The organism is Mesorhizobium vachelliae, from assembly GCF_033977325.1.
In the GTDB taxonomy this organism is placed as follows: Bacteria; Pseudomonadota; Alphaproteobacteria; order Rhizobiales; family Rhizobiaceae; genus Mesorhizobium; species Mesorhizobium vachelliae.
In genome coordinates, this window is record NZ_JAVIIR010000005.1 from 56,173 (window position 1) to 170,342 (window position 114,170).

At 64.7% G+C, this 114,170-nt stretch carries 101 protein-coding genes (2 of these 101 only partly in view); 37 read left to right on the forward strand and 64 right to left on the reverse strand.

All coding sequences use genetic code 11. The features are described from left to right. Both murJ and RFM41_RS12535 read right to left on the reverse strand, forming a co-directional pair. Window positions 1-971 carry the 5' portion of a murein biosynthesis integral membrane protein MurJ gene (murJ, locus tag RFM41_RS12530; protein ID WP_320249354.1) on the reverse strand. Its footprint begins 631 nt before the window's first position, so 971 of the gene's 1,602 nt are visible here — the first part of the coding sequence; it begins with the start codon at window positions 969-971; its stop codon lies off the left edge, out of view. Window positions 972-1,011: 40 nt separating this feature from the next. After that, a complete protein-coding gene (locus tag RFM41_RS12535; RefSeq protein WP_320249352.1) occupies window positions 1,012-3,813 on the reverse strand; it encodes a [protein-PII] uridylyltransferase in 2,802 nt (933 codons plus the stop codon). A 193-nt stretch (window positions 3,814-4,006) separates the two neighbouring features. Here RFM41_RS12535 and RFM41_RS12540 point away from each other — a divergent pair, with 193 nt between their 5' ends. From RFM41_RS12540 to RFM41_RS12555, 4 genes are all read left to right on the forward strand, one after another. After that, entirely contained in the window at window positions 4,007-6,508 is a 2,502-nt protein-coding gene (locus tag RFM41_RS12540) for a heavy metal translocating P-type ATPase (protein WP_320249351.1), read from the forward strand. 42 nt (window positions 6,509-6,550) lie between these two features. Next, on the forward strand, window positions 6,551-6,940 hold the full coding sequence (gene copM / locus RFM41_RS12545) for a CopM family metallochaperone (RefSeq protein ID WP_320249348.1): 390 nt from the start codon (window positions 6,551-6,553) through the stop codon (window positions 6,938-6,940). Between the two features lie 89 nt (window positions 6,941-7,029). Further along, complete coding sequence (locus tag RFM41_RS12550; RefSeq protein WP_320249347.1) at window positions 7,030-7,875, forward strand: aldo/keto reductase; 846 nt, start codon at window positions 7,030-7,032, stop codon at window positions 7,873-7,875. Window positions 7,876-8,006: 131 nt separating this feature from the next. Further along, on the forward strand, window positions 8,007-8,816 hold the full coding sequence (locus tag RFM41_RS12555; RefSeq protein WP_320249345.1) for an MBL fold metallo-hydrolase: 810 nt from the start codon (window positions 8,007-8,009) through the stop codon (window positions 8,814-8,816). A 9-nt stretch (window positions 8,817-8,825) separates the two neighbouring features. Here RFM41_RS12555 and RFM41_RS12560 read toward each other — a convergent pair whose 3' ends face one another. The 3 genes from RFM41_RS12560 to mutS all read right to left on the reverse strand — a co-directional run bounded on the left by RFM41_RS12560 (window position 8,826) and on the right by mutS (window position 12,703). Continuing rightward, entirely contained in the window at window positions 8,826-9,395 is a 570-nt protein-coding gene (locus RFM41_RS12560; RefSeq protein ID WP_320249342.1) for a TetR/AcrR family transcriptional regulator, read from the reverse strand. 9 nt (window positions 9,396-9,404) lie between these two features. Then, window positions 9,405-9,872, reverse strand: a complete 468-nt coding sequence (locus RFM41_RS12565) for a nuclear transport factor 2 family protein (RefSeq protein ID WP_320249341.1) — start codon at window positions 9,870-9,872, stop codon at window positions 9,405-9,407. An 89-nt stretch (window positions 9,873-9,961) separates the two neighbouring features. Further along, entirely contained in the window at window positions 9,962-12,703 is a 2,742-nt protein-coding gene (mutS, locus tag RFM41_RS12570; RefSeq protein WP_320249340.1) for a DNA mismatch repair protein MutS, read from the reverse strand. Window positions 12,704-12,946: 243 nt separating this feature from the next. On the opposite strand from mutS, the gene RFM41_RS12575 reads away from it, so the two are divergent. Continuing rightward, complete coding sequence (locus RFM41_RS12575) at window positions 12,947-15,226, forward strand: NADP-dependent malic enzyme (RefSeq protein ID WP_320249338.1); 2,280 nt, start codon at window positions 12,947-12,949, stop codon at window positions 15,224-15,226. A 137-nt stretch (window positions 15,227-15,363) separates the two neighbouring features. On the opposite strand, the gene RFM41_RS12580 is transcribed toward RFM41_RS12575, so the two are convergent. The 3 genes from RFM41_RS12580 to RFM41_RS12590 all read right to left on the reverse strand — a co-directional run bounded on the left by RFM41_RS12580 (window position 15,364) and on the right by RFM41_RS12590 (window position 18,807). Next, complete coding sequence (locus tag RFM41_RS12580) at window positions 15,364-16,500, reverse strand: porin (protein ID WP_320249335.1); 1,137 nt, start codon at window positions 16,498-16,500, stop codon at window positions 15,364-15,366. Window positions 16,501-16,870: 370 nt separating this feature from the next. After that, window positions 16,871-17,581 carry an antitoxin Xre/MbcA/ParS-like domain-containing protein gene (locus RFM41_RS12585; protein WP_320249332.1) on the reverse strand — a complete coding sequence of 237 codons (711 nt, stop codon included), beginning with the start codon at window positions 17,579-17,581 and terminating at the stop codon, window positions 16,871-16,873. A gap of 233 nt (window positions 17,582-17,814) precedes the next feature. After that, window positions 17,815-18,807 (reverse strand): adenosine kinase, encoded by a 993-nt coding sequence (locus RFM41_RS12590; RefSeq protein WP_320249330.1) that lies wholly within the window; start codon window positions 18,805-18,807, stop codon window positions 17,815-17,817. A 267-nt stretch (window positions 18,808-19,074) separates the two neighbouring features. Here RFM41_RS12590 and RFM41_RS12595 point away from each other — a divergent pair, with 267 nt between their 5' ends. Continuing rightward, window positions 19,075-19,977 (forward strand): DMT family transporter, encoded by a 903-nt coding sequence (locus tag RFM41_RS12595; protein ID WP_320249327.1) that lies wholly within the window; start codon window positions 19,075-19,077, stop codon window positions 19,975-19,977. A 151-nt stretch (window positions 19,978-20,128) separates the two neighbouring features. After that, entirely contained in the window at window positions 20,129-20,824 is a 696-nt protein-coding gene (locus tag RFM41_RS12600; protein ID WP_320249324.1) for a sulfate transporter family protein, read from the forward strand. Window positions 20,825-20,894: 70 nt separating this feature from the next. Here RFM41_RS12600 and RFM41_RS12605 read toward each other — a convergent pair whose 3' ends face one another. The 5 genes from RFM41_RS12605 to RFM41_RS12625 all read right to left on the reverse strand — a co-directional run bounded on the left by RFM41_RS12605 (window position 20,895) and on the right by RFM41_RS12625 (window position 24,574). Beyond that, window positions 20,895-21,701: an isocitrate lyase/PEP mutase family protein gene (locus RFM41_RS12605; protein ID WP_320249322.1), complete on the reverse strand. Its 807-nt coding sequence runs from the start codon at window positions 21,699-21,701 to the stop codon at window positions 20,895-20,897. Window positions 21,702-21,781: 80 nt separating this feature from the next. Further along, on the reverse strand, window positions 21,782-22,636 hold the full coding sequence (locus RFM41_RS12610; RefSeq protein WP_320249319.1) for a hypothetical protein: 855 nt from the start codon (window positions 22,634-22,636) through the stop codon (window positions 21,782-21,784). A 63-nt stretch (window positions 22,637-22,699) separates the two neighbouring features. Beyond that, a complete protein-coding gene (locus tag RFM41_RS12615; protein ID WP_320249316.1) occupies window positions 22,700-23,371 on the reverse strand; it encodes an HAD family hydrolase in 672 nt (223 codons plus the stop codon). A 150-nt stretch (window positions 23,372-23,521) separates the two neighbouring features. After that, a complete protein-coding gene (gene dut, locus RFM41_RS12620; protein ID WP_320249313.1) occupies window positions 23,522-24,007 on the reverse strand; it encodes a dUTP diphosphatase in 486 nt (161 codons plus the stop codon). A 96-nt stretch (window positions 24,008-24,103) separates the two neighbouring features. Further along, a complete protein-coding gene (locus tag RFM41_RS12625; RefSeq protein WP_320249310.1) occupies window positions 24,104-24,574 on the reverse strand; it encodes an Lrp/AsnC family transcriptional regulator in 471 nt (156 codons plus the stop codon). 115 nt (window positions 24,575-24,689) lie between these two features. Between RFM41_RS12625 and RFM41_RS12630 the strand changes: the two genes are divergently transcribed. Together RFM41_RS12630 and RFM41_RS12635 are read left to right on the forward strand one after the other, a co-directional pair. Further along, window positions 24,690-24,944 (forward strand): DUF6356 family protein, encoded by a 255-nt coding sequence (locus tag RFM41_RS12630; protein WP_320249307.1) that lies wholly within the window; start codon window positions 24,690-24,692, stop codon window positions 24,942-24,944. A gap of 16 nt (window positions 24,945-24,960) precedes the next feature. Next, complete coding sequence (locus RFM41_RS12635) at window positions 24,961-25,761, forward strand: class II glutamine amidotransferase (protein WP_320249304.1); 801 nt, start codon at window positions 24,961-24,963, stop codon at window positions 25,759-25,761. A gap of 67 nt (window positions 25,762-25,828) precedes the next feature. On the opposite strand, the gene RFM41_RS12640 is transcribed toward RFM41_RS12635, so the two are convergent. Beyond that, window positions 25,829-26,902: an NAD(P)/FAD-dependent oxidoreductase gene (locus RFM41_RS12640; RefSeq protein ID WP_320249301.1), complete on the reverse strand. Its 1,074-nt coding sequence runs from the start codon at window positions 26,900-26,902 to the stop codon at window positions 25,829-25,831. Window positions 26,903-27,041: 139 nt separating this feature from the next. Here RFM41_RS12640 and RFM41_RS12645 point away from each other — a divergent pair, with 139 nt between their 5' ends. Then, a complete protein-coding gene (locus RFM41_RS12645; protein ID WP_320249300.1) occupies window positions 27,042-28,634 on the forward strand; it encodes a peptide chain release factor 3 in 1,593 nt (530 codons plus the stop codon). A gap of 243 nt (window positions 28,635-28,877) precedes the next feature. On the opposite strand, the gene RFM41_RS12650 is transcribed toward RFM41_RS12645, so the two are convergent. After that, the gene (locus tag RFM41_RS12650; RefSeq protein WP_320249297.1) at window positions 28,878-29,348 is read right to left on the reverse strand and encodes a VOC family protein; all 471 of its coding nucleotides are present in this window, start codon (window positions 29,346-29,348) and stop codon (window positions 28,878-28,880) included. A gap of 270 nt (window positions 29,349-29,618) precedes the next feature. On the opposite strand from RFM41_RS12650, the gene ilvD reads away from it, so the two are divergent. After that, window positions 29,619-31,463, forward strand: a complete 1,845-nt coding sequence (gene ilvD, locus RFM41_RS12655) for a dihydroxy-acid dehydratase (protein WP_320249294.1) — start codon at window positions 29,619-29,621, stop codon at window positions 31,461-31,463. A 49-nt stretch (window positions 31,464-31,512) separates the two neighbouring features. Here the strand turns inward: ilvD and RFM41_RS12660 are convergent, their stop codons facing one another. After that, window positions 31,513-33,267 (reverse strand): ABC transporter ATP-binding protein, encoded by a 1,755-nt coding sequence (locus tag RFM41_RS12660; RefSeq protein WP_320249291.1) that lies wholly within the window; start codon window positions 33,265-33,267, stop codon window positions 31,513-31,515. A gap of 177 nt (window positions 33,268-33,444) precedes the next feature. Between RFM41_RS12660 and RFM41_RS12665 the strand changes: the two genes are divergently transcribed. From RFM41_RS12665 to RFM41_RS12675, 3 genes are all read left to right on the forward strand, one after another. Continuing rightward, window positions 33,445-34,725 carry an amidohydrolase family protein gene (locus tag RFM41_RS12665; protein WP_320249288.1) on the forward strand — a complete coding sequence of 427 codons (1,281 nt, stop codon included), beginning with the start codon at window positions 33,445-33,447 and terminating at the stop codon, window positions 34,723-34,725. A gap of 323 nt (window positions 34,726-35,048) precedes the next feature. After that, on the forward strand, window positions 35,049-35,972 hold the full coding sequence (locus RFM41_RS12670) for a DMT family transporter (protein WP_320249286.1): 924 nt from the start codon (window positions 35,049-35,051) through the stop codon (window positions 35,970-35,972). Between the two features lie 269 nt (window positions 35,973-36,241). Then, window positions 36,242-36,715 carry a DUF805 domain-containing protein gene (locus RFM41_RS12675; RefSeq protein WP_320249283.1) on the forward strand — a complete coding sequence of 158 codons (474 nt, stop codon included), beginning with the start codon at window positions 36,242-36,244 and terminating at the stop codon, window positions 36,713-36,715. Window positions 36,716-36,835: 120 nt separating this feature from the next. Here RFM41_RS12675 and RFM41_RS12680 read toward each other — a convergent pair whose 3' ends face one another. Beyond that, window positions 36,836-37,732, reverse strand: a complete 897-nt coding sequence (locus RFM41_RS12680; RefSeq protein WP_320249280.1) for a phosphotransferase — start codon at window positions 37,730-37,732, stop codon at window positions 36,836-36,838. 104 nt (window positions 37,733-37,836) lie between these two features. Between RFM41_RS12680 and RFM41_RS12685 the strand changes: the two genes are divergently transcribed. Then, the gene (locus tag RFM41_RS12685; protein ID WP_320249277.1) at window positions 37,837-38,469 is read left to right on the forward strand and encodes a class I SAM-dependent DNA methyltransferase; all 633 of its coding nucleotides are present in this window, start codon (window positions 37,837-37,839) and stop codon (window positions 38,467-38,469) included. Window positions 38,470-38,485: 16 nt separating this feature from the next. Here the strand turns inward: RFM41_RS12685 and RFM41_RS12690 are convergent, their stop codons facing one another. Beyond that, entirely contained in the window at window positions 38,486-40,939 is a 2,454-nt protein-coding gene (locus RFM41_RS12690; protein WP_320249274.1) for a GcvT family protein, read from the reverse strand. Beyond that, window positions 40,936-41,820: a phosphotransferase gene (locus RFM41_RS12695; protein ID WP_320249272.1), complete on the reverse strand. Its 885-nt coding sequence runs from the start codon at window positions 41,818-41,820 to the stop codon at window positions 40,936-40,938. Before RFM41_RS12695 ends, RFM41_RS12690 begins: the two co-directional genes overlap by 4 nt. Window positions 41,821-42,203: 383 nt before the next feature. On the opposite strand from RFM41_RS12695, the gene RFM41_RS12700 reads away from it, so the two are divergent. After that, window positions 42,204-42,968, forward strand: coding sequence for a DeoR/GlpR family DNA-binding transcription regulator (locus RFM41_RS12700; protein WP_320249269.1), 765 nt, complete (start codon window positions 42,204-42,206; stop codon window positions 42,966-42,968). A gap of 26 nt (window positions 42,969-42,994) precedes the next feature. Here RFM41_RS12700 and RFM41_RS12705 read toward each other — a convergent pair whose 3' ends face one another. The 4 genes from RFM41_RS12705 to RFM41_RS12720 all read right to left on the reverse strand — a co-directional run bounded on the left by RFM41_RS12705 (window position 42,995) and on the right by RFM41_RS12720 (window position 46,424). Beyond that, window positions 42,995-43,891: an NAD(P)/FAD-dependent oxidoreductase gene (locus tag RFM41_RS12705; RefSeq protein ID WP_320249266.1), complete on the reverse strand. Its 897-nt coding sequence runs from the start codon at window positions 43,889-43,891 to the stop codon at window positions 42,995-42,997. Then, on the reverse strand, window positions 43,881-44,330 hold the full coding sequence (locus RFM41_RS12710; protein WP_320249263.1) for an RrF2 family transcriptional regulator: 450 nt from the start codon (window positions 44,328-44,330) through the stop codon (window positions 43,881-43,883). Before RFM41_RS12710 ends, RFM41_RS12705 begins: the two co-directional genes overlap by 11 nt. A 70-nt stretch (window positions 44,331-44,400) precedes the next feature. Next, window positions 44,401-45,753 (reverse strand): sensor histidine kinase, encoded by a 1,353-nt coding sequence (locus RFM41_RS12715; RefSeq protein WP_320249261.1) that lies wholly within the window; start codon window positions 45,751-45,753, stop codon window positions 44,401-44,403. Continuing rightward, window positions 45,750-46,424, reverse strand: a complete 675-nt coding sequence (locus RFM41_RS12720; RefSeq protein ID WP_320249259.1) for a response regulator transcription factor — start codon at window positions 46,422-46,424, stop codon at window positions 45,750-45,752. The genes RFM41_RS12715 and RFM41_RS12720 overlap by 4 nt, the downstream gene beginning before the upstream one ends. A 217-nt stretch (window positions 46,425-46,641) precedes the next feature. Between RFM41_RS12720 and RFM41_RS12725 the strand changes: the two genes are divergently transcribed. The 8 genes from RFM41_RS12725 (at window position 46,642) to RFM41_RS12760 (ending at window position 54,799) form a co-directional block, all read left to right on the forward strand. Beyond that, complete coding sequence (locus RFM41_RS12725; protein WP_320249256.1) at window positions 46,642-47,241, forward strand: class I SAM-dependent methyltransferase; 600 nt, start codon at window positions 46,642-46,644, stop codon at window positions 47,239-47,241. Then, complete coding sequence (locus RFM41_RS12730) at window positions 47,238-47,864, forward strand: DedA family protein (protein ID WP_320249253.1); 627 nt, start codon at window positions 47,238-47,240, stop codon at window positions 47,862-47,864. The genes RFM41_RS12725 and RFM41_RS12730 overlap by 4 nt, the downstream gene beginning before the upstream one ends. 54 nt (window positions 47,865-47,918) lie before the next feature. Further along, window positions 47,919-48,830: a LysR family transcriptional regulator gene (locus RFM41_RS12735; RefSeq protein ID WP_320249250.1), complete on the forward strand. Its 912-nt coding sequence runs from the start codon at window positions 47,919-47,921 to the stop codon at window positions 48,828-48,830. A 182-nt stretch (window positions 48,831-49,012) separates the two neighbouring features. Beyond that, on the forward strand, window positions 49,013-50,167 hold the full coding sequence (locus RFM41_RS12740; RefSeq protein WP_320249248.1) for an ABC transporter substrate-binding protein: 1,155 nt from the start codon (window positions 49,013-49,015) through the stop codon (window positions 50,165-50,167). Window positions 50,168-50,323: 156 nt separating this feature from the next. Next, complete coding sequence (locus RFM41_RS12745; protein ID WP_320249246.1) at window positions 50,324-51,322, forward strand: ABC transporter ATP-binding protein; 999 nt, start codon at window positions 50,324-50,326, stop codon at window positions 51,320-51,322. A gap of 253 nt (window positions 51,323-51,575) precedes the next feature. Continuing rightward, on the forward strand, window positions 51,576-52,541 hold the full coding sequence (locus tag RFM41_RS12750; RefSeq protein WP_320249243.1) for an ABC transporter permease: 966 nt from the start codon (window positions 51,576-51,578) through the stop codon (window positions 52,539-52,541). Further along, entirely contained in the window at window positions 52,531-53,346 is an 816-nt protein-coding gene (locus RFM41_RS12755; RefSeq protein ID WP_127227748.1) for an ABC transporter permease, read from the forward strand. Before RFM41_RS12750 ends, RFM41_RS12755 begins: the two co-directional genes overlap by 11 nt. Window positions 53,347-53,371: 25 nt before the next feature. Further along, complete coding sequence (locus RFM41_RS12760) at window positions 53,372-54,799, forward strand: gamma-aminobutyraldehyde dehydrogenase (protein ID WP_320249237.1); 1,428 nt, start codon at window positions 53,372-53,374, stop codon at window positions 54,797-54,799. A gap of 106 nt (window positions 54,800-54,905) precedes the next feature. Here the strand turns inward: RFM41_RS12760 and RFM41_RS12765 are convergent, their stop codons facing one another. From RFM41_RS12765 to RFM41_RS12815, 11 genes are all read right to left on the reverse strand, one after another. After that, a complete protein-coding gene (locus tag RFM41_RS12765) occupies window positions 54,906-56,312 on the reverse strand; it encodes an FAD-binding oxidoreductase (RefSeq protein ID WP_320249234.1) in 1,407 nt (468 codons plus the stop codon). A 303-nt stretch (window positions 56,313-56,615) separates the two neighbouring features. Further along, window positions 56,616-56,930, reverse strand: coding sequence for a hypothetical protein (locus RFM41_RS12770; protein ID WP_320249231.1), 315 nt, complete (start codon window positions 56,928-56,930; stop codon window positions 56,616-56,618). Between the two features lie 41 nt (window positions 56,931-56,971). Then, window positions 56,972-57,334, reverse strand: a complete 363-nt coding sequence (locus tag RFM41_RS12775) for a nuclear transport factor 2 family protein (RefSeq protein ID WP_320249228.1) — start codon at window positions 57,332-57,334, stop codon at window positions 56,972-56,974. 81 nt (window positions 57,335-57,415) lie between these two features. Continuing rightward, on the reverse strand, window positions 57,416-57,889 hold the full coding sequence (locus RFM41_RS12780; protein ID WP_320249226.1) for a carboxymuconolactone decarboxylase family protein: 474 nt from the start codon (window positions 57,887-57,889) through the stop codon (window positions 57,416-57,418). Window positions 57,890-57,997: 108 nt separating this feature from the next. Next, complete coding sequence (locus RFM41_RS12785) at window positions 57,998-59,551, reverse strand: alpha/beta fold hydrolase (protein WP_320249223.1); 1,554 nt, start codon at window positions 59,549-59,551, stop codon at window positions 57,998-58,000. 123 nt (window positions 59,552-59,674) lie between these two features. After that, window positions 59,675-59,989, reverse strand: a complete 315-nt coding sequence (locus RFM41_RS12790; protein WP_320249221.1) for a formate dehydrogenase subunit delta — start codon at window positions 59,987-59,989, stop codon at window positions 59,675-59,677. After that, window positions 59,979-60,809 (reverse strand): formate dehydrogenase accessory sulfurtransferase FdhD, encoded by an 831-nt coding sequence (fdhD, locus tag RFM41_RS12795; protein WP_320249218.1) that lies wholly within the window; start codon window positions 60,807-60,809, stop codon window positions 59,979-59,981. Before fdhD ends, RFM41_RS12790 begins: the two co-directional genes overlap by 11 nt. Before the next feature lie 2 nt (window positions 60,810-60,811). After that, a complete protein-coding gene (gene fdhF / locus RFM41_RS12800) occupies window positions 60,812-63,724 on the reverse strand; it encodes a formate dehydrogenase subunit alpha (protein ID WP_320249215.1) in 2,913 nt (970 codons plus the stop codon). Window positions 63,725-63,734: 10 nt separating this feature from the next. Further along, the gene (locus RFM41_RS12805) at window positions 63,735-65,291 is read right to left on the reverse strand and encodes a formate dehydrogenase beta subunit (protein WP_320249212.1); all 1,557 of its coding nucleotides are present in this window, start codon (window positions 65,289-65,291) and stop codon (window positions 63,735-63,737) included. Further along, window positions 65,288-65,767 (reverse strand): formate dehydrogenase subunit gamma, encoded by a 480-nt coding sequence (locus RFM41_RS12810; RefSeq protein WP_320249210.1) that lies wholly within the window; start codon window positions 65,765-65,767, stop codon window positions 65,288-65,290. The genes RFM41_RS12805 and RFM41_RS12810 overlap by 4 nt, the downstream gene beginning before the upstream one ends. 194 nt (window positions 65,768-65,961) lie before the next feature. After that, window positions 65,962-66,861 carry a LysR family transcriptional regulator gene (locus tag RFM41_RS12815; RefSeq protein ID WP_320249208.1) on the reverse strand — a complete coding sequence of 300 codons (900 nt, stop codon included), beginning with the start codon at window positions 66,859-66,861 and terminating at the stop codon, window positions 65,962-65,964. A gap of 161 nt (window positions 66,862-67,022) precedes the next feature. Between RFM41_RS12815 and RFM41_RS12820 the strand changes: the two genes are divergently transcribed. Together RFM41_RS12820 and RFM41_RS12825 are read left to right on the forward strand one after the other, a co-directional pair. Continuing rightward, complete coding sequence (locus RFM41_RS12820; RefSeq protein WP_320249206.1) at window positions 67,023-67,664, forward strand: DUF47 family protein; 642 nt, start codon at window positions 67,023-67,025, stop codon at window positions 67,662-67,664. 3 nt (window positions 67,665-67,667) lie between these two features. After that, a complete protein-coding gene (locus RFM41_RS12825; RefSeq protein ID WP_320249204.1) occupies window positions 67,668-68,672 on the forward strand; it encodes an inorganic phosphate transporter in 1,005 nt (334 codons plus the stop codon). Between the two features lie 25 nt (window positions 68,673-68,697). On the opposite strand, the gene RFM41_RS12830 is transcribed toward RFM41_RS12825, so the two are convergent. Continuing rightward, window positions 68,698-69,075: a VOC family protein gene (locus tag RFM41_RS12830; RefSeq protein WP_320249203.1), complete on the reverse strand. Its 378-nt coding sequence runs from the start codon at window positions 69,073-69,075 to the stop codon at window positions 68,698-68,700. A gap of 253 nt (window positions 69,076-69,328) precedes the next feature. On the opposite strand from RFM41_RS12830, the gene RFM41_RS12835 reads away from it, so the two are divergent. Beyond that, window positions 69,329-70,504: an Mrp/NBP35 family ATP-binding protein gene (locus RFM41_RS12835; RefSeq protein WP_320249201.1), complete on the forward strand. Its 1,176-nt coding sequence runs from the start codon at window positions 69,329-69,331 to the stop codon at window positions 70,502-70,504. Window positions 70,505-70,679: 175 nt separating this feature from the next. Here RFM41_RS12835 and RFM41_RS12840 read toward each other — a convergent pair whose 3' ends face one another. Further along, entirely contained in the window at window positions 70,680-71,129 is a 450-nt protein-coding gene (locus RFM41_RS12840; protein ID WP_320249199.1) for an SRPBCC family protein, read from the reverse strand. Between the two features lie 151 nt (window positions 71,130-71,280). Between RFM41_RS12840 and RFM41_RS12845 the strand changes: the two genes are divergently transcribed. Both RFM41_RS12845 and RFM41_RS12850 read left to right on the forward strand, forming a co-directional pair. Beyond that, entirely contained in the window at window positions 71,281-73,086 is a 1,806-nt protein-coding gene (locus tag RFM41_RS12845; protein ID WP_320249198.1) for an IlvD/Edd family dehydratase, read from the forward strand. A gap of 131 nt (window positions 73,087-73,217) precedes the next feature. Next, window positions 73,218-73,616, forward strand: coding sequence for a hypothetical protein (locus RFM41_RS12850; RefSeq protein WP_320249196.1), 399 nt, complete (start codon window positions 73,218-73,220; stop codon window positions 73,614-73,616). A gap of 5 nt (window positions 73,617-73,621) precedes the next feature. Here the strand turns inward: RFM41_RS12850 and RFM41_RS12855 are convergent, their stop codons facing one another. Both RFM41_RS12855 and pdxR read right to left on the reverse strand, forming a co-directional pair. Beyond that, entirely contained in the window at window positions 73,622-75,211 is a 1,590-nt protein-coding gene (locus RFM41_RS12855) for a trimethylamine methyltransferase family protein (RefSeq protein WP_320249194.1), read from the reverse strand. Window positions 75,212-75,433: 222 nt separating this feature from the next. Next, the gene (gene pdxR / locus RFM41_RS12860) at window positions 75,434-76,927 is read right to left on the reverse strand and encodes a MocR-like pyridoxine biosynthesis transcription factor PdxR (RefSeq protein WP_320249192.1); all 1,494 of its coding nucleotides are present in this window, start codon (window positions 76,925-76,927) and stop codon (window positions 75,434-75,436) included. Window positions 76,928-77,498: 571 nt separating this feature from the next. On the opposite strand from pdxR, the gene pgi reads away from it, so the two are divergent. After that, the gene (gene pgi / locus RFM41_RS12865) at window positions 77,499-79,142 is read left to right on the forward strand and encodes a glucose-6-phosphate isomerase (RefSeq protein WP_320249191.1); all 1,644 of its coding nucleotides are present in this window, start codon (window positions 77,499-77,501) and stop codon (window positions 79,140-79,142) included. A 5-nt stretch (window positions 79,143-79,147) separates the two neighbouring features. Continuing rightward, entirely contained in the window at window positions 79,148-79,873 is a 726-nt protein-coding gene (locus RFM41_RS12870; RefSeq protein ID WP_320249189.1) for an HAD family hydrolase, read from the forward strand. A 97-nt stretch (window positions 79,874-79,970) separates the two neighbouring features. Here the strand turns inward: RFM41_RS12870 and RFM41_RS12875 are convergent, their stop codons facing one another. The 8 genes from RFM41_RS12875 to RFM41_RS12910 all read right to left on the reverse strand — a co-directional run bounded on the left by RFM41_RS12875 (window position 79,971) and on the right by RFM41_RS12910 (window position 88,413). After that, window positions 79,971-80,615, reverse strand: coding sequence for a class I SAM-dependent methyltransferase (locus RFM41_RS12875; protein ID WP_320249518.1), 645 nt, complete (start codon window positions 80,613-80,615; stop codon window positions 79,971-79,973). Window positions 80,616-80,686: 71 nt separating this feature from the next. Further along, window positions 80,687-82,663, reverse strand: a complete 1,977-nt coding sequence (locus RFM41_RS12880) for a long-chain fatty acid--CoA ligase (RefSeq protein ID WP_320249188.1) — start codon at window positions 82,661-82,663, stop codon at window positions 80,687-80,689. Window positions 82,664-82,946: 283 nt separating this feature from the next. Then, entirely contained in the window at window positions 82,947-83,747 is an 801-nt protein-coding gene (locus tag RFM41_RS12885) for a M55 family metallopeptidase (protein WP_320249186.1), read from the reverse strand. Then, the gene (locus tag RFM41_RS12890; RefSeq protein ID WP_320249184.1) at window positions 83,744-84,772 is read right to left on the reverse strand and encodes a DmpA family aminopeptidase; all 1,029 of its coding nucleotides are present in this window, start codon (window positions 84,770-84,772) and stop codon (window positions 83,744-83,746) included. Before RFM41_RS12890 ends, RFM41_RS12885 begins: the two co-directional genes overlap by 4 nt. Window positions 84,773-84,797: 25 nt before the next feature. Next, entirely contained in the window at window positions 84,798-85,541 is a 744-nt protein-coding gene (locus RFM41_RS12895; RefSeq protein WP_320249183.1) for an amino acid ABC transporter ATP-binding protein, read from the reverse strand. A gap of 3 nt (window positions 85,542-85,544) precedes the next feature. Beyond that, the gene (locus RFM41_RS12900) at window positions 85,545-86,663 is read right to left on the reverse strand and encodes an amino acid ABC transporter permease (RefSeq protein WP_320249182.1); all 1,119 of its coding nucleotides are present in this window, start codon (window positions 86,661-86,663) and stop codon (window positions 85,545-85,547) included. Between the two features lie 4 nt (window positions 86,664-86,667). Then, window positions 86,668-87,516 carry an ABC transporter substrate-binding protein gene (locus RFM41_RS12905; protein ID WP_320249180.1) on the reverse strand — a complete coding sequence of 283 codons (849 nt, stop codon included), beginning with the start codon at window positions 87,514-87,516 and terminating at the stop codon, window positions 86,668-86,670. 33 nt (window positions 87,517-87,549) lie between these two features. Next, the gene (locus RFM41_RS12910; RefSeq protein ID WP_320249516.1) at window positions 87,550-88,413 is read right to left on the reverse strand and encodes a D-amino-acid transaminase; all 864 of its coding nucleotides are present in this window, start codon (window positions 88,411-88,413) and stop codon (window positions 87,550-87,552) included. Window positions 88,414-88,573: 160 nt separating this feature from the next. On the opposite strand from RFM41_RS12910, the gene RFM41_RS12915 reads away from it, so the two are divergent. The 6 genes from RFM41_RS12915 to RFM41_RS12940 all read left to right on the forward strand — a co-directional run bounded on the left by RFM41_RS12915 (window position 88,574) and on the right by RFM41_RS12940 (window position 95,011). Beyond that, on the forward strand, window positions 88,574-89,575 hold the full coding sequence (locus tag RFM41_RS12915; protein WP_320249178.1) for a LysR family transcriptional regulator: 1,002 nt from the start codon (window positions 88,574-88,576) through the stop codon (window positions 89,573-89,575). Between the two features lie 194 nt (window positions 89,576-89,769). Then, window positions 89,770-91,368 (forward strand): ABC transporter substrate-binding protein, encoded by a 1,599-nt coding sequence (locus tag RFM41_RS12920; protein ID WP_320249177.1) that lies wholly within the window; start codon window positions 89,770-89,772, stop codon window positions 91,366-91,368. A 51-nt stretch (window positions 91,369-91,419) separates the two neighbouring features. Continuing rightward, entirely contained in the window at window positions 91,420-92,427 is a 1,008-nt protein-coding gene (locus RFM41_RS12925; protein WP_320249175.1) for an ABC transporter permease subunit, read from the forward strand. Continuing rightward, entirely contained in the window at window positions 92,428-93,336 is a 909-nt protein-coding gene (locus RFM41_RS12930) for an ABC transporter permease subunit (RefSeq protein WP_320249173.1), read from the forward strand. Further along, the gene (locus RFM41_RS12935) at window positions 93,336-94,187 is read left to right on the forward strand and encodes an ABC transporter ATP-binding protein (RefSeq protein WP_320249171.1); all 852 of its coding nucleotides are present in this window, start codon (window positions 93,336-93,338) and stop codon (window positions 94,185-94,187) included. The genes RFM41_RS12930 and RFM41_RS12935 overlap by 1 nt, the downstream gene beginning before the upstream one ends. Next, window positions 94,184-95,011 carry a dipeptide ABC transporter ATP-binding protein gene (locus RFM41_RS12940; protein ID WP_320249169.1) on the forward strand — a complete coding sequence of 276 codons (828 nt, stop codon included), beginning with the start codon at window positions 94,184-94,186 and terminating at the stop codon, window positions 95,009-95,011. The genes RFM41_RS12935 and RFM41_RS12940 overlap by 4 nt, the downstream gene beginning before the upstream one ends. Before the next feature lie 307 nt (window positions 95,012-95,318). Here the strand turns inward: RFM41_RS12940 and RFM41_RS12945 are convergent, their stop codons facing one another. The 18 genes from RFM41_RS12945 to RFM41_RS13030 all read right to left on the reverse strand — a co-directional run. Next, on the reverse strand, window positions 95,319-96,599 hold the full coding sequence (locus RFM41_RS12945; RefSeq protein WP_320249167.1) for a cysteine desulfurase-like protein: 1,281 nt from the start codon (window positions 96,597-96,599) through the stop codon (window positions 95,319-95,321). 39 nt (window positions 96,600-96,638) lie between these two features. After that, complete coding sequence (locus RFM41_RS12950; RefSeq protein ID WP_320249166.1) at window positions 96,639-97,313, reverse strand: amino acid ABC transporter permease; 675 nt, start codon at window positions 97,311-97,313, stop codon at window positions 96,639-96,641. A gap of 111 nt (window positions 97,314-97,424) precedes the next feature. After that, window positions 97,425-98,210 carry an ABC transporter substrate-binding protein gene (locus RFM41_RS12955; RefSeq protein WP_320249165.1) on the reverse strand — a complete coding sequence of 262 codons (786 nt, stop codon included), beginning with the start codon at window positions 98,208-98,210 and terminating at the stop codon, window positions 97,425-97,427. A 102-nt stretch (window positions 98,211-98,312) separates the two neighbouring features. Continuing rightward, window positions 98,313-99,452 (reverse strand): aminotransferase class V-fold PLP-dependent enzyme, encoded by a 1,140-nt coding sequence (locus RFM41_RS12960; protein ID WP_320249164.1) that lies wholly within the window; start codon window positions 99,450-99,452, stop codon window positions 98,313-98,315. A gap of 479 nt (window positions 99,453-99,931) precedes the next feature. Next, the gene (locus tag RFM41_RS12965; protein ID WP_320249163.1) at window positions 99,932-100,660 is read right to left on the reverse strand and encodes a GntR family transcriptional regulator; all 729 of its coding nucleotides are present in this window, start codon (window positions 100,658-100,660) and stop codon (window positions 99,932-99,934) included. A gap of 470 nt (window positions 100,661-101,130) precedes the next feature. Continuing rightward, window positions 101,131-101,526 carry a RidA family protein gene (locus tag RFM41_RS12970; RefSeq protein ID WP_320249161.1) on the reverse strand — a complete coding sequence of 132 codons (396 nt, stop codon included), beginning with the start codon at window positions 101,524-101,526 and terminating at the stop codon, window positions 101,131-101,133. A 29-nt stretch (window positions 101,527-101,555) separates the two neighbouring features. Further along, window positions 101,556-102,704, reverse strand: coding sequence for an acyl-CoA dehydrogenase family protein (locus RFM41_RS12975; RefSeq protein ID WP_320249159.1), 1,149 nt, complete (start codon window positions 102,702-102,704; stop codon window positions 101,556-101,558). 230 nt (window positions 102,705-102,934) lie between these two features. Then, window positions 102,935-103,747: an enoyl-CoA hydratase family protein gene (locus RFM41_RS12980; protein WP_320249157.1), complete on the reverse strand. Its 813-nt coding sequence runs from the start codon at window positions 103,745-103,747 to the stop codon at window positions 102,935-102,937. Next, window positions 103,744-104,208: a MarR family winged helix-turn-helix transcriptional regulator gene (locus tag RFM41_RS12985; protein WP_320249155.1), complete on the reverse strand. Its 465-nt coding sequence runs from the start codon at window positions 104,206-104,208 to the stop codon at window positions 103,744-103,746. Before RFM41_RS12985 ends, RFM41_RS12980 begins: the two co-directional genes overlap by 4 nt. Then, window positions 104,202-104,975 carry an SDR family NAD(P)-dependent oxidoreductase gene (locus RFM41_RS12990; RefSeq protein WP_320249154.1) on the reverse strand — a complete coding sequence of 258 codons (774 nt, stop codon included), beginning with the start codon at window positions 104,973-104,975 and terminating at the stop codon, window positions 104,202-104,204. Before RFM41_RS12990 ends, RFM41_RS12985 begins: the two co-directional genes overlap by 7 nt. Continuing rightward, window positions 104,972-107,266, reverse strand: a complete 2,295-nt coding sequence (locus RFM41_RS12995; protein ID WP_320249153.1) for a bifunctional salicylyl-CoA 5-hydroxylase/oxidoreductase — start codon at window positions 107,264-107,266, stop codon at window positions 104,972-104,974. The genes RFM41_RS12990 and RFM41_RS12995 overlap by 4 nt, the downstream gene beginning before the upstream one ends. Before the next feature lie 136 nt (window positions 107,267-107,402). Next, a complete protein-coding gene (locus RFM41_RS13000) occupies window positions 107,403-108,002 on the reverse strand; it encodes a VOC family protein (protein WP_320249151.1) in 600 nt (199 codons plus the stop codon). An 81-nt stretch (window positions 108,003-108,083) separates the two neighbouring features. Next, the gene (locus tag RFM41_RS13005; RefSeq protein WP_320249149.1) at window positions 108,084-108,908 is read right to left on the reverse strand and encodes an ATP-binding cassette domain-containing protein; all 825 of its coding nucleotides are present in this window, start codon (window positions 108,906-108,908) and stop codon (window positions 108,084-108,086) included. Continuing rightward, complete coding sequence (locus tag RFM41_RS13010) at window positions 108,901-109,779, reverse strand: ABC transporter ATP-binding protein (protein ID WP_320249148.1); 879 nt, start codon at window positions 109,777-109,779, stop codon at window positions 108,901-108,903. The genes RFM41_RS13005 and RFM41_RS13010 overlap by 8 nt, the downstream gene beginning before the upstream one ends. Beyond that, a complete protein-coding gene (locus tag RFM41_RS13015) occupies window positions 109,776-110,624 on the reverse strand; it encodes an ABC transporter permease (RefSeq protein ID WP_320249146.1) in 849 nt (282 codons plus the stop codon). The genes RFM41_RS13010 and RFM41_RS13015 overlap by 4 nt, the downstream gene beginning before the upstream one ends. After that, a complete protein-coding gene (locus RFM41_RS13020) occupies window positions 110,617-111,624 on the reverse strand; it encodes an ABC transporter permease (RefSeq protein WP_320249144.1) in 1,008 nt (335 codons plus the stop codon). Before RFM41_RS13020 ends, RFM41_RS13015 begins: the two co-directional genes overlap by 8 nt. Window positions 111,625-111,806: 182 nt before the next feature. After that, window positions 111,807-113,333, reverse strand: a complete 1,527-nt coding sequence (locus RFM41_RS13025) for an ABC transporter substrate-binding protein (protein WP_320249143.1) — start codon at window positions 113,331-113,333, stop codon at window positions 111,807-111,809. A 140-nt stretch (window positions 113,334-113,473) separates the two neighbouring features. Then, window positions 113,474-114,170, reverse strand: partial view of a phytoene desaturase family protein gene (locus RFM41_RS13030; RefSeq protein WP_320249141.1) — the final stretch only. Its footprint extends 878 nt past the window's final position; 697 of the gene's 1,575 nt are visible here — the last part of the coding sequence; the start codon falls outside the window, past its right edge; the stop codon is at window positions 113,474-113,476.

A 114,170-nucleotide genomic window follows, 5' to 3' on the forward strand; every position in this document is an offset into this window, starting at 1 on the left:
GCCGGCAGCGTCATGAACAGGGTGAACTCGACCGAGCGGTTCTGCAGGTTTGCAGCCTCGACCAGATTGCCCGATTTCAGCGCCCGCGACAGTTCCGGCAACAGCACGATTGCCACGGCCACGCCGACGACGCCGAGCGGCAACTGGTAGATGCGGTCGGCATAGGCCAGCGACGACACGGCGCTGTTCTGCGCCGAAGCGATCGCCGTGCCGATCAGCTGGTTGATCTGCGTGATGCCGCCGGTGATCGCCGCCGGCAGCGCCAGGATCAGCAGCCGCTTGACATTCGGCGTCATCTTCGGCCGGCGGAAACCGATCGAGATGCCGGCGTGACGCACCGCCACCCAGACGATGGCGAGCTGCACGATGCCCGCCGCCAGCACGCCCCAGGAGAGCCCGAAGCCGACATCATGCGCGTCGAGCCCATGATACCAGGCATAGGCGAGCACGCTGATCAGGATGATGTTGAGGAAGGCGGGCGCGATCGCCGCCGCGAAATAGCGGCGCAGCGAGTTCAGCATGCCGGCCATCATGGCGCCGAGCGACATGCAGATGAGGTATGGGAACATGATCGTCGCGAGCGTGACGGTCGTCTCGAACTTGCCCGGAATGTCGGCAAAGCCTGGCGCCACCAGGTAGCGCACGATCAGCGGCATCGCCAGCTCCATCGCGATGGTCAGCGCCAGCAGCGCCGAAAACAGCACGCCGAACACTTCCTCCGAGAAGCGCTTGGCGCCCTCGTTGCCATGCTGCTCGATCTCCTTGGCGAACAACGGCACGAAAGCGGCGTTGAAGGCGCCTTCGGCGAACAGCCGGCGGAAGGTGTTGGGGAACTGGAAGGCGGCGTTGAAGGCGTCGGCGACCGGCCCGGTGCCGAGCGCCGCCGCCATCAGCATCTCGCGGCCGAAGCCGAGCGCACGGCTCATCAGCGTGCCGGAGGCGACGGTGGCGAATTTCTTGACGAGGCTCATGCTGGGAATGACTGCCAGAAAAATTGCGTCAAATGGATGGTCACTCGGCCGCCGCCTTGGCCTTGCCGTTGCGTTCCGACGAATTGCCCTCCAGCGTATCGATCAGCCGCTTGTGGATGGCGGCGGTGCGCGTCGGGCTGTCGATCTTCTGTCCGGTCAGGTCGGTGACGTAGAAGGTGTCGATGACCTTTTCGCCAAAGGTGGTGATATGCGCCGAGGCGATGTCGAGCGAGAGGTCGGAGAGCGTTCCGGTGATCTCGGAGAGCAGCCCCGGCCGGTCGAGACCCTCGACCTCGATCACCGAGAAGCGGTTGGACAGCGTGTTGCGGATTTCGGCGCGCGGCGGAATCCTGAAAGCCTTGGCGCCGCGCTTCGGCTTGGTGCGCTTCTCGATCATCTCGGGCAGCCAGCTCTTGCCGGACAGCACGTCCTCGATCAGCCGGCCGACGCGCTCGGCGCGACGGCGCTCGTCCTCGTCGAGGTCGAACTCCCGGGAGATCAGGATGGAATCGAGCGCGCGGCCGTCAGAGGTGGTGAAGATCTGGGCGTCGACGATGTTGCCACCGGCCGCGGCACAAGCGCCCGCGATGATCGAAAGCAGGCGCGGATGGTCCGGCGCCAGCACGGTGATCTCGGTCACCGCCTCGAATTCGTGCGTCTTGACCATGGTGGCGAGCTTCTTGCCGGCCGCATCCGCCTCGCGAACGAACTCGGCGTGGCGCAGCTGATCGGGCAGGTCCACGGTGAGCAGATAGTTCTCGTAGTGCAGCGCGACATAGCGCTTGCGCTCCTTGGCCGGCCAGGCCGACAGCGCCTCTGCCAGCTGCTCGCGCGCGGCGGAAGTGCGCTCGGCGCGCGACACTTCGGAGAAACCGCCGGTCAGCAACAGCTCGGTCTCGAAATAAAGCGTGCGCAGCAGCTGCCCCTTCCAGCCGTTCCACACACCCGGCCCGACGCCCCTTATATCGCAGACGGTAAGGATCAAAAGCAGCTTCAGCCGCTCGACCGATTGCACGATCGAGGCGAAATCCTCGATCGTCTTGCGGTCGTTGAGGTCGCGCGTCTGCGCCGTCATCGACATCACGAGATGGTTCTCGACCAGCCAGGCGACAGTCTCGGTGTCGGCCGCCGACAGCCCCATATGCGGACAGATGCGCCGGGCGATCCGGGCGCCGGCTTCCGAATGGTCCTCCGGCCGGCCCTTGGCGATGTCGTGCAAGAGCACGGCGACGTAGAGTGCCTCGCGGCTTTTCTTCAGCCCAGGCATCAGCGAATGCGACAGCGGATGTACTTTCGCGCCGTCGCCGCGCTCGATCTCGGCCAGCACGCCGATGCAGCGGATCAGATGTTCATCCACCGTGTAGTGGTGGTACATCGAGAACTGCATCATGGCGACGATCTTGCCGAAATCGGGGATCAGCCTGCCGAGCAGTCCGGCCTCGTTCATGCGCCTGAGATTGAGCTCGGCATTGCGGTCCGACGTCAGGATATCGAGAAACAGCCGGTTGGCTTCCTCGTCGCGCCGGAGCGACTTGTTGACCAGGCCAAGCGAACGGGTCAGCAGCTTCAGCGCATCCGGGTGGAACTCCAGCCCGTGCTTGTCGGCAAACCAGAACAGCCTCAGCAGGTTGACCGGATCGCGCTCGAACACGCTGTCGTCGGCGATGTTGATGCGGTGGTTGTCGACAATGAAATCGCTTGTGCCGGCAAGCTTGCGCTTGCGCCGCTGGAAGGTGAGGAAGATACGGTTGAAGCCCGGCACATGCTTGGCCTGCTCTTCCTCGAGCGCCGCGCAGAAGATGCGCGTGAGGTCGCCGACATCCTTGGCGACGAGGAAATAGTGCTTCATGAAGCGCTCGACCGCTGACAGGCCGGGATGCGTCGTATAGCCCAGCCGCTCGGCGATCTCGCGCTGGATGTCGAAATGCAGCCGCTCCTCCGCCTTGCCGGTGAGGAAATGCATATGGCAGCGCACCGCCCAGAGGAAATCCTCGGCCTTCTGGAATTCGCGGTATTCGGCCTCGGTGAAGACGCCTTTCTCGACCAGCTCCTCGCCGGTGCGCACACGGTAGAAGTATTTGCCGATCCAGAACAAAGTCTGCAGGTCGCGCAACCCGCCCTTGCCGTCCTTGACATTGGGCTCGACCAGATAGCGGCTTTCGCCGGCCTTGGCGTGTCGCTCGTCGCGCTCGGCGAGCTTGGCCTGCACATATTCCGGCCCGGTCGTGCGCACCACCTCGTGGTCGAAGCGGCTCAGCAGCTCGTCATAGAGCTTGCGTTCGCCCCACAGGAAACGCGCTTCCAGGATCGAGGTGCGGATGGTGATGTCGCTGCGCGAGAGCCTGAGGCACTCCTCGATGTTGCGGGTGGCGTGGCCGACCTTCAACCCCATGTCCCACAGCATGTAGAGCATGTATTCGACGATCTGCTCGCCCCACGGCGTCTGCTTGTAGGGCAAGAGGAAAAGCAGGTCGATGTCGGAGCCCGGCGCCAGCGTGCCGCGGCCATAGCCGCCGACCGCCACGACCGCCATGCGCTCGGCCGCGGACCTGTTCTTGACCCGGTAGACATGAGTGGCGGCGAAATCATAGAGCGCGCGGATCAGCTCATCCATCAGATGCGAGAGCCGCTCGGCGCAGGCATTGCCGCCGCCATCCTGCTTGAGCATGGCCTCGGCGATCTTTCGTCCTTCCGCCAATCTGCCTTTGAGCAGCTGGAGGACAGCAGTGCGAACCGCCGGTCCCGAACCATCGCCGGCGCTTGCCGCCGTCAGCGCGGTCAGGTCGCGGCGCAGCACGTCGCCATCGATGATTTCGTCGAGTTTCAGGGAGATCTTTGCCATTCGGCGGCGTCTATAGCCTGTTTTAGCGGCGCTGTGTATGGGGGGCCGGCGGCGCCAGTTGCCGTCGCGCAGCGAGGCGTGCAATCCGCAATCGCCCGGCCGATTTTCGCAAAAGTGGAAATCGGCCCCTTGACCTTCCTGTTACTGGAAGGACTACCTCCGCCTCAATTCGAGAAATTCCGAGGCATTGCCGATGACCCATTCCGACCATCACCATCATGCGCATGGCGGCACCTGCTGCTCCGCCAAGAGCGCCGAGCCCGCGGCCGAAGCGGTGATTCGCGACCCTGTCTGCGGCATGACGGTCGATCCGGCCGCCGGCAAGCCGACGGCCGAGCATGGCGGCCGGACGTTTCATTTCTGCAGCGAGCGCTGCCGCACGAAATTCCAGGCCGGGCCCGAGAACTACCTGACGGCCACCGATCCCGTCTGCGGCATGAGCGTCGACCGCGCCAGCGCGAAGCATTTCGTCCGCCACGAAGGGCAGGGCTTCTATTTCTGCTCCGCCGGCTGCAGGGGCAAGTTCGAAGCCGAGCCGGCAAAATACGTCGCCGACCGGCCCGAGCCGCAGCCGATGCCGAAGGGAACGCAATACACCTGCCCGATGCATCCCGAGATCATCCGCGACAAGCCCGGTTCCTGCCCGATCTGCGGCATGGCGCTGGAACCGATGGGCGTGCCGACGGGCGAGGAAGGCCCGAATCCCGAGCTTATCGATTTCACGCGCCGCTTCTGGGTCAGCGCGGCGCTTTCCGTGCCGCTCCTGATCGTCGCCATGGCGCCGATGCTGGGCTTCAGCTTCGAGAGCCTCATCGACGGTCGCACGAAGACTTGGGCGGAGCTGGCGCTCGCAAGCCCCGTAGTGTTGTGGGCGGCGTTTCCGTTCTTCCATCGCGGCTGGGAATCGATCCTCAACCGCAGCCCGAATATGTGGACGCTGATCTCTCTGGGCGTTGGCGCCGCCTATCTCTACAGCGTGGTCGCCGCCCTGTTCCCGGACATTTTTCCGCATCAGTTCCGCGGCCATGACGGCGCGGTGCCGGTCTATTTCGAGGCCGCCGCTGTCATCGTCGCGCTGGTCTTCCTCGGCCAGGTGCTGGAGCTGCGCGCCCGCGAGCGCACCGGCTCGGCCATTCGCGCCCTGCTCGACCTTGCGCCGAAGACGGCGCGGCTGATCGGTGCCGACGGCGCCGAGAGGGACGTGCCGCTCGACAGCGTCAAGACCGGAGATCGGCTTCGCATCCGCCCCGGCGATGCGGTGCCGGTCGACGGCATCGTGCTCGAGGGCCGCTCGGCGCTCGATGAATCGATGATCACCGGCGAGCCGCTGCCGGTCGAGAAGACGGAAGGCGACGCGCTCACCGGCGGCACGCTGAACAAGAACGGCTCGCTGGTCATGCGCGCGGAGAAGGTTGGCGCCGAAACCACGCTGTCACGCATCGTTGAGCTGGTCGCCAAGGCGCAGCGTTCGCGCGCGCCGATCCAGGGGCTGGCCGACCGCGTGTCCTTTTACTTCGTGCCGGCGGTCGTGCTGGTGGCAATCGTCGCCTTCATCGCCTGGGCAATGTTCGGCCCCGAGCCGAGCCTGATCTTCGCCATCGTCTCGGCGGTGTCGGTGCTGATCATCGCCTGTCCCTGCGCGCTCGGCCTTGCCACGCCGATGTCGATCATGACGGCGACCGGGCGGGGCGCGCATGCCGGCGTGCTGATCAAGGAAGCGGCGGCGCTGGAGCGCTTTGCCGCCGTCGACACGCTGATCGTCGACAAGACCGGCACGCTGACTGAGGGCAAGCCGGGGCTGACGGACGTCATTGCGGCCGGGGGCATCGATGAGAACGAGCTGCTCGGCCTCGCCGCCGCGCTCGAAAAGGGCTCGGAGCATCCGCTGGCCGAGGCGATCGTCGAGGGCGCCGCCGCGCGCGGCCTGAAGCTGGTCGACGCAGCCGATTTCGAAGCCGTCACCGGCAAGGGCGTTTCGGGCACCGTGTCGGGCCGGAAGGTCGCGCTCGGCAATGCGGCGATGATGGCGGACCTCGGCGTCGGCACGTCGGCGGCCAGTGCCGAGGCGCTGCAGGCCGAGGGCAAGACGGCCATGTTCGTGACCGTCGACGGCAGCTTCGCCGGCATCGTCGCTGTCGCCGATCCCGTAAAAGCAACGACCGCCGAGGCGATCAGAGCCCTGCACGACAAGGGCCTGCGCATCATCATGGCGACAGGCGACAATGAGCGCACGGCGAAAGCCATCGCCGGCAGGCTCGGCATCGACGATATCCGTGCCGGCCTGCTGCCGGACGGGAAGAGCGCGCTGGTGGAAGAGTTGCGCGGCAAAGGCGCTGTCGTCGCCATGGCCGGCGACGGCGTCAACGACGCGCCGGCTTTGGCCAGCGCCGATGTCGGCATCGCCATGGGCACCGGCGCCGATGTCGCGGTCGAAAGCGCCGGCATCACCCTGGTCAAGGGCGACCTGAACGGCATCGTCAGGGCGCGCACGCTCGCTCAGGCGACGATCCGCAACATCCGCCAGAACTTGTTCTTCGCCTTCCTCTACAACGTGCTCGGCGTGCCGGTCGCGGCGGGCGTGCTCTATCCGCTCACCGGCACGCTGCTGTCGCCGATGATCGCCGCGGCGGCGATGAGCCTGTCGTCGGTCTCGGTGATCGGCAACGCGTTGCGGCTGAGAACGTTGAAACTCTGAGCAAAACCCCCAGATACGAACCCCAACCACAAGGAGACCTGAATGACCCTGGCCAAGAAAATCGTGCTGCTTTTGATGGCGGCTGGAATGCTGCTTGCAGTCTTCCTCGAAAGCGTGCCGGCCTCGTCCGAGGAGATGAAGCACGACATGTCCAAGATGGCGATGGGCGCCCAGAGTCCGGCCACTACGGGCTATGAGGCGGCGATGAAGAAGATGCACAAGGACATGATGATCAAATACACCGGCAATGCCGATGTCGACTTCGTCCGCGGCATGATCCCGCATCATCAGGGCGCCATCGACATGGCCAAGGTGGTGATCGCCAACGGCAAGGACCCGGAAATCCGCAAGCTTGCCGAAGGCGTGGTCACGGCGCAGGAGGCCGAGATCAAGGAAATGAAAGACTGGCTCGCCAAGCATCCGGCGAAGTAGCCACTGCGGGAAATCCGGACGGCCAGGCGGCTTTGGTCTGGATTTCAGGCCAAGGCTGTGCTGCGATCCGGCCTCACGCGGAGAAAGCCATGCCGTCAACAGTCGGAACCCTGAAGCTGCCGTCCGGTGAAACCGTTCCGGTGCTGGGCCAGGGCACCTGGAAGATGGGTGAGGACCACCGCCGCCGCGCCGATGAGGTCGCGGCGCTGAAGCTCGGGCTCGACCTCAGCATCACGCTGATCGACACGGCGGAGATGTATGCCAGTGGCGGCGCCGAGGAAGTGGTGGCGGAAGCCGTCGCCGGGCGCCGTGACGAGACCTTTCTGGTCTCCAAGGTGCTGCCCACCAACGCCTCGCGCGCCGGCGTGAAGCGCGCCTGCGAGAACAGCCTGAAGCGCCTCGCCACCGACCGCATCGATCTCTATCTGCTGCATTGGCCGGGCAGCGTGCCGCTGTCGGAAACCGTTGAAGCCTTCGAGGCCCTGAAGGCTGAAGGCAAGATCCGGCACTGGGGCGTCAGCAATTTCGATACCGACGAGATGGAGGATCTTGTCGGTTTGGTCCCTGGCGGCAATGTCCAGACCAACCAGGTGCTCTACAACCTGTCGCGGCGCGGCCCCGAATTCGATCTGGCCCCGTGGTGCGCGGAGCGCGGCATTCCGCTGATGGCCTATTCGCCGGTGGAGCAGGGCGCGCTGGCGCGCAATGCACGGCTCGAGGCTGTCGCCGCCCGGCACAACGCCACCGCCGCGCAGATCGCGCTTGCCTGGGTGATGGCGCAGCCGGGCGTCATCGCCATCCCGAAGGCCAGCCGCCAGGAGCATGTCCGCCAGAACGCCGCCGCGCTCGACATCAAGCTGACGGCGCAGGATTTCGCCGATCTCGACCGGGCCTTCCCGCCGCCGACGCGCAAGCGCGGCCTGGAGATGATCTAGAGCAATTCCAGGAAAAGTGTGGGCGGTTTTCCGTCGGGAATTGTGTAAAAACAAAGAGATAGGGCGTTTCGCCGTTTCCATGAAACGGTGAAACGCGCTAGCCGAAAACCTCGGTTGAAAGCGAGAAAGCATTGGAACGAATTTCAGCCGGAGCTCATCACACGGCCTATAAAATCGGCGACTTGACCGTCACCTCGCTGCGCGACGGTTATGTCGACATGCCGGTCCGACGTCTGCGCCAGCCGGGCGACAAGCCCTTTGGTGACGATCTCCCCTCGCAGATACCACTCTTCGACGGCGCGCTCAGATTGTCAGTCAACGCCTTCGCCGTCGACGACGGCGAAGCAATCACGCTGATCGATACGGGATCCTCCAACGCCTGGCACCCGACGATGGGGTTCCTGCCGCAGGCGCTGAGCGAGGCGAAGATCGCCGTCGATCGGATACGTACGGTTGCCTTCACCCACACCCATCTCGACCATATCCACGGGCTCGTCCTTCCGGATGGTCGCGACGGCTTCCCGCAATTCTCCCGCTTGCTTGTCCCTCGGCCTGAACTCGACATGTTCCGGTCGGTAGCGAGATTGAGCCGCTTCCACGATCGAGCAGAACCTTCGGACTCCGGACAGCGCCTTAGCGCGAACATCGAGGCGGTCGCCGCGCCGGGCCATGAGATCGGCCATACCTGCTTTCGTGTCACGAGCCGCGGCGAGACATTGCTGGTCTGGGGCGACCTCGTGCATGTGCCCTCGCTTCAGTTCGAGCGACCGGACATCACATGGGAATTCGATGCCGACCAGGATCGGGCGCGGGCAACCCGGCTGCGCATTTTGGCGCTTGCCGCCGACAACGCCTGGTGCGTTGCGGGAGCGCATCTCGATTCACCGGGCGTCGGCCGGGTTTCCCGAACCGAAACGGGTTTCCGCTTCGAAGGCTTGTAGGATCCCGAGCTAGATCTTGGCCGGCAGCACAAGCCGCATCCGCAGTCGGTGCAAGGCCCTTGAGAACACATCGAGGTCATTGGCGGCGCGGGCCAGCGTGAGCGCGCCCTGGATGGCGGCCACGGCTTCCTCGGCCAGCTCGGCGGCCTCGCCTTGTGGATGCCCGGATCGCTCCAGCGCACCGGCAAGATGCACGACCCAGCGGCCGAAATAGCTTCCGATCTGGCCGGCGAAGAGATCGCGCGATTCATCCAGCGCGAAGGCGCCGATCAGGCAAACCCGGCGCCCCGAGTGGAAATAGCTGTCCGTCGCCAAAAACATGTGCTCGATCCCGGCCAACGGATCGGCGCCGTCGCGCATGGGCGCGAAGACATTATCTTCGAACCAGCCGTCGATATGGGCGATGACGGCTCTCGCCATCTCCTCCTTGCCGCCGGGAAAGAAGTGGTAGAGGCTTCCCTTGCCGAGCCCCGTCGCCTCGCCGATCAGGGCCAGGCTGGCGCCCTCATAGCCATGCTCGCGGAAGACTTCCGCAATGATTCCCAGCAACTGGTCGCGGTCGGGCGCGATGCGCCGCATCCACTCGCCCTAAAGCCCGAGTTCCGAAAGGCCGGGATGGTCGTCCGGCCGGCGGCCGAGCGGCCAATGATATTTCCGCTCGCGCTCGGTGATCGGCAGGTCGTTGATGCTCGCCACGCGGCGGCGCATCAGCCCGGCTTCGTCGAATTCCCAGTTCTCGTTGCCGTAGGACCGGAACCAATGGTCGCTGTCGTCGCGCCATTCATAGGCGAAGCGCACCGCGATGCGGTTTTCGTTCCAGGTCCAGACCTCCTTGATCAGGCGATAGTCCAGCTCGCGCGCCCATTTGCGCTTGAGGAAGCCGACGATCTCGCCGCGGCCTGAGACGAATTCGGCCCGGTTCCGCCAGATGCTGTCCTCGGTATAGGCAAGCGAAACCCGCTCCGGGTCGCGGCTGTTCCAGGCGTCCTCCGCAAGGCGCGCCTTTTGCGCCGCTGTCTCGGCCGTGAAGGGCGGCAATGGCGGGCGGCGGCTCATGAAAATCTCCTGTCGGTTCAGTCGTCGATAACCGACATTGTACCGATTGGTACAATGAGTCAATGGCCCAAGTGACGACGGGAAAGATGCTATTGCTTTGTCGCCAGTCCCTTCAGCCGGTAGAGCGCCTCCAGGGCCTCGCGCGGCGTCATCTCGTCGGGATTGATCGCGCCGAGCGCGTCACCCAGCGCGTCGCTCTTGGCAGGCTTCGGCGTTTCGCGTTTCACCGCCACCGAAAACAGCGGCAGGTCGTCGACCAGCCGGTTGGTCTTGCCCGAGACCTCGCCCTCTTCCAGCTGATGCAGGACCTCCTTGGCACGGGCGACGACTGCTTCCGGCAGGCCGGCCAGCCGCGCCACCTGCACGCCGTAGGAGCGGTCGGCCGCACCCTTGCCGACCTCGTGCAGGAAGACGACGTCGCCTTCCCATTCCTTGACCCGCATGGTGACGTTGTGCAGCCGGGGGAGCTTGCCCGCCAGCGCCGTCATCTCGTGGAAATGCGTGGCGAAGATCGCCCGGCAGCGGTTCTTCTCATGCAGATATTCCACCGCCGCCCAGGCGATCGACAAGCCGTCGAAAGTGGCGGTGCCGCGGCCGATCTCGTCGAGGATCACCAGCGCCCGCTCGCTGGCCTGGTTGAGGATCGCCGCCGTCTCGACCATCTCGACCATGAAGGTCGAGCGGCCGCGCGCCAAATCGTCCGAGGCGCCGACGCGCGAGAACAGCCGGTCGACCACACCGATATGAGCGCTCTCGGCCGGCACGAAGGAGCCGGTCTGGGCGAGGATGGCGATCAAGGCATTCTGCCTTAGGAACGTCGATTTACCGCCCATATTCGGGCCGGTGAGCAGCCAGATCGCGCCGGCCTTGGCGCCGCCTTCGGGCGACAGGTCGCAGTCATTGGCGACGAAGGGTCCCTCGCCGGAGCGTCGCAGCGCCTGTTCGACCACCGGGTGGCGCCCGCCGGCGATTTCGAAGGCGAGGCTGGAATCCACCAGCGGCCGGCACCAGCCCTCGCTTTCGGAAAGCAATGCCAGCGCCGACGAAACATCCAGAGCCGCAAGCGCGTCGGCGCCGGCGCGGATCCGTTCGGCCTCGCCCACCACTTCCGCAGTCAGCCGGTCGAAGGCGGCGAGCTCGATGCTGAGCGCCCGGTCGGCGGCGTTGGCGATCTTCGATTCCAGCTCCGCCAGTTCCGTCGTGGTGAAGCGCATGGCGTTGGCCATGGTCTGGCGATGGATGAAGCGCGCCTTGGCGGCGTCGCTGCCGGTCATGATCGAGTGATGGTTGGCGGTGACCTCGATATAATAGCCGAGCACATTGTTGTGCCGGATCTTCAGCGAGCGGATGCCGGTTTCCTCGATCAGCGAGCGCTCCAGCCCGGCGATCACCTTTCGCGATTCGTCGCGCAAGGCCCGCATCTCGTCGAGCTCGGCATTGTAGCTCGACCGCACGAAGCCGCCGTCACGCTTGATCAGCGGCAGCTCGTCGTCGAGCGCTTCGCTGAGATGGCGGGCCAGCGCCTCGGGCAAGGCCTTGATCGCGGTAAGTGCGGCGGCGAGCTCGGCGGGCAGGACGGCCGCCGCGAACAGTTCGGCGATCGCGCCGGCCGCTTCGAAGCCGGCGCGCAGCGCGCCCAGATCGCGCGGGCCGCCGCGGTTGAGCGCCAGCCTGGATAGCGCCCTCGGCATGTCGGCGACGCTTTTGAGGCTCGCCCGCAATCCCTGGCAGAGCCGCACTTCAGAACGGAAGAAGGAGACCGAATCCAGTCGCGCCGAAATCGCCGCCGGGTCGGTCAGCGGCGCCATCAGCCGGTCGGCCAGCAAGCGCGCGCCGCCGCCGGTCACCGTGCGGTCGATCGTCTTGAACAGCGAGCCCTCCCGGCTGCCGGACAGCGTGCGCAAAAGTTCCAGGTTGGCGCGCGTCGCCGGATCGATGAACAGCGTCGAGCCTTGCTCCTCGCGCTCGGGCCGCGACAGCGGCGGACGCTCGGCCTTCTGCGTCTTCTCGACATAGGTGATGGCGCCGGAAATCGCCGACAGCTCGGCGCGCGAGAAGGTGCCGAAGCTGTCCGGTGTCGCGACGTCGAAGAAGCGCGCGATGCGGCTTGTGGCCGACGCCGAATCGAACAGCGACGGCGGCTGCGGGTTGGCGACCCGGCCAAGGATGTCGAACACCGGCCTGAGCTCCGGATCGTGAAAAACCGGCTCGGCGACGATCAGCTCACGCGGGTCGACGCGGAAAATGTCGGCAAGCAGCCGCTCGGCGCTCGTCTCGGCAACGCGGAAGGCACCGGTCGAAATGTCGATCCAGGCAAGCGCAAAGCTCGCCTGGCTGGTCGCGGCGCCGCCACCTTTCACACGGCCGAGCGCCATCAGGAAACTCGATTCCGAGGGCGCGAGCAGCTTGTCCTCGGTGATGGTGCCGGGCGTGACCAGCCGCACCACGTCGCGGCGCACCACCGATTTGGAACCTCGTTTCTTGGCTTCGGCCGGATCCTCGATCTGCTCGCAGACGGCAACGCGAAAACCCTGGGCGATCAGCTTCTGCAGGTAATCGTCCGCCGCATGCACCGGCACGCCGCACATCGGAATGTCGTGGCCCTGGTGCTTGCCGCGCTTGGTCAAAACGATGCCCAGCGCCTGGCTCGCCTTCTCCGCGTCGTCGAAGAACAGCTCGTAGAAATCGCCCATGCGGTAGAACAGGAGCGAATCCGGGTTCGCCGCTTTGATCTCGATGAATTGCTCCATCATCGGCGTGACGCCGCCCGTGGCGGGCGCAGTCGTCGTCGTCTCCTGGGCGTCGGGATCTGTCGGCATGTGCATGTTCATGTCGGAACGCTAGCAGATCGGCCAGCGCGGTTTAATGCCGGCCGCTCGAAAAGCAGGGGAAAGCTCAGGGCCATGCTGCCAGTTGGTGCCGCGGCGCCGGTTCCCTGAGCAACCTCATCGGCATTCAATGAGCTTTGCCGTGCATGGCGGTTTACAGCGGCCGTCTGTAGCCTTAGTCCTGGAATCCCATAAGGAAGCACCCGTCCAAGCGGTGCCGCACAAGGCGAGGAAACCAAAAGCATCATGGCAAGGAAAACCGAAAGCAGCGGCCCCTCCGTCAGTCCCGAGGAGGCGTTGGAATTCCACGCCATGGGACGACCCGGCAAGCTGGAGATCGTCGCCACCAAGCCGATGGCGACGCAACGTGATCTGAGCCTCGCCTATTCCCCCGGCGTCGCCGTTCCCGTGCGCGCCATCGCCGAGGATCCGAGCCGCGCCTTCGACTATACGACGCGTGGCAACATGGTCGCCGTCATCTCCAACGGCACCGCCATCCTCGGTCTCGGCAATCTCGGCGCGCTGGCCTCCAAGCCGGTGATGGAAGGCAAGGCGGTGCTGTTCAAGCGCTTCGCCGATGTCGATTCGATCGACCTCGAAGTGGCGACCGAGGACGCCGACGAGTTCATCAACTGCGTGCGCTTCCTTGGGCCTTCCTTCGGTGGCATCAATCTCGAGGACATCAAGGCGCCGGAATGCTTCATCATCGAGCAGCGGCTGCGCGAGCTGATGGACATTCCCGTCTTCCACGACGATCAGCATGGCACGGCCATCATCTCGGCGGCCGGGCTGATCAACGCGCTGGAGATCACTGGCCGCGACATGAAGACCACCAAGATGGTCTGCAACGGTGCGGGCGCCGCCGGCATCGCCTGTATCGAACTGATGAAGGCGATGGGCTTTGCGCCGGAAAATGTCATCCTGTGCGACACCAAGGGCGTGGTCTATCAGGGCCGCACCGAAGGCATGAACCAGTGGAAGTCCGCGCATGCCGTCAAGACCGAAGCGCGCAGCCTCGCCGAGGCGCTGGAAGGCTGCGACGTCTTCCTTGGCGTTTCCGCCAAGGGCACGCTGACGCCTGCCATGGTGCGGTCGATGGCGAAGAACCCGATCATCTTCGCCATGGCCAATCCCGATCCCGAGATCACGCCGGAGGAAGTGGCCGAGATCCGCACCGACGCCATCATGGCCACGGGCCGCTCGGATTACCCCAACCAGGTCAACAATGTTCTGGGCTTTCCCTATATCTTCCGTGGCGCGCTGGATGTGCGCGCCACCACCATCAATGACGAGATGAAGATCGCGGCCGCCAGGGCGCTGGCCGAGCTGGCGCGCCAGGACGTGCCGGACGACGTCGCCGCCGCCTATCAGGGCAACCGGCCGAAATTCGGCCCCAACTACATCATCCCGGTGCCGTTCGATCCGCGCCTGATCTCGGCGATCCCGCTGGCGGTGGCGAAGGCGGCGATGGAATCCGGCGTCGCCCGCAAGCCGATCCTCGATCTCGACCGCTACGCGCAGGAACTGTCCGCCCGCCGCGACCCGATCGCCTCGACCTTGCAGCGCATCTACGACCGCGTGCGCCGCCAGCCCAAGCGCATCGTCTTCGCCGAGGGCGAGGAGGAGCAGGTGATGCGCGCCGCCGTCTCCTATGTGAATCAGAAGCTCGGCACGGCGATCCTTCTCGGCCGCGACGATGTCATCAAGGACAATGCCAGGAATGCCGGCATCGACCTCAACAAGTCGGGCCTCGAGATCATCAATGCCCGGCTGTCGCGCCGCAACGGCATCTACACCGACTATCTCTACGAGCGCATGCAGCGGAAGGGTTTCCTCTTCCGCGACTGCCAGCGCCTGATCAACAACGACCGCAATCATTTCGCCGCCTGCATGGTGGCGCTGGGCGATGCCGACGGCATCGTCACCGGCGTCACCCGCAATTATTCCACCGCGCTTGACGACGTGCGCCGCGTCATCGACGCCAAGCCTGGCCATCGCGTCATCGGCGTGTCGATCGTGCTGGCGCGCGGCAGGACGGTGCTGGTCGCCGATACCGCCGTGCACGACATGCCGAACGCCGAGCAGATCGCCGACATCGCCGAGGAAGCCGCCGGTTTCGCCCGCCGCATGGGCTACGAGCCGCGGCTCGCCATGCTTGCCTATTCCACCTTCGGCCATCCGCAGGGCGAGCGCTCCGAGCGCGTGCAGGAGGCGGTGCGTATCCTCGACAAGCGCCGCGTCGATTTCGAGTATGACGGCGAGATGGCGGCCGATGTGGCGCTGAACCCGCGCGCCATGGCGCAGTATCCGTTCATCCGCCTGACCGGTCCGGCCAATGTGCTGGTGATGCCGGCCTTCCACTCGGCCTCGATCTCGACCAAGATGCTGCAGGAGCTCGGCGGCTCGACCGTCATCGGCCCGCTGCTGGTAGGCCTCAACAAGCCGGTCCAGATCGTGTCGCTCAACGCCAAGGACTCGGACATCGTCAACATGGCGGCGATCGCCGCCTACACGGCGGGGAATTGACGCGCGGCCGGCGCGTCGAAAGCCCCCCACAGGACCAGCAGTTCGGGAAGGAAACCGCTCGCGCTCTTCCTGGAATTGCGCAGAGTCAAAAAGGCCCGCGGCGATGCCGCGGGCCTTTCTTCGAGATTGTTAGGCGATCAGAAGTTGCGCTGGAAGCGGATGATACCACCCCAGCTGTTCTTTTTGTCGGCCTTGGTGAAGTTGCTGAACGGAGTGGCTTCGCCGAAGCGACCGTAATGGAAGTAGTCGACTTCGGGCGTGATCGTGAAACCAGGAACGATCGTATAGGCGACGTTGGCCGCCAGCGCGTAGTTCTTGTCCTGGTCTCCCGAGACCTGGAGGTTGAACGAGGCCTTGTCGGTGAACTTGTAGGTACCGCCGGCCCAGAATGCCCAATGGCCGGCCCACGGTTTGTAGAAGCCGCGGCCATGGGCATCGACTGCGTTCCCTGCGTCGTCCAGCAGGTGCTTGTCGGTGCCGTAGCCGAACATGCCGAACAGCGACAGTTCCTTGGTTACGTTGACGTCCAGGCGGACCTTGCCGGCCACTTCCTCATAGCTGCTGTCATAGGCCACGACGCCGGTGATCGCACCCCAGTCCTGCTTGTACTTCAAACCGCCGACGACATGCGGAACATAACTGTCGATCGTGCCGGTCGTGCCCGAGCCTTCTTCCAGCGAAACCACGCCCGAGAAGCCGCTGCCGGCGTCGAAATAGTAGCTGATGACGTTCGTGTCCTTGACGCCGTAGGGGATGATGGTGTCCTGCACCACGTTGCCGGCATAACCGATGAACTGGTCATAGGGGGTTTCATCCTTACCGATGCGCAGGCCGCCGAGCTGGATCCAGGCGAAGTGCAGGTCGAACGCCTTGTTGTAAGCCTGATAGCTCGTCACCTTGTTGCCGAAGTTCATGCGCATTTCGGTGTAGGTCTTCAACGTGCCGAGTTCGGTTTCCTGGCCGGTCCAGGTCTTCAGCGTGAAGCGGGTATTCTTCAGCCACGTGTTCTGGTGATCGCCGTCCCGGACGTCGATGCTCTTGGCGCCATCGAGGGTGCCGATATCGCCGAAGCCGGCGTCATAGCGGATGTAGCCGCCGATGCGCAGGCAGGTCTCGGTGCCGGGGATGTAGAAATAGCCGGCGCCATAGACGTCGCAGATCTTGACGTATTCGGCCGGTTCCGGCTCGGCGACGGTCACCGCGTCTGCGGCGCGCGCGCCCGAAACTGCGATCAGGGCCGCAGCGGAGCCGAGAAGAAGGCTCTTGATGTTCATTTTCTTGAATCTCCAGTCAAAGGTTCAAGACAGGCCTGACATGCCGTTCGGCTTCTGCCACCCCCGTCCCCATCGTTGAAAAAGTCGCGCACCGGCGCCGCTTCTTCGCTTTGGACATGGCTTAATCGGCCGTCACGTACAACAGAGATTGTGTCTGAAAGGCGGCTTTTTGAATCTTATGAAGGTCTTGTTGCCCAAATATCACGTCATATATCTGTAAAAGTGGCACATATTGCACAATCTATACAATCGAAACGCGTAGAAAGACATTCAATTGTGCCAAGTGTGCCAAATATTACAGCTTTATGACAAAAGGTTTGCCGAATAAATTTCTAAAGAAACGGGCGAACGTGGAAAAAACGACTCCGCCTTAGGACAGGGCGCGGGCGGCGCGGACCACGTCCTCGACCATGTCGTCCCTCAACATCTCGATGGGGATGCGGCCATTGAGCTCGGGCGAAGGCCGGCTCAGCCAAAACCAGGCAAGCCTCGGATTGGCGATCGCCGAAAGCACGTCGCTGATTCCCGGAACCGGCCTGCCGTCGATGAACTGGACCAAGGGGAAGACATGCTTGCGGCCGCCCTTGCGCAGGGCAACGACCTCGCCCCGTCTTTGCCAGCGATGCAGCGTGGAGCGCGGGATGCGGAGCTTCTCTTCCAGATAGGTCGAGCCGGCGACCTCGCCGGCCCAATCCTCGATAAGCATCGATTGGAGCTCGGCGGCTCGCTCGGCGATCGGCTGGACGGCGGGCTTCCCTGTCTCCAACCTCGGCGCCGAGCGCTCAAGGGCGCGGTCGGATATGGCCGAACCGTCGCTCGCGGCCCTGTTCGCCATCAAGCGAAAGAAATCGGAGGCAAGGTCGGTCCACTCGCCCTTGAAGGAGCCGATGGCAAGGCGCTGTGCCGGCGGCAGGAAGGGGAGGGCGGCAGCCACATGGCCGGCGATCCTGCTTGCTGAAGCCAGCGCCTCGGCGTCCAGCATGACGCCATGCCGCATCAGCGCCTGTTGCACGGCTTCGGCCATAAGGCCTGCCAATGCCTCTTGTGAAATCCCGTCGGAGGGGTTCTGGATTCTGCTCATGAATCTGTCTTACGGCCCGCGCTCCTCCCCAGGCGCCGGCGGTTGCTGAAATTCTATAGCGGAAAATAAAATACGCGACGGCAACGGGCGCCGCGGCCCGGCAGCTTGCTGGTTTGCATCTTAACACCCCTGGTTTGGCGTGCCGAAATGTCAGTCGCGGAACGCCCCACACTGCCTGTATGAGCGCTTTGTGACAGGCGTGCGACAGGCGAGCCGCGGCGCCGAAGCCGTCGCTACAGCAACCCGGCCTGCTCGGCTTCGCGGCGCAGATTCTGGCGCGGACGCGGGCCGATCTGCTGGATCACCAGCCCGGCGGCCAGCGAGCCGAGGTCGCCGCAATCCTTGAGGCTGCGTCCGGTCGTGTAGCCGTAGAGGAAGCCGGCGGCATAGAGGTCGCCGGCGCCGGTCGTGTCGACCAGTTCCTTGATCTTCGTCGCCTCGATGGTGACGGTCTCGTCGCCGCGCACGATCACCGAGCCTTTTTCAGAACGGGTGACGGCGGCTATTCTGCAATCCTTGCGGATGGCGGCGAGCGCCTCCTCGAAGGAGGCGGTCTGGTAAAGCGATTTGATCTCGTGGCTGTTGGCAAAGACGATGTCCACGGTGCCTGAACGCATCAGCTCGAGGAACTCGTCGCGGTAGCGGTCGACGCAGAAGGAATCCGACAGCGTCATCGATACTTCGCGGCCCGCCGCATGCGCAAGCTTCGCCGTCTGCCGGATAGCCTCCTTGGCGCGCGGCGGATCCCACAGGTAGCCTTCGAAATAGGTCACCTTGGAGCCGGAAGCCTTGTCGGCCTCGACATCCTCGGGGCCAAGCTCGATGCAGGCGCCGAGATAGGTGTTCATCGAACGCTCGCCGTCGGGCGTGACGAAGATCATCGAGCGCGCGGTCGGCGGCTCTCCCGTCAGCGGCCTGGTGTCGAAGGCAACGCCCTGGGCGTGGATGTCATGGGTGTAGATGTCGCCAAGCGCGTCGTTCGACACCTTGCCGAAGAAGGCGGCGCGCCCGCCGAGACTGGCGACCCCGGCCGCCGTGTTGCCGGCGCTGCCGCCGGAAGCCTCGATCGCCGGTCCCATGCGGCCGTAAAGCAATTCGGCGCGCCTGGCGTCGATGAGGTTCATCGCCCCCTTGATGATGCCGTTGGTCTCGAGAAAGGCTTCGTCGCACTGCGCGATGATGTCGACAATGGCATTGCCGATGCAAAGCACGTCATATTCCGGCATCAAAATCTCCGCCAAGGACTGCCCGGCTATCTGGCATGCCGGCCGGGCGCGGGTCTAGCGATTTGGCGCCGCTTTGCCTACCCCGAAAATCGCCATCGCCGTCCGTGACGCCGACCCGGCGCCGATTGTTCGCCGGCTGCGGCAGCGTTCGCATCGAACTGGCTCATATCAGCGACAGCGCCGGCGACTATGGTTTTGCCGCGATCGAAACGTCTCTGCGACGTTGTGAGCTACAAGCAGATCGTCCCGGCAACAGAAGGCGCGGAAATGTCCGAAAAGACCGAAATGTCCACCGACCTCGCGCTGCTCGGCGTTCTGGCGGTGCTGTGGGGCGCTTCCTATACCTTCATCAAGATCGGCGTCGAGACGATCCCGCCCGTGACCTTCATCGCCGCCCGGACCCTGATCGCCGGAGCTATTCTCCTCACCATCATCCGCTGGCGCGGCCTTGCCATGCCCGCCGACGCGGCAACATGGCGCCGCTTCGCCTTCCAGGCCTGCCTCAACAGCGTCGTGCCGTTCACGCTGATCGCCGCCGCCGAGCGCTCGGTCGATGCCGGCCTTGCCACCATCCTCAATTCGACGTCGCCGATCTTCACCTTCCTGCTGACGGCATTGATCACGCGCCATGAGCCCGTCACGGCGCGCAAGCTCGTCGGCGTCGGCGCCGGCATCGTCGGCATCTGCCTCATCATCGGCACGCAGGCCCTCGGCGGACTTGGCCATCAATTGTGGGCGCAGCTTGCGATCGTCATCGCGACGGTCTCCTATGCCGGGGCGGCGATCTTCGGCCGCGGCTTCAAGGGCCTCGATCCGATGATCCCCGCCGCGGGTTCGATGCTTTGCGGCGCGGTGATGCTTGTGCCGCTCAGCCTGATGGTCGACCGGCCCTGGACGCTTGCGCCGTCGGCCGCATCGATCCTGGCCCTGCTTGGACTGTCGGTCTTCTCGACGGCGCTTGCCTTCGTCATCTATTTCCGCCTGATCCACACGCTGGGCTCGGTCGGCACCACCTCGCAGGCCTATCTGCGCGTGCCGATCGGCGTCGGCATCGGCGCCGTCTTCCTCGGCGAAAGCCTGGGGCCGGCGGCCTGGGTCGGCATGGGCTTCGTCGTCGCCGGCGTCGCGGCGATGACCATTCCGGCACGACAGGTCAAGCTTGCGCGATAATGCATGTCGCCCAAAAGTGTGGCGCGGTTTTGGGATAACCGACATGCATCGAGGCAAACCAAAGCGCGTCGACGCAACGCGCTTTGGTTGCGTCCGGGAAGAAGCCCGCCTATCTCGGGGACGTCATTCTCGATAAGGGCCTGGACCTGCCGTGATCCTAGACGCCGCCCGCGCTGCCGCCAGCCGGCTGTTCTCGCCTGAATTCCGCTCCGTCTTCCTGAAGACGCTGGGGCTCACGCTGCTCGCTTTGGTAGCGCTCTGGTTCGGCCTGGAGAGCTTGCTCGAATGGCTGGCCTGGCCATGGCTGCAAACGCTTCTTCCGGGCCTGCCGTCCTGGGCCGGGTGGCTGGGCGGTATCATTGCCGGCATCGTGTTGGCGATAGGCATGGCATTGCTTATCGCGCCGGTGACGGCGATCGTCGCCGGCCTGTTCCTCGACGATATCGCCGAAGTGGTCGAGCGTACCGATTATCCCAACGATCCGCCCGGCCATGCCGTGCCGGCGCTGCATTCGCTGGTGCTGGCGATCAAATTCTTCGGCGTGGTGGTCCTCGGCAACATCGTCGCGCTGCTCTTGCTTCTGGTGCCGGGCATCAACATTGCCGCTTTCTTCATCGTCAACGGCTATCTGCTCGGCCGGGAGTTCTTCGAGTTCGCCGCCATGCGGTTCCGCCCCGAGGCGGAGGCCAAGGCGCTGCGCCACAAATATGCCGGCACCGTGTTCCTGGCCGGGTTGGTCATAGCCGTGTTCCTTGCCGTGCCGCTGCTCAACCTCCTGACGCCGCTTTTCGCGGCCGCCATGATGGTGCACCTCCACAAGGCGGTTTCGGCGCGGGAGCCGGTCTAAGCAGGTTCCGCAAAAGTGCCCCACGGTTTTGGGGTCAAAACCTGCGAAGAACCAGGGAATCTAAGCAGTCCTATTCAGCCGCATCGCTTCGGAACAGCGCCTGGAGCTTGCCGAACGGCATCGCCGCTCGGCTGAAGCCGAAGGTGCCGTCCTGCTGGATTTCGCGCGCCGCCGTCTCCAGCATGCCATAAGCAAAATTGGCGAGCCCCGAGCCAAGCGAGATGCGCTTGGCGCCGGCCATGGCCAGGTCGGCGACGGTGAAACCAGGCCGGGCCAAGACATTGACCGGTTTCGTTACCGACGAGCAGATCGTGCGCACCATTTCGATGTCGCTGATGCCCGGCGCGTAAAGCACGTCGGCGCCGGCCTTCTCGAAGGCCTGCAGGCGTTTGATGGTGTCGTCGAGGTCGGTCTTGCCCCACAGGAAATTCTCGGCCCGCGCGGTGAAGACGAAGTCGTGCTTGAGCGCCCGGGCCGCCTCGACGGCGGCGGCGACGCGTTCGACGGCGTGCGAGAAATCATAGATCGGATTGGCGGCATCGCCGGTGTGGTCCTCGATCGAGCAGCCGGCAAGGCCTGCGGCTTCCGCCGCGAAGATGGTTTCGGCGGCCTGTTCGGCGCTGTCGCCCTTGCCGCGCTCCAGGTCGGCCGAAACCGGCAGGTCGGTCGCCGCCGTCACCTCGCGGCAATGGTGGATCATGGCCTCGAAGGTCACGCCGCCGTCCGGCAGGCCGCGCGAGAAGGCGAAGCCGGCGCTGGTCGTCGCCAGCGCCTTGAAGCCGAACGAAGCGAGAAGCTTTGTCGTGCCTATGTCCCAGGGGTTGGGCATGACGAAGGTGGAGGCATGCAGATCGCGAAAAATCTTGCCTTTGTCCATGGCGGATCCTCAATCCTGAGCGGCGTTGTGCGGGGAAATCTATCGCGGTCGCGCGAACCGGGCAAACGAATGCGTCTGGCTCAGAAGCGTTTGGCATTCTCTGCTGACAGTTTCTCGAACGCGTCGGAATCCTTGGCATAGCGCGACTTGGCCTCGTCCCACCGGTAGGTGACCGAAATGTCGTGCGAGGCCGCGTCGGGCGTCGGCTCCTCGCAGCTTTCCCCACTCGGCTTCGTCGCATCGGTCGCCGTCACCTTGATCGCCGCGTAAGGCCTTTCGTCGCCAGCCGTCTGGAAGGACAGGTCCTGCGTGCGCTTGTAGGCGCAAACATTCTCGTCGAACGTGTCGATCCGGTCGATCGGCTCGAAGCGGTCGCCTCGGACGAGGATCAAGATCGTGCTGACATAGCTTTGGTTCGAATTGAAATGCATGCTCATGGTGATGAGCGCGTCGTCGCCCGGGCCGATTGCGAGCTTGCCGGGATCGCGAAAATAACTGCTCTGGTCGGTTCCGACATTGACGGCGTCGAGCAGCCTCGGCTTGCCCGCCAGGTCGTAGAGCGCCAGCACCGCAAAGCCCTCGGCGCTGTCTTGCGCCTGCCCGAGGTCGAAGAGCATGGTCAGCCGATCCTTGCCGCCGGCCTTGATTGCAAGCACTGCCGCATTCGGCAGGTTGATGGCCTCGGGCGGCGAGCCGCCTTCGTCGCTGCCGAGGATATGGCGCATCTCGATCGGCGCGCTGCCCTTGTAGAAACCGTCGTCGCCGGCGGCTAAATCGGGGACGACCATCCTGGCGAGGTCGAGATAGGTGATGTCTTGATGCCCGGGAACGGCGCTGTTCAGTTCGGGAAAGCTGACGGCCTGCGCTTGTGCCGCTGCCCACAGCCACGGCAGCAGCGTGCACGCCAGCATGAGACGGGATAATGCGGAAATCATGGAGAGCGCCCTCGAAGGCGCTCACGGTAACATGGAGTTTCGCGTCGCGCAGCCGGGACGAGATCAGCGGATCGGCACGAGGCCGGCGAGTTCGCGCATGTCCTCGAACAATATGCCGCCGGCCGCCGCCAGGCCGTCGCGGTCGGAGAATGGATCGGCGTGGTACGAGAACACGCGCATGCCGGCGGCGATGCCGGCTTGGGTGCCGGCGACGCTGTCCTCGATGACGATGCAATCGGCCGGCGCGAAGCCCAGCGTCCTTGCCGCGTGGAGAAATAGGTCCGGGAACGGCTTGCCCCGGCTGACCATGGTGGCGGAAAACATGGCGTGCTCGAACAGCGGCAAGAGCCCGGTCTGCCCAAGCGTGATGTGCATCTTCGAGACCCGCGCCGAAGTGGCGACGCAATAGGCGATGCCGGCCTTGCGCACCGTCTCGATGAACGCGCGCACATACGGGATGGCCTCGACCCCATGCGAAAAGAGATCCGGCAGGCCGGCGTTCCAGCGCTCGACGAAGTCGGCGCCAAGCCTGACCGCGGTCCTCTCTTCGATCTCCTTCTGCACCGAGACCATGCTGCGGCCGGAAAAATGCTTGCGGCAATATTCGAATGTGGTGGCAAAGCCGGCATCGGTCAGCCATTCGGCGAGGCGCCGATTGGCAAGGTTCTCGGTGTCGACCAGGACCCCGTCGCAGTCGAAGATGACCAGCTTTGGAACGGGTCGTGTTTCAGTCATATTGAACCAATTCTGTCGGAGGGAATTCGGGGAAAGGTCGAGCTCTTCGGCGAAGGTCGTGCTGGTAGCACGGCCAAGTCCGAAGGGCGAAGGATTTGGCTCGAATTCACCCGGCAGAATGGTTCAAGGTGATTGAAATGCGACCCGGCATCAAGCGGTGCCGGTCGACCCGAACCCACCGGCGCCGCGCGTCGTGCCGCCGGCCAGCGCCCGCTCCTCGACCGTGATCTGGGTCACCGCGGCGAAGACGACCTGAGCGATGCGCATGCCGCGCGTCACAGCGAAATCCTCGTCGCCGAGGTTGATGAGCAGCACTTTCACCTCGCCTCGATAATCGCTGTCGACGGTGCCGGGGGAGTTGAGGACGGTGATGCCGTGCTTGAAGGCGAGGCCCGAGCGCGGCCGCACCTGGCCCTCCATGCCTTCCGGGATTTCCAGCACGAGCCCGGTCGGCACCAGCGCGCGTTTTCCCGGCAAAATCAGCAGCGGCCGGTCTTCCGGCACCGCTGCGCGCAAATCCATGCCGGCGGCGCCCGCGCTCTCATAGGCCGGCAGAGGCAGGCCCTCGCCATGCGGAAGCCTGACGAAACCGACGGTGGGGCCGATGACGGAGGAAGGATGAACAGCCGTGCGCATGAGCCCACTCCTATCGGCGCGAATGCCGATTCAGTCAACTCGGCGCCGAGCCTATCAACGGCTTTCTTTCGGGCATTACTGTGATCGGAGGTGTACTCAGCGCAGTTCCACCGGCACCATGGTCGTCTCCTTGATCTCCTCCATGACGAAGGAGGCTGAGACGTCCGACAGCGCTACCTTGGCGATCAGCCGCTGGTAGAGCCGGTCATAGGCTTTCACGTCGGTGACGCGGGCCCTCAGCACATAATCGAGGTCGCCCGACATGCGATAGACGCCGGTGATCTCGGCAAAGCCGGTCACCGCCGCGCGGAACTTCTGCAACCAGTCCGGATCGTGGTTGGAGGTGCGGATCAGGATGAAGACGGACAGCCCAAGCCCAAGCTTGTCGGCATCGACCAGCGCGACGCGTCCGGTGATGACGCCCTCTTCTTCCAGCCGCTTGACGCGCCGCCAGCAGGCATTGCGCGACAGCGCCACCCGCTCCGAGAGCTGGTCGACGGAAAGCGTGCCGTCGCGTTGCAGCTCAGCCAGCAATCTTCGATCGATCTCATCGATTTCCGTCGACATATTGGGATGAATGTCCCAAAAGATGGCGGAAATCAAGGACGAATTGGGATCAATGAACCAAAATCCTGTGGCACGATACTCACCATCGGGGCTCATCCCGGCAGGAGGGACCACCATGACGACCAAGCTGACGGCACTGTTCACCTCTCACCCTGAGAAGGTCGGTGAGACCTATTTCGGCCACATGGCCTTTGCCGCCTGGTTCTGTTCGCGCCTGTCGATGGCGGCGGGCGCCGCGCTCGTTCACGCTTTCTTGCCATTTCTGTTTGAAACTACGGCGAGCCGTATAGTTCGCGAGCTCTATGAGCGCACGCACAACAGAGGTTCACACGCGGCGAAAGGGCCGAAGGCTCTCTTGGACCGCGCCTGATAGATGGTGGAAGCGGATGTGCCGATGGGCGGCCTATCTTGGTGAGGCGGTCTTCTTGGAAGACATCATCACCGCGCCCTGCCATTCGCTGATCGTCCAGAGCCACTGCGCACAGGAAGCCAAGTCGCCGACCAACGGCGACGGTTTTGGTCTGGCCTGGTATGGTGACCGGCCCGAGCCCGGCCTTTATCGCGATATCCTGCCAGCATGGTCCGACCCCAACCTGAAAAGCCTGTGCCGGCAGATCAGGTCGGGCCTGTTCCTCGCCCATGTCCGCGCCTCGACCGGCGGCGCCACCAGCCGCGCGAATTGCCATCCCTTCGTGTCCAGCCGCTGGTCGTTCATGCACAACGGCCAGATCGGCGGCTTCGAAAAGATCCGCCGCGCGCTGGAGAACTCGCTTTCCGATGCGGTCTTCGACCAGCGCGAGGGCACCACCGATTCCGAGCTGTTTTTTCTCCTGATGATCGACCAGGGGCTGGCGGCCGACCCGCAGGGCGCGGTGTCACGGGCAACTGGGCGAGTCATCGAAGCTTCCCGCCGGGCCGGCATCGAGCCGGCGTTGAAACTGACGGCGGCCTTTTCGGATGGCGAGGCGCTGTACGCTGTTCGCTATGCCACCGACGGCCACGCCCCGACGCTCTACACCGGCGCCTTCGCCAGGCGCGCCGGTCATTGCATCGTCTCCGAGCCCTTCGACCGCGACGGCGGCGACTGGCAGGCGATCCCGCCGGCAAGCTTCGTCACAATGACAAGGGCCGGCACCGGCATCCGGCCGTTCGCGCCCGCCACCGCGCGGTTGGCTATGGCGGTGTGATTCCCAAAATTTAGCCACGTCGCGATCCTCGCGCACCCCCTCATGGTGGCTTTTCGCCGCCTTTGGGCTAATGAGCGAAGCGCGATAAGGCATAGGGTGCCAGGAGCGGATCGCGCTCGCCGTCGAGGATTTCGTTGGCCGCAAACAGGCCGATGGCGGGCGCCAGCGTGATGCCGGAATGGGTAATGGCGATGTAGAGACCACCGACTGCGTCGGCGCGGCTGACGATCGGGAAACCATCGGCCGGGGTAGGGCGATAGCCGATGGTGTGGAAGTCGAATTCCAGTCCCTCGGCACCATGCAGCATGGCCTTCATCGACGCGAAAAGCGCGCGCGCGGTGGCCTCCGGCTTCTCGCCCGGATCGCCGCCGCCGAAATCCGAGCCGGCGATGATGCGTCCCTCGGCAGTTTGGCGCGTATGCAGCTTCTCGGCCAGCACCAGGCCGTTGAGCAGCTTCTTGTAAGGGCGCGAATGTACGATCAGGCCGGGCGGCGTCTCGATCGGCAGCTTGATGCCGGCCGCTGCGGCGATCGCTGGGGCGCCGGCGCCTGCAGCGATCACCACCTCATCGGCGGTGATGGTTGCACCCGAAACGACCACGCCGGTGACGTTACCGCCGGACAGCGCCAGCGTATCGACTGTCCCCGTGACTATCCGGGCGCCGCACCGCTCGGCATCCGCCAGCAGCGCCTTTGTGGCCGCCACCGGCTCCGCTACGCCTTCCTCCGCAACGTAAAGTGCAAGATCGGGAAGCTCTGCCAGATTGGGCTCGATGTGCGCCGCTTGTTCTCGCCCGACCTGCTCGATGCCGTAGCCCCAGGACGAATGCTCGGCCGCGTAAGCTTCGAGCTTGTCCGCGGGCAGGTCCCAGCACAAGCCGCCGCACCAGGCGAGCGGCAGCCCCGGCAGGTCGTTCGCCAGCCGCTTCCATTCGGTCATGGCGCGGATGCGCAGCCGGAAATAGATTTCCGGATTGCCCCAACTGGCGTTGATCCAGGCGAAGGAATTGGGCGTCGCGACACCGCCGGCGCCGCTGTCGGAGATGACCGTCACCCGCGCGCCGGCTTTCGTCAGGTGCCAGGCGATCGAAGCGCCGATGATGCCGGCGCCGACGACGATGATTTCTTTTGCGCTGCTCATGCCGATGACCTCGCTCGAATAGTTCTTCTGATGCCATTGCGAGGCGATCAGCTCAAGCGCCTCGGCCTATCGCCCCATGTCGACAGGCCGGCGCTGCGCTGATAGAAGCGCCGCCTGTCACACGGAACGCCCTAAAGAAATGCCCGAAACAATACCTGAAGAGGTTGCGCGCCGTCGCACTTTCGCGATCATCGCACACCCTGACGCCGGCAAGACCACGCTCACCGAAAAGCTGCTTCTGTTCGGCGGCGCGATCCAGCTCGCCGGCGAGGTCAAGGCCAAGAAGGACCGCATCCAGACGCGGTCCGACTGGATGAAGATCGAGCGCGAACGCGGCATCTCGGTCGTCACCTCGGTGATGACCTTCGAATATGGCGACAATGTCTTCAACCTGCTCGACACGCCCGGCCACGAGGATTTCGCCGACGACACCTATCGCACGCTGTCGGCGGTGGATTCCGCCGTCATGGTCATTGACGCCGCCAAGGGTATTGAGCCGCGCACCCTGAAGCTGTTCGAGGTCTGCCGCCTGCGCGACATCCCGATCATCACGTTCGTCAACAAGATGGACCGCGAGAGCCGCGATCCGTTTGAGATTTTGGACGAGATCGAGCAGAAGCTGGCGCTGGACACCGCGCCCGTCACCTGGCCGATCGGCCGCGGCAGGACCTTTTCCGGCACCTACCACCTAGCGCAGAACGCGGTGCGCCGCGGCGACGACGAGAAGGAGCGCACGCCGGTCAACGGCCCGGATTCCAACCGCGTCGCCGGGCTTTTGCCGGAAAACGAGCGCAACGACTTCATCGAGGAGCTGGAACTCGCGCGCGAAGCTTGCCGACCTCTGGATGTGGAAGCGTTCCGAGAAGGCCACCTGACGCCGGTCTATTTCGGCTCGGCGCTGCGCAATTACGGCGTGCGCGACCTGATCGAGGCGCTCGGCGCCTATGGCCCGCCGCCGCGCGCCCAGGAAGCCGACGAGCGCACGGTCGAGGCGACGGAGGACAAGATGACCTCCTTCGTCTTCAAGATCCAGGCCAACATGGACCCCAACCACCGCGACCGCATCGCTTTCGTGCGCGTCTGCTCGGGCAAGCTGGAGCGCGGCATGAAGGCGAAGCTCGTGCGCACCGGCAAGCCGATGAGCCTGTCCGCGCCGCAATTCTTCTTCGCCCGCACCCGCGTCACCGCCGACGAGGCCTTCGCCGGCGACGTCGTCGGCATTCCCAACCACGGCACGCTGCGCATCGGCGACACGCTGACCGAGGGCGAGGAGATCCTGTTCCGCGGCGTGCCGAATTTCGCGCCGGAAATCCTGCGCCGTGTGCGCCTCGGCGATGCTATGAAGGCCAAGAAGCTGAAGGAAGCGCTGCATCAGATGGCCGAGGAAGGCGTCGTGCAGCTATTCTCGCCGGAAGACGGCTCGCCGGCGATTGTCGGCGTCGTCGGCGCGCTGCAGCTCGATGTGCTGAAAGAGCGGCTGAACATCGAATACACGCTGCCGGTGGATTTCGAGATGTCGCGCTTTTCCGTCTGCCGCTGGATCGCGGCCGACGACAAGGCGGAGGTGCAGCGTTTCATCGAATCGCATCGCGGCGACATCGCCCGCGACCTCGACAACGACCCGGTGTTCCTCGCCCAGCACGCTTTCTCGCTGAACTACGAGGCCGAACGCTGGAAAGCGATCCGCTTCACGGCGGTGAAGGACTATCAGGTGCGTGACAAGGCGGCATAAGCCGTATTTCTCTTCCCCCCTTGTGGGGGAAGGTGGCCTCGCGAAGCGAGGTCGGATGAGGGGTGTTCCAGGGAACGCCAACGTTTCACTCCCCTGGAGCACCCCTCATCCGTCGCCTTCGGCGACACCGCCCGGCCCTTCGCAGGCTCAGGGGCCTTCGAAGCTCGAAAAGCCAAGCAATTGGCTTTTCGTCCGCTAAGCGGACCGCTTCTCACCCCGCAAGGGGAGAAGGGAAAGTCCAGCTCACCCCTTCGCCGCTTCCTCGATCTTGGCGATGTCGATCTTGCCCATCTGCATCATCGCCGACATGACCCGGCCGGCCTTCTCCCGATCCGGATCCAGAAGCAGCTTCGGCAGCTGCTCCGGCACGACCTGCCAGGAGACGCCGAACTTGTCCTTCAGCCAGCCACACGGGCCTGGTTCGCCGCCGCCTTCGGTGAGCCGCGACCAGAAGTGATCGACCTCTTCCTGCGTCTTGCAGTCGATCGACTGCGACATCGCTTCGTTGAACTTGAAGTTGGGGCCGCCATTGAGCGCCTGGAACGGCACGCCGTCGAGCTCGAACGTGGTCATCAGCACCTTGCCCTCATCGGCATGACCCTTGGGCCAACGCAAAACGCTCAGCACCTTCGAATTCTTGAAGATGGAGACGTAGTGGTTCATCGCCTCTTCGGCCTGGCCGTCGAACCATAGGCAGGTGGTGATCTTTTGCATGTCGTGCTCCTCGGGCTCATGTTGGCTTTCGTTGTCAACGGTTCGCCGGCGATTTCGTGCCATTTCGATGCCGTCTGCCTTAAGGACGCTGCAGCGAGGCGTGATCCGACAATGGCAGCAAAATTTCCTGAAGAGCTCAGATTTGCCGAAGCTTCCTGGTGCAGCGCAAAATTGTGGCAAGGCCGGATCATGGCCGCTATAACCGCTGCCGACTAAAATTTAAGCGCCGCCCGCCGCGCATCGGCGTGGCCAGCCAGCAAGGACAATACAATGCCTGCCTATCGTTCCCGCACCACCACCCATGGCCGCAACATGGCCGGTGCCCGCGGCCTGTGGCGCGCCACGGGCATGAAGGATTCGGATTTCGGCAAGCCGATCATCGCGGTTGTCAATTCCTTCACCCAGTTCGTGCCGGGCCACGTGCATCTGAAGGACCTCGGCCAGCTCGTCGCGCGCGAGATCGAGAAGGCCGGCGGCGTCGCCAAGGAGTTCAACACCATCGCCGTGGACGACGGCATCGCGATGGGTCATGACGGCATGCTCTATTCGCTGCCGTCGCGCGAGCTGATCGCCGATTCCGTCGAATACATGGTCAACGCGCATTGCGCCGACGCCATGGTCTGCATCTCCAATTGCGACAAGATCACCCCCGGCATGCTTATGGCTTCGCTGCGCCTCAACATCCCGACCGTCTTCGTCTCCGGCGGCCCGATGGAAGCCGGCAAGGTGGTGCTGGCCGGCAAGGCGCAGGCGCTCGACCTGGTCGACGCCATGGTCGCGGCCGCCGACGACAAGATCTCCGACGAGGACGTCAAGGTCATCGAGCGCTCGGCCTGCCCGACCTGCGGCTCCTGCTCCGGCATGTTCACGGCCAATTCGATGAACTGCCTGACCGAGGCGCTCGGCCTGTCGCTGCCCGGCAACGGCTCCACCTTGGCCACCCATGCTGATCGCAAGCGGCTGTTCGTCGAGGCCGGCCATCTCGCCGTCGATCTCGCTCAGCGCTACTACGAGCAGGACGACGAAAGCGCCCTGCCGCGCAGCATCGCCTCCAAGGGCGCCTTCGAGAATGCCATGGCGCTCGACATCGCCATGGGCGGCTCGACCAACACGGTGCTGCACATCCTCGCGGCCGCGCATGAGGGCGAGGTCGACTTCACCATGGAAGACATCGACCGGCTGTCGCGCAAAGTGCCGGTGCTGTGCAAGGTGGCGCCGGCCAAGTCCGACGTGCACATGGAGGATGTCCACCGCGCCGGCGGCATCATGGCGATCCTCGGCCAGCTCGACCAGGCAGGCCTGATCAACCGCGACCTGCCGACCGTGCATACGGCGACGCTCGGCGAGGCGCTCGACCACTGGGATATCGCCCGCACCTCGGCCGAGAATGTCCGCGAGTTCTTCCGCGCCGCCCCCGGCGGCGTGCCGACGCAGGTCGCCTTCAGCCAGGACCGCCGCTGGGACGAGCTCGACACGAACCGCGAGACGGGTGTCATCCGCTCGGCAAAGACGCCCTTTTCCAAGGATGGCGGCCTCGCCGTGCTGAAGGGCAACCTGGCGCTCGACGGCTGCATCGTGAAGACTGCCGGCGTCGACGAGTCGATCCTGAAATTCACCGGTCCGGCCCGCGTCTTCGAAAGCCAGGACGCGTCCGTCAAGGCGATCCTCGGCAACGAGATCAAGGCCGGCGACATCGTCGTCATCCGCTATGAGGGACCGCGCGGCGGCCCCGGCATGCAGGAGATGCTTTACCCGACCAGCTATCTGAAGTCGAAGGGACTCGGCAAAGCCTGCGCGCTGATCACCGATGGCCGCTTCTCCGGCGGCACGTCCGGCCTCTCGATCGGCCATGTCTCGCCCGAGGCCGCCGAAGGCGGCGCGATCGGCCTCGTCCAGGAAGGCGACACGATCGAGATCGACATCCCCAACCGCACCATTCGCCTCGCCATCAGCGATGCCGAGCTCGATGCGCGCGGCAAGGCGATGAACGCCAAGGGCGCCGACGCCTGGAAGCCGGCCGAAAAGCGCAAGCGCAAGGTGACGACGGCGCTCCGCGCCTACGCCGCCTTCGCCACCAGCGCCGACAAGGGCGCGGTAAGGAAAGTGCCGGAGTAGGGCAGCTTCTCCCTTCTCCTAGAAGGGGAGAAGGAGAGCGCCTGCGCCACTACGGCATCAACTGATACTCATAAAGCTTCTGGTAAAGCCCGCCTTGCTTGAGCAGGGCCTTGTGCGGGCCGCTTTCCAGCACCTTGCCCTTTTCCATCACCACGATCGTGTCGGCCTGGTGCACGGTCGACAGCCTGTGCGCGATGACGATCGTCGTGCGCCCGACGGTGAGCTGCTGCAGCGCGTCGCGGAACAGCGCTTCCGATTCGGCGTCGAGCGCGCTTGTCGCCTCGTCGAGCAGCAGGATCTCAGCATTGCGCAGCATGGCGCGCGCGATCGAGATGCGCTGGCGCTGGCCGCCGGACAAAAGCGAACCGTTCTCGCCGACCTCCGTGTCGTAGCCCTTGGCCATGGCGCTGATGAAGTCATGCGCGTTGGCGGCCTTGGCGGCGGCGACCACCTCTTCGTCGGTTGCGCCCTCGCGGCCGAGGCGGATATTGTGCATGACGGTGCCGGCAAACAGGAACGTGTCCTGGCTGACATAGGCGATCTTCTGCCTGAGCGAATCCAGCGTCGCGAACGAGATGTCCTGGCCGTCGAACATCACTCTGCCGGTCTGCGGGTCGTACATGCGCATGATCAGGTTGAGGATCGTCGACTTGCCGCTGCCCGACGGTCCGACCAGCGCCGTCATCTTGCCTGCGTTGAGCGTCAGGTTGAAACCTTCGAACACCGGCGGGCTTTCCGGATAGGCGAAGCTCACATTGTCGAAGCGGATTTCGCCGGGGCCGGCCCGCAGCGGCCGGGCGTCGGGCTTTTCGGCCAGCGTCAGCGGCCGGTCGGCCAGTTGGAACATCATGCGCACGCCGACGATGCCCGTCTCCAGCGAAATGCGCACGCGGGCAAGACGCTTTGCCGGCTCATAGGCTAGCAGCAGCGCCGCGATGAAGGCCATGATGTTGCCGGGCATCTGGCCTCCCTGCAGCACCAGCAGGCCGCTGACGAAGACGGCGCCGGCAATTGCCAGCCCGGCGAGCGTTTCCATCAGTGGGCTGGTTGCAGCCTCCAGAGTTGCGATGTTGTTGGCGCGGGTTTCTACGTCCGACACCGCCTTGTGCATGCGCTTGCGCATCGCGCCTTCGAGATTGAAGGATTTGACGACACGCACGCCGATCGCCGTCTCCTGCATCACATGCACGATCTGGCCGAGCGAGACGAACTCCATCGCCGCGATCTTGCGGACACGCTTCAGGATGCGGTTGACGCCATAGATCGCCACCGGACCGACGACGAAGCAGATCAGCGACAGCGCCTGCTGTTGCCAGAACATGACCCCGACCAGGACGATCAGCGTCACCAGGTCGCGCACATAGGAGGTGACGACGAGGTCGAGCACGCTGCGCGCGGCTTGCGCGTTGTTGGTCATGCGGGCGATCAGGTCGGACGACGAGGTCGAATGGTAGAATTCGATGCCTTGCGCCAGGATGCGGTCGTAGATCCTGCGCTGCCTGTCGGCGATGATCGCGTTGCCGACGCGGCTCATGCAATAGGCCTGGACGAAGCTGGCGAGACCCTTGAGCAGGAAGATCGCCGCGACTCCGGCCGCGATCAGGTTGATGCGGTCGAGCCGCTTGAAGACGACGAACTCGTTGGTGATCTCGCGCAGGATCCAGGCGCTGGCGCCGGTCATGGCGGCCACCACCAGCATCGACACGATTGCCGCGCCATAGCCGAATTTGTGCTCGTGGAACGATTCCCTCACCAGCCTCGCGATGAGGCGCTGGTTTTCCGTCGAGCGGAAGAAGCGAAACAACGGCCGATCCTGTGCCTGGCTGCGAAAATTTCGGATTCGCCACGAGGGCGAGAGGCGGCTTATAGAGCGAGTTGCGGCCCGATGGAACCTTTCGGCCGCCGGGGAAAGAAAAGGCTGCTTCAGGCTGTCTTTTCGGCCACGATGAGTGCCGATTCTTGGGAAAAAGGGTAACGACAGATGGATTTCGACCTCATCGTGCGCGGCGGCACGCTGCCGGATGGCAGGATTGCCGATATCGGCATTGCCGGCGAGACCATCCGAGCGATCGAGCAGAGGTTGCTGGGCTCCGCGCCGACCGAGATCGACGCGCGCGGCAATCTCGTCTCGCCGCCCTTCGTCGATCCGCATTTTCATATGGACGCCACGCTCTCCTACGGCATTCCGCGCATCAATGCGTCGGGCACGCTGCTCGAAGGCATCGCGCTCTGGGGCGAGTTGAAACCGCTTCTGACGCACGAGGCCGTCCGCGAGCGCGCGCTCGCCTATTGCGACTGGGCAGTGTCCATGGGACTGCTCGCCATCCGCAGCCATGTCGATGTCTGCGACGACCGGCTGCTTGCGGTCGAAGCGCTGCTCGACGTGAAGAAAACTGTCGCGCCCTATATCGACCTGCAGCTGGTCGCGTTTCCGCAGGACGGCCTCTACCGCTCCCCGACGGCGCTGAAGAACACCATCCGCGCGCTCGACCTGGGCATCGACATCGTCGGCGGCATCCCGCATTTCGAGCGCACCATGGCCGACGGCACCCGTTCGATCACGGAGCTTTGCGAGATCGCGGCCAAACGTGGCCTGATGGTCGACATGCATTGCGACGAGACCGACGATCCGCTGTCGCGCCACATCGAGCAGTTGGCTTTCGAGACGCAACGGCTCGGCTTGCAGGGCAGGGTGGCCGGCTCGCACCTCACCTCAATGCATTCGATGGACAATTACTACGTCTCGAAGCTTTTGCCGCTGATCGCCGAGGCCGGCGTCTCGGCCATCCCCAATCCGCTGATCAACATCATGCTGCAGGGGCGCCACGACACCTTCCCGAAGCGGCGCGGCCTGACCCGGGTCAAGGAGATGCAGGCGCTCGGCATCCGTGTCGGCTGGGGCCAGGATTGCGTGCTCGACCCCTGGTATTCGCTGGGCACCGCCGACATGCTCGACGTCGCCTTCATGGGGCTGCATGTGGCGCAGATGTCGAGCCCGGCCGACATGGCGCGCTGCTTCGACATGGTCACCAACGTCAACGCCGCCATCATGGGGCTCGATCACCTTGGCCTGGCGGTCGGCAAGCGGGCGAGCCTCGTCGTGCTCGATGCCGGCAATCCGATTGAGGCGGTACGCCTGCGCCCCGAGCGCCTCTGCGTCATCGCCAGGGGCAAGGTGGTGGCTGAGCGGACCAGGCAGGAAACCAGGCTGTCGATTGCCGGCAGGCCGGAGAGCGTCAACCGACGGCATAAGACGGCGTAGGTCTCTGCGTCTCGGTTTGACCAGTCGCATTGGCGGGAGGAACGCTCGCGACTTCGTCATTCCATGGCGGAGCGAGGAGCGAAGCGACGCGCGCAGACCATGGAATCCATTCCGTGACTTCAAGGCGTTGCCACGATGCAGAATTCTGCTCCGCAGCACCCTACGATTAAGGTCACGGAATGGATCCTCGGGTCTGCGCGTCCGCTGCCCTCCCGCTCCGCCCGTGGATGACTAAGTTCGGGCGCTTCGGTGAACCGCGATTCTCCGTCGCTGGTCTTACGGATTTCCCTCGTCAAACCCACAGCTTATGGCTAGGGAGCGGCATGGCTCAGACCATCGCCCGAAATTTCACGATCAGGAACATGTTGCTCGCCGGCATCCTGTTGATGCTGGCCGGTGACTTCATGTTCGCGCTGAACGATGCGATGGGCAAATGGCTGGTCGCTTCCTTCTCGGTCGGACAGGTGGTTCTGATCCGCTCGATCGGCGCCTTCATCGTGCTCGGTCCGATGATCGCCAACCAGGGCACGGCCAGGCTGTTTCACATGGACCGGCCGCTTTTGCAGTTCCTGCGCGTCGTGGCGACCACCACCGATACCGGCCTCTTCTATGCTGCGGTAGTCTACCTGCCGCTGGCCGACGTGATGAGCTTCTACATGGCCGGGCCGATCTATGTCGCGGCGCTGTCGCACCTTTTGCTCGGCGAAAAGGTCGGCTGGCGCCGTTGGCTGGCGATCCTGGTCGGCTTCTGCGGCGTGCTGATCATCCTGAAGCCGTCCTCGGCGGCCTTCTCGATGTCTTCGGCCTTCGCGCTGGTCGGCAGCATCGCCTTCGGCTTCGCCATCATCCTCGGCCGTCTCCTGCGCGGCACCAGCGACACGACTTTGGTCACCTGGCAGACGATCGGCACGCTGATTGTCGGCGGCCTGCTCACCATCGGCGCCTGGCGCACGCCGTCGGCGCTCGATTTCGGCGCCATGCTTCTGCTCGGCGTCGTCTCCTGCGCCGCGCATCTGATGATCACAAGGGCACTGAAGTTGGCGCCGGCCTCGACGTTGGCGCCGCTGCATTACACGCTGCTCCTGTGGGCGGTGATCTTCGGCCTGGTGTTCTTCGGCGATGTCCCGGGGCCGCGCATCCTTGTCGGTGCGGCCATCGTCGTCCTTGCCGGCATGTTCATCTTCCATCGCCAGAAGGTGGTGGAGACCGAGGTGCCGCCGGAGAACGTGCCGAAGGGCGTGAATTAAAGCATGTCTCCCGAAAGTGGGAACCGGTTTCGGGCAAAGACATGCGCAAAATCAAAAGCCTAACGCGCAGGAAGCGAATCTGAAAGATCGCGACGCGCTTTGCGACCCCAGGAAAGTGTGAGCGGTTGGACTAGGCGACTTCGCCGCAGCCATCCATCCGGAAAGTATTTTACGGTGCAAATCGCCTGCCGGATGCAATCTGCGATTGATCCGGGAGGGGCAGGCGGGATATCTGTGGCTTGGAAAATTGGAACTGTTGGGGGGAAGTCATGGGTAGTTTCTCTATATGGCACTGGCTTATAATTCTGATCCTTATCGGCCTGCCATTGTTGTTTGTCCTGAGGGCGCCGCCAGCCGGCGTCAACCGTTTCGGTGACACGCCGCCGTCAATGGATTTCGGAGAAGCGATTTCAAGCTTTTTCCGAAACTACGTGAACTTTTCCGGCAGGGCCAGTCGCTCGGAGTTCTGGTACGCCTATCTGTTCATCGTCATTGTCGGCGTCATTATGGTCGTGGTTGATGCCGTTGTCGGGAATGAACTTATTTCTTCGATCTGGAATCTTGCCATCCTTCTGCCGACACTCGCCATGACGGCTCGCCGGCTGCACGATATCAACAGAAGCGGCTGGCATCAGCTGCTTGCGGGATTGTTCCCCATCGGCACCATCGCGCTGCTTGTCTGGTATTGCAAAAAGTCCGACGAAGCAGGGTCGTTGAACGAGATCCAGAGGGTTTTCAGGTAGAACGCTGGGATTGCTCTAAAAGCGCGTCGCGCTGAACCGGATTCAGGCGACGCGCTTTAAGTCTCTGTTTTGATGCATGTCGTCGTCCCAGAACCGCTGTACACTTCTGGGCGACATGCTCTAGCCCAGGCGCACCGACGCCAGGTGCCGCGAGAATTCTGCCGTCTCCATCAGCGCCTTGCAGCGGGCGAAGCGGCCGTCGGCATAGGCGCGGAAATCGTCGGCCGGATTGTCGTTGGCGAGCTGGATCAGGCCCCACAGCGTCCATAAAAGGTCGCACATCGCCTTGTAGATGACGACGCGGCCGCGCTCCGCTGGCTTCGCCTCGCCGCCGAAATAGGCGTGCATCAGCTCCTCGTCCTGGGCGGCATCGAACCTGCCCTCCACCGAGAGGTCGCCGAGGTCCCACAGTGGATCGTTCATGCCGGAATATTCCCAGTCGACGATCCACATCCGATCGCCTGTATCGAGGAAGTTCTCGCACAGCGGATCGCAATGGCAGGCGGCGAGCGGGATGGCATGCGCGGCAAGCGCCGCGCGCACCGCGCTGGCCTCGCGCACCACGTCGTGATAGCCGGCGGGCAGCGCCACGTCCTTGGTCGACAAGACCTTGAGATAGTCGTCGATCATCGCGAACAGCTCGAAGCGGAAGGGAAAGACCGCGCCGGAAGAGTGCAGTTTCCGGAAGGCCTGTGCCGCCCGCGCCGGGCTGCCTGTCCGCGCCTTGAACTTGTCCGGCGACATCGTCTCGGCGCCGTCGATGAAACGCGTCGCCATCAGGCCGGACGCCGGATCGGCATAAAGCACCTCCGGGCTGACGCCGGCCCTGGCCGCTTCGCGCGCCGCCACCGCCTCGTTGGCGCGGTTGATATATTCTTCCGTGCCCTTGCCGGGAATGCGCAGGCATGCTTCGCCGGCCCGGTAGACCCTATTGGTGAGGCCGCCCAAACGCTCCAGCGGTCCGTCATAGCCTGCCAACACCGGGATAGCCGCCAGCGCCGCGCGTACGTCGTCCATCGACTTCCCCCTTTTTAACCCTGACGCCATGTTTGTGGCCGGACGGTTCCACAGTTTTCTCCGCTTGGCTATCATGGGGGAACAAAGATTCGGCGGGAGCAGCAATGACGGACGGCAAGCACAGCGGCTCGCTCAGCGCGGCCTATGCGGCGAAGCGGCCGGACGAAGTGGCCGCGATCTATGACGATTGGGCGGACACCTATGATGCCGATATGTCGGTAGCCGGCTATCGTCACCCGACAATCTGCCTGGCGCTGCTTGCCCGCCACCTGCGGCGCGGCGCCGAACCCTTGCTCGACGCCGGCGCCGGCACCGGCCTGATCGGCGAATGGCTGGCCATCACCGGCTATCCGAGGGTCGAGGCGCTCGACATCTCACAAGGCATGCTGGACAAGGCAGGCGCCAAGAACGTCTACACGGCTCTGCATCGCCTGGCGATGGGCGATACGCTGCCCTTCGCCGACGGCGCCTATGCCGGCATCGTCTCTGCCGGCGTCTTCACCTCCGGCCATGTCGGGGTCGAGGGCCTGGATGAGCTGATCCGCATCTGCCGCCGAGGCGGCGTCATCGTGCTGACGGTGAAGAACACGCTGTGGGATGCCGGTTTCGCGGAGCGGATCGCCGAGCTGGAAGCGCGTGGGGCGATAAGCCGCCTCGAAGAGACACGGCCTTATGCCTCGATGCCCGGCGAGGGCGACACTGTGCCGAGCCGTTGCCTGGCGCTGCGCGTCAGCTGACCCGCGCTGGCGGAGATTAACCCTTTATCTTCGTTCCGGCCGGGTCGTACATGGCCTCGATATGGATCTTTGCCGGCGTGCGTTCCATCGCCACCACCAGCTCGTAGTCGCCGGAGGCGAGGAACTCGTCGCCGACGCCGTCGGCATTGCGCACATAGCCGTAGCCGATGTTCTTCTCCAGCGTGTAGCCATAGCCGCCGCTGGTGAGGTAGCCGACCGGCTCGCCATTGCGCAGGATCGTCTCGCGCCCGACCAGCACAATCTCCGGGTCGTCCACCGTGAAGCCGGCAAAGCGTTTCGTCGGCGCCTTGCCGGTCGCTTTCTCCAGCGCTCTCCGTCCGACGAAATCGGCGTTCTTGCGAAGCTTCACCGCCCAGCCGAGCCCCGCTTCCAGCGGCGTGTCGTTCGGCGTGATGTCGGAGCCCCAGGCGCGATAGCCCTTTTCCAGCCTGAGCGATTCCAGCGCCCGGTAGCCGACCGGGCGAATGCCATGCGCCTTGCCCGCCGCCATCAGCGCATCGAAAACCTCGCCGGTGGCCGCGATCGGCACATGCAGCTCCCAGCCAAGCTCGCCGACATAGGTGACGCGCAGCGCCTTCACGCGATGGCCGGCAATCTGGATTTCGCGCGCATGGCCGAAGGGAAAGGCGGCGTTCGAGATGTCGGCATCCGTCACCGCCGCCAGCACGTCGCGGGCGCGCGGCCCCATCAGCGACAGCGTGCCGTACTCCTCCGTGACGTCCTTCAGCCTGGCGTCGAGGCCGGGACCGATATGGTCGCTTATCCAGGACAGGTCATGCGTGCGGAAGCCGGTGCCGGTGACGATGTAGAACCGGTCCTCGCCGAGCCGCGACACGGTGAGGTCGGCCTCGATGCCGCCGCGCGTGTTGAGAAGCTGCGTGTAGGTCAGCCGGCCGACCGGCTTGTTGACGTCGTTGGCGCAGATCCAGTCGAGCGCTTTCAGCGCGTCGCTACCGGTCAGCTCGTATTTGGCGAAGGAGGACTGGTCGAAGATGCCGACCTTCTCGCGCACATCACGGTGTTCGTCGCCGACCGGGCCGAACCAGTTCTGGCGGCCCATCGAATAGACGTCCTCGGCGGCCGCCCCATCGGGCGCGAACCAGTTCGGCCGCTCCCAGCCCAGCTTAGACCCGAACACGGCGCGATGCGTCTTCAGCCGCTCATAGAGCGGCGAGACGATGCGCGGCCGTCCAGTCAGATATTCCTCATGCGGGAAGCCGATCGTATAATGCTTGCCATAGGCTTCCAGCGTGCGGTCGCGAACCCAGTCGCGGTCGCGATGGAGGTTTGAAAAACGCCTTATGTCGACAACCCAAAGGTCGAGCGGCGCCTCGCCGTCGACCACCCATTGCGCCAGCACCCAGCCGGCGCCGCCGCCCGAGGCGATGCCGAAAGCGTTGAAGCCGGCGCCGACGAACATGTTCGCGCATTCCGGCGCGACGCCGAGGATGAAATTGCCGTCCGGCGTGAAGCTTTCCGGCCCGTTGATCATCTGCTTGACGCCGACATGGCCAAGCGCCGGAACACGCGCGATCGCCTGGGTCATATGCTGTTCGAAATGATCGTAGTCGTCGCCGAGCAGGCGGAACTCCCAGTCGTTGGGAACGTCGCCGCCGGGAAGTCCGGTTGCCCAGGCCTGCGGGTTGGGCTCATAGCCGCCCATCACCAGTCCGCCGACCTCCTCCTTGAAATAGGTGCGGCGGTCGGGGTCGCGGATCGTCGGCGCGTCGTTGGCCAGCCCCTCGATCTTCTCGGTGATGATGTATTGGTGCTTGACCGGCTGCAGCGGCACGTTGATGCCGGCCATCGCGCCGACCTGCCTTGCCCACTGCCCGGCGCAGTTCACCACCTTGTCGCAGGCGATGTCGCCCTTTGAAGTCTGCACTGCGGTGATGCGGCCGTCCTTTATCGTGAAGCCGGTGACGCGCACATCCTCGAACAGTTTCGCGCCATGCATGCGCGCGCCCTTGGCGAGCGATTGGGCGATGTCGGAGGGGCTTGCCTGCCCGTCGGTCGGCAGCCACGAGGCGCCGACCAGGTCGCCGGTCTCCATCAGCGGCCACATGCGCTTCACCTCCGCCGGCGACAGAAGCTGCATGTCCATGCCGAAGCTTTTGGCCGTGGTGGCCAGCCGCTTGAATTCGGTCCAGCGGTCGGCGTTCGTCGCCAGCCGCAGGCACCCGGTCATCTTCCAGCCGGTCGCGAGGCCCGTCTCGGCCTCCAACCCCTTGTAGAGCTCGACCGAATATTTGAGCACGCGCGTGATCGAGGCCGACGAGCGCAATTGCCCGACCAGGCCGGCTGCGTGCCAGGTGGAGCCGGAAGTCAGCTTGCCCTGCTCGAGCAGCACCACGTCGGCCTTGTGGTCGCGCGCCAGATGATAGGCGGTGGAACAGCCGATGATACCGCCGCCGATGACGACGATTTCGGCATGGCTGGGCAAGGTCATGGCTTGGTCCCGTATTTCGTCCGGTAGTTCTCCAACGCCGCGTCGAGCCGGACCAGGTTTTCCTCGGTATAGGCCACATAGTCGATGCCGGGCGCGTCGAGATAAAGCTCGGAGACCATGCTCCACATCGCTTCGCGCAGCAGCGAGGCGCACTGCATGGCGGCGTGCGAGCGGCGGATTTCGCTGTCCGGCTCCTTCATGAAATAGGCAGTCAGGAAAGCGAAGGATTCGTCATCGCTCAGACCGGCATTGGAGGCGGCGCCGGCAAGGTCGAACATCGCCGTGTTGAAGCCGGCATATTCGAAATCGATCAGCCACAGCCGCTTGCCGTCGTCGAGGATATTAGCCGGCAAAAGATCGTTATGGCCGAAGACGATCGGCAACAGTTTCTGGGCCCGCTCAAGCTCGTCGGCGAGCGAAAGATAGCGCGGCAACTGATCCTTCTTGCGGCTGCCGCCTTCGTCCAGCGTGCGCGCATAGTCGCGGATGACGTGGAACACCCAGAACATGAAGCCGGCGCCGGAGACGTGGTTCGGCATCTCTCGATGGAAGCCGCGCAGCAGCGCCGCGACACTGCCAAGATTGGCCCGCACGTCTTCGGCGAGGAAGGTCTTGGCGCCAAGGAATTCCGTCACCAGTATGCCGGGCTCGGCATAGTGCACGGCCGGCGCGAAGCCCGCCGCGTGCGCCGCCCGCGCCGTCATCACCTCGCGCTCGCGAAAGACATGGTGGAACGGGAAGTCCTGTCCGAAGCGCACCACATGCCGCCCGGTCGCGTCGGTGACGACAAAATTGGCGTTGCTGAGGCCGCCCGGCAGCGGCTCGATCTCGATGCTGCCGTTCCAGCACGGCAGGGCACGAATGCGGTCTTCGGCTATCACGGTTTCGCTCCGGCCTCGGCCGGTCCCGCGGAAAACGATGGGACAAAACGAAAAAGCCTCGTCGGTGCGAGACGCCAGGATCGGTATCCCGCACCGCACCGACGAGCCCCTTGGCCAGGTTTAATATCCCGGCATCCGCCCCCGCGGATTCGATAAAAGCTCGCGCCTGGCTGGTTCCAGACGATCTGGTCACTAGGTTGCGGCTCTGCCATCACCCTCCCGTGGCAGCTCCGAGCCTGTCACAACGTCAGTGTCATGCCGGGGTGGCAGAGCTGTCAATCAAAAGCTGTGACCTTTTTTGGGTGTTTTGCCCGAAAATATAAGCAACTCCTTTCAAAGCGTTGCCAAAACCTTAAATTCGGTCAAAATTCCCGGACGCCCCGATGATCCATTCGAAACGGCATGGCGAAATCCTGCGGCTCCTCGCCGAGGAGGGCACGATCACCATAGCCAGCCTTGCCGAACGTCTCGGCGTCTCGCTGGAAACGGTGCGGCGCGATATCAAGCCGCTCGCCGATGGCGGGTCTGTGCTGAAGATGCATGGCGCCGTGGGCCTTGCCTCGATCGTCGGCGAGGCGCCGTTCGAGCGGCGCATGCGCGAGAATGCCGAAGCCAAGCGCCTGATCGCCAGGATGGTCGCGGCCACGATCCGCGATGGCGAGGCGATCATGCTCGATACCGGCACGACCACATCCTTCCTCGCTCGAGAGCTGCTCGGCCATCGCCGGCTGACGGTGGTCACCAATTCCTCCGACATCGCCCGCACGCTGGCGACGGTGAACGGCAACAGGGTCTATATGGCGGGCGGCGAGCTGCGCAGCGATTCAGGCGCGGCCTTCGGTATTTCGGCGATCGAATTCGTCAGCCGCTTTTCGGTCGACCATGCGGTGATCTCGATCGGCGCGGTCGACGCCGCCGCCGGCCTGACCGACTATGATCTGGACGAGGCGGAATTCGCCCGCATGGTGCTGTCGCGCGGCCAGCGCTCGCTGGTCATCACCGACCATACCAAGTTCGGCCGCCAGGGGCTGGTCCGGGTCTGCGGCTTTGACGGCTTTTCCGAACTTGTCACCGACCAGCCGCCGCCCCGCGACATCGCCGCCGCGCTGAGCCAGGCCGGCGCGCGCTTGACCATTGCGACGGCCTGACCTCACCCTGGGAAAACGGCAAGCGACTAGCCGAACACCAGGGATTGGTGCGCCGCGACGCCGGCCATAGCGCCGCCGGATACCGCGAAGGCGATGTTGTGCATCAAACGCGCGGCATCTCCGGCCGCGAACACGCCGGGCACCGATGTCTGCTGCTTGTCGTCCACGACGATCGCCCGGCCGAGCGGGCCTTCGCTGAAGGCGCAGCCCAGCTGCTCGGCGAGCGGGCTTGTCATCACGTTGCGCGGCGCGGTGAACAGCGCCCGCACGCTTGCGCTGCGATCGCCGTCCAGCCTGACGACCAGACCGCCGGACCCGTCGTCCTGCACTTCGCTCACCTTGGCAGGCTCGAAGCGGATGTTGCGCTTCTCCAAGACCCGCGCCTGGTCCGCGTCCGGTTCGAACAGCCCGTTTGCGAACAGCGTGACGTCGCCCCAATCGGAGATCAGCTCGGCCTGGTGCAGCGACATCGCTCCGGTCGCCAGCACGCCGAGAGGCCCGCCTGCCACCTCGTAACCGTGGCAATAGGGGCAGTGCAGCACTGTCTTGCCCCACTGCCCGGCCAGTCCGGGGACATCCGGCAGGATGTCTCGGACGCCGGTGGCGAGCACCAGCCTTGTCGCGCCGAAACCCTCGCCATTGTCCATCTCGACCTCGAAGCCGGTGCCGGCAATTGCGGCCCGCTCGGCGCGGCCCTCGATCACCGTGACGGTGGGATAGGCGAGCAACTGTGCCCTGGCCTCGTCGAGAATGTCCGACGGCGCCCGCCCGTCCTGGCCGAAGAAGCCATGCAAATGTTCGGCGAAGCGGTTCCGCGGCTGCCCGGCATCGATCACCAGCACCTTGCGGCGCCCCCGCGCCGCATACATGGCAGCGGACAGGCCGGCAAAGCTGCCGCCGACGACGATGACATCATACTGCATGGCTGGATACTCCGATCAGGTCATAACGACGGCGGAAATCGGCTGTCAGGTCGGCCAGCGTGATATGGCTGAGCCGCGCGGTGAGCAGCCTTTCCGCCTCAAGGCGAAAATCGTCGAGCACGGCGATCACCGCCTGCTCGACCAGGCATCCCGGACTCTCCGGCTCGGTGCTGAACGGCAAAAGCGTCTCGCCGAGCGCGGCGCTGATCTCGGCCAGCGAGATCTTGTCCGGTGTCCGGCCGAGCTGCCAGCCGCCGCCATGGCCACGCGATGAGGTCACGATGCCCGCCTCGCGCAAGCCGGCGATGGTGCGGCGCACCACCACTGGGTTCGTGTGGATGAAGCCGGCAAGCTGCTCGGAGGTCAGCGCCCGGTCGGGCGCCTCGGCCATGTGGACGAGGATGTGCAGGGTCGAGGACAGTCGGCTGTTGCGCTTCATGTAACTTAGTTAGTTACGAATCGTGCCGATGTCAAACTCAGCCGGACTGCTGTCACGGCACGGCTGTGCGTCAGGCCGGAAAGATCATCCGGAAACAAGCGCCGCCCTGCTTGCCGTCGAGCACCTCGACCTTGCCGCCATGCAGTTGCATCAGGTCGCGGACAAGGTTGAGACCGAGGCCGGCGCCATGATCCTGCGGATGCAGGCGGTAGAAGGGCTCGAATATCCGCTCGCGTTCGGATGCCGGCACGCCGTCGCCTTCGTCCAGCACTTCGATCACCGCGGGCGGGCTTACGCTGATGGTGATGCGGCCGGCCTTGCCGCCATGGTCGATCGCGTTCTGGACGAGATTGGTCACCGCGCGCTCGATCGCCGTTCGGTCGCCGCGCACAGTAAGCTTTTCCTTGGCCGGCTCGAACGCCATCTCGTAGCCGGCGGCGAAGGCCATCGGCGCCAGGTCGACCACGACGTTGCGGGCTAGAAGGACCAGGTCGACCGGCCCGAAATGTTCGGCCTGGCGGTCGAGCCGCTGCAGGTCGAGCAGTTGGTCGGCCAGCGTCGACAGCCGCGCTGCGTCCTGCAGCAGCCTGGCACGCTCGGGCGTCGCCGGCAGCGCGGCAAGCCGCGTGTTGAGGATGGCGACCGGCGTTCTGAGCTCATGCGCGGCATCGGTCAGGAAGCGCTTGTGCCGCTCATAGCCGGCGTCGAGCCTGGACAGCGCCGCGTTGACCGCGGTGACCAGCGGCGTGACTTCCTTGGGCACGCCGTCCAGCGGCAACTGCACGCCGCGCTTGTCGATGTCAATCTGCTCCGCCGCGCGCGCCGCGTTGCCGAGGCCGGAAAGCGCCCCCCGCACCACCCAGGGCGTCGCGAACAGCGTCGCCAGCGCCATCAGCCCGGCCAGCGGCAAAATCCCCTGCAGGAAGAGCGCTGGCGCCTGCCCGAGAACGCGCAGCAACGAGAGCCCGCCCTTGGTGCCGCTCATGATCTGGACATTGCCGGCCGCCGTGTCCGTCCAGCGGATCTTGCCGCCGGGCGGGGCGGCCTCGCCAATGGCAAGGTCGATGCGGGCATCGCTGATATTGTCCAGCAATTCGACGAAGGGCTGGTAGGCAACCGGCACGGTGCCTTCCTGAAGCCGGTGCCCGTCCTTGTCGCGGATGACGAACCAGAGGTCCGGGACATCCGAACGCAGCTTGGTCAGATCGGAATTCTCCTTCAGCACCAGCGCGCCATTGGCGTCGCGCGTCACCGCGTCCGCCAGCACGTCCATCGTGCCGTCCTCATAATCGTGCGGGATGATCCCGGTGGCGAGCATTGCGCCGATGATGCCGGCGATGATGAGCGTCAGCATCACGCATTGCAAGATGGCGATGCGCAGCACCAGGCTCCATTTCAGCGAGCGCGGCCGGCGAAGCTTCATGTGGTCTCGCGCAGCAGGTAGCCGACGCCGCGAATGCCGTTGATGACGACCCCGCCATCGGCCTCGGCAAGCTTGCGGCGCAGCCGCGAGACGTGGGTATCGAGCGCGTTGGACTGGATCTCGTCGTCCAGCCCGAACACGGCTTCCATCAGGGCCTCGCGCTGCACCATGCGTCCCGTTCGCCGCATCAGCGCCTCCAGCACCAGCAATTCGCGGCGTGGCAAGACGAGCGGCTCGCCGCGGATCGAGGCCTCGCGGTGGCCGACATCGAGTGAAAGATGGCCCGCGCGGATGGTCTGCGTCTCGATCGCCGCCGGCCGCCGCAGCAATGCCCTCAGCCGCGCCAGCAACTCCTCGAAGGCGAAAGGCTTGGCCAGGTAGTCGTCGGCGCCCATGTCGAGCCCGTCGACCTTGTCGGCGGTGTCGCCTCGGGCCGTCAGCATCAGCACCGGCGTGGTATTCCTGGCGGCGCGGAGCTTCGGCACAAGCGTCAGCCCGTCGCCGTCCGGCAGCTGCCGGTCGAGCAGGATCGCGTCATAGCCGTCGACGGCGACGAACCCTTCCGCTTCCAGCAGCGAGCCAGCATGGTCGACCACCATGTCGTGCCGCCTCAGCGCCGCCCGCAGCGCCGAAACCATTTCCGGCTCGTCCTCGACCAGCAGGATACGCATCCAAGACCCCTTACAGTCCCCAGCTCTTACAATCCATCGCCGGCCGACTATCGCGCCAAGATTGCGCAAACATGGCGCCGGCTTCGGCTGGCGGCCGCGAGCCTTTTCTTTCGCAAAGCCATGCCGTTCGCAATGTCCAGGCAATCCGTCACCCGCAAACAGCGCCTCGTCGAATGCCGGGCAATCCGAATCGCCCGCGCAAAGCAATGAGGTCAACATGCCTGCAAATGACGCTTTGTCCTTCCTGAAGGCCTGGACGCTGGCGCCGTTCCGGATGGGCTCGGTCACCCCCTCCGGTCCGAGCCTGGCGGCGCTGATGACGCGTGAGATCGGTCCCGAGACGGGTCCGGTGCTCGAGCTCGGGCCGGGCACCGGTCCGTTCACCCGCGCCCTGCTTCAGCGCGGCGTCCGCGAAAGCGACCTGACGCTGGTCGAGTCCGATCCGGATTTTGCCGCGCTGCTCGCGCGCCGGTTCCCGGGGGCGCGCATCGTCGAGATGGATGCGGTCGGCCTGCGCCATCTGCCGCTGTTCGATGAGCCGGTCGTCGGCGCGGCGGTCAGCGGATTGCCGTTTCGCCTGATATCGCCGCGCAAATCATCGGCGATCCTGGAGGGCGTCTTTGCCAGTCTTCGGCCGGGGGCTGCGCTCTATCAGTTCACCTTTGGCCGTCGGTGTCCTTTCGAACAGACAGTGCTCGACAGGCTCGACCTCGAGGCGGTCCGCATCGGCAGTACTTTGCGCAACTTTCCGCCGGCGACGGTCTATCGTGTCTCCAGGATCAAGGGCCTCGACACCTATGACTGGCGCTTCGCATGACGACCGATCTCCTGTCCACGGCACTGGGGCTTGGCGTGCTCGGCGCCGCCTGCCTCGCATTCACCGAAAAGATCCTGCCTGCGCCGCCGTCGCATGTGCTGCTGCTCTTTCTCGGCATGGCCAGGGCGCCCGATCTTGCGGCGCTCGGCGCCTTGCTGGCGGTGACGACATCGGCTTCGACGGCTGGCTGCCTGTTCTGGTACGCTTTGGGCTGCCGGCTCGGACCGTCGCGCGCCGAAGCCCTGGTCGGGCGCTTCGGCCGCTACATCTTCCTGCGCCACGAAACCTATCTGCGTTTCTCCGCTGCCTATCGCCGCAACCACATACGCGCCTCGCTCATGGCGCAGTTCGTGCCCGCGGTGCGGAACTATCTGCCGATCGCCGCCGGCGCGCTGCGCCTGCCGGCCTTGCCCTTCGCTTTGGCGACCTTGCTTGGCGCGATGCTGTGGAATGCCGGCTTCCTTCTTGCCGGCTATGCGATGCGCGACAGTGCCCATGATCTGCCCACGGTGGCGTTTCGCATCATGGCCGTCGTGCTCGCGCTGGAAGTCGTGTTTCTCATCGGACTGCGCTCTCGCTGGCGCCGCGCCGGACCGGCAAGAAGCTGGAATTCACAGGCGTAAAACAACGGGCCGCGCCGGCTTTCCTTCTCGCGCGCGCCGGTGTTTAGTCCGGCGATGGCCTTCACCATCCGCCAATTGCAGTTCTTCGTCGCCGTCGCCGAGCAGGGCACCGTCTCGGGCGCCGCGCAGAACCTGTCGATTTCGCAATCCTCTGTCACCGAGGCGATCAAGGAATTGGAGAGCGATCTCGGCGTCGAGCTGTTCGAACGCCATCCGCGCGGCCTCAACATCACCCATAAGGGTCATCAGTTCCTGCGCCACGCGACCAAGATCCTGGCCGACGTTTCCGATGCGCGTCGCTCCTTCTCAAGCGAGCAGGCTGCCACTAGCGGCCGCCTGCAGCTCGGCGTCACCTCGCTGGTCGCCGGCTATGTTCTGTCCGACCTGCTCGCCCGCTACCGCCGCGCCTATCCCGGCGTCGAGGTCTCGGCCATCGAGGACAATGGCGACTATCTCGAGCACCTTCTGGTCGGCGGCAAGCTGGATATCGCCGTCATGGTGACCTCCAACCTGCGCGACCGCACCGCGCTGCAATCGGAAATCCTGGAGGTCTCGGCCTATCGCTTGTGGGTCCCGCTCAGCCACAGGCTCGCCAGCGCCGACATCATCTCGATCGGCGATATCGCGTCCGAGCCGCTGATCATGCTCACCGTCGACGAGATCGAGGAAAACACCGGCAAGCTGCTGTCGGCGATCGGCGCGAGACCCCATGTCGCCTTCCGCACGCGATCGGTGGAAGCGGTGCGCAGCCTTGTCGCCACGGGCGCCGGCGTGGCGCTCTTGCCCGACCTCGTCTACCGGCCCTGGTCGCTGGAAGGCGACCGCATCGAATCGCGGGATGTTTCCGGGTCGCTGCCGGTGGTCCAGGTCGGCACCGTCTGGCGCCGCGGCTCCGGCCTGCCGCAGGCCGCGCGCGACTTCATCGGCCTCGCGCAGTCGCAGCGGATGGCGCGGCAACGGCTTTAGTCAAGCAATTCCAGGAAAAGTGTGAAGCGGTTTTCCGTCTGGAATTGCGTCAAAAGTATCGGAAAAACCGATATCGGCTTTCTGATAAATGAATTTGCGAAACCGGATTTTTCACAGCACCTTTCGCCCAGGGAACAAAGCCGCGCCCTGAGAGCGCTGCCCCTAGCAATGGGAGATCGACGATGAATGCATTCCTGAAGTCGTGCACAGCGCTGACTGTCGCGCTGACTTTTTCCGGTCAGGCCATGGCCCAGGTCAAGGAACTCGGCAAGGGCGAGGGGCAGGTCAACATCGTTGCCTGGCCGGGCTATATCGAGCGCGGCGAGACCGACAAGAATTACGACTGGGTGACGGCTTTCGAGAAGGAAAGCGGCTGCAAGGTCAACGTGAAGACCGCCAATACCTCGGACGAGATGGTCTCGCTGATGAACGAGGGCGGCTTCGACCTCGTCACCGCTTCGGGCGATGCATCGCTGCGCCTCGTCGCCGGCAAGCGCGTGCAGCCGATCAACACCGACCTCATCCCGAGCTGGAAGAATGTCGACGACCGCCTGAAGGAAGCGCCCTGGTTCACCGTCGACAAGGTGCATTACGGCGTCCCCTATCAGTGGGGCCCGAATATCCTGATGTACAACACCGCTGTCTTCAAGGAAGCGCCCAAGAGCTGGAACGTCGTCTTCGAGGAGATGAAGCTGCCCGACGGCAAGTCGAACAAGGGCCGTGTCCAGGCCTATGACGGCCCGATCCACATCGCCGACGCAGCCAATTACCTGATGTTCCACAAGCCGGAACTCGGCATCAAGGATCCGTACGAGCTCAACGAAGACCAGTACAAGGCGGCGCTCGATCTCTTGCGCACGCAGCGCACGCTGGTCGGCCGCTACTGGCACGATGCCGCGATCCAGGTCGACGACTTCCAGAACGAGGGCGTGGTCGCTTCCGGCTCGTGGCCCTATCAGGTCAACACACTGGTCGCCGCCAAGAAGCCGGTCGCCTCGACCGTGCCGGAAGAAGGCGTCACCGGCTGGGCCGACACCACCATGATGGAAGCCGACGCCGCCCATCCGAACTGCGCCTACAAGTGGCTCGAGCATTCGCTGTCGCCGAAGGTCCAGGGCGACGTCTCGGCCTGGTTCGGCTCGCTGCCGGTCGTGCCCGCCGCCTGCAAGGGCAACGAGTTGCTCGGCGAGGAAGGCTGCAAGACCAACGGTTACGAGAATTTCGACAAGATCAAGTTCTGGAAGACGCCGGTGTCGAAATGCGCCAGCCAGAACGACCAGTGCGTGCCGTACTACCGCTGGGTATCGGATTATATCGGCGTCATCGGCGGGCGTTGATCTCGCTTACCCTCCTCCTTGTGGGGAGGGTCGACGCTTGAGCGTCGGGGTGGGGGCTCCCCACCCGCGGCTTCGCCGCGACCTCCCCACAAGGGGGAGGTAGGGCGTCGCGCGAACTCGTCTTCGTTTGACCCGGCAACTGAATTGACAGGGCCCATGACCTCTGCCGTTTCCTTCAAACAAGTCTCGCGCCATTTCGGCAGCGTGCGCGCGGTCGACGCGGTGGATCTGGAGATCGCTCCTGGCGAGTTCTTCGCCATGCTCGGGCCGTCCGGGTCGGGCAAGACGACGTGCCTCAGGCTGATCGCCGGCTTCGAGCAGCCGACGGCGGGCTCGATCTCCATCTTCGGCGAGCGTGCCGAGGGCGTCCCGCCCTATCGCCGCAACGTCAACACCGTCTTCCAGGACTACGCGCTGTTCCCGCATCTCAACGTGCTCGACAACGTCGCCTACGGCCTGATGGTCAAGGGCGTCGGCAAGGCCGAGCGGCTGAAGGCGGCGGAAGAGGCGCTGTCGCTGGTGCGCCTGCCGGGTTATGGCGCGCGCCGCCCCGGCCAGCTCTCCGGCGGCCAGCGTCAGCGCGTCGCGCTCGCCCGGGCGCTGGTCAACCAGCCAAAGGTCCTGCTCCTCGACGAGCCGCTCGGCGCGCTCGACCTCAAGCTGCGCGAGAACATGCAGGAGGAATTGAAGTCGCTGCAGAAGGTGCTCGGCATCACTTTCGTCTTCGTCACCCACGATCAGGGTGAGGCGCTTTCCATGGCCGACCGCGTGGCCGTCTTCAACGACGGCAGGATCATGCAGGTCGGCACGCCGGAGGATATCTACCAGCGCCCGAACACGCGCTTCGTCGCCGATTTCGTCGGCTCATCCAACGTGCTGCCGCCCGATTTCGTCCAGCGCTATTCCGGCCAGCACCGCTGGGGAAGCCTGCGCCCGGAGTCGATCCGCGTCTCCAGCGCGACCAGCGGCGACGGCGTCGCCGCGCGCCTGGTCGGAACGAATTATCTCGGTGCCACGACGAGGCTGGCGCTCGATGCCGACGGGCTGAGGTTGCATGCGGTGGTGCCGGCGGGTACGGCGCTGCCGGCGGAAGGCGAGGCGGTCATGCTCACCTTCAACCGCGACAGCCTGCATCTGATGGACGAGCCGTCATGATGATGCTTGCAGCGATGGCAAATTGGGCAGGCGTGGCGCTCTACGGCGCCCCCCTCTGGCCTGCCGGCCATCTCCCCCACAAGGGGGGAGATCAGCAGTTCCGTCGCCGACTCGCTCCTTTCAGCGCTGACAATTGGCGAAAGCGGCCGCGACAGCCAATCTCCCCCCTCGTGGGGGAGATGTCCGGCAGGACAGAGGGGGGCGCGAAGGATCTCGGCCTTTCAGGTAAGCCTCTTCCACGCGCGGTGCTGCAATGACCATCGCCGCGCTCAACTCCAACCCCGCCCCCGCCATCCTGCCGGGCAGCGGCGGCCTGCGCGGCGCGTTCTCCGACCTCTTCTGGCGGCGGCCGAAATTCCTGCTCGCTCTGATGCTTCTGCCGCCACTTCTGTGGCTCGGCATCGTCTATATCGGCTCGCTCATCGCGCTGCTCCTGCAGAGCTTCTTCTCGATCGACGAGTTCTCCGGCCTCATCAACCGCCAGTTCACGCTGAAGACCTATGGCGACCTGTTCCAGGCCGCCAACCTCGACATCATCCTGCGCACGGTGACGATGGCGGCACTGGTCACGCTCGCTTCGGCGATCATCGCTTTCCCCATCGCCTATTACGCGGCGCGTTACGCCCGCGGCCGCTGGAAGGCGCTGTTCTATCTCGGCGTCATGCTGCCGCTGTGGTCGAGCTACCTGGTCAAGATCTACGCCTGGAAGCTGATCCTCGCCAAGGAAGGCATCCTCACCTGGCTGCTGGCCAAGCTGAACCTTCTGTGGCTGCTCGATGCCTGGCTGTCGCTGCCCATCGTCGGGGGCAACTCGCTCTCGGTTTCCTTCACCGGCACCTTCATCGTCTTCGTCTATGTCTGGCTGCCCTTCATGATCCTCCCCGTTCAGGCGGCGCTGGAACGCGTGCCCGGCAATCTGGTCGAGGCCTCCTCCGATCTAGGCGCCTCGCCCCGGCAGACCTTCGGCAACGTGCTGTTCCCGCTGGCGCTGCCAGGGATCGTCGCCGGCTCGATCTTCACCTTCTCGCTGACCTTGGGCGACTACATCATTCCGCAGATCATCGGCACCTCGCGGCTCTTCATCGGCCAGGCCGTCTATTCGCAGCAGGGCACTGCCGGCAATATTCCCTTGGCCGCCGCCTTCACCGTCGTACCCATCGTCATCATGGGCTTCTACCTCTGGGGCGCCAAGCGGATGGGGGCTTTCAATGCGCTCTGACCGCGGTCAATCCGCTCCGCTCGGCCTGAAGATCGCCGCCGCCTGCGGCCTGCTCTTCCTGCATCTGCCGATCCTTTTGATCTTCGTCTACGCCTTCACGACGGAAGAGAAGAGCTTCGTGTGGCCCCCGCCGGGCTTGACCACGCAATGGTTCGCCGTCACCTGGAACCGGCCGGACGTATGGGATGCGCTGTCGCTGTCGGTGCGCGTCGCCGCCATCTCGACGGCGATCGCGCTGGTGCTCGGCACGCTCTGCGCCGCCGCCGTCTCGCAGACCCGCTTCTTCGGCCGCGAAGCCATCTCGCTTTTGGTCATCCTGCCGATCGCGCTGCCCGGCATCATCACCGGCATCGCGCTGCGCTCGGCCTTTGCATTGGCCGACATCCCCTTCTCGTTCTGGACGATCGTGCTCGGCCACGCCACCTTCTGCGTGGTCGTCGTCTACAACAACGCCGTCGCCCGCTTCCGCCGAACCTCCGGCTCGATGATCGAGGCCTCGATGGATCTCGGCGCCGACGGTTTTCAGACGTTCAGGCATGTCGTGCTGCCGAATATCGCGACCGCGCTGCTTGCCGGCGGCATGCTCGCCTTCGCGCTGTCCTTCGACGAGGTCATCGTCACCACCTTCACCGCCGGCCAGCAGCAGACGGTGCCGATCTGGATGCTGGAAGAGCTGATCCGCCCGCGCCAGCGCCCGGTCACCAATGTCGTGGCCATGGTCGTCGTGCTGGTGACGCTGCTGCCGATCCTCTTTGCCTATTACCTGACCCGCGACGGCGACCAGATCGCCGGTTCGGGCAAATAACTGAGTTCGTAAGGGAGTGACGTCCATGGACACCCAGATGCTGATCGGCTCGAAATTCGAGAAGGGCACCGAAACCGAGGAGCCGATCCTCAACCCGAAGACCGGCGCCACGATCCTCAATCTGCCGGAAGCCAGCCCGGCGCAGATCGAGGCTGCGGTGGCCGCCGCCGGGAAGGCGTTCGTCAGTTGGTCGCGCACGACGCCGGCGCAACGCTCCGGCTACCTGCTCAAGATCGCCGATCGCATCGAGGCCGAGGCGAAGGAGTTCGCCGCGCTCGAAGCGCTGAATTGCGGCAAGCCGATCAACGCCGTGCTCAATGACGAGATCCCGGCGATCGTCGACTGCTACCGTTTCTTTGCCGGCGCGGTCCGCTCGATGCCCGGCCAGGTCGCGGGCGAATATATTCCGGGCCACACCTCGATGGTGCGGCGCGATCCAGTCGGCATCGTCGCCTCCATCGCGCCGTGGAACTATCCACTGATGATGATGGCCTGGAAGCTGGCGCCAGCGATCGGCGGCGGCAACACGGTGGTCTTCAAGCCGTCGGAACAGACGCCGCTGACGGCGCTGAAGCTGGCGAAGATCCTGTCGGAGATCCTGCCTGAAGGCGTGGTCAATGTCGTGCTCGGCCGCGGCGACAGCGTCGGCAACACGCTGATCAACCATGCCAAGGTCAACATGATCTCGATCACCGGCGATGTCGCCACCGGCAAGAAGGTGCTGCAGGCGGCCGCCAAGTCGGTCAAGCGTACGCATCTGGAGCTCGGCGGTAAGGCGCCGGTCATCGTCTTCGACGACGCCGATCTCGGTGCCGTGATCAATGGCCTGCGCGCCTTCGGCTATTACAATGCCGGCCAGGACTGCACCGCCGCCTGCCGCATCTATGCCGGCAAGAAGATCTACGACAAGCTCGTCGCCGATCTTTCCTCGGCCGTCTCGACCATCAAATACAACCAGCCGGACGACACCGAGAACGAGATCGGCCCGCTGATCTCGCGCCGCCAGCGCGACCGCGTGTCGAGCTTCGTCGAGCGCGCTTCCGAACTGAAGCACATCGAGATCACCACCGGCGGCAAGCCGGGCGACGGCTCGGGCTTCTACTACCAGCCGACCGTCGTCGCTGGCGCGCTGCAGGAAGACGAGATCGTGCGCCGCGAGGTGTTCGGTCCGGTCGTCTCGGTCACCCGCTTCTCGGACGTCGACGAGGCGGTGAGCTGGGCGAACGACAGCGATTACGGCCTCGCCTCGTCGGTGTGGACCAAGGACATCTCGCGCGCCATGGCGACCGCCGCCCGGCTGCAATATGGCTGCACCTGGATCAACACCCACTTCATGCTCACCAACGAGATGCCGCATGGCGGCCTCAAGCAGTCAGGCTACGGCAAGGACATGTCGCTCTACGCGCTGGAGGATTACACCGCTGTCCGCCACGTGATGGTGGCGCACGGGTAAGGTATTACCTCTTCCCTTGTGGGAGCGGTCGGATTGCCAGCCGAATTGCGAAGGGCAATTCAGGGGCAATCCGACCTCGGTGCTACGATCCGTGCGCCGACGAGGACTAAGCAGCCGTCCTGCCCATCTCCGAAGCCGCGGGCTTGATGTTCTGGTTGACCCGGAAGATGTTGAACGGGTCATAGGTACGCTTCACCTCTCTCAGCCGCTCGTAGTTCGTGCCATAGCTCGCCCGCACGCGTGCTTCCCCTTCATCGTCCATCATGAAATTCACATAGCCGCCTTCGCCATTATGGGGATGAATGCTCGCCCAGTAATCCTTGGCCCATCTGGTGAGGTCGGCGGCCTTGCCCGGATCGGGATCGATGGCGGCGATGACCATCGACCAGGTTGCGTCGCGTGCGTTCCAGGCCGTCTCGTCCTTGCCGACGCGGCGCACGGCGCCGTCGATCGGGTAAAGATGCATGAGCGACAATTCGCTGGGTGCTTGCCCGACCTGCTCGATATGTATCGCGATGGCTTCGTCGGGAAGCGACCTGACGAAATCGCCCTTCCAATACCATTGCAAGCCTTTCGGAAGCAGCGGGTCGAACAGCGCCTGCAAGGCCGGGAACGGCATCACGCCCATCCAGTTGAAGATCGGCGGCGGCAGATTGTCGAGCAGAGGCGCCATGGCCTTGCGCCCGTCCTCCTCGGTGCCGTTGTAGCAGGAGATGATGGCGCAGGCGCGCTTGCCCCAATATTCGCGCGGGAAGGGATCGGTCGAAGGAACGGTTTTCAGGCCGACAAAGGCGCCGAGATCTTCGGGCGCTTCCGGCAGGTAGTCGCGATAGGTCTGCATGACGGCCAGGGCATCCTTGGCCTCCCAGAACACCGGGCCGCCGAAGATCATATTCACAGGATGGGCCTGGAACAGGAAACTCGTCACGACGCCGAAATTGCCGCCGCCGCCCCGGAGCGCCCAGAACAGGTCGGGATTCTCGGCTTTGCTGGCCGTCACCACGCTGCCGTCGGCCAGCACCAGATCGGCTTCGACCAGATTGTCGATGGTGAGGCCGTATCTGCGCGTGAGATAGCCCGTCCCTCCACCGAGGGTTAGGCCGGCAACGCCCGTGGTCGAGACAATCCCGGCCGGGACAGCCAGCCCGAAAGGATGGGTGGCATGGTCCACGTCACCCGACGTGCATCCGGGCCCGACCCTCACGGTGCGTGTTTTCGGATCGACATGGATCCCCTTCATAATCGACAGGTCGATGACGAGGCCGCTGTCGCAAATCCCCAGCCCGGCGCCGTTGTGCCCGCCGCCACGAATGGCGATCAGCAGGTCGTTGTCGCGCGCGTATTTCACAGCGGTGATCACGTCGGCGACATCGGCGCAGCGTGCAATCAGCAACGGGCGCTTTTCGATCATGCCGTTATAGACCTTGCGAGCCTCGTCATAGCCGGCATCGTCACGCAGGATCACTTCCCCGCGCAGGCTTTCACGCAGTTTTGCATGGGTTTCGTCGGTCATCGATTTGCTCCCTTGATTGCGCCCACTGCCATGCGGCGTCGGCGCGACGCTTTTGTTGCTTCGTTATGCCGCCTCGACGGGCGGGTGCGTTGGATGGTGCAGGAAGAGCACATTGCACCAATCCGGTGCGCGCCGCTTCGCCCGAAAGGACCAGCGGGGCATGGCCCGGGAGAGCCACAGCGGGGCAACCGCAAGCTGTCGCCGGAGCTGGCGTCAAGGTGTACGACGCCTCGCTTGGGCTGATCGCACGATGAAGTCGCCGCCGCGGCCGCCAGCGCCGGCCGCGGCCAATCGTCGATCAATCTATTCGACTATCCGGAAGATCTGCCAAAGACTGGTGCCCGACACCACGTAGGGCTCCATGTCCTTGCCCCATTTGGCATGCGCGTCGATCTTGCCGATCTTGGCGAAGAACTCTTCCAACTGAGCCAGGGACTCAACTTGCATGTGCGACTCGACCGTCGCCTCGCGGGCGCCGATCGATCCGGTCATGATCTGGAATTTGAAGTTGGCGAGGCCAACCTGCGAGCCGATCTCGCGTTCCCATTTCCGCATCATCTCGAGCACATTCTGCTTGTGCCCGAATTTGGCGTCGATCTGCCATCTCGCGCTGAACATGTTCTCCTCCGTGATTTTGCGGTTGAACCCGCGACTGATCTCTATTCGTCCCAGGCCTGCACGACGGTCTGCCGCGCGATCCGTCCGTTCTTCAGCTCCACCATCGCCGCGCAGTACACTTTTGTGCCGTCCGGATAGGCGCAGGCTTGCATGAAGGCGAGGTTGTTCCCCTCGGCGACGGTGGTATCTACCTTGTGGGTCATCGCTCGGCTGCAGATATCGTCCCAGAAGGTGCTGATCGCCGCGCGGCCACGGATCTCGCGCGGTCTGCTCGGCGGATTGTTGCGATCGATCACCCGCACCAGCGCATCGTCGGTGTAGAAGCTCGACAGCAGCTTGCCGTCGCGGCCTTCGATCGCCTTCTTGATGGCGGCGCCGTCCACGTTTCCTGTCTTGGTCAGCATGTCATCCTCCATGTGCCCATCGTCCTGGGCGGTTGATGTGTGAAAGTGCCGCCCGGCGCTTATTGCCGGGCAGGGACTTTTTCATTGCGACTTGGCTTTAACTGCCGCGAACAGGTCGTCGGTCTGCTTCTTGAAGGTCGCCAGATCGACCTGGCTGCCGTTGAGCATCGTTGACCAGTGGCGCACGATCGCCGCCATCGCGATGGCTTCCTTGATCTCTTCGTCGCTCGCGCCGTTCGCCTTGGCCGCCAGCGTGTGGAAATAGATGCAGTACTGGCAGGGGATCTGCGAAGCGACCGCGAGGCCCATCAGCTCCTTGGTCTTGCCGTTGAGAGCCGTGTTCGGATTGAGCTGCACGCCCTTGATCTCGGCCCAGGCGCCGGCGACCGCCACATCGGGCAAGGTCTTGAACATGTCCGGCACCGTGCCGAGCGTGGCCTGGATGTCCTTGTAGGCGGCGGTAGCCGAAGCGTCTTCGGCCATCGCCGGGGTGACGGCCAGCAACGCGCCCGTGGCAAATGCCAGCAATCCGATCTTGCGACTGCGTTTCAGCATTTCATCCTCCATTTCGCAGTGCCTTCGTGGCTCATCGCCTGGCCTGCATGGGGAGAATTGATACCTCTTAGGGCGCCTCGACCGCTTCGCCCGAAAGCGCCATGGCTCTCATGGCCCGTCCGGGCCAGCATGTCTGGCCGAGAATGCCGCCGCCGCTGCACGCGACGGCAGGTCGAGCTTGAGCAGTATGTTGGCGACATGGCGCTTGACCGTGTGCTCGCTGAGGCTGAGTTCGGCGGCGATCGCGGCATTGCTCTTGCCGTCGGCGATCAGGCTCACCACCTCGCTTTCGCGAGCCGTCAGCGTCGTCGGCTCGGCCGGCTTGGGCTTGGGACGGCAGGCCGGCTCGAGATGCTGTTCGGCCGTCACCTGCACCAGCGTCAGCGGCTCGTCCAATTCGTCGAGGCTGATGCGCCCGGCATCGGTGAAATGCAGCCCGGAACCCGCGGCCAGGTCTGCGACCAGGCGAGAGCAGAGGATGTGGCCGCGTTCGGCGTGGGCGGCAAGCTGCATTGCCACACGGGCTGTCAGCCCGGTCGGTGGTCCGCGCACCTCGATCTCGCCGACATGCGTCCCTTGCGCGCTCGCCACGCCGATCTCCTGGGCCGCCTCGCGCAGCAGCGCCGCGCAGCGTACGGCGCGGGCCGGACCGTCGAAGCGCGAGATCATCAATTCGCCATGCGTTCCGGCGACGCGCCCGCCATGGCGGCCGACCAGCGATCGCCAGTTCTCCTGGAAGCGCAGGCTGCGTTCGCTCCACAAGCGATCGCCGAGCCGCGCGGTGTCGTAGATGCGCGTGACCAGCAATGCGGCGAGCACACGTTCTACATCGGCCACTGCCGGTTCTCCGGTCAGGAACTCCTCGATCAGGTCGGCCACCCGGTCGACGTCGCCGGTCCAGATCGGGTGGTCGCGCCCCGGGATTTCGACCAGGCGGGCGTCGGGGATCTTCTTGGCCAGGAAGCGGCTGGCGTCGGGGTCGACGCGGGCGTCGTTGCGGCGATGGATCAGGAATGTCGGCACCCTGATCGTTCCGAGCATGTCGCGTAGGTCGATATCGGCGTTCATGCGGGCAAGCGCAGCCGCGGCGGTCGGGCTGGCCGACAGCCGCTCGAACCGGGCCCACCACTGGGCGAAATGGGCGTCGTCGACCCGGCCTGGCGCGAAATTGGGCAAGGTCGCGCCGGTGCCCCACGATGTCTCCGCCGTCTCGATGAAAGCTTCCAGTCGCTCCGGCGGCATCACCCATTTGTGGAAATGCGCATAGCCGCCATAAAGCACCAACGCCCGTGTCCGCTGCGGATAGGTGGCGGCGAACAGCATCGCCATCGGCGCGCCTTCCGAGGCGCCGAGGATCGCGGCGCGGCCGCTGCCGGCGGCGTCCATCACCGCGCGCACGTCGTCCATGCGCATTTCGAGGCTGGGAAGGTGCCGGCTGTCGACGCGGTCGGAAAGCCCGGTGCCGCGTTTGTCGAACAGGATCAGCCGCGAGAAGGCCGAAAGCCGCTTCAGCAGGCGGTTATAGCCTTCGTCTTCCCAATGCAGGTCGAGATTGGAGATGAAGCCCGGTACGAAGACGAGGTCGAACGAGCCCTGGCCGACCACCTGATAGGCGATCCGCACCTCTCCGCTGCGCGCGTATCTGGTCTCGATCGGCCTCACGCAAACTATCCCGCCCGGCCAGACGAATTCCTGTCGCCGACCATAGCAGAACTGAGCCGCTTACGGCAGAAGAACTTTAGAAGGCGCGTATATAAGGCGTTCGGCGACCGGGAGTTGTCCGGATTATTTCCGGGGCACGGCGCCCGCGGCCTCGGCTGGCCTGACGTAGCCCAGGCTCGTATCGGCCTGTTGCGGCGTCTGCGGCCGCTTGATCTTGGCCGAGGCTGCGATCACCAGCTCGTCGAAATCCTCCGCGTCCCCGTCCAGCATCTCGAAGAACTGGCGCCGCATCCGAGGCTCCCAGAACTTGTTGATGTGCTCGGCAACGCCGTTAATGCCTTCCTCGCGCGGCTTCGAATGGAAGAAGGTAGCGATCTGGTTGGCCATGCGCACCAGCTTTTCCGCGGTGCTGGCGATGTGGTCTTCGTCATGCGACATGCTTGGCAACTCCGGAAGCCACCCGTTCGGGGTGGGTGAAAATATCGAAATCGTCGCCACGCACCAGCGCCACCAGCGTCATGCCGGCGGCCTCTGCCGTGCGGATGGCGAGCGCGGTCGGCGCCGAGACCGCCATGATGATCGAGGCGCCGATGGCGGCCGTCTTCTGCACCATCTCCACCGAGACGCGCGAGGTCACCACGACGGCGCCGTTGGCGCCATCGATGCCGGCCTTGGCCAGCGCGCCGGCGAGCTTGTCCAGCGCGTTATGGCGGCCGACATCCTCGCGCGCCATCACGATGCCTTTGCCGGGAATGTAGAAGCCAGCGGCATGCACCGCGCCGGTTTCCGTATGCAACGGCTGCAGCTTCGACAGCAGCTTGACCGAGCGGATGACGTCCTCGGCCTCAAGCGTAAGTTTCGACGCACCGACAGCGTCGACCGAGCGCATCGCCTCCTCTATGGATTCGATGCCGCACAAGCCGCAGCCGACCGGCCCGGCCAGCCGCCGCCGCCGCGCCTGGAAGCGCGTGTTGGCCTGGTCTTTCAGCCGGATCTGGATATCGATGCCGGCGCCGAGATCCTCGACCTCGATCGCCTCGATCTCTTTTGGGTCGGCGATGATGCCTTCGGTCAGCGAGAAGCCCAGCGCGAAATCCTCGAAATCGGCTGGGCTCGCCATCATCACCGCATGCGTGGTGCCGGCAAAGGAGAACGCCACGGGCGTCTCCTCCGGCACCATGCGGTTCGCGGCCGCGGTGCCGCCGGCGCGATGCGCCAGCCGCGAGATTTGCCTCGTCGCTTTGCGGCGCGCGGCCAAGACTACTCCGCCGCCGCCAGCGGAGCGATGCGCCGGCTCTGCTTGGCCTGTTCGTTATAGTCCTTCTGCCAGTCGGTAGGGCCGTTGGACGGCGCCACCTGCACGGCGGTGACCTTGTATTCCGGACAGTTGGTCGCCCAGTCCGAGAAGTCGGTCGTGATCACGTTGGCCTGCGTGTCCGGATGGTGGAAGGTCGTGTAGACGACGCCGGGCGAGACGCGGTCGGTGATCAGCGCGCGCAGCGTCGTTTCGCCGGAGCGGCTCGCCAGCCGCACCCAGTCGCCGTCGCGCACGCCGCGGACTTCGGCGTCATGCGGATGAATCTCCAGCCGGTCCTCGGCATGCCAGGCGACGTTTCCGGTGCGTCTTGTCTGCGCGCCGACATTGTACTGCGACAGGATACGGCCGGTGGTGAGCAGCAGCGGATAGCGCGGGCCGGTCCGCTCGTCAGTCGCCACATATTCGGTGCGGATGAACTTGCCCTTGCCGCGCACGAAGCCGTCGACATGCATGATCGGGGTGCCGAGCGGCGCCTTCTCGTTGCACGGCCACTGCACCGAGCCGACGCGGTCGATCAGCTCGAAGGAGACGCCGGCGAAGCTCGGCGTCGTCTGGGCGATCTCGTCCATGATCTGCGAGGGATGGGTATAGTTCCAGTCCAGCCCGATGGCGCGGGCAAGCTCCTGCGTTGCTTCCCAGTCGGCGTAGCGCGCCTTCGGCTCCAGCACCTTGCGCACCATGTTGATGCGGCGCTCGGCATTAGTGAAGGTGCCGTCCTTTTCGAGGAAGGTCGAGCCCGGCAGGAAGACATGCGCGTAGTTCGCCGTCTCGTTGAGGAAGAGGTCGTGCACCACCACGCATTCCATCGCGGCGAGGCCACCGGCGACATGCTTGGTGTCGGGATCGGACTGCAGGATGTCCTCGCCCTGGATGTAGATGCCCTTGAACGAACCGTCGACGGCGGCGTCCAGCATGTTGGGGATGCGCAGGCCGGGCTCGTCGTCGAGCTTAACGCCCCACAGGCTTTCATAGATGTCGCGCACCGCGTCGCCCGAGATGTGGCGGTAGCCCGGCAGCTCATGCGGGAACGAGCCCATGTCGCAGGAGCCCTGGACGTTGTTCTGGCCGCGCAGCGGGTTCACGCCGACGCCGGGACGGCCGATATTGCCCGTGGCCATGGCGAGGTTGGCGATCGCGATCACCGTGGTCGAGCCCTGGCTGTGCTCGGTAACGCCGAGGCCGTAATAGATCGCGCCGTTGCCGCCCTTGGCATAGAGCCGCGCAGCGCCCCGGATGGCTTCGGGATCGACGCCGGAAAGCTTGCCGACCGTCTCCGGGCTGTTTTCCGGCAGGGCGACGAATGACGCCCAATCCTGGAACTCGGCCCAGTCGCAGCGCTCGCGCACGAAGGCTTCGTTGTAGAGGCCCTCGGTGACGATGACATGCGCCAGCGCCGTCAGCACCGCCACATTGGTGCCGGGCTTCAAGGGCAGGTGGTAGTCCGCCTCGACATGCGCCGACTTGACCATCTCGGTGCGGCGCGGATCGATCACGATCAGCTTGGCGCCCTGGCGCAGCCGCTTCTTCAGCCGCGAGGCGAACACCGGATGGGCGGAGGCGGGATTGGCGCCGATGATGACGGCGACGTCGGTGAACTCGACCGAGTCGAAATCCTGCGTGCCGGCCGAGGTGCCGTAGGTCTGGCCGAGCCCGTAGCCGGTCGGCGAATGGCAGACGCGGGCGCAGGTATCGACATTGTTGTTGCGGAAGCCTTGGCGAACCAGCTTCTGGACGAGATAGGTCTCCTCATTCGTGCAGCGCGAGGAGGTGATGCCGCCGATCGCGGTGCGTCCATACTGATACTGGATGCGGCGGAATTCCTTCGCCGTGTGGGCGATCGCCTCTTCCCAACTCACTTCGCGCCACGGATCGGTGATCTTCTCGCGGACCATCGGCGACAGGATGCGATCTTTATGAGTGGCGTAGCCATAGGCGAAACGGCCCTTGACGCAGGAATGGCCGTGGTTTGCCTGGCCGTTCTTGTAAGGCATCATGCGGATGACCTCGTCATCCTTGACCTCGGCCTTGAACGAGCAGCCGACGCCGCAATAGGCGCAGGTGGTGACGGCCGAGCGTTCCGGCATGCCCTTCTCGAGCACGGTCTTCTCGCGCAGCGCGTCGGTCGGGCAGGCCTGCACGCAGGCGCCGCAGGAGACGCATTCGGAAGCGATGAAATCCTCATGCATGCCGGCGACCATGCGCGACTCGAAGCCACGGCCCTCGATGGTCAGCGCGAAGGTGCCCTGCACCTCTTCGCAGGCGCGCACGCAGCGCGAGCAGACGATGCACTGCGCCGCGTCGTAGGTGAAATAGGGATTGGATTCGTCGCGGGCGATATAGTCGACGGCCAATGAGCCGTGGCCGGGCGCGACGCCGCCGTCTTCCTTGACGTGGTTGCGGCCTTCGACGCCGTAGCGGTTCTCGGTGAGGCCGACCGACTTCGCCACCGCGTCGAACTCGCTGGCGCCGGTGCCGGCCTTCTCGTTCCAGCCGGTCGGATGGTCGGAGACATAGAGCTCCATGACGCCGCGGCGGATCGCGTCGAGCCGCTCGGATTGCGTGCGCACCACGATCCCTTCAGCGACCGGCGTCGTGCAGGAGGCCGGCGTGCCGCCGCGCCCTTCGATCTCGACCAGGCAGACACGGCAGGAGCCGAAGGAGTCCAGCATGTCGGTGGCGCAGAGCTTCGGGATCTCGACCCCGCCTTCCATCGCCGCGCGCATGATCGACGTGCCTTCCGGCACGGTGATGCTTTGCCCGTCGACGGTCAGGGTCACCTGCTTCGTCGCTTTCGACTCCGGCGTTCCGTAGTCGATCTCTTCGATGAGTGTCGGGAAGTCGGCCTTGATGTTCATCTGCCAGCTCCTATTCAGCCGCCACGCGCGCTGGCGCGGGTTTGAAATCCTCGGGGAAATGCGTGATCGAGCTCATCACCGGGTAGGGCGTGAAGCCGCCCAGCGCGCAGAGCGATCCGAACTTCATCGTGTTGCAGAGGTCGGTGACCAGAGCGAGGTTCTTTTCCGCCTCGATGCCGGCGGCGACCTTGTCGAGCACCTCCACGCCGCGCGTCGAGCCGATGCGGCAGGGCGTGCACTTGCCGCAGCTTTCGATGGCGCAGAATTCCATGGCGAAGCGTGCCTGCTTCAGCATGTCGGCCGTGTCGTCGAACACGGTGATGCCGGCATGGCCGATCAGTCCGTCGCGCTTGGCGAATTCCTCGTAGTCGAAGGGCGTGTCGAACAGCGCGCGTGGGAAATAGGCGCCGAGCGGCCCGCCGACCTGCACCGCCTTCACCGGTCGCCCCGAAGCAGTGCCGCCGCCGATATCGTCGACGATTTCGCCAAGCGTCAGGCCGAAAGCGGTCTCGAACAGGCCGCCATGCTTGACGTTGCCGGCGATCTGGATCGGGATCGTGCCGCGCGAGCGGCCCATGCCGAAATCCTTGTAGTAGGCGGCGCCCTTGTCCATGATAACAGGCACCGAGGCCAGGCTGATCACATTGTTGATCACCGTCGGCTTGCCGAACAAGCCTTGGATAGCCGGCAGCGGCGGCTTGGCGCGCACCACGCCGCGCTTGCCTTCGAGGCTGTTCAAGAGCGAGGTTTCCTCGCCGCAGACATAGGCGCCGGCGCCGACGCGGATCTCCATGTCGAAGGCGTTGGGCGAGCCCAGCACATTGACGCCGAGCACGCCTGCCTTGCGGGCGATCGCGACGGCCTTGTTCATCGTCGCCACCGCATGCGGATATTCCGACCGGATATAGACGAAACCCTTGGTCGCGCCGGTGGCAATGCCGGCGATCGCCATGCCTTCGATCAGCACGAAGGGATCGCCTTCCATGATCATGCGGTCGGCGAAAGTGGCGCTGTCGCCCTCGTCGGCGTTGCAGACGATGTATTTCTGCGCGCCCGCCGTATCCAGCACCGTCTTCCACTTGATGCCGGTCGGGAAGCCGGCGCCGCCGCGGCCGCGCAGGCCGGATTCGGTGACTTGCTTGACGACGTCCGCAGGTGCCATCGCGACCGCGTTCTGCAGGCCGCGCAGACCGCCGAGCGACTTGTAGGCGTCAAGCGACAGCGGGTCGTTGATGCCGCAGCGCGCGAAGGTCAGCCGCGTCTGCTTGGCGAAGAAGGGGATCTTGTCGGGGGAGCCCAGCCAGCGCTTGTGATGGCCGCCGGTAAGGAAGCCGCTGTCGAACAGGCTTTTCACGTCCGACGGCTTCACCGGCCCGTAGGCGACGCGGCCCTTGTCGGTGGCCACTTCCACCATGGGCTCCAGGAAATAGGCGCCGCGCGAGCCGTTGCGCACGATCTTCGCTTCGACGCCGCGCTCCTTGAGCTCCTTCTCGATCGCCTTGGCGACCTTTTCGGCGCCGAGCGCCAGCGCGCCGGAGTCTGCGGGGATATAGATGCGCGGGATCATGAACGTACCTCCGCGACGATCTCTTCGATCTTCTCGTCATCGAGCCGGCCGATGACTTCGCCGTCGAGCATCGCCGACGGCGAGCAGGCGCAAAGCCCGAGGCAGTAGACTGGCTCCAGTGTAACCGATCCGTCGCGCGTGGTCTCGTGGAAATCGATGCCGAGCAACTGCTTGACCTTGGCCGCGACGGCGTCCGAGCCCATCGACTGGCAGGCTTCCGCCTGGCAAAGCTTCAGCACGTGCCGGCCGGCGGGCTGGGCACGGAAATCGTGATAGAAGCTGACCACGCCGTGCACCTCGGCCCGGGAAAGGTTCAGCCCATCGGCGATCACCGGCAGCGCGTCCTTCGGAACGTGCCCGAACTCTTCCTGTATGCTGTGCAGGATCGGCAGCAGCGGGCCCTCGAGGCCCTTCATCTCGTCAATGATCGCCGCCGTGCGCGACGCGATCTCGGTACTTGCGGCCTGCGTGGTCAAGCAGCGCCCTCCCTGGGTCGTGGCGGCCAATGTATGTCACCCCGGAATATAGAGCGGTTTCGGGGCAACGACATCCATAGGACGCAATATCGCTAAGTCCTTACGAAATCAGAGGAAACCCCTGAGATCAATAAAGCGCTCCCGTCGCTTGATAGAAATTTTCTATCAAAATCCGACAGCTCGCATTGTCTAGCCTAGCGGTGGGCCCGGAAATCGTCCGCCAGCGCCATCGCCTCGTCCAGAAGCGCCTGCACCAGCGGCGTGTGCGGCTCGCGCGGCGCCGCCACCAGCCCGACCGTGTGGCTGGCGTCTGGCTCGACGATCGGGATCGCCCGGATGGGCTCGGAAAAGCCGAACGTTTCCGCAAGGTTGAGCGGCATGATCGACGACCATTTGCCGGTCCTGATATGCGAGAAGAGCACGATCATCGAGTTGGATTCCAGCGTCGGCCGCACCTGCACGCCGGCTTCGGCCAGATGCTGGTCGATGATTCGGCGGTTCTGCATGTCCGGCGTGAGCAGGCAGAGCGGCAGATGGCTGATCTCGGCCCACGTCACTTTGTCGCGGTCGGAATAGGGGTTCCCGACCGCGGTGATCAGCTGGTAGCGCTCGTCATAGAGCGGCACGCTGGTCACCCGGCCCAGCGGCTCGTTGTCGAGATAGGTGATGCCGGCATCGATATCGAGGTTGCCGAGCAGTGTCAGCACCTCGATCGAGGTGCGCGACAGCACCGAAAAGGTGACGCCGGGATGCTTGTCGCGGAACGGTGTCGTCAGCCGCGCCACCATGGCGAGCGCCGTCGGGACGGCGGCGATGCGGATGCGCCCGGACAGACCGTGGCGCGCCGCCCGCATCTCCTCGCGCATGGTCCGTGAATCGCCGACGATGCGGCGCGCCCAGCCCAGCACCTGCTTGCCTTCCGGCGTCAGGCCCTGGAAGCGCGAGCCGCGCAGCACCAGCATGACGCCGAGCTGCTCCTCGAGCTGCTTGATGCCGGCCGATAAAGTCGGCTGCGTGACGCAGCAGACCTCCGCGGCCCGGCCGAAATGCTCCTCCTTGGCCAAAGCGATGAAGAATTCCAGCTTGTCGATCATGCCATCCGATCCGCAGCGTTCGGCCCAAGGTCGGGGAAATCGCCTCGCTTCGCAAGACGCATGCGCAATCGGGTCTCGTCCACATTTTTGAGCCGGCTATCTGTTTTCCCGCGCCACGCATGGCGTTATGGGGAGGATAGGCGGAAGCAAGGAGGGAAGACATGCTGGGCTGGTTTCGCAAGCTGTTGCCGCGCGAGGATCGCTTCTTCGATCTGTTCGAGCGGCATTCGCGCACCGTGGTCGGCGGCGCCGAGGCCCTCGAGCGGCTTCTCAGCGGCAAGGACATCGACCGCTGGTGCCAGAAGATCGTCGATCTCGAGGACGAGGCCGACGGCATCACCGCCGAGGTCCTGCTTGCCGTCAGGCGCTCCTTCATCACCCCCTTCGACCGCGGCGATATCAAGGATCTGATCCAGTCGATGGATGACGCCATCGACATGATGCACAAGACCGTCAAGACGGTGAAATTGTTCGAGGTCAGGGAGTTCGACCCGTTGATGCGGGAAATGGGCGGCGTCATCGTCCAGGCTGCCCGATTGGTCGCGGAGGCGATCCCGCTGCTGGGCAAGGTGGGCGCGAACGCAGCGCGGCTCAACGCCATCGCCGAGGAGGTGATGCGCGTCGAGGGCCGCGCCGACGACCTGCACGAGCAGGGCCTCAAGGATCTGTTCAGGCGACATGGCCGCGACGACGCTATGGCCTATCTGATCGGCTCGGAGATTTATGGCCAGCTGGAGAAGGTGGTCGACCGCTTCGAGGATGTCGCCAACGAGATCAGCGGCATCGTCATCGAGAACGTTTAGGCGATGGAAGCAACGATCGCTTTTCCCCTGCTGGTCGGCCTCGTCGCCGTGGCGCTGTTCTTCGATTTCCTCAACGGCCTGCACGATGCCGCCAACTCGATCGCGACCATCGTCTCCACCCGGGTGCTGAGGCCGCATTACGCGGTGTTCTGGGCGGCCTTCTTCAATTTCATCGCCTTCCTGTTCTTCGGCCTGCATGTCGCCGAGACGGTGGGAAAAGGCATCGTCGATGCCAGCATCGTCACGCCGGCGGTGATCTTCTCAGCGCTTGTCGGGGCGATCGTGTGGAACATCGTCACCTGGGTCGCCGGCATTCCGTCGAGCAGCTCACACGCGCTGATCGGCGGCCTGGTCGGCGCCGGTGTCGCCAAGACCGGAACCGGCGCCATCGTCTGGTCCGGGCTCGGCAAGACGGTCGCGGCCATCGTGCTCTCGCCGGCGACCGGATTCGTGCTGGCGCTCGTCCTCGTTCTCATCGTCTCCTGGCTGTTCGTGCGCCAGACGCCGTTCGCGGTCGACAACACGTTTCGCGTGCTGCAGTTCTTTTCCGCCTCCCTCTATTCGCTTGGGCATGGCGGCAACGACGCGCAGAAGACCATGGGCATCATCGCCGTGCTGCTCTTTTCGCAAGGCGCGCTCGGCCCGACTTTCTATGTGCCGCTATGGGTGGTCCTGACCTGCCAGTCGGCGCTGGCTCTGGGCACGCTGCTCGGCGGCTGGCGCATCGTCCACACCATGGGATCGAAGATCACCCGGCTGAACCCCATGCAGGGTTTTTGCGCAGAGACCGGCGGCGCCATAACGCTGTTCGCCGCCACCTGGCTCGGTGTTCCGGTCTCGACGACGCACACCATCACTGGCGCCATCATCGGCGTGGGCGCCGCCCGCCGCGTCTCCGCCGTGCGCTGGGGCATCGCCGGCAACATCGTCGTCGCCTGGGTGATCACCTTGCCGGCGACGGCGGCGATCTCGGCGTTGACCTATCTCGCGACACGATTGGCCACATGATGCGGCCCGGGTCGCGGCCGCATCATTATTCGCCCGCGAGGTTCAGGATATTGCCGTCGGGATCCTTGAACCAGGCGACCTTCATGCCGTGGCCGACATGGATGTCGCCCTCGAGCGACAGGCCGGGCATGTCGTAATGTTCGAAAGTGACGCCCTTCGACTTCAACGATTCGACGATTGCGCCGATCCGGTCGCCGACGGCCCAGGTTACGGCCGTCGCCTTGTTGGTGCCGGCGAATTGCGAATGATAGACGTTGATGAGCGTGTCGCCGCTTTTATACACGATCAGTTCGCCGCCCATGTCGTCCACCTGGCTGAGACCCAGCGTTCCAGCATAGAAAGCCTTGGCCTTCTCCAAGTCTTTGACCGCGAGATTGGCAGTGGCGTTGCTGTTTGCGAGCATGAGTTTCTCCTTTCTCTGTCGACTGCTCCGTTTTGGCCGCCGCGCCGGAAACCGGGAAAATAGGGTTGCGCCGTCTTCCGGCGACCGCAGCCTGCGCAATTGCTGTGCATCTGTCTGGAAGACGAAAGGCGCCCGCGAAATCCGACAGGCGCGTGCAAGTTTTTGAAGGCATGTCGCCGCACATGTCGTTCCGAAGCTTGGTTCTCTCCGGGAACTGCATTATCTGACCCGGCAAACGCTTGGGAAAAAGCTCATGTCCATTACCAAGGAATCCGTCGTCGAGCGCCTGAAGACGGTGAACGGGCCGGACTTCACCGGCAACATCGTCGATCTCGGCATGGTCTCGGAGATTTTCATCGCCGATTCCAAGGTGTTCTTCTCGATCACCGTTCCCGCCGCCCGCGCCCAGGAGCTGGAGCCGTTGCGCGCCGCCGCCGAGCGCGCGGTGAAGGCCATCCCCGGCGTCGCCAGCGCCGTTGTGGCGCTGACGGCCGAGAAGAAGGGTGGCGGCATGGAGGCGCCGGTTCCGGCGCGCCCGGCTGCCCCGCGGCCCGCCGCTCCGCAGCCGGCTCCGCAGCGTCCCGCGCCACACGCGCCCGCCTCGCAGAGCCATGGCAAGCGCGGCGTGCCCGGCATCGACGCCATCATCGCGGTCGCCTCCGGCAAGGGCGGCGTCGGCAAGTCGACCACCGCGGTGAACCTTGCGCTCGGCCTTGCCGCCAACGGCTTGAAGGTCGGCGTCCTCGATGCCGACATCTACGGCCCGTCCATGCCCAGGCTGCTCAACATCCACGGCCGGCCGCAGACCGTCGACGGCAAGGTGCTGAAGCCGATGCAGAATTACGGCCTCAAGGTGATGTCGATGGGCTTCCTCGTCGACGAGGAGACGCCGATGATCTGGCGCGGCCCGATGGTGATGTCGGCGTTGACGCAGATGCTGCGCGAGGTCGAATGGGGTCCGCTCGACGTGCTGGTGGTCGACATGCCGCCCGGCACCGGCGACGCTCAGCTCACCATGGCCCAGCAGGTGCCGCTTGCCGGCGCCGTCATCGTCTCGACGCCGCAGGACCTTGCGCTGATCGACGCCCGCAAGGGTCTCAACATGTTCAAGAAGGTCGACGTTCCGCTGCTCGGCATCGTCGAGAACATGAGCTACTTCCTGGCCCCCGACACCGGCAAGCGCTACGACATTTTCGGCCATGGCGGCGCGCGCCGCGAGGCCGAGCGCCTTGGGGTCACCTTCCTTGGCGAGGTGCCGCTGGAAATGGGCATCCGCGAAAGCTCGGACGCCGGCGCCCCGGTCGTCGCCTCCAAGCCCGAGGGCGCCGAGGCGAAAATCTACCGCGACATCGCCTCGAAGGTCTGGGAACGGGTCCAGGAAGAGCGCGGCGCGGCCGAAGCCGCGGTGCCGAGCATCGTATTCGAGTAACGCGGGATATCCCTCCCCCTTGAGGGGAGGGTGGCCCGAAGGGCCGGGTGGGGTCCTCCGCGACACACTCGACGCTATTTCTTCCCGAGTATGAGCCAGCGCAACTCAGGTCTAGGCAACTGAGGTGGCCCCTCCCGCCGCGCTTCGCGCGGCACCCTCCTCTCAAGGGGGAGGGTCAGGCGCCGACCTTCTCGCCGAAAGTCGAGAAAAACTGCCCTGCAAGCTTCTTCGATGTCGATTCGATCAGCCGGCTGCCGAGCTGGGCGATCTTGCCGCCGACCTCGGCCTTGGCGGCGTATTTGAGGACCGTCGCGTCCGGCCCGTCGGCGGTCAGCGTCACGTCGGCGCCGCCCTTGGCGAAGCCGGCAATGCCACCCTTGCCTTCGCCCTGGATGGTATAGGAATGCGGCGGCTTGAGGTTCTTCAGCGTCACCGCTCCGTTGAAGGTCGCCTTGATCGGCCCGATCTTGAGCACCACGGTCGCCGCCATCTCGGTGTCCGAATTCTTCTCCAGGCTCTGGCAGCCGGGAATGGCCTCTTTCAGGATTTCGGGATCGTTGAGGGCTTCCCACACTTTCCCGACGGGCGCGGCGATCCGCTCCTCGCCTTCGATCACCAAAGCCATCAAGACCTCCCGGATTTGCCGATGCCGATTGGTCGTAGCGCGCGGGCCGAAACAAGTCTATCGCACCAAAGTCCGGGTTCGGGCAGCGCCTGCCTCTTGCTTGCGCTCGCGCGTTGTCATATCGATTTGTCATACAAATACGGAGACCACCATGGCAGGCGCCCCCACCAGCAAGAAGAAATTTCGCTCGCAGGAGTGGTTCGACAATCCCGACAATCCAGGCATGACGGCGCTCTATCTCGAGCGATACCTCAACTACGGCCTGACGCGCGCCGAGCTGATGTCGGGCAAGCCGCTGATCGGCATCGCGCAGACCGGTTCCGATCTTTCGCCCTGCAACCGGCATCACCTCGAGCTCGCCAAGCGCGTGCGCGAAGGCATCGTCTCGATGGGCGGCATCCCCTTCGAGTTCCCGTGCCACCCGATCCAGGAGACCGGCAAGCGCCCCACCGCCGCGCTTGACCGCAACCTTGCCTATCTCAGCCTCGTCGAGGTGCTTTACGGCTATCCGATCGACGGCGTGGTGCTCACCATCGGCTGCGACAAGACCACGCCCGCGCTGCTGATGGCGGCCGCCACCGTCAACATTCCGGCGATCGCGTTTTCGGTCGGTCCGATGCTCAACGGCTGGCACAAAGGCAAGCGCACCGGTTCCGGCACCATCGTCTGGGAATCGCGCCAGCGCCTGTCGGCGGGCGAGATCAACTATGACGAGTTCATGGACATCGTCGCCTCCTCGGCGCCTTCGACCGGCTATTGCAACACCATGGGCACCGCCACCACGATGAACTCGCTGGCCGAGGCGCTCGGCATGCAGCTGCCGGGCTCGGCCGCCATCCCCGCGCCCTATCGCGAGCGCGGCCAGATGGGCTACGAGACGGGCAAGCGCATCGTCGAGATGGTGCATGAAGACCTGAAGCCCTCCGACATCATGACTCGCAAGGCGTTCGAGAACGCCATCGTCGTCAACTCGGCCATCGGCGGCTCGACCAACGCGCCGATCCACCTCAACGCCATTGCCCGCCACCTCGGCGTGCCGCTCGACAATGATGACTGGCAGGCGGTCGGCCTCGACATTCCGCTCCTCGTCAATCTGCAGCCGACGGGCGAGTATCTCGGCGAGGACTACCACCATGCCGGCGGTGTGCCGGCGGTGGTGGCCGAGCTGATGAAGGGCGGCCTGCTGCCGCATCCCGATGCGATCACCGTCAACGGCAAGACGATGGGCGACAATTGCAGGGATATCGTCAACGAGAACCCGGATGTGATCAGCAGCGCCGCCAAGCCGCTCAAGGCCAATGCCGGCTTCATCAACCTCAAGGGCAACCTGTTCGATTCGGCGATCATGAAGACCAGCGGCATCTCGACGGAATTCCGCGAGCGCTACCTCTCCAATCCGAACGACCCCGAGGCCTTCGAAGGCAAGGCCATCGTCTTCGACGGTCCGGAAGATTACCACGCCCGCATCGACGATCCGGCGCAGGGTATCGACGAGCACACGATCCTGTTCATGCGCGGCGCTGGCCCGGTCGGCTATCCGGGCGGTGCCGAGGTGGTCAACATGCAGCCGCCGGCCTATCTGATCAAGAAGGGCATCCATTCGCTGCCCTGCATCGGCGACGGCCGCCAGTCCGGGACATCCGGCTCGCCGTCGATCCTCAACGCCTCGCCGGAAGCAGCCATCGGCGGCGGCCTGGCGCTGCTCAAGACCGGCGACCGCGTCCGCATCGACCTGAAGAAGGGTGCGGCCAACATTCTGATCAGCGACGAGGAGCTCGCCAGGCGGCGGGCCGAACTCGAAAGCAATGGCGGCTATCACTACCCCAGGCACCAGACGCCATGGCAGGAGATCCAGCGCGGCATGGTCGACCAGTTCTCGGCCGGCATGGTGCTGAAGCCGGCGGTGAAGTATCAGGATGTCGCGCACACAAGCGGCGTGCCGCGCGACAATCACTGAACTTGTAGTCGGCTAAATCATCAGGGCGGCTTGCCGATGGCAGGTCGCCCTTTTCTATTGCCCTTGTTTCATCTCAACGGAACCCACAGATAGACTCGACCTCGGCAGCCTGCGAAGCGGAGAGACTATCTGTGGCGAAACGGCGTTCTTCCCTCGGCTTCCTCGGCATGTTCGGCCGCTCCGGCGATTTGCGCCAGCTCGACGACGCGCTGCGCGCGGCCGACCTGCATCCAGCCCTGGTGCCGGAGGGCGTGAAACTCACCATCGTCAACCTGATGAATGACCGCTGGCCCAATGAGCCGCCGGCGGGCGCCTATCAATCCGTGGCGCAGCTTTGCGGCTATTGCGTCGCCGGGCGGCAGGTGTTCGAGCAGGCCAACGGCCGGGAGCCGACATTGGAGGTCGAGCGCCGCATCGAGGCGGCGCTTGAGGCCGGCGACAGTTTCGACGCGCAGATCGTGCTGATGACGCTGCACGCCAAGCTGATCAACGCCGAGGTCGTCGAGCATTACGGGCTGACCGCTGAGTAGTGGTCCTAGCCGCCCATCTTGTTGCGTGGCAGCTTGATCATCTCGCCGAAGCGGGCGCGCAATTTGTCGTCGAGCAGGCGCGAGACATGGCGCGGGAAACGCTCGGCAAGCACGCGCTTCTTCTCCGCGATCGCTCGCGACAGGATGTCGGGCCGACCCTTTTCGTTCCATTCCTTGGGCGAGAAACGATCGCCGACGGCGGGATAGAAATACTCGGTCTGCATCAGCTTCAGCGTCTGATCGTTGCCGAGATAGTGGCCGGGACCCTTGAGGCAGACATCGGCGATGGTGCCGATCGACAGCGCGTCGTCGGTCACCTCGATGCCGCGCACGCAGCGCAGGCAGTGGCCGAGCATATCGTTGTCGATGATCAGGCTTTCGAGGCAGAAGCCGAGCAGCGAGGCATGCATGCCGGCCGATTCATAGACCAGGTTCAGGCCGGACAGGCCCGCCATGACATTGGTGATGCCCTTCTCGTAGCCGGCCTGGATGTCGGGTAGCTTCGAATCCGACATGCCGGCCGCTGAGCCGCCGGGCAGGTCGTAATATTGCGCCATCTGCGCGCAGGCCGCGGTCAGCACCGCCTGCTCGGCCGAACCGCCGGACATGGCGCCGGTCCTGAGGTCGGAGACGAACGGCCAGGTGCCGAAGATCGCCGGATGTCCGGGCTTGATCGCATTGACATAGACTAGGCCCATCAGCACTTCCGCCACCGCCTGCACGACGGCGCCGGCGATCGCGGCAGGTGCCGTGGCGCCGGCCTGGCCGGCCGACAGGAGCAGGATCGGAATGCCGCCTTCGACACAGGCCTCGAGCACGCCGCAGGCGTCCTCGGCGAACTTCATCGGCGGCACGACGAAGCAGTTCGAGTTCGACACGAACGGCCGCGCCCGGAAATTCTCCTCGCCGCCGGCGATCGCATAGAGCATCTCCAGCGCCGGCTTGACGTTCTCGCGCACGGTGAACGAGGTGCCGACATGCTTGGACGTCCCCGTCACGCAGGCGTAGAGCGTGTTGAAATCCATATCGAGCGGGTCGGGAATGTCGCGCGGCACCATGGTGCGCTGGAAGAAATGGATGTTGTCCAGCCCGTCGACGAGACGGGCGGCGTCGTAGAGATCCTGCAGCAGCGATTCACGATACTCGCGCTTCTCGACATCGACCAGATGCACCGCCGCGCCCGCCGTGCCGTAATGCACGCGTTTGCCCTGGATCAGCATGTCGTGCTTGGGATCCTGGCCGTAGAGGGTGAAGTTGCGCGCAGCCTTCTTGATCGTGTCCAGCACCAGCGCGCGCGGCAGCCGGACGCGGCCGTCATCGCCATAGGTGGCGCCGACCCGGGTCAGCGCTTCGATGCAGGACGGGATGGCATTGGCGAAGCCGACCGTTTCCAGGAGCGTCAGCACCGCTTCGTGGATGCGCTCCTGGTCGTTCTGGCTCAATGGGCCGTAGCTGCCGCCTTCAAGCCCCGCCCGCACCGGACGGATGTCGTCGGCCAAGGGCGCCGCCCGCATAGCGCGGCGCGCTTCGCGCCCCCCGGACCGCCGCGAACGCTGGTCCGACGACGATTCCTGCTTCTCGAGAGCCACTGACATGGAAGCACTCCACCTTTGTCTTATCTGCGAGGCGGCACGCGGCGGTTGGTCCACCATCGGTCTGCCTCGTCCCCTTCTGGCTCCGACTATGCCGCCGGCATTGGTACAGCCTATGGGCCAGCCATTTCCGTCGAATATGCCAGGGCTCTAAAGCAACAGGCGCGCGTCCAAGCAAAAAGAGCCGGCGCGGCGCCGGCTCTTTTTCAGGACGTCTGTGGCGGATCAGGCGGCCGCGGGCCTGCGACCGGCTGCGGTGGCGAGTTCGCGGATGCCCGGCTCGATATGCTGCAGCGAGATTGAGGAGATGCCCAAGCGCATGAAACGAGAGGGCTTTTCGCTGCGGTCGAAGAACCGGTCGCCGGGTTCGATGATGACGCTGCGCGAAGCGGCCGCTTCCGCCAGACCGCGTGAATCGGTTCCGCGCGGCCCTTCCAGCCAGAGCGACGTGCCGCCCGCCGAATCGGTCGAGCGCCACTCTGGCAGGAAAGCGGAAATCGCATGGACCAGACGCTTGCGCCGCTCGTCGAAGGCGGCGGAGAGCCTGCGCACCAGCGCCTCGTGGTGGCCGAGCGACAGGAACAGCGCCACGGCGCGCTGGTTGTTCGCCGGCGGGTGCCTGAGCATGAAGCGGCGCAGCGCGCGAAGCTCGGCGATCAGCCCCGCCGAGGCCACGATGTAGCCAAGCCGGAGGCCTGGAGCGAGCGTCTTCGACATCGAGCCGACATAGATGACGCGGCCCGAGCGATCGAGGCTCTTCAGCGCCTGCTGCGGCGCCTCGTCGAGCAGCTGGCTGTCATAGCCGTCCTCGATGATGATCTGGTTGTTGCGGTTGGCGCGCGCCAGAAGATCCTGCCGGCGTTCCGCCGACAGCGGCACCATGGTGGGGCAGTGGTGGCTCGGCGTGACGAAGACGAAGCCGGAATCGCTGGGAATCGACGAGGTCACGATGCCCTGCTGGTCGACCGGGACCGCCTGGATATCGGCGCCGGCCAGCCGGAAGATCGAGCGGGCGTCGGGATAGCCGGGATCCTCCATCGCCACTTTCGAACCCTTGGCCATCAACAGCGAGGCCAGCATATAGAGCGCGTTCTGCGCGCCCAGCGTCACGATGATCTCGTCCGGATTGGCGAAGATGCCGCGGCGCGGCAGGAGCCTGGCCTGGATCTGCTCGATCAGCAGCGGATCGTCGCGATCCACCATGTCGGACGCCCAGTTGCGAATCTCCAGCACGGCAAGCGCCATGCGGTTGCATTCGCGCCATTCGGCGGTCGGAAACAGCGCCGGATCGAACTGGCCGTAGACGAACGGGTAGGAGGACTTGATCCAGTTGTCGTGCTTGGCCGGCGGCGGCATGTCGCTAGCCGCGATCTGCCGGCGCGCCTTCCAGTCGATCTCATTCTGCTGGTCGGGCGCCTTCTGATGCGGCTTGGCGGGGGTGGCCAGCACGTCAGGATTGACGAAATGGCCGCGCCGCTCGCGCGCCACTAGGAAGCCCTGATCGACCAGCTGCTGGAAGGCGAGCACCACCGTGCCGCGGGCAACCCCAAGTTTTTCCGCGAGAATCCGGCACGACGGCAGCGGCATCGAGGCGGCGATCTGTCGGTCGAGAATGGCCGCGACGATCGCCTGGCGGATCTGCGCCTGGAGGGTTTGGCCGGATTCAGCCGAAATCCGGAACAGGCCGGACCATATGGCCGTGTCATTGCGCTGTGGCATGGGAAATCTTCCTCGGATGGCCAGCTGTTTTCACTTGGCTGGACCAGTAGAGTGTATGGGTGGCATAAGGGGTTGCGCCAATCAATTTTTCTGATCGCTGGGATTTATGCCAGTGATCTATCAGGCGCGACGCGCAGCGTCGTCGCCCGCGATGTAAGCGCGATGCGCAGCATCTAAGCGCGATGCGCAGCATCGTCGCGACACCCATCTAAGCGCGATGCGCAGCATCGTCGCGACACCCATCTAAGCGCGATGCGCAGCATCGTCGCGACACCCACCTAAGCGCGATGCGCAGCATCGTCGCGACACCCACCTAAGCGCGATGCGCAGCATCGTCGCGACACCCACCCAAGCGCGATGCGCAGCATCGTCGTGGCGCGATGCGCAGCATCGTCGCCCCTAGCGCGCTACCTCCTTCACCATCCAACACCACCCCCATCAAAGCGTGATGCGGTGCGTCATCGCCACCGCTTGAACGAAATGGAAATCGGCTCAATAGAATGACGCGCCGACACGCGCCGGAAACATCCGGCCTGTTAAAATGGTCTAAAAACCCGCCAGGAGCCTGCCAGTGGACCAGTCATCCTTCGACAAGCAACTTGCCGCCTTGCGCGATCAGCGCGCGGCGGCCAAGGGCTCGATGCGCGAGGCCTTCGCCGCCGATCCCAAGCGCTTCGAGACATTCTCCGCCACCGATGGCGACCTTCTGCTCGACTGGTCGAAATGCGCGGTCGACGCAAGCACGATGACGATGCTGGAAAAGCTCGCGGGCGCGGCCGACCTGGAAGGTCGCCGCGCAGCCATGTTCGAAGGCAAGAAGATCAACATCACCGAGAACCGCGCCGTGCTGCACACAGCGCTGCGCAACCTGACCGGCAAGAGCGTGATCGTCGACGGCCAGGACACCAAGGCCGACGTGATCGCCGTGCTCGACGCCATGGGCGCCTTCGCCGACGCCATCCGTTCCGGCAAGGCGGCCGGCGCCACCGGCAAGAAGATCACCGACATCGTCAACATCGGCATCGGCGGCTCGGACCTCGGCCCGGCGATGGTGACGCTGGCGCTCGCGCCCTATCACGACGGGCCGCGCGCGCATTACGTTTCCAATGTCGACGGCGCGCATATCCATGACACGCTGAAGGGCCTGTCGGCCGAAACGACCTTGTTCATCATCGCCTCCAAGACCTTCACCACGGTCGAGACGATGACGAATGCGCAGACGGCGCGCGATTGGGTCCAGAAGGCGCTGGGCAAGGAGGCGGTCGGCAAGCATTTCGCCGCCGTCTCGACCGCCCTCGACCTCGTGGCCAAGTTCGGCATCGAACAGGATCGTGTCTTCGGCTTCTGGGACTGGGTCGGCGGCCGCTATTCGGTCTGGAGCGCCATTGGCCTGCCGGTGATGATTTCCGTCGGTCCGCGCAACTTCCGCGCCTTCCTCGACGGCGCGCATGAGATGGACGAGCATTTCCGCTCGGCGCCGATCCAGAAAAACCTTCCGGTGCTTCTGGGGCTGATCGGCTGGTGGCATCGCGTCGTCTGCAAATATCCGGCCCGCGCCGTCATCCCTTACGACCAGCGCCTGTCGCGCCTGCCGGCCTATCTGCAGCAGCTCGATATGGAATCGAACGGCAAGAGCGTCACGCTGGACGGCACCGCCGTCGCCACGCCGACCGGCCCGCTGGTCTGGGGCGAGCCCGGCACCAACGGCCAGCATGCTTTCTTCCAGCTCCTGCATCAGGGCACCGACTTCATCCCCGTCGAGTTCCTCGCCGCGGCGATAGGCCACGAGCCCGAGCTGAAGCACCAGCATGATCTCTTGCTCGCCAACTGCCTGGCGCAGTCGGAGGCCTTCATGAAGGGCCGCACGCTGGAAGAGGCGCGCGCGCAGATGCTGGCCAAGGGCATGAAGCCGGCCGATGTCGACCGCATCGCGCCGCACCGGGTCTTCTCCGGCAACCGCCCTTCGCTCACCATCCTCTACCGCAAGCTCGATCCGCGCACATTGGGCCGCATCATTGCGCTCTACGAGCATCGCGTCTTCGTCGAGGGCACCCTGTTCAACATCAATTCCTTCGACCAATGGGGCGTCGAGCTCGGCAAGGAACTGGCGACCGGCCTGCTGCCTGTCGTTGAAGGCAAGGAGACTGCCGCAAAACGCGACGCCTCGACTGCCGGATTGGTGGCTCATATCCACCAATTGCGTGGCGTGGAGTAAAAGGATTGGCGGATATCAAGGGAATATTGTTCGACAAGGACGGCACGCTTGTCGACTTCAACGCAACCTGGCTCGGAATAGCCGACTTCATGGCGATGGACGCCGCTGAGGGCGACCGCTGGAAAGCCGACCGACTGCTTGCCGCGGCCGGCTTCGACTTCGTTACCAAGCGCTTCAAGCCCGATTCGATTTTCGCTTCCGGTTCGAACATGGACGTCGTCGAGCTCTGGTTCCCGCGTCTGTCCGACGAGGACCAGATGCTTGCGGTCTCACGCTTCAACGAGATCACGTCGGTGCAGGGCTCGTCGATGGCGGTCGCGTTGCCCGGAATCGTCGAGTCGCTTCGGACCTTGCACAACCGGTCCTATCGGATGGGCGTCGCCACCAACGATTCGACCAGCGGCGCCGAAAAGACGCTCGCCACGCTCGGTATCGCGCAGCTCTTCGACGCCGCTTTCGGCTATGACGCCGTTGCCAACTCCAAGCCGGCGCCCGACACGGTCGTCGCTTTCTGCGACCTGACCGGGCTGAAGCCGGGCGAGATCGCCATGGTCGGCGACAACCGCCATGATCTCGAAATGGCGCGCGCCGGCGGCTGCGGCCTGGCGGTGGGCGTGCTCTCCGGCACTGGAACGCGCGACTCGCTGGCGCCGATGGCGGACGTCGTTCTGGAATCGGTCGCTGACCTGCCGGATTTCCTCGCCACAAGGGTGAACGTGCCGGCGGGCTAAAGCAATTCCAGGAAAAGTGTAAGCGGTCAGGCTCGGCGATTTCGCCGGAGCCTCCCGTCCGGAATTGCGTGAAAACAAAGAGTTAGAGCGGTTCGATCTAACGCTGAACCGCTCTAACGTTTTCCGCCACCAGCGCGAACACGGCGCTTGGCTTCGGCTCGCTGCCGCCGTTTCCGCCGACATCCGGTACGTGATATTCGCCGAGCAGGCAGAGCCGAGGTCTCGGCAGCCAGGCGCGGCCGGGATCGCCGACCAGCACATCGATGCCGGCGGCGAGGCAGCGGTCGAGGAAAGGCATCATCCGTTGCCCGACATCCCGAGCGTAGAAGACGTCGCCAGCGAGCACCAGGTCGACCGCCGGCGGCGCACCGGCGGTGACGTCACCGTCGCGTATCTGGATGGCGACGCCATTGGCTTGCACATTGAGGCGGATCGCCGCCAGGCCGTTGCGGTCGATCTCCGCGGCGGTCACCGCGCGCGCTCCGGCTTTTGCCGCCGCGATCCCGACCAGCCCCGAGCCGGCGCCGAGGTCGAGCACGCGCTTGCCGGCAACGATCGACGGTCGGTCGAGGACATAGCGCGCCAGCACGGCGCCGCCGGCCCAGGCATAGGCCCAGTAGGGCGGCTGTGGCTCGGCCGCGCCGCTGTCGTCATCCGGTTCGAGCAGCCGCCGCAGGCCGCTGCCGGGATGCGCCTGGTAGAGCCGGATCTCCGGCACTGACGGCACCGGCGCCAGCCGCATGTTCGCCGTGATGAAGTCCGCCGGATCGAGGCTGTTGCCTCGCCCCGGTGTCTCGCCGGCGGAATAATCGCTCAAGCCTGGTCCCGCAGCGCGCGCCGCAGGATCTTGCCGACCGGCGTCTTCGGCAACTCGGTGCGGAACTCGATGAATTTCGGCCGCTTGTAGCCGGTCAGGTTCTCGCGGCAATAGGCCATCAGCGCTTCGACAGTGAGCGCCGGGTCCTTCTTGACCACGAACAATTTGGGCACCTCACCGGAATGCTCGTCCGGCACGCCGATCGCTGCCACTTCCAGCACACCGGGGTGGTGCGCCACCACTTCTTCCAGCTCGTTCGGATAGACGTTGAAGCCGGAGACGAGGATCATGTCCTTCTTGCGGTCGACGATCTTGGTGTAGCCGCGCTCGTCCATGAAGCCCATGTCGCCGGATTTGAAGAAGCCGTCCTTGGTCATCACCTTGGCGGTCTCGTCGGGCCGGTTCCAATAGCCGGCCATCACCTGCGGGCCGCGGATGCAGATCTCGCCCACCTCGCCGAGCGGCACGTTGTTGCCGTCATCGTCGCGGATGGCGATTTCGGTCGAAGGCAGCGGCAGGCCGATCGTGCCGGTGAAATCGGCCGAGCTGAACTTGTTGGCGGTCGCCACCGGCGAGGTTTCGGAGAGCCCGTAGCCTTCGCTCACCGGGCAGCCGGTCAGCGCCTTCCAGCGTTCGGCGACGCCCTTCTGCACCGCCATGCCGCCGCCCAGCGTCAGGATCAGCGGCCTGAAGTCCAGCTTGCGGAACTCCTCATTGTTGAGAAGCGCGTTGAACAGCGTGTTGAGACCGGGAAAGATGTGCATCGGGTATTTCGCCAATTCCTTGACGAAGCCCGGGATGTCGCGCGGATTGGGGATCAGCACGTTCTGCGCGCCCTGCTGCATGCCCATCAGCGCGTTCACCGTCAGCGCGAAGATGTGATAGAGCGGCAGCGCGCAGATGAAGTTGAGATGCGCAGGCTTCGGCTTGACCGTATAGGCGTCCTCCACCCACAGCGAATTCTGCGCGACGTTCGAAAGCACGTTGCGGTGCAGCAGCACAGCGCCCTTCGAGACGCCGGTGGTGCCGCCCGTATATTGCAGGAAGGCGATGTCGTCGCCGGAGACAGTGGGCGGCTTGAAAGCGATGGTCGCGCCGGTCTTGAGCACGGCATTGAACTTGACATGGCCGGGCAGCGACCATGCCGGCACCATCTTCTTCACCCGCCGCACGACGAGGTTGACAATGGCGCCCTTGAGGCCGCCCAGCATGTCGCCCATGGTGGCTACGATGACATGCTTGACCGGCGTCTTGGCGATCACCGCCTGCAGCGTGGCGGCGAAGTTCTCGAGGATGACGATCGCCTGCGCGCCGGAATCCTTCAGCTGATGTTCCAGTTCGCGCGGCGTGTAGAGTGGATTGACGTTCACCACCGTGTAGCCAGCGCGCAGAATGCCCATCATCGCCACCGGATATTGCAGCACGTTCGGCATCATCAGCGCCACGCGCGCGCCCTTCTCCAGACCTCTCGCCTGCAGGTAGGCGCCGAACGCGGCCGAGAGCCGCTCCAGCTCGGCATAGGTAATCGACTTGCCCATGCACACGAAGGCCGGCCGTCCGGCGAATTGCTTGCAGGCGCCGACCAGGAACTCGCCGATGGACTTGTAGGGCAGGGCGCCGATCTCGGCCGGCATGTTCTTGGGATAGCTTTTCAGCCACGGCTTTTCCGGCAGGCCGACGGTGAGCTGGGTGATCTCCTTCGGCAGGCCCTTCGGGGCAGGTGGGACGGCGGCCGGCTTGGCGGCCTCCGCTTTTGCGGTTGCCGGCTTGTCCGCTTTCGCGGTCGCGGCCTTGGGCTTTGCCGCTGCGGGTTTGGCGGCGGCCGGCTTTGCGGCTGCCTTGGCAGGCGCTGCTTTGGCGGCCGTCTTCGTCTTCGGCGTGGCGGCCGCCTTCACAGCCTTGGGCGCATCGCTTTCGGCGGCGGCCTTGGCCTTTGCTTTCGCCGTGGCTGTCGTCTTGGCTGCTTTTGCCACCTGTCTCTCCCTGTCGCCTTCGATCTGGGCGCCGCCTCGCAAAGAAGCGTCCTCCACGCCGGTCCGGATTTTCCGGGAAATCCCACCCATCGTCTATGTATTGCGTCTATCGGCGGCCGTGCAAGCCTTGCCTCTGCGGCATGGCTCGGGAAAGATCTATTCGCCGGCCATTCGCCAAGACGCATCCGACGGCCGAAGCAAAATGCCATTCGGCCCGTGAAGCGGGCGCAAGATCTTTGAGGTCGATCGGGTTGCGAGGGCTCGTGCCGCTCTCGGGCGAAGCTCAGACCAGGATGAAGCGCAGCGCCCGTTGAATATCGAAGAATTGCGTTGCGGCCAGGGCCACCGCTCGAGCGCCGTGGGACCGTGCGCCGGGATACCAGGAGGCCCGGTAAGCATCGCCCGGATTGCAGAACTCCACGATTATTTCGTAAGTCTCCGCGGCTTGCGGCATGAGCGTGGAAAGGTCGCGCGACAAGGCTGCCTCGACACCTTGGCGGATCAGCGCCCGCGCTCGCGTTGGCGCGAGCGAATTGGCTGCCGGTCCCGCGCCTTCGAGCGTCTCGACTGTCCCTATGCCCGGGATCATCGCGCGGGCATCGGCGCAGATTCCCGCGTCACCCGCCAGGAATGCCGAAGGCACGCCATGGCGTGCCGCGCAAAGCGCATTCAGCGTGAACTCGGAAGCGACCTCGCCGTTCAGCAGCAGCCGCGAGATACGGGTCGTCGTTGTGTGGGCGAGAGGGTTTGTCTCGGTCCCCGCCTTGGAATGGTAGCCGATATAGAGCGCGGCCGTGAAACTGTCGGCCAGGCCGAACATCATGCCGTCGGGATGGCCCGACCAGCCGCGGATGACGCGGGCATAGTCGGGCAAAAGATCGAGGATCAGGTTGCGGCCGCTATCATGGGCGTCCTTGATCACGACTTGCTCGGCGCCGGCGGCGCGCGCCCCCTCGCAGGCGGCAACCACCTCAGCCGTCATCAAGGCACGGAACTCGCGGTAATCGGCATGGTTTCGGTCGGCCTCGTTCCAATGGGCGATGCCGGCCGTGCCTTCGATATCGGCGCTGAGGAATATCTTCATGGCAACGGGTTCTCCCTCAACCAGTCGGAAAGCGCCGGAAACGTCCGCCCCATGCAACCGGTCATCGCGGGCGCGGCGCACAGTGCGTTGAGCACTGCCTCATGTGTCGCCTCGGCGGCGGCGCGGAAGGGCAAGTCGATCCGATCCTCGGCGAGCTGCCGGACCGGCTGGAAGGCGTTCCCCGGCTCATGCGGCACCGGATCGGCCGTCGTGAAGCAGAGCGCGATGTCGCCGCTGCCGTTGCCCCAGAAGGCGCCAAGGCGCGCCAGCCCGGCGCCGGCCCGGCGCGCCACGCGGCGAAGCTGGCGGTCGCCGAGCGGCAGGTCGGTGGCGAGGATGACGATGACGGAACCCTTTTCCGCTTTCGCCGCGTCGGGTGGACTCGGACGCCGCCCGTCCGGCAGCATGAGGTCACCGGCCCGCCCGAAATTCGCCAGCACCAGGGCGCCAAGCGCATAGTCATGCTTCTCGATCCGCATCAGGCGCGAGGCCGATCCTATCCCCGCCTTGAAGCCGAAGGCGGTCATGCCGGTCCCCGCGCCGACCGCGCCCTGCGGCACCTCGCCCCCTCCGGCATTGGCGAGCGCCGCCTCGGCGTCGGTTGCGGTGACGGCCATTGCTTGAATGTCGTTGATGGCGCCGTCGTTGCACTCGAACACCAGCGGATTGACGGTGGATGTCTTGCGCCCGATCTTCGGGTTCGCCGCGATCGCCCGGCGGATCAGCGTTTCCGCGCAAGCAGCGACCGAAAACGTGTTGGTCAGCAGCATGGGCGTCTCGACCGTACCCAATTCTGCGACCTGCATGAGCCCGACGGATTTGCCAAAGCCGTTGATCACCTCGACGCCAGCGCGAACCTTCTGGCGGAACAGGTCGCCCTGATGCGGCAGGACGGCGGTGACGCCGGTGCGCTGGCCGTCGAGCGTATGGTGGCCAACCGTCACCCCGCGGACATCGGTGATGGCGTTGAGCGGCCCTTGCGGCAAAAGACCCAAAGCCAATCCGAAATCGCGTGCTGACGGCATCACCGAGCCTTTCATCGTTGGTCGATCAGAGGCGTCCGGCTTTCTTCAAGCTGCGCAGGAAAGCCTCCGTGCGTTCGCCTTTCGGGTTGCCGAAGATCTCCGCGGGTGGCCCCTGCTCATAAACCGTCCCGGACTGAAGAAAGCAGATTCTGTCGGCGACTTCACGAGCAAAGCCCATTTCATGCGTGGCAAGCATCATCGTCATCCCGCGTGCCGCGAGGTCGCGCACGATGTCGAGCACCTCGGCCACCAGCTCCGGATCGAGGGCGGAGGTGATTTCGTCCAGCAGAAGCAGCATCGGATCCATCATCAGCGCGCGCACGATGGCCACACGCTGCTGCTGGCCGCCGGAAAGCCGGTCCGGATAGTCGCCGGCCTTGTGGGCCAGGCCGATGCGCTCGAGAAAGGCCATCGCCTTGTCCCTTGCTTCGCGCCGGCTCATGCCTACCACCTTCAGCGGCGCCAGCGTCGTGTTCTCCAGCACCGTCATGTGCGGAAAAAGATTGTATCCCTGGAAGACGATGCCGATATCTCGCCGCAGCCGGTCGAGGTCCACGCCCGGTCCCGTGATCCGGTCGCCATGGATACGGATTTCGCCGAGCGAAATCTCCTCGAGCCGGTTTATGCAGCGCAGCAGTGTGGACTTGCCGCAGCCGGATGGGCCGATCAGGCAGATCACCTCATGCTCGTCCACGGACAGCGACAGGTTCGAAATGACCTCCAGCGTGCCGTAGCGTTTGGTGACGCCGTTGATTTCCAGCAGCGCCATGCCTCAACCTCCTGCCCGCATGCGGCGCCGGTCGCGCTCGATCAGCCGATCGACGAATCGTGCCTGCGGAATGGTGATGACGATGAACAGGATCGCCACCGTGGTTACAGCGGACAGGTTGAAGTTGTTTGCCGCAATGATCTTCGACTGGTTGAACGCATCGATCGTGCCGATGATGGCCACCAGCGCCGTGTCTTTCTGCAGGCTGATGCAGTTGTTCATCAGCGGCGGAATGATGTTGCGCACGGCAAGCGGCACGATGACATAGCGCATGGTCCGAAAATGGCTCAGTCCGAGCGAACGGGCGGCGGCGACCTGGCTGTGATGCACGCCCTCGATCCCGGCGCGGTAAACCTCCGACGTATAGGCGCCATAGGTCAAGGTCAGCGCGATGATCGCATAAGCCGTCGAGGACAGGTGCGACAGCACCGGCAGGTTGGTGAGGGGCAGGCCGAAGCCGATCAGATAGATGGTGATGATTGCCGGCAGGCCGCGGAAAAGATCGCCATATGCGATCGCCAGGACACGCAGCGGCCGGCCCGCGTCGCCCGGAAGCGTGCGGGCGACGGCAATCACCAGCGACCAGACGAGGATGAGCACCGCCGAGACCACGAAGATGGCGATGTTGGTGCCGAAGGCCCACAGCACCTTGCCCGCCGATTCGCGGATCAGCGCGAGATCGAAGAAGGTGCGGCTGACGGCGGCGTCGTTCACCACCATGAACCAGGCGCAGGCGACCACGATCAACAGGGCTCCGCACCAGGAGATCGCCTGCCATGCCGCCATCGAAGCCTCCGCCCCAAGCGCGCGGGCGGCGTAGACATCGGCGTCGCGGCTTGCGGCGAGCGATTTCAGGAAGGCCCGCGCCGCCATCACCAACACGAGCGCGGCGGCCAGGGCCATCACGATCGCGGGCACCATCACGACCGCGGCCGCGATGCCCTGGGAGACCGCGAAGGAGCCGATATGCTGGGCCGAGACGGCGACGGCCAGGAACGTCAGGACGGCCACGGCAAGCGTCAGCGCCGTACGGCCACGATGGGTGCGGGTAACGGCTCGGGCGCGCCATTCGGCGGCGCGCCCGGCTTCGTCCGACACCGCGAGGTTGTCGGGTGCCGCCATGGGGTCAGTATTTCCAGACCGGGACGTCGGCCGGAGTCTTGCCGCCCCAGGCAGGCGCGAGATATCGGGCCTCAAGATCCTTCAACGTGCCGTCCTGCTTCATATCGGCGATGACCTTGTCGATCACCGGTTTCGCGGACGACCCTTTGGGATAGATGCCGGCGGTCTCGCCGCCGGTCTCGTATTGGCCGATCACCGCGAGCTTGCCCTTCGAGGCGGCGACCTGTCCGAGGACGATCGACAGTTCCGTCATCACCACGTCGACATTGCCGGCGGCAACGGCGGTGAACATCGCGCCGGTGTCGTCGAACACCGAGAGGTTCTTCGCCTTCAGCGTATCCTGCGCCCACGACACCATGGTCGTGCCGGCCTGCGTCCCGAACTTGGCATCGCGCACGTTTTCCTCCGTCACGTTCCCGCCTGCCTTGGCCGCGAGCCCGTAAGAGCCGAAGGAATAGGGTGTCGAGAAGTCGACCACCTTCTTGCGCGGCTCGGTCACCGAAATCAGCGCCAGCGCGATGTCGAAATCCTTGTTCTGGCCCGCGACGATGGAATCGAACGACGCGTTCTTCAGCACGACTTTTTCGAGCCCGAGCCGATGGGCGATGTTGACCGCCATGCAGAACTCGCGACCGCTCGTGACCGTCTCCGGCGTGTCGCCGTTGAATTCGCCGACGGCCGGCAGGTTGATAATGACGGTGAGCTGCCCCGCAACCGCCGGTGTGATGTGCTCGGTGCCCTGCTTGCCGTAGAGCTTGCATTCGCCGTAGCCCTCGGCCGCGCTGGCAGCGGTGCCGGCCATGGTCAGCGCAGAGCCCAAGGCAAGGCCGATCAGTTTGCTGTTGAATTTCATGTAGTTCTCCTCTTGGTGGTCTTCCGGCTATGGTTATGGATGGAGCGGCTCGGCGTTCAGCGCGGCCTCGATGTAGTATGACTGCAGCCGACGGGTCATCGGACCGGGGCGGCCGTCGCCGATGGCGGAGCCGGCGATCTTCACCACCGGCATGACGAAGGAGGATGCGCTGGTGGCGAAGGCCTCCGCGGCCGCCCCTGCTTCATCCGGTGAGAAGCCTCGCTCCTCGAGCCGCAGGCCATGATCGCCACAAAGCCGCAGAACGGCCTTGCGGGTGCAGCCCGGCAAGGTCGATCGCGAGTTCGGCCGTGTGACGACGCGGCCGTCGGTGGTGATGATGAACGCCGTCGAGGACGCCCCTTCCGTCACAAGCCCGTCTTCCACCATCCAGACATCGTCGTAGCCTGCCGCGCGCGCCTGGCGCTTCGCCAGCACCTGGCCAAGCAGCATCGCGGTCTTGATGTCGCGCCTGGCCCAGCGCGGATCCTCGGCAAGGTCGACGGCGATGCCGTTTCGCTGCGCGGGCGTGTCGGCAAGCTTCCTGGCCTGCGTGAAGGCGACGAAGTTCGGCGCGAGTCCCTCAGGATAGAGAAAATCGCGATCGGCTTCGCCGCGCGAAACCTGCAGGTAGATCGTGCCCTCGGAAAGACCATTGCGCGCCATCAGCTCGGCCTGGATCTGCTCCAGCCGAGACCGCGGCGTGGGCATCGGGATCGAAAGCGCGGCCAGCGAGCGTTCCAGCCGGTCGAGATGCAGGTCGTTATCGATGAGCCGCCCGGCAAGTACCGCCGTCACCTCGTAGATCGCGTCGCCGAACAGGAAGCCCCGGTCGAAGATGCTGATGCGGGCATCTTCCTCCGGCATGAAATCACCGTTGCAGTAGACGATCCGTCCCACGCGCGCCGCACCCCTTTCATCGTTGCGCCGCACTCTGTTCAGCCTTTGCCGGCTTTCGCCAATTCATTTTCGACAAAGCCCCATTCCAAAACCGCATAACGGTGGTAAATCAAAGCATTGCCTTTGGACTTCGGGCGCCAAAACGCAGCATGAGGCGCAAATGGAACTCAAATGGCTCGAGGATTTCGTGGCGGTAGCGGAGACGTTCTCCTTTTCGCGCGCAGCCGAGATTCGGCACGTCACCCAGTCGGCGTTGAGCCGGCGGATCAAGCAGCTGGAGGCCTGGCTCGGCGCCACGCTGATCAGCCGCGCGACCATGCCCGCCGAGCTAACGCCCGCGGGCAGGAACTTCCTGCCGGTGGCGAGGGAAGCCATTCGCGTATTCTACATTTCCAGGGAAATGCTGCAGCCGGTGGCGGAGGCGGGGATGATCCGGCTCGCCGCCCTGCACACGCTGACGGTAACCTTCTTTCCGAACTGGCTTCGCGGCCTGGAGGCGAAGATACCTGGCCTGCGGACATCGCTCATTCCCGACCGCGGCGGGATCGAGGCCAACCTGACCGCACTGACCGATGGCGAGGCGGATTTCTTTCTGACATACGCGCACCAGGACGTTGCCTTCCACCTCGACCAGGAACGGTTCGATTTCGTGGTCATCGGCAACGACAAGGTGATTCCCGTCAGCGCCCCCGAGCTTCGCATCCGCGGCCAGGTCGTGCCCGGCGCCGGCATATTGGAGCGGGCCGTGGCCGAGCGGCTTCCGGTGCCGTATCTCAGCTACGGCTTCAGCTCCTTCTTCGGCGTGGCGCTGCAGCGCCTTTTTGCCGCGAGACCTGATTTCCTGCGCCGCACCGTGCACGAGAACACGATCAGCGCCGGATTGAAGACCCTGGCTCTCACAGGCACGGGACTGTGCTGGCTTCCGGAGAGCTTGGTCGAAAACGAACTTCGCGCCGGTTCCCTCGTGCCGGCGGCCGAAGGCGATGGCTGGCAGCTCGACCTTCAGATACGTTTGTATCGCGCTCTCGACAGCAGCAGTCCGGGCACCGGCAATCTCTGGAAAGCGGCCCAGGCCCTCGCCTTGCACGGGACCGGCGGCGGAGCCGTCGAGCCACTGACCACGGTCGGCGCTGCGCGATTTCGCGGTGCTGGCGATCAATAAAAAAATTCAATCGTTAACATAGTCGTGAACAGAAAAATCTACTCGAATTTTCTACAATCTGCGCAAAAATTGGATTCTTTTCCTGCTGCCCATGGGGTAAGCAAACGAGGTGTTCCAAAGGCGAAGAAACGGTGCTTATATGCGCCCTTCGCGAGCCTGATAGAGGGGCTTGAGAGAACATCAGGGAGTGCTCAATGAAAAAGACAATGGCTTTTGCAGCCGCGTTGCTGGCTGCAAGCGTCCTCAGCGGCATGGCCAGTGCCAAGACGCTTGTTTACTGCTCGGAAGCGTCGCCGGCCAATTTCGATCCCGGTACGACGACCGGCGGTAACGACTTCGACGCGTCTTCGCGCACCGTTTATTCGCGACTGGTCGAATTCAAGCACGGTGGCACCGAGATCGAGCCTGGTCTCGCCGACAAGTGGGAAATTTCCGACGATGGCCTCGTCTATACTTTCCATCTGCATCCGGGCGTGAAGTTCCAGACCACCGATTATTTCAAGCCGACGCGCGACCTTAACGCCGACGACGTCGTCTTCTCCTTCGATCGCCAGTTCAACAAGCAGAATCCGTGGAACGGCGCCAAGTATCTGCCGAACCTCACCTGGGACTATTACACCGGCATGGACATGCCGAAATATGTCGCCAAGTGGGAAAAGGTCGACGACCTCACCGTCAAGCTGACGCTGACCGAGCCGAACGCGCCGATGCTGGCCAATCTGGGCATGGACTTCGCTTCGATCGTGTCGAAGGAATATGCCGACCAGCTCGAGAAGGAAGGCAAGATGGCCGACTTCTCGACCAAGCCGGTCGGCACCGGCCCGTTCCAGTTCGTCGACTACCAGCTGGATTCGGTCATCCGCTATGCGGCCAACCCCGACTACTTCAAGGGCAAGGAAAAGATCGACGATCTCGTCTTCGCCATCACGCCTGACGCGACCGCCCGCATCCAGAAAGTGCTGGCCGGCGAATGCGACGTGACGGTCTATCCGAACCCGGCCGACATCGCCACCATCAAGGCCAACAAGGACGTGACCCTGATGGATCAGGCCGGCCTGAACATCGGCTATATGAGCTACAACACCACCATCCCGCCACTCGACAAGCCGGAAGTGCGCCATGCGCTCAACCAGGCGATCGACCGGGAGGCTCTGATCAAGTCGCTGTTCCAGGATGCCGGCGCCACGCCGGCCGAGAACCTGATCCCGCCGACCATGTGGTCGTGGAACAAGGATGTGAAGACCGACGCCTACAATCCGGAAGCGGCCAAGAAGGTGCTGGCCGATGCCGGGCTGAAGGAGATCCAGCTCTGGGCCTCGGATCGCGCCCGTCCCTACAATCCTAACTTCCAGCGCGCCGCCGAACTGATCCAGGCCGATTGGGCCAAGGTCGGCGTCAAGGCCAACATCGTCAACTACGAGTGGACGAAGTACCGCGAGGAAGGCAAGAAGAAGGACCGTCCGGGCGCCTTCCAGGTCGGCTGGACCGGCGACAATGGCGATCCGGACAATTTCTTCGCCACCCTCTTTGCCTGCTCGGCGATCGGCGTCTCGAACTATTCGAGCTGGTGCGACAAGGACTTCGAGGACCTGATCCAGAAGGCCAAGAGAACCAGCGACCAGGCCGAGCGCACCAAGCTCTATGAGCAGGCGCAGGTGATCTTCGCGAAGGAAGCGCCCGCTTTCCTGCTGGCTCACAGCCAGGTCTACGCGGTCGTTCGCAACAACGTCACCGGCTTCAAGATGGACCCGCTCGGCATTCACCGTTTCGACGGTGTTGACAAGTCCGAGTAATATTTGCGAACGGGGCGGCGCAAATTCGCGCCGCCCCGTTTCCACTTTACGATGCTCCGATATCTTCTCAACAAAATCGCCCTCCTGATCCCGACCCTGGTCGGCATCACCATCTGCGCCTTCGCCTTCGTGCGACTGCTGCCCGGCGATCCGATCCTCGCCATGGCCGGCGAGCATGGCGTCGCCCCCGCCCGCTACGAAGAGCTCAAGCAACAGTTCGGCTACAATCTGCCGATCTGGGAGCAATATGCGCGCTATGTCGGTGAGGTCGCCACCGGCGATTTCGGCGTTTCCATCTCGTCCAAGCGGCCGGTGCTCGAGGAGTTCAAGACGCTCTTCCCGGCAACGCTGGAACTGTCCTTCTTCGCCATGGTCTTCGCCATGATCATCGGCATCCCCGCCGGCATCTTCGCCGCCGTCAAGCGCGGCTCCTGGTTCGACCAGTCGCTGATGGGCACCGCGCTTGTAGGCTATTCGATGCCGATCTTCTGGTGGGGCCTTTTGCTCATCATCTTCTTTTCCGGCTATCTCGGCTGGACGCCAGTCTCGGGCCGCATCGGCCTGCAGTTCTTCTTCAAGCCGATCACCGGCTTCATGACCATCGACAGCCTGCTCTACGGCAAATGGGACGCGTTCCGCTCCGCGCTCAGCCACCTTGTGCTGCCTTCGATCGTGCTCGGCACCATTCCGCTGGCGGTGATCGCGCGCCAGACTCGCTCGGCCATGCTCGAGGTGCTGGGCGAGGACTATGTCCGCACCGCGCGCGCCAAGGGCCTTTCGGCGGCGCGCGTCATCGGCGTGCACGCGCTGCGCAACGCGCTGATCCCCGTCGTCACCACGATCGGCCTGCAGGTCGGCACGCTGCTTGCGGGCGCCATCCTCACCGAGACCATCTTCGCCTGGCCGGGCATCGGCAAATGGATGGTCGATTCCATCTTCAAGCGCGACTATGTCGTCGTGCAGTCGGGTCTGCTGTTGGTCGCGCTCATCGTCATGGCGGTGAACCTCATCGTCGATGTGCTTTACGCGGTCATCAACCCACGCATCAGGGCGGCATAAATGAGCCAGACCGAAATCGCTCCGATGGCCGCCGGCAGCCCGGATCGTCTCACCGGCCTCAAGACCTTCTGGCACTATTTCTCGGTGAACCGCGGCGCCGTCATCGGCCTGTTCGTCTTCATCCTTCTGGTGCTCGCCGCGCTCTTCGCGCCGCTGCTCGCACCCTATGCGCCCGACATCCAGGACAAGGCCGCGTTCCTTAGGCCTCCTGCCTGGCAGCAAGGCGGCTCGACGCAATATCTGCTCGGCACCGACCCGGTCGGCCGCGACATCCTTTCGCGGCTGCTCTACGGCGCGCGCTTCTCGCTGCTGATCGGCGCGGTCGTGGTCACGCTGGCTCTCACCGGCGGCATCACGCTCGGCCTGCTCGCCGGCTATTTCCGCGGCTGGGTCGACGTCGCGATCATGCGCGTCATGGACCTGATCCTGGCCTTCCCGTCGCTGCTCCTCGCGCTGGTTCTGGTCACCATCCTGGGGCCCGGCCTGTTCAACGCCATGCTGGCGATCGCGCTGGTGCTGCAGCCGCATTTCGCCCGTCTGGTGCGCGCCGCCGTGATGGCCGAGAAGAGCCGCGAATATGTCGTGGCGGCGAAGGTCGCCGGCGCCGGTCACCTGCGCCTGATGCTCGCCACCATCCTGCCCAACTGCCTTGCGCCGCTGATCGTCCAGGGCACGCTGTCCTTCTCCAACGCCATTCTCGAAGCGGCGGCTCTCGGCTTCCTCGGCCTTGGCGCGCAGCCACCGACGCCGGAATGGGGCACGATGCTTGCCTCGGCGCGCGAATTCATCCTGCGCGCCTGGTGGGTGGTGACCTTCCCCGGCCTCGCCATCCTCATCACCGTGCTTGCCATCAACCTGATCGGCGACGGCCTGCGCGACGCCCTTGATCCCAAGCTCAGGAGGTCGTGATGGCGCTGCTCGACATCCAGAACCTCGTCGTCGAATTCCAGACGGCGTCCGGCCCGTTCCGCGCCGTCGACGGCGTCTCGCTCCATGTCGACGAGCGCGAGGTGCTCGCCATCGTCGGCGAATCCGGCTCCGGCAAATCGGTGTCGATGCTGGCCGTGATGGGACTCCTGCCGTGGACGGCCACCGTCACCGCCGACCGCATGACCTTCAACGGCCGCGACCTTCTGAAGATCAGCCCGGCCGATCGCCGCAAGATTGTCGGCAAGGACATCGCCATGATCTTCCAGGAGCCGATCGCCAGCCTCAATCCCTGCTTCACCGTCGGCTTCCAGATCGAGGAAGTGCTGCGCTTCCACATGGGGATGGACAAGGCCCAGCGCCGGGCGCGCGCCATCGAGCTTTTCAAGCAGGTCGGCATTCCGGAACCGGCGGAGCGGCTGAATTCATTTCCGCACCAGATGTCGGGCGGCCAGTGCCAGCGCGTGATGATCGCGATGGCGATCGCCTGCAACCCGAAGCTCCTGATCGCCGACGAGCCGACCACCGCGCTCGACGTCACCATCCAGAAGCAGATCCTCGATCTCCTGGTCTCGCTGCAGGCCAAATACGGCATGGGCCTGATCATGATCACCCACAATATGGGCGTGGTGGCCGAGACCGCCGACCGCGTTATCGTCCAGTACAAGGGCCGCAAGATGGAAGAGGCCGACGTGCTGTCGCTCTTTGAATCGCCGAAGAGCAACTACACGCGCGCGCTGCTCTCGGCGCTGCCGGACAACGCCGTCGGCGACCGGCTGCCGACCGTCGCTGACATGCTGTTCGAGCCCGCACCTTCAGGAGCCGGCGCATGACCAAGGTCGTCGAAGGCAAGGACATCAAGCGCGACTACCATGTCGGCGGCGGCCTGTTCCGCGGCGCGCGCACCGTGCATGCAGTGAAGGGCGTGTCCTTCAGCGTCGAGAAGGGCAAGACGCTGGCGATCGTCGGCGAGAGCGGCTGCGGCAAATCCACGCTCGCCCGCATCATCACGCTGATCGATCCGGCCACCTCTGGCGAGCTCTTCATCGACGGCAACAAGGTCGACATCGCCAAGGACGGGCTCACCAAGGAGATGCGCCGCAAGGTGCAGATCGTCTTCCAGAACCCCTATGGCTCGCTCAACCCGCGCCAGAAGATCGGCGACGTGCTCGGCGAGCCGCTCTTGATCAACACCGACAAGCCGGCCGAAGAGCGCCGCGACCTAGCGATGAAGATGCTGAAGAAGGTCGGCCTCGGACCCGAGCATTACAACCGCTATCCGCACATGTTCTCGGGCGGCCAGCGCCAGCGCATCGCCATTGCCCGCGCGCTGATGCTGAACCCGAGTCTGCTGGTGCTGGACGAGCCGGTCTCGGCGCTCGACCTCTCGGTACAGGCGCAGGTGCTGAACCTGCTTGCCGACCTGCAGGACGAGTTCAAGCTGACCTACGTCTTCATCAGCCACGACCTGTCGGTGGTGCGCTATATCGCCGACGACGTGATGGTCATGTATTTCGGCGAAGCCGTCGAATACGGTCCGCGCGACGAGGTCTTCTCCGACCCCAAGCACGCCTACACCAAGACCCTGTTCGCCGCGACGCCTCGCGCCGACATTGCGAGCATCAAGGCAAGGCTGGCCAAGAAGAAGGCGGCTTAGCGTCTGCTTCGTCCCCTAGAGGGTGCTAGCCCAGAGGTCTTCATTCTAGGGCGGAGCGCTGCGAAGCAGCGCGCATGGTCCGTGCAGCGATCTAAGTTCGAAGGATGGCGTTCCTTCGCGCCCCCCTCTGTCCTGCCGGACATCTCCCCCACGAGGGGGAGATTGGCAGTTTTGGCGCTTCGTACAATCTTGCCACCTTGGAGATTGGCGAAAGCCCGCGTGACGTCTGATCTCCCCCCTTGTGGGGGAGATGTCCGGCAGGACAGAGGGGGGCGCTGTCCCGCCAGCATCTCATGAAGAGGTCGGATCACGACAGCTTCGCGATAATTGCCCGCAGCGCCTCGCCAAACCGGCGCACTTCCTCGACCGTGTTGTAGTGCACCAGCGAGACGCGGATCGCGCCGCTGTCCATCGACAGGTTTAGCCGTTTCATCAGGCGCGGCGCGTACATATGGCCGTCGCGGATGCCGATCTGCATGGCGGCCATCTCCTCGACGATCCGCTGCGGCGAGAGCGTGCCGATGTTGAAGCAGAAGGTCGGCACGCGCTCATGGATGCGCGTCTCGTCGGCGACGCCGTAGATCGTCGCGCCGCAATCCTTCAGCACCTTCATCATCTCGCGCGCGAGCATCAGCTCGTAGTCGCGGATGGCGCCCATGCCGGCGACGATGTTGTCGCGCCGCGAGCGGTTGTTCTCGGGCAGGAAATTACGGCCGACCGATTCCAGGTAGCGCACTGCCGCATCCATGCCCGAGACATTCTCGTAGATGAAGGTGCCGGCCTCGACCTTGTAGGGCGGCTCGTCGGGTATGAAATCCTCGCGGAAGGTCGGCAGCCGCTTCAGCGTTTCGAAGCGGCCCCACAGGAATCCCATATGCGGCGAGAAATTCTTGTAGCCGGAACAGACGAGATAGTCGCAGTCCCAGGCCTGCACGTCGATCAGCCCGTGCGGCCCGTAATGCACGCAGTCGAGAAACACCTCCGCGCCGGCCGCATGCGCGATCCTGGCGACGGAAGCGACGTCGACGATCGAGCCGATCGAATGCGCCGTCACCGTGCAGGCGACGAGCCGGGTGCGGTCTGACATCAGCGGCTTGAGGTCGTCGACATGCAGGTTGCCGTCCTCGCGCATGCGCCACCATTTGAACTTGGCGCCGGCTTGTTCCAGTGCCAGCCATGTGGCGATGTTGGCGTCGTGATCCATGTCGGTGATGACGATCTCATCACGCTCCTGAAGCATCTGGCCGATGCCGAGGCTGACCAGGCGGATGAACGAGGTGGCGTTCATGCCAAAGCAGATTTCGGACGGGCTGTAGGCGTTGATCAGCAGCGCGACGCTTGTCCGCGCATCGGCGACCGACTGGTCGACCGTCACGCTGCGGCCATAGCGGCCGCCGCGCTGCACATTGTGTCCAACTAGATGATTGGTCACCGCATCGAGCACGCTTTGCGGGATCTGCGCGCCGGCGGCATTGTCCATGAAGATGAAGTCGCCAGCCTTTTGAAGCGCCGGGAACATGGCGCGGATCTTCTCGACCGGGAACGAGGCGGCGCCCTCCTGCGCTTTCGAAACATGGTGCTGGTTCACGAGGCGTCTCCTTCAGGTCATCGATTTCAAGTGTGAGGATCAGTGAGCGGACCGGGCCTTGCCGCGCTCTTCGAGATAGCCGACCAGCCGCACCAGCGGCCACAGGAAGGCGAGATAGATGATCGCGGCGCCGATCAGCGGCGTCGGGTTGGCCATCATCGCCTGCGCGTCGGTCGCCTGCTTCAACAGGTCGGGCATGGCCACGACGGAGGCGAGCGCGGTGTCCTTGAACACCGAGACGCAGTTGCTGGTCAGCGGCGGGATGACGACGCGGATCGCCTGCGGCAACACCACCTTGCGCATGGCGACCCAGAAGGGCAGGCCGAGCGCGGCCGCCGCTTCGAACTGGCCTTTCGGGATGTTCTCGATACCGGCGCGGCAGACTTCCGCGGTGAAGGCCGCGAGCACCAGCGACAGCGCCAATGCGGCCGACACGAAGGACGACAGGCGGATGCCGATAAAGGGCAGGGCGTAATAGATCAGGATCAGCACCACCAGGATCGGCAGCGCGCGGAACATGTCGATATAGAGCGTCGCCAGCCGCCTCAACGGCTTTGGCGCATAGAGCCGCACGAGGCAGATCGCCAGTCCGGCGATGGTGCCGAAGACGATCGCGGCGCAGCCGAGCAGGATGGTATTGCCGAGTCCGCGAATGAGGATCGGAAAGGATCGGACCAGGATGCCCCAGTTGAAGAAGGTGTCGATCAGTTCCATCGCTTCACCGTCAAGGCAGCGCCAGACCTTGCCGCGTTCGCACAGGCCTGAGGGATTGGAGATGAGGAGCGCCAGTCGCCGGCGCTCCTCCAAAGAGGTTGATTAGCCGGCTTATTGCGGGATCGGCCCCGGCGTCACGGTGCTGGTGCCGGCTTCCGGATCGACGCCGAACCACTTCTTGTGGATCGCGGCCATCGTGCCGTCCTTCTTCATGGCGGTGATAGCGTCATTGACCTTCTCGAGCAGCGGATGGCCCTTCTTGGTCATCATCGCGAAGCGCTCGCCAGTCGGGATCCGCACCAGGATCTTCAGCGCCGGCATCTGCTTGATGGCGAACAGGAAGCCGGCGAGCTCGCCGGCGCCGCCGTCGATGCGCCCGTTCTGCACGTCGAGCAGAAGGTCCTGCTGGGCGTTATAGCTCTTGGTCTCGGCAACGCCGAGCTTGGCGGCGTTTTCCTTCATATAGGCTTCGCCGGTCGAACCGGCGATGACGCCGATGGTCTTGCCCTTGAGGTCGTCGAGCGACTTGATGGCGGAATCCGCCTTGCCGACGATGGTGCCGTCGCTGTCGTAATAGGGTTGGGTGAAGCCCTGGTTCTGCAGCCGCTCCTTGGTGACGGAGATCGAGGACACGGCAAAGTCGATGCGGCCCGAAGCGGTCGCCGCGAACAGCGCCTGGAAGCCGAGGTCCTGGAACTCGACATCCGCGCCGAGGCGCTTGGCGACGTCGTTGGCGACGTCGATCTCAAAACCCTCGAAGCTGCCGGAATCGGTCTTGTATTCCCATGGCGGGTTGGCCGGATAGGCGCCAACCATGATCTTGTCGGCAAAGGCGGGCGCCGCGAAGGCCACGCCCGCGGCAATGACCACCCCAATCAGTCCTAGACGTTTCAACATTGTGCTTCCCTCTGGTTCGGCCACGTCGAAAGTGACTCATTTCCTCTTCCGCTTCTTCTGGCGCCCAACTCCCAGGCGCCGCAGGCGAGGCGGTGCCTGCAATCAGGATGCGCGGCGATGCCGCGAGCCGATATATTCCTGGAGCCTGGCGATCAGCGCATCGACCGCTGCTTCCGTGGTGACCATACCGGGCGACAGCCTGAGCGTCGTGCCGCGCGCGTCGCAGTAGAGCCGCTCGTTCCGCAGCGAAGCGATAATCTTCGCCGCCTCAACACCTTGCGGCAGGCCGAGCATGACGCTGCCGCCGCGCTCACCGGCATTGAGCGGCGAACGCAGCGTCCAGCCATTGTCGAGCGCCGCGCCGATGATGCGCTCGACGAGCGCGGTATTCTGCGCGCGGATGGCGTCGATGCCGGTCTTCTCCACCCATTGCAGCCCGGGCAGCGACGCGATGCTTGCGAGGATCGCCGGCGTGCCATGGTCGAAGCGGCGCGCGTCGTCGGCGTAAGCGAAGGCGTCGAGATCCCAGGAGAACGGGTTCGGCTGGCTGAACCAGCCGCGCAGTTCCGGCCGGCAGGTCGCCAACAATTCCGGCGCGACCTGCAATATGCCGGCGCCGGAGGAACCGCACAGCCATTTCAGCGATGTGGAGACGACGAAATCGACCGGCGTCGCGGCAACCGAAAACGGCGCCACGCCAATGCCTTGCGTGACATCGACGCCGACAATGCTGCCCATGGCGCGGCCATGCGCGGCGAGCCGCCCGACATCGCAGCGATGCGAGGCTGTCGAGGTGACGAAGGTGATGAGCGCAAGCCCGACATCATCCTGCCAGCGGGCGATGAAATCCTCGTCGCGCACCCAGCTTTCGCTCGGCCGCAGCGGCACCGTGTCGAGCGTGAAGCCGAAGCGCTCGGCCAGGCCCGCAAGCAGGAAATGCAGGCTCGGGAAACAATCGCCGGCAACCAGCAGCCTTTTTCCCGCCAGCCGCTCGGCCGGCAGGCCGCCGATCAGGCTGTAGAGGGCGGCCGTGACATTCTCGGCAGTGGTCAATGTGCCTTGCGCGGCCTCGATCAGCCATGTCCAGGCTTCGATGAAGCGCTGCCGCGCGGCAAGGGCCGCTGGCCATTGGCCGTCATCCTCGGCCGACCATATGCCGGCAAAATCCGCCAGCGCGGCGGCCATCGCTTCGGCCTTGCCCGGGAAAGTGCCGATCGAATGATAGAGAAAATAGCCGGACATTTGTTGTCTCGCTCCCTTGTGATCATGTGATCACAAAATGCGATAGGGATCAATCGGCAGCAAGGAAGAGAAAACCGGTTCGGCAGACAAAAATGGGCGATTGTTTTGGTCCAGGAGCCGCCCCGAACACGCACTGTGGAGAATGGCCGGAGCGCCTGTCAGCTCGTCCCAGGTTGAAGGGATAGGCCGTGATCCTTCGCGCCCCCCTCTGTCCTGCCGGACATCTCCCCCACAATTGGCAGCGTCGCCGAAGGCGCCATTCCTGCAGCGTTGGCGATTGGCGAAAGCGGGCGCGACATCCGATCTCCCCCCTTGTGGGGGAGATGCCCGGCAGGGCAGAGGGGGGCGCTGTCCCCCCAGCATTCCGAATTGCCCGCACCGCAGCAGCGTTCAGAAGTGAAGGCATCCACTTCGCGTCGATCCGTCCAAGGACGACGTTGGGAGGGCTCCGTTGCGATACTCCTGTCAGTCGTCGATCTTCAGGGCGCCCTGCCAAAGGCGGCGAAATCCACCGCGCGGGGCTCCGGCACGTCGGGGCAGATCGTGCGCAAGGTTTCCTGCGTCGCTGTGATGTCAGCCACCACTTCGTCGCGAGCGCGCGGAAAATCCTTGTCTCTGATGGCCGCGATGATCGCGGCATGACGCCCCGAAGGTTCCATCGTGCCGGCGCGCATCAGCGGCGCGACATGGTTGGACAAGAGCCGCATATAGGGGCCGAAGCGCAGCCACAGCGTCTCGATCAGCTGGAACAGCACGTCGGAGCCGGAAGCGCGGTAGATGGTGAAGTGGAACTGCTGGTTCTTGGCGATCAGCTCGTAGATGCTGCCGTCGCGGCCGATCGCCTGCTGGTCGTCGGTGACCCTCTGCAGGGAAGCGACATCGGCCGCGGTCAGGCGGGGCGCGCCGAGCTCGGCGGCCAGCCCTTCGACGGCGAGCCGGGCCCGGCAGAGGTCGTCGAGCCGCGCCCGTGTCACCACCGGCACGCAGGCCGACCCGTTCTGCGAGATCTCCAGCGCGTTCTCCGCCGCCAGCCGGCGCAGCGCCTCGCGCACCGGCATATTCGAGGTGCCGAAGGCCTCGGCCAGCGAGGCGATGGTCAGCACCTGCCCTGGATCGAAGCTGCCGACCATCAAGGCATGGCGAAGCTGTTGGTAGACGCCATCCTGGACGGTGATGCGTCCCGATACGGGTTCGAAGCCCAGAGCCACGCTTTTGCTTTCCTTGGGTGCCGGCAAAGTCTATGTGCGAAGACATACCCGCCGAAGCAGGCTTGATCATCTGATCACAGATTGTGGCGGTAGCCAAGCGGTTGGGAACGGCCCCCCGGTCTGACCAACGTCGGCGCTGCCCCTCATTGCCCTGCCGGGCATTTCTCCCCGTAAACGGCAGGGCAATCGCATATGGCAGCGCTGCCCCCTCTCCGTCTCGGCGCTGCGCGCCGAGCCACCTCTCCCCCATTTCATGGGGGCGAGGAAACGCCGATCACCAAAGGCGCAAGCCTGGGTTCCTCGCCCCCGCCAGAGGCGGGGAGAGGTGGCTCGGCGAAGCCGAGACGGAGAGGGGGAGCGCCATTGCGATTGCCTGCCCGTAAACGGGGAGAAAAAGCTGGTCGCCACGTCAGCGCCTATCGCGCCAGCAATTGATCGGCGGTTGGGAAATCAAGCCAACCGGCCTCGGCTCACTCCGGAATAACCGCCATCGCCTGAATCTCCACCTTGGCGCGGTCTTCGACCAACGCCACCACCTGCATGGCGGCCATCGCCGGAAAATGCCGGCCGATCACATCGCGGTAGGCCACGCCGATCCCCTTCAGGTTGGCGAGATATTCGGCCTTGTCGGTGAAGTACCAGGTCATGGAGGTAATGTGCCGCGGCTCGCCGCCGGCCTCGGCCAGCACTGCGACGACATTGGCAAGCGTCTGGCGCACCTGGCCGACGAAGTCGTCGGTCTCGAACTGGCATTGCCCGTTCCAGCCCACCTGGCCGCCTACGAACACCAGCCGCCCATGCGCGGCGACGCCGTTGGCGTAGCCGATCGGTTTGGCCCAGCCTTCCGGCTGCAGAATGGTGTGCATGTCCAGTTCCCCCTGGTTCGAACTCGTTCTCACGCTCCGCCCATCACTTGCCTGGCGATCACCACCTTCTGCACGTCGGAGGCGCCCTCATAGATGCGCAGCGCCCGGATCTCGCGATAGAGGCTCTCGACAATGTGGCCCTTGCGCACGCCGTCGCCGCCATGCAGCTGCACGGCCTTGTCGATCACCTCCTGTGCCTTGTCGGTGGCGAAAAGCTTCGCCATTGCCGCCTCGCGCGTCACCCGCGCGGCGCCCATGTCCTTGGTCCACGCCGCGCGGTAGATGAGGAGCGCGGCGGCATCGACATCCAGCGCCATGTCGGCGATATGCCCCTGCACCATTTGCAATTCGGCCATCGGCGCGCCGAACAGTTTCCGCTCGGCAGCCCTTTTGACGCTCTCGTCCAGCGCGCGCCGCGCGAAACCGAGTGCTGCCGCGCCCACCGTCGAACGGAAGACGTCGAGCACAGACATGGCGATGCGGAAACCGTCGGCCGGCTTGCCGATCATCGCGGAAGCCGGAACCCGCACATTGTCGAAGGACAACCTGGCCAGCGGGTGCGGCGCGATGACTTCGAGCCGCTCCGCGATGCCGAGACCCTTGGCGTCGGCAGGCACGATGAAAGCGGAAATCCCCTTGGCGCCAGGGGCCTCGCCGGTGCGGGCGAACACGACATAGAGGTCGGCGATGCCGCCATTGGAGATCCAGGTCTTTTCGCCGGAAAGCAGATAGTCGCCGCCGTCGCGGACGGCGGTCATTTCCATGTTGGCGACGTCCGACCCGGAGCGCGGCTCCGAGAGCGCGAAGGCGGAAATCGCCCGGCCGGCCCGTGTCTTTTCCAGCCAGCGCTGCTGGTCCGGCGTGCCGAACAGCGTGATCGCGCCGGTGCCGAGCCCCTGCATGGCGAAGGCGAAATCGGCGAGGCCATCATGGCGGGCAAGCGTCTCGCGCGTTATGCACAGCGTGCGCACGTCGAGCGGCCCGGGGGCGGCCGGGTCGAGCGCCGTCGGCTTCAGCCAACCGTCCCGGCCGAGTTTCGCGACGAGGTCGCGGCAGGCAGCGTCGACATCGTGGTGGTCGACAGGGAGGTTTTTCGCGCACCAGGCGTCGAGGTTTTCGGCGAGCTGGCGGTGGCGGTCCTCGAAGAAGGGCCAGTGGAGGAAGGTGCGGTCAGGCATTTGTGCGTCCGCGGTTCTGCGGGGTTTGCGCTCTACGGCGCCCCCCTCTGTCCTGCCGGACATCTCCCCCTCTAGGGGGGAGATTGGCAGTTTCGGCGCCACCGCTTTTCCTCCAACATCGGCGATTGGCGAAAGCAGAGATGACAGCTGATCTCCCCCCTAGAGGGGGAGATGGCCGGCAGGCCAGAGGGGGGCGCTGTCCCGCCAGCGTCTCCAATAACGCACCCATCCTAATTCCCCTCGAACACCGGTTTTTCCTTCGCCACGAACGCCTTGTACGCCCGCTCGAAATCGCCGGTCTGCATGCAGATCGCCTGTGCCTGCGCTTCCGCCTCGATCGCCTGGTCGAGACCCATCGACCATTCCTGGTTGAGCTGCGTCTTGGTGATGCCATGCGCGAAGGTCGGGCCGGAGACGATACGCGCCGCCATGTCGAGCGCGTCGGCCTCGAGCGCGGCAGGCTCGACCAGCCGGTTGTAGAACCCCCAGCGCTCGCCTTCGGCGGCACTCATCGTGCGGCCGGTATAGAGCAGCTCCGCCGCGCGGCCCTGGCCGATGATGCGCGGCAGGATCGCGCAGGCGCCCATGTCGCAGCCGGCGAGCCCGACGCGGGTGAACAGGAAGGCGGTTTTGGCCTCGGGCGTGGCGATGCGGATGTCGGAAGCCATGGCGATGATCGCGCCGGCGCCGACGGCTACCCCGTCGACCGCGGAAATGATCGGCTTGCCGCAGTTCAGCATCGCCTTGACGAAGTCGCCGGTCATGCGCGTGAAGGCGAGAAGCGCCTTCATGTCCATCTTGACCAGCGGCCCGATGATGTCGTGGACATCGCCGCCCGAGCAGAAATTGCCGCCATTGGGCAGGAACACGACGGCGTTGACATCGTCGGCATAGACAAGGTCGCGGATCGTGTCGCGGAGCTCGGCATAACTGTCGAAAGTCAGCGGGTTCTTGCGCTCCGGCCGGTCGAGCCGGATCTTTGCGACCTTGCCGTCCACCTCCCAGAGGAAGTGCTTCGGCTTGAGCTTTGCCATGGCGCTCATTCGCGTCCCTCCCAATTGCTGCGGAACGATTTCAGCATGCCGGTCAGCCGGCGCGCCTCGTCCTCGCTGACAGTGCCGAGCAGCTCGCCGACCCAGCCCTCATGCGCGGCGGCGATCGCGGCGAAAGATTTCGCGCCTTCCTCGGTCAGCCGCACCATCGAGGTGCGGCGGTCGCCATTGCGGCGCGCCCGCGTCACCAGCCCTTCGGACACCAGCCGGTCGACGATGCCGGTCACATTGCCGTTCGAGACAAGCAGGAAGCGCGACAGGTCGCTCATCAGCATGCCTTCCGGCGAGCGGTAGAGCGCCGCCATCACGTCGAAGCGCGGCAGCGTGGTGTCGAATTCCTTCTTCAGCCGTTCGCGCAGCTCGGCCTCGATGGTGCGTGAGGCCCGCAGCAGGCGGATCCACAGACGCAGCCTCTCCTTGCCTGGCCCGGTGGAGGTCGGTCCCGCTACCATGTCTCGCCTCCCGAGACCGAGATCGCCTGCCCGGTGATCGACCGGGAAGCATCGCTGCACAGCCACAGCACCGCGGACGCGACCTCTTCGGGTTGGATGAACCGCCCTTGCGGGTTCGTCGCCGCAAGACTTGCACGAGCGTCCTCCGCCGAACGTCCCGTCTTCTCGACGATGCGCGCGATGGACTCTTCAAGCATGTCGGTTTCGACGAAGCCGGGGCAGACGGCATTGACCGTGACGCCCGACGTGGCGGTCTCCACCGCAAGCGCCCGCATCAGCCCGACGACGCCGTGCTTGGCGGCCACATAGGGCGCGACATAGGCGTAGCCTTTGAGGCCAGCGGTCGAGGCGACGAAAACGATCCGGCCTGTCTTCCGCGCCAACATGCCGGCCAGTGCGGGCTTCACCGTCAGGAAGGCGCCGGTCAGGTTGACGTCGAGCGTGCGCTGCCAGTCGGCGAGCGCGGTCTTGTGCGCCGGCGCGCTGCCCGCCATGCCGGCATTGGCGACAACGATGTCGAACGGTCCACGCGCCGCCTCAGCCTTCTCGTAGAGGGCCGCCATCTCGGCTTCGTCGGTGACATCGGCGGTGATGGCGAAGATGCGACCGTTTTCCTTTGCGACCTCTGCGAGCGCTGCATCGCGCCGCCCGCAGATGGTGACGGCAACGTCTGCTTCCGCCAGCGCCAGCGCGATGGCCTTGCCGACGCCGGAACCGCCGCCGGTCACCAGCGCATGCTTGCCGGCAATTTCGCGCGCGGCGCTCATACCTTGAGCCCCGCTGCCGCTTCGCGCTCGGCCAGCCGGTAGATCTGGTCGCGTCCCGGCAGATAGGGATCGGGCCATTTGACGCCGCGGTCGCCGAGCGTCACCGCCGCGTGCAGCGTCCAATAGGGGTCGGCGAGATGCGGCCTGGCCAGCGCCACCAGGTCGGCGCGGCCGGCCATCAGGATCGAGTTGGCGTGGTCCGGCTCGTAGATGTTGCCGACAGCCATCGTCGCCATGCCGACCTCGTTGCGGATGCGGTCGGAGAACGGCGTCTGGAACATGCGGCCATAGACCGGCTTGGCGGCGATCGATGTCTGTCCCGCGGACACGTCGCAAAGGTCGATGCCCGCTTCATGCAGCAATCTGGCGATCTCGACCGCGTCGGCCGGGGTCACGCCTTCGATACCCACCCAGTCATTGGCCGAGATGCGCATCGAGATCGGCTTTTCGGCCGGCCACACCGCGCGTACCGCGTGGAAGACCTCCAGCGGATAGCGCATGCGGTTTTCCAGCGAGCCGCCATATTGGTCGGTGCGGCGATTGGTCAGCGGCGTGATGAAGGCGGATAGCAGATAGCCATGCGCGGCATGGATCTCCAGCATGTCGAAGCCGCAGCGCTGGGCCATCTGAGCCGAAGCGACGAACTGGTCGCGCACCATATCCATGTCGGCGCGGTCCATCGCCTTCGGCATCTGGTTCTGCGGCGACCATGGCACGGCCGAAGGCGCCATCACCGGCCAGTTCCCCGAGATGAGCGGCACGTCGGTTCCTTCCCAGCCGAGGCGGGTCGAACCCTTGGCGCCGGAATGGCCGATCTGGGCGCAGATTTTCGCTTCGGTCTCAGCATGGACGAAATCGACCAGCCGCTTCCAGGCGACTTCATGTTCCGGCTTGTAGAAACCGGGGCATCCAGGCGTGATGCGTCCCTCGGGGCTGACGCAGGTCATCTCGATATAGAGGAGGCCGGCGCCGCCCTTGGCGCGTTCGGCATAGTGAGAAAAATGCCAGTCAGTCGGGCAGCCGTCGACCGCCTTGTACTGCGCCATCGGCGAGACGACGATGCGGTTGGTGAGCGTCATGTCGCGCAGCTTGAACGGCGCGAACATCGGCGCGCGGCGTAAGCTGTTGCCTCCGGCGCCGGCCTTGCGCTGGAACCATTCCTCGGCGCCTGCCAGCCATTCGGCGTCACGCAGGCGAAGGTTCTCGTGGCTGATGCGCTGCGAGCGGGTGAGCAGCGAATAGTTGAACTGAACCGGATCCAAACCGAGATAGCGTTCGACTTCCTCGAACCATTCGAGCGAGTTGCGCGCCGCCGACTGGAGCTTCAGCACCTCGGTGCGCCGCGCATCCTCATATTTGCGGAAGGCCGCCTCGAGGTCGGGCTCGGACTCGACATAGTCGGCAAGCGCGACAGCACTCTCCAGTGCAAGCTTGGTGCCGGAGCCGATCGAGAAATGGGCTGAAGCGGCAGCGTCGCCCATCAACGCCAGGTTCTTGTATGACCAGCGCTCGCACAGCACACGCGGGAAGTTGATCCAGGCCGAACCGCGAATGTGGTTGGCGTTGGTCATCAGCGGATGACCGCCGAGATGCCTTGCAAAAATGCGCTCGCAGACCGCGATCGATTCCTGCTGCGTCATCTGGCCGAAGCCGAAAGCGTTCCAGGTCTGCTCGCTGCATTCGACGATGAAGGTCGCGGTCTCGCTGTCGAACTGGTAGGCATGCGCCCACACCCAGCCATGTTCCGTCTTCTCGAAGATGAAGGTGAAGGCGTCGTCGAATTTCTGCGTCGTGCCGAGCCACACGAACTTGCATTTGCGGGTATCGATGTCCGGCTTGAAGACATCGGCGAAGGCCGCGCGCGACTTCGAGTTCAACCCGTCGGCCGCCACCACCAGGTCATGCGTTTCCATGAACGGCCGGGGATCGGAAATCTCGGTCTCGAACATCATCTTGATGCCGAGCTCGCGCGCCCTGCGCTGCAAGAGGATCAAAAGCCGCTTGCGGCCGATGCCGCAGAAGCCGTGGCCGGTGGACACCGTGCGCACGCCGTCATGGATGACGGCGATGTCGTCCCAATAGGCAAAATGCTTCTTGATCCAGACGGCGCTGACCGGGTCGTTCATGGTCAGGTTCTCCAGCGTCTCCGCCGACAGCACCACGCCCCAGCCGAACGTGTCGTCCGGTCGGTTGCGCTCATAGACCGTCACCTCATGCGCGGCATCGCGCAACTTCAGCGAGATGGCAAAGTAGAGTCCGGCCGGTCCGCCGCCGAGAACCGCAACCTTCATGTCTTGCGATCTCCTCTTCATATCGGGAGTCGCCGGCAAAGGCCGGCGATCCCAACTGTCAGTATCGCGCTGCGCGAAGATTATTTCAAGCTTGAAGTTTCATAATTGAATGATTGCCGTCGGCGCGATTGGCTCGTCACTTGGCCGGGTCCTTCGGGCTCCAAAGCACCGTCTCGGCACCCTTCTCATAGGCCATGCCTTGCGGGTAGCTGATCGCCTCCAGCTGTAGCCCCCAAGGCGCCTGGAAATAGAGGATGGTCTGGCCGGCGGCCGGGCCTTCCTTCACCGGCAGCGGCCCCATCCGGGTCTTCACGCCCTTGGCCTCGAGATAGGCCTTCGCGGCGGCGACATCGTCGACATAGAAGGCGATGTGATAGCCGCCGATATCACTGTTCTTGGGCGTTGCGTCCTTCTGGTCCGGCGCGGTGTATTTGAACAGCTCGATGTTCGATCCGTAACCGCAGCGGATCTGAGTGATCTCCTCGATCACCGCCTTCGGATCGACGCCGAGCAGGTCCTGCATGAAGGTTCCCTTGTCGTCGGCGAACGGGCCGAACGACATCGCCTTCTTGCAGCCGACGACATTGGTGAAGAAGTCGACGGCCTGCTTCATGTCGGGCACCGTGATACCGGTGTGGTCGTGTCCGCGCATGCCGGGGATCGCACCGGCCGAGGCCGCTCCCATCGCGCCGAACAGAGAGGCCGCGAAGACCGCCGCCTGGATTGCGTATTTCATGTCTCCCTCCGTTGGCGGGCCGACTTGTCCTGGCGCACATCCGAGGCCCGCTGGTCGGCGTGCGGATATCAAAAACTCACATCATGCCGGCGCCTTCGGCTGCAGCCAGTCCGGATCGATCTCCGGCAGCGGAATGGCGGCGAGCAGGTCGCGCGTGTAGGTTTCCTTCGGGCTCTCGAACAGCGCATCCGTGGCGCTGGCTTCGACGATCCTGCCTTCGCGCATGACGATGACCTGCTGGCAGAGCCGCCGGATCACCGACAAATCGTGGCTTATGAAGGCGATCGTCAGCCCCATCTCGGCGGCGAGCTTTTCCAGCAGCGTCAGGATCTGCGCCTGCGTCGAGACGTCGAGGCCGGAGACGATCTCGTCGGCCAGCACGAATTTCGGCGCGAGCGCCAGCGCCCGCGCGATACCGACGCGCTGGCGCTGGCCGCCCGAAAGCTCGTGGCGGTACCGGCTGGCGAAGCTCTGAGGCAGGCCGACGCGCCGCAAGGCTTCCGCCACGCGTTCCTTCAGCCTGTCGCCAAGCCCGTTCTGCCTCAAGGGCGCGGCGATGATGTTGAAGATCGTATGGCGTGGATTGAGCGACGACATCGGGTCCTGGAAGATCATCTGCAGGTCGCGGCGAAGCGGCCGGAGCTCGGCCTCCGAAAGATGGCTGATGTCGCGCCCTTCTAAGCCGATCGCGCCGGAGCTCGGCTCGATCAGCCTGACCAGCGCACGGCCGAGCGTCGACTTGCCGGAGCCGGACTCGCCGACGATGCCGGTCACCGATCCTTTGGGAAGATCGAAGTCCAGCCCTTTGAGGATTTCGGCCAGTGGCGCGCGGCCGATCAGCGGCTTGCGCGTCATGTCGGGCAGCGCCACCTTCAGCCCGCGCACGGAAAACAGCGGCTTAGCCATGGCCGGGCCTCCAAGCCTTGTCGGCGGCGGCGATCTCGGCCGTGAGCCCGGCAAGCACGCTCTCGTCCACCGGCATCAGTGAGGCGTATGGATCGGTATAGCGCGGCGTCGCCGCGATCAGCGCCCGCGTGTAGGCGTGCTGCGGCGCCGCGAACAGCTGCGCGGTCTCGGCTTCCTCCACCACCTTGCCGGCATAGAGCACCGAAACCTTCTGGCTGATCTTGGCGACGACGCCGAGATCGTGGGTCACGAACAGTATCGCCGTGCCGTGGTCGCGCTGCAGTTGCGCGATCAGCCGCAGGATCTGTTTCTGCACCGTCACGTCCAGCGCCGTGGTCGGCTCGTCGGCGATGATCAGCCTGGGCTCCGCCGCGAAGGCCGCCGCGATCAGCACGCGCTGGCGCATGCCGCCGGAGAGTTCGTGCGGATAGCTCTTCAGCACGCGCTCGGGGTCGCGGATCTGTACTTCGTCGAGCAATTGGCGGATGCGCTTGTCGGCTCTTTCGCCGCTCCAGCCGAGGATGCGCACCAGCCGGTCGGTCATCTGCCCGCCGATGCGGCGCGACGGGTTGAGCGCGGTCAGCGGGTCCTGCGGGATCAGCGCCGTGCGCGCGCCGATCAAGTTCCGCTGCGCCTTGGCGTCGAGCCGGCCCAGGTCCTCGCCCTCGATCAGCATCTCGCCTTCGACGATGCGCACACTTTTCGGCAGCACGCCGAGCACCGCTTTGCCGATCATCGTCTTGCCGGCGCCGCTCTCGCCGACCAGCGCGCGCACTTCGCCCGGCTGCACGGCAAGCGACACCGAGCGCAGCACGCGCTGGCCGTTGGGCAGCACGGCGCTCAAGCCGCGGATGTCGAGGCACGCGCTCATCGCAGCACCGGATCGAAGCGTGCCTTCAGCGCCTCGCCGAACTGGCTGAAGGAAAGCACGGTGAGGATCAGCGTAACCAGCGGAAACACCAGCACCCACCAGGCCTGGTGGATCGACAACCGTCCCTCGGCGATGATGCTGCCCCAGGTCGGATCGTCGGTCGAGATCGACAGGTTGACGAAGGAGAGGATCGCCTCGACGATCACGGCGATGCCCATCTCCAGCGACAGAAGCGCCACCACCGACGGCAGCACATTCGGCAGCACTTCGCGCAGCATGATGCCGATGCGGCCATAGCCGGCGATGCGCGCGCTCTCGACATAATCCATGCGTGCCTGGCTCATCGCTTCGGCGCGGATCACCCGGCAGAAACGGGTCCAGTCGATGATCGCGATGGCGAGGATGACGGAGCTCAGGCCCGTGCCCAGCACCGCCACCAGGAGGATCGCGAACAGCACTGGCGGGAATGCCATCCAGATGTCGACGATGCGCGAGATGATGCGGTCGGCCCAGCCGCCGAAATAGCCGGCGATCAGCCCGAGCACCGAGCCGACGAGGCAGGCGGATGTTGCCGCGGCGAAGGCGACGATGAAGGCGATGCGGCCGCCGAAGATCAGCCGCGACAGCAGATCACGCCCGAGGCTGTCGGTGCCCAGCCAATAGCCGGGCTCGGCGCCGTCCAGCCAGAAGGGCGGCAGGCGCTCCAGCATCAAATCCTGCGCCAGCGGATCCTGCGGCGCGATCAGCGGCGCGAAGATGGCCGCGAGCAAGGCAATCAGCAGCCAGCCGCCGGCCAGCCACAACCGCGGGCTCAAGCCGCGTCGGGCGATGCGCGCCTCATCCATGGCGCAGCCTCGGATTGAGCAGCGCATACATCATGTCGACGGCAAGGTTGATCAGCACGAAGAGCAGCGCGAAGACCAGCACGATGCCCTGGATCAGCGGCAGGTCGCGGTTGATGACGGCGTCGATCGCCATGTTGCCGAGCCCCTCGTAAGAGAACAGCCGCTCGACGATGACGGTGCCGCCGATGAGGAAGGTGAATTGCACGCCGACCAGCGTCAGCGTCGGCAGTGCCGCGTTCTTCAGCGCTTCGCGCAGGATCACCTGCGTTTCCGAAAAACCCTTGACCCTGGCCAGCACGACATAGTCGAGGTCGAGCACTTCCTTCAGCGACTGTTTCAAGAGCTGCGCGATGATTGCCGCCAGCGGCAGCGCCAAGGCAACGGCCGGCATCAGCATGTGCTTGATGAGGTCCCAGGTGAGGTCGAAGCGGAGTCTCAGGATGCTCTCGACAAGGTAGAACTGGGTGACGAAAGGCAGGTCCAGCTGCGGCGACACCCGGCCGGATATGTCGAAGACAGGCACCAGCACGCCGAAGAGCAGGATCAGCACCAGGCCCCACAGGAAATCGGGAATCGAGAGCGTGGCGCCGCTGGCGATGTCGATGCCGGCTTCGACCGCCGTGCCGCGCGAGCGCGCGCCGAGGATCGCGGCGGTCGTGCCGATCGCGACCGCCATCAGCAGCGCTACGGTCGCGAGCTCCAGCGTGGCCGGCAGCCGGTTGAAGACCAGGCCGAGCACGTCTTGGCGCAATGATATCGAGGTGCCGAAATTCCCATGCAGCACGCCGCCGAGCCAGATGAAGAACTGCTGCACGATTCCTTTGTCCAGCCCGTAGAGCGCGCGCAGCCGCGCAATGTCGTCGTCGCTGGCGCCGGGCGGCAGCATCATGGCGATCGGGTCGCCGGGTGCCACCCGGATGACGACGAAGACGACGACGGCGACGCCGAACAGCGTCACCAGCATCGTCAACAGACGAACGAGGAATCTCTGCAGCAGCATGCGGGCCTAATCACTCTGAACGGGCTCCCCCTCATCCGGCCCTTCGGGCCACCTTCTCCCCAAGGGGAGAAGAGGTCGCAGGCGGCTGAGCCAGTCTCTTCTCCCCACCGGGGAGAAGGTGGCCGCGAAGCGGCCGGATGAGGGGGCCTGCCGGACGAAGACCGGCAGGGCAATGCCGATGGTCAGGCCGGGGTCATCAGCGCCGGCAGCAGCGCGCCGGACACATGCTGCACGACATTCACCTTCTTCGAGTGCACGATCGGCTGCGCGTATTGGATCAGCGGCAGGACGTAGGCCTGTTCGGCGATGTATTTGTCGACCGCTTTCCAGCCGGCGATGCGCTTGGCCTCGTCCTTCTCGCCCCACAGCGGGCCGATCTTGGCGTCGAGGTCGTCCGTCTTCCAGGACGAGTGCGGCGAAGGCCCGAACATGGCAAAGCCCGTCGAGGTGGTCGGATCGCCAATCGAGTTGCCCCAGTTGTAGAACGCCGCCGGAGCCAGCTTGTGCGCGGCGCGCAGCTCGTAATGCTTGGCGATCTCGTAGACCTCGATCTCGGCCTCGATGCCCACCTTGCGCCACATGCCGACGATCGCCTGCACCATCTCGTAATCCTTGGGCTTGAAGCCCTTGGTGGTCTGGATGGTGAATTTGGCCGGCTTCTTGGTCGAATAACCGGAAGCGGCGAGCAGTTCCTTGGCCTTGTCCGGATTGTGCTCGACCTTGATCGACGGATCGAAGGCGGTGTATTCCGGCGTCTCCAGCGTGTCGATCGGCTGGCCGTAGCCGCGCAGCAGCCGCTTGACCAGGAGCTCCTTGTCCACCGCCATAACCGCCGCCTGGCGGACATTCTTGTCGAGCATGGCGTCCTTGTTGTTGAAGAAGATCATGCCGATGTCGGAGACATTCTTGATCGAGCCGGCCAGCCCGCCCTTCTTGATCAGGCGGTCATATTCCTCATAGGGGATTTCGAGTGTCACCTGCGAGGAGCCGGATTCGATCTCGGCGACGCGGCTCGCCGCGTCGGTGACGAACTTGATCGTCACATTCTCGAAGGCGGGCTTCGTGCCCCAGTAATGCGGATTGGCCTTGAGTCGCAGGAAGGCGTTGCGCTCGAACTTGTCGACCATATACGGCCCGGTGCCGATCGGCGCCTTCTCGAAGCCTTCCGCGCCGACCTTTTCGTAATAGGCCTTCGGCAGGAAGTAGCCGGTCAGGAACGACATCCACTTGAAATAGACCGGGTCGAACTGCACGACGTCGCCGGTGATCTTGTTGCCGTCGATCTTGAAGTTGTTGACGTTCTTCCAGACGAACTGGATCGGATTGCCGGTCTTCTCGTCGCCGGCCCGCGTCAGCGACCACACCACGTCTTCCGGTGTGAAGGGCGAGCCGTCATGCCATTTCACGCCGTCGCGCACCGTCATCATCACCTTGGTGCGGTCGTCGTTCCAGCCCCATTCTGTCAGCAGTCCCGGCGTGAAGGAAAGGTCCGGCTTCTGCCCGATCATCTGGTCGAACACCGACTGGTAGAGGCCCTGGATCGTCGGGTTCACCGCCGAGGGGCCGGTCGTCGGGTCCCACGAGGGCAGGTTGACGTTATAGGCGATGGTGAGCTCGTCCGCCGCCTTTGCCGCCCTCGGCAGGCCGAGCGTCGCGGCGCCGATCGCCGCGGCGCCGTATCCTAGCAAGTCACGTCTGTTGATGGTCATGGTCGTTCCCCTTGTTGGTTGTCATTTGTCCGCGCGGTGTTTTTGATTCGGTGGTGGGCAACCGCGCCTTGTCCATCCCGGAATTCTAGCTCCTTGTTGGGGCATGATCTTTCTCCGAAAACCGGTTTCGGGATCACGCTCTAGCTCCCTCCCAGCTGTTGGGCGAGCATGAAGCCGGAGCCCGCGCCCGTGCCTGCGCCGGGCCATGTCGCCGCGCCGGTGAGGTAAAGGTTCGAGACCGGCGTGTTCCAGCGCGCGAAGCCGCGCGCCGGACGGAAGAGGAAATTCTGCGCCAGATGATGGCTGCCGCAGATCTGGTCGCCGCCGACGAGGTTCGGGTTCTCGCGCTCGAGGTCGAGCGGCGAGAACGCGGCGCGGCCGAGGATCTTTTTGCGCAGGCCCGGCGCATAGCTCTCGATGATATCGAGCACGCGCTCGGCATAGGCGTCCTTGACCGCGTCCCAGTGAGCGGGCGCGATCTTGCCCGCGGCATCGCCGAGGATCTCCGCCGGCAGCATGCGCACCTGCACCCATAGCACATGCTTGCCTTGCGGCGCGCGCGAGGGATCGACGGTCGTCGGCTGGCCGACCACGAGCACCGGCTGGTCGGGCAGCAGGCCTGCGATCGCCTGCTGGTAGACGCGTGACATGGCGTCGAGTGAGGGCGCCAGATGCACATAGGCGAATTGGCGAAGCTCGGCGCCCGCACTCCAGTCCGGCAGGTCCTCCATCGCCAGGTGGATCATCATCGTGCCCGGCGCGTAGCGGAATGTCTTCATCGCCGCATCGAAGCCGGCGTCGCCCGAGCCATTGGGCAGCAGCTTGCCCGGCAGCGCC

Bases quoted from the DNA above. Each gene is read 5' to 3' on its own strand.
- RFM41_RS12535 (WP_320249352.1), bottom strand. From the start codon at position 3,813: ATGGCAAAGATCTCCCTGAAACTCGACGAAATCATCGATGGCGACGTG.
- RFM41_RS12540 (WP_320249351.1), top strand. From the start codon at position 4,007: ATGACCCATTCCGACCATCACCATCATGCGCATGGCGGCACCTGCTGC.
- copM (WP_320249348.1), top strand. From the start codon at position 6,551: ATGACCCTGGCCAAGAAAATCGTGCTGCTTTTGATGGCGGCTGGAATG.
- RFM41_RS12550 (WP_320249347.1), top strand. From the start codon at position 7,030: ATGCCGTCAACAGTCGGAACCCTGAAGCTGCCGTCCGGTGAAACCGTT.
- RFM41_RS12560 (WP_320249342.1), bottom strand. From the start codon at position 9,395: ATGCGGCGCATCGCGCCCGACCGCGACCAGTTGCTGGGAATCATTGCG.
- RFM41_RS12565 (WP_320249341.1), bottom strand. From the start codon at position 9,872: ATGAGCCGCCGCCCGCCATTGCCGCCCTTCACGGCCGAGACAGCGGCG.
- mutS (WP_320249340.1), bottom strand. From the start codon at position 12,703: ATGAACATGCACATGCCGACAGATCCCGACGCCCAGGAGACGACGACG.
- RFM41_RS12575 (WP_320249338.1), top strand. From the start codon at position 12,947: ATGGCAAGGAAAACCGAAAGCAGCGGCCCCTCCGTCAGTCCCGAGGAG.
- RFM41_RS12580 (WP_320249335.1), bottom strand. From the start codon at position 16,500: ATGAACATCAAGAGCCTTCTTCTCGGCTCCGCTGCGGCCCTGATCGCA.
- RFM41_RS12585 (WP_320249332.1), bottom strand. From the start codon at position 17,581: ATGAGCAGAATCCAGAACCCCTCCGACGGGATTTCACAAGAGGCATTG.
- RFM41_RS12590 (WP_320249330.1), bottom strand. From the start codon at position 18,807: ATGCCGGAATATGACGTGCTTTGCATCGGCAATGCCATTGTCGACATC.
- RFM41_RS12595 (WP_320249327.1), top strand. From the start codon at position 19,075: ATGTCCGAAAAGACCGAAATGTCCACCGACCTCGCGCTGCTCGGCGTT.
- RFM41_RS12605 (WP_320249322.1), bottom strand. From the start codon at position 21,701: ATGGACAAAGGCAAGATTTTTCGCGATCTGCATGCCTCCACCTTCGTC.
- RFM41_RS12610 (WP_320249319.1), bottom strand. From the start codon at position 22,636: ATGATTTCCGCATTATCCCGTCTCATGCTGGCGTGCACGCTGCTGCCG.
- RFM41_RS12615 (WP_320249316.1), bottom strand. From the start codon at position 23,371: ATGACTGAAACACGACCCGTTCCAAAGCTGGTCATCTTCGACTGCGAC.
- dut (WP_320249313.1), bottom strand. From the start codon at position 24,007: ATGCGCACGGCTGTTCATCCTTCCTCCGTCATCGGCCCCACCGTCGGT.
- RFM41_RS12625 (WP_320249310.1), bottom strand. From the start codon at position 24,574: ATGTCGACGGAAATCGATGAGATCGATCGAAGATTGCTGGCTGAGCTG.
- RFM41_RS12630 (WP_320249307.1), top strand. From the start codon at position 24,690: ATGACGACCAAGCTGACGGCACTGTTCACCTCTCACCCTGAGAAGGTC.
- RFM41_RS12635 (WP_320249304.1), top strand. From the start codon at position 24,961: ATGTGCCGATGGGCGGCCTATCTTGGTGAGGCGGTCTTCTTGGAAGAC.
- RFM41_RS12640 (WP_320249301.1), bottom strand. From the start codon at position 26,902: ATGAGCAGCGCAAAAGAAATCATCGTCGTCGGCGCCGGCATCATCGGC.
- RFM41_RS12645 (WP_320249300.1), top strand. From the start codon at position 27,042: ATGCCCGAAACAATACCTGAAGAGGTTGCGCGCCGTCGCACTTTCGCG.
- RFM41_RS12650 (WP_320249297.1), bottom strand. From the start codon at position 29,348: ATGCAAAAGATCACCACCTGCCTATGGTTCGACGGCCAGGCCGAAGAG.
- ilvD (WP_320249294.1), top strand. From the start codon at position 29,619: ATGCCTGCCTATCGTTCCCGCACCACCACCCATGGCCGCAACATGGCC.
- RFM41_RS12665 (WP_320249288.1), top strand. From the start codon at position 33,445: ATGGATTTCGACCTCATCGTGCGCGGCGGCACGCTGCCGGATGGCAGG.
- RFM41_RS12670 (WP_320249286.1), top strand. From the start codon at position 35,049: ATGGCTCAGACCATCGCCCGAAATTTCACGATCAGGAACATGTTGCTC.
- RFM41_RS12675 (WP_320249283.1), top strand. From the start codon at position 36,242: ATGGGTAGTTTCTCTATATGGCACTGGCTTATAATTCTGATCCTTATC.
- RFM41_RS12680 (WP_320249280.1), bottom strand. From the start codon at position 37,732: ATGGACGACGTACGCGCGGCGCTGGCGGCTATCCCGGTGTTGGCAGGC.
- RFM41_RS12685 (WP_320249277.1), top strand. From the start codon at position 37,837: ATGACGGACGGCAAGCACAGCGGCTCGCTCAGCGCGGCCTATGCGGCG.
- RFM41_RS12690 (WP_320249274.1), bottom strand. From the start codon at position 40,939: ATGACCTTGCCCAGCCATGCCGAAATCGTCGTCATCGGCGGCGGTATC.
- RFM41_RS12700 (WP_320249269.1), top strand. From the start codon at position 42,204: ATGATCCATTCGAAACGGCATGGCGAAATCCTGCGGCTCCTCGCCGAG.
- RFM41_RS12705 (WP_320249266.1), bottom strand. From the start codon at position 43,891: ATGCAGTATGATGTCATCGTCGTCGGCGGCAGCTTTGCCGGCCTGTCC.
- RFM41_RS12710 (WP_320249263.1), bottom strand. From the start codon at position 44,330: ATGAAGCGCAACAGCCGACTGTCCTCGACCCTGCACATCCTCGTCCAC.
- RFM41_RS12715 (WP_320249261.1), bottom strand. From the start codon at position 45,753: ATGAAGCTTCGCCGGCCGCGCTCGCTGAAATGGAGCCTGGTGCTGCGC.
- RFM41_RS12720 (WP_320249259.1), bottom strand. From the start codon at position 46,424: ATGCGTATCCTGCTGGTCGAGGACGAGCCGGAAATGGTTTCGGCGCTG.
- RFM41_RS12725 (WP_320249256.1), top strand. From the start codon at position 46,642: ATGCCTGCAAATGACGCTTTGTCCTTCCTGAAGGCCTGGACGCTGGCG.
- RFM41_RS12730 (WP_320249253.1), top strand. From the start codon at position 47,238: ATGACGACCGATCTCCTGTCCACGGCACTGGGGCTTGGCGTGCTCGGC.
- RFM41_RS12735 (WP_320249250.1), top strand. From the start codon at position 47,919: ATGGCCTTCACCATCCGCCAATTGCAGTTCTTCGTCGCCGTCGCCGAG.
- RFM41_RS12740 (WP_320249248.1), top strand. From the start codon at position 49,013: ATGAATGCATTCCTGAAGTCGTGCACAGCGCTGACTGTCGCGCTGACT.
- RFM41_RS12745 (WP_320249246.1), top strand. From the start codon at position 50,324: ATGACCTCTGCCGTTTCCTTCAAACAAGTCTCGCGCCATTTCGGCAGC.
- RFM41_RS12750 (WP_320249243.1), top strand. From the start codon at position 51,576: ATGACCATCGCCGCGCTCAACTCCAACCCCGCCCCCGCCATCCTGCCG.
- RFM41_RS12755 (WP_127227748.1), top strand. From the start codon at position 52,531: ATGCGCTCTGACCGCGGTCAATCCGCTCCGCTCGGCCTGAAGATCGCC.
- RFM41_RS12760 (WP_320249237.1), top strand. From the start codon at position 53,372: ATGGACACCCAGATGCTGATCGGCTCGAAATTCGAGAAGGGCACCGAA.
- RFM41_RS12765 (WP_320249234.1), bottom strand. From the start codon at position 56,312: ATGACCGACGAAACCCATGCAAAACTGCGTGAAAGCCTGCGCGGGGAA.
- RFM41_RS12770 (WP_320249231.1), bottom strand. From the start codon at position 56,930: ATGTTCAGCGCGAGATGGCAGATCGACGCCAAATTCGGGCACAAGCAG.
- RFM41_RS12775 (WP_320249228.1), bottom strand. From the start codon at position 57,334: ATGCTGACCAAGACAGGAAACGTGGACGGCGCCGCCATCAAGAAGGCG.
- RFM41_RS12780 (WP_320249226.1), bottom strand. From the start codon at position 57,889: ATGCTGAAACGCAGTCGCAAGATCGGATTGCTGGCATTTGCCACGGGC.
- RFM41_RS12790 (WP_320249221.1), bottom strand. From the start codon at position 59,989: ATGTCGCATGACGAAGACCACATCGCCAGCACCGCGGAAAAGCTGGTG.
- fdhF (WP_320249215.1), bottom strand. From the start codon at position 63,724: ATGAACATCAAGGCCGACTTCCCGACACTCATCGAAGAGATCGACTAC.
- RFM41_RS12805 (WP_320249212.1), bottom strand. From the start codon at position 65,291: ATGATCCCGCGCATCTATATCCCCGCAGACTCCGGCGCGCTGGCGCTC.
- RFM41_RS12815 (WP_320249208.1), bottom strand. From the start codon at position 66,861: ATGATCGACAAGCTGGAATTCTTCATCGCTTTGGCCAAGGAGGAGCAT.
- RFM41_RS12820 (WP_320249206.1), top strand. From the start codon at position 67,023: ATGCTGGGCTGGTTTCGCAAGCTGTTGCCGCGCGAGGATCGCTTCTTC.
- RFM41_RS12825 (WP_320249204.1), top strand. From the start codon at position 67,668: ATGGAAGCAACGATCGCTTTTCCCCTGCTGGTCGGCCTCGTCGCCGTG.
- RFM41_RS12830 (WP_320249203.1), bottom strand. From the start codon at position 69,075: ATGCTCGCAAACAGCAACGCCACTGCCAATCTCGCGGTCAAAGACTTG.
- RFM41_RS12835 (WP_320249201.1), top strand. From the start codon at position 69,329: ATGTCCATTACCAAGGAATCCGTCGTCGAGCGCCTGAAGACGGTGAAC.
- RFM41_RS12840 (WP_320249199.1), bottom strand. From the start codon at position 71,129: ATGGCTTTGGTGATCGAAGGCGAGGAGCGGATCGCCGCGCCCGTCGGG.
- RFM41_RS12845 (WP_320249198.1), top strand. From the start codon at position 71,281: ATGGCAGGCGCCCCCACCAGCAAGAAGAAATTTCGCTCGCAGGAGTGG.
- RFM41_RS12855 (WP_320249194.1), bottom strand. From the start codon at position 75,211: ATGTCAGTGGCTCTCGAGAAGCAGGAATCGTCGTCGGACCAGCGTTCG.
- pdxR (WP_320249192.1), bottom strand. From the start codon at position 76,927: ATGCCACAGCGCAATGACACGGCCATATGGTCCGGCCTGTTCCGGATT.
- RFM41_RS12875 (WP_320249518.1), bottom strand. From the start codon at position 80,615: ATGCGGCTGGCGCCGGTGCCGTCAGTGCCGGAGATCCGGCTCTACCAG.
- RFM41_RS12885 (WP_320249186.1), bottom strand. From the start codon at position 83,747: ATGAAGATATTCCTCAGCGCCGATATCGAAGGCACGGCCGGCATCGCC.
- RFM41_RS12890 (WP_320249184.1), bottom strand. From the start codon at position 84,772: ATGCCGTCAGCACGCGATTTCGGATTGGCTTTGGGTCTTTTGCCGCAA.
- RFM41_RS12895 (WP_320249183.1), bottom strand. From the start codon at position 85,541: ATGGCGCTGCTGGAAATCAACGGCGTCACCAAACGCTACGGCACGCTG.
- RFM41_RS12900 (WP_320249182.1), bottom strand. From the start codon at position 86,663: ATGGCGGCACCCGACAACCTCGCGGTGTCGGACGAAGCCGGGCGCGCC.
- RFM41_RS12905 (WP_320249180.1), bottom strand. From the start codon at position 87,516: ATGAAATTCAACAGCAAACTGATCGGCCTTGCCTTGGGCTCTGCGCTG.
- RFM41_RS12915 (WP_320249178.1), top strand. From the start codon at position 88,574: ATGGAACTCAAATGGCTCGAGGATTTCGTGGCGGTAGCGGAGACGTTC.
- RFM41_RS12920 (WP_320249177.1), top strand. From the start codon at position 89,770: ATGAAAAAGACAATGGCTTTTGCAGCCGCGTTGCTGGCTGCAAGCGTC.
- RFM41_RS12925 (WP_320249175.1), top strand. From the start codon at position 91,420: ATGCTCCGATATCTTCTCAACAAAATCGCCCTCCTGATCCCGACCCTG.
- RFM41_RS12930 (WP_320249173.1), top strand. From the start codon at position 92,428: ATGAGCCAGACCGAAATCGCTCCGATGGCCGCCGGCAGCCCGGATCGT.
- RFM41_RS12935 (WP_320249171.1), top strand. From the start codon at position 93,336: ATGGCGCTGCTCGACATCCAGAACCTCGTCGTCGAATTCCAGACGGCG.
- RFM41_RS12940 (WP_320249169.1), top strand. From the start codon at position 94,184: ATGACCAAGGTCGTCGAAGGCAAGGACATCAAGCGCGACTACCATGTC.
- RFM41_RS12950 (WP_320249166.1), bottom strand. From the start codon at position 97,313: ATGGAACTGATCGACACCTTCTTCAACTGGGGCATCCTGGTCCGATCC.
- RFM41_RS12955 (WP_320249165.1), bottom strand. From the start codon at position 98,210: ATGTTGAAACGTCTAGGACTGATTGGGGTGGTCATTGCCGCGGGCGTG.
- RFM41_RS12960 (WP_320249164.1), bottom strand. From the start codon at position 99,452: ATGTCCGGCTATTTTCTCTATCATTCGATCGGCACTTTCCCGGGCAAG.
- RFM41_RS12970 (WP_320249161.1), bottom strand. From the start codon at position 101,526: ATGCACACCATTCTGCAGCCGGAAGGCTGGGCCAAACCGATCGGCTAC.
- RFM41_RS12975 (WP_320249159.1), bottom strand. From the start codon at position 102,704: ATGCCTGACCGCACCTTCCTCCACTGGCCCTTCTTCGAGGACCGCCAC.
- RFM41_RS12980 (WP_320249157.1), bottom strand. From the start codon at position 103,747: ATGAGCGCCATGGCAAAGCTCAAGCCGAAGCACTTCCTCTGGGAGGTG.
- RFM41_RS12985 (WP_320249155.1), bottom strand. From the start codon at position 104,208: ATGGTAGCGGGACCGACCTCCACCGGGCCAGGCAAGGAGAGGCTGCGT.
- RFM41_RS12990 (WP_320249154.1), bottom strand. From the start codon at position 104,975: ATGAGCGCCGCGCGCGAAATTGCCGGCAAGCATGCGCTGGTGACCGGC.
- RFM41_RS12995 (WP_320249153.1), bottom strand. From the start codon at position 107,266: ATGAAGGTTGCGGTTCTCGGCGGCGGACCGGCCGGACTCTACTTTGCC.
- RFM41_RS13000 (WP_320249151.1), bottom strand. From the start codon at position 108,002: ATGAAATACGCAATCCAGGCGGCGGTCTTCGCGGCCTCTCTGTTCGGC.
- RFM41_RS13005 (WP_320249149.1), bottom strand. From the start codon at position 108,908: ATGGCTAAGCCGCTGTTTTCCGTGCGCGGGCTGAAGGTGGCGCTGCCC.
- RFM41_RS13010 (WP_320249148.1), bottom strand. From the start codon at position 109,779: ATGAGCGCGTGCCTCGACATCCGCGGCTTGAGCGCCGTGCTGCCCAAC.
- RFM41_RS13015 (WP_320249146.1), bottom strand. From the start codon at position 110,624: ATGGATGAGGCGCGCATCGCCCGACGCGGCTTGAGCCCGCGGTTGTGG.
- RFM41_RS13020 (WP_320249144.1), bottom strand. From the start codon at position 111,624: ATGCTGCTGCAGAGATTCCTCGTTCGTCTGTTGACGATGCTGGTGACG.
- RFM41_RS13025 (WP_320249143.1), bottom strand. From the start codon at position 113,333: ATGACCATCAACAGACGTGACTTGCTAGGATACGGCGCCGCGGCGATC.